Here is a 115,343-nt window from a genome sequence, read left to right on the forward strand (position 1 = left end):
GACGAGAACACGGGGTCGCTCGTGCCGTGATAGACCATCAGCTTGGCGCCGCGCCCCTTGAGCGTGCCGAGGTTGGTCTCATCGGGCGGCGTCATGAACGACCAGGCGGATTCGGTGTACGTGGCGTCGGTGGCGAAGATCTTCGGCGCGTCGGTGTCCATGTTGAACGCCAGGCCATACGCGGTGAGTGACGTGATGGCGGACGCCGGCTGCGGTGTGGTCGTAAACACGAACGCCAGCGCTGCCGGGTCGAGCTGGATCGAGTTGCCCTGCTTCCAGGCCGCCCAGTTGCTGCCGCTGATGCCGGCGTCAAACGAAAAGCCCGAGTACAACGCCTGCCCTGCGCTGTTGTGCGCGCCGGCAAACAGATTGGTCATCACGGTCTTCTGCGCGGCGGTCAGGCAGGTGCCGTCACGTGCGCCGGTGCAGGTCGGCACATCGTTGGCGAGGCTGAATGCGGTCTGGCACGCCTTGAGGTTGTTGATCATGCCGTCGGCTGTGCCATCCAGCGCATCGCACTTGGCGAGCACGTGGCTGGCCACCATGGCGCGCTCCGTTGCGCTCAGGGACGTGGTGATATCCGGAAAGCCGGCGCCGGTGTTGGCCGTGGCCACCGTCGCCAGTTGCTGCGCGCTGTACACCTCGTTGATGGCCGCCTTGGGCAGATGGAAGCCCGGGTCGCCGGCCACGATGCCGTCGTACGCATTGGCCGACCGTGCGGCGGCCACCATCGCATGGCGCCCGCCGTTGGAGCACCCGCCAAAGTAGCTGCGGTCCGGCGTCTTGCCGTACACCTGCGCGATCATCGACTTGGCCATCGGCGTGAGCGTCGCGACGGCGTTGTAGCCGTAATCGAGGCGCGCCTGCGGGTCGCGCCCGAACAGCGGCACCTGGCTGCCGTTATGCCCGGCATCCGAACTGATCACGGCAAACCCCGAGCCCAGCGCACTGCTGACGGGCCCGCCACCCAACGCGCCCAACGCGGTGGCCACCGAGCCATCCAGCCCGCCGTTGGCCTGATAGAAGAAGCGACCATTCCACGCCTTGGGCAGGCGCATTTCAAAACCGATGGCGTAGGTCTTGCCGTCCACCGGGCTCACGCGGGTGTTCATGGTTCCGGTGATCAGGCAATGCTCGGGCACGGCGTTGCCGCCTACGCTCAACGTGCCTGCCGCCACGGTGGAGATGGCGGTGATGCTGGTGTTGGCAAAACTCAGCTTGCCGGCAAAGCTCTCGCACGCGGTGGCGAGATTCAAACCGGTGGCAGGCGTGAGTTGAGGCAGTTGCGATGCTTGCGACGTTGTTGCGTCGCCTGTGCTGTCGTCGTTGCAGCCGGCGCAGCTCAACGCGAGGGCGAGCGCGGCCAGCGCCATGCCCCGTGACATGACGGTCTTCATGAGTCTCCTCCTGGGTGGATGAACCAGTCTTTGCCGGTTGGTCGTATTGCTGCGTTGGGATCAGCCCGCGCGGATCACAGCGGGATCGCCATCGCGATACAGCGTGTCGACCCGCTCTGCACGGTGGCTAAGCACGGCCCGCTGGTTGAGCGTGCCCTTGTCTGTGATCTCGCCCCGGTCCAGCGATGGGGGAGCGTCGAGCAAGAGCAGGCGCGCCACGCGCGTGGCGCTGCCGGTGGCGGTGGCATTCAGTTCATGCAGCAGCGCCGAAAACGCGGCATGCACGGCGGGGGCAGCCAGCACCTCGGCCACACTTGCGGTGGGCGGCAGGCCAGACAAGCCGCGGCATCGCTCCATTTGCGGAAACACCAGCAAGCCGATGTCATCGCGGTTCATGCCGGCTATCACTACGTCCTGCACGTACGGCGCGCCCCCCGCAATCACGCGGGCACGCAGTGGCCCCACGCTCACGAAGGTGCCGGAGCTGAGCTTGAAGTCCTCCGCGATGCGGCCATCGAAGACGAGGCCTTTCTCGGGGTGCTCCGAATCGTAGAAACGCAGCGCGTCGCCGCTGCAGTAATAGCCGTCTTCGTCGAAGACCGGGGCGGCGGGCTCTTCGCCCAGGCGCCAGTAGCCACGCATGACGTGCGGCCCGCGAAAGCGCGCCTCCAGCTTGTCGCCCACGGGCACGAGCTTGAGTTCGCACCCCGGCGCCGGCGTGCCGACATAGCCGGAGCGCATGATCGGCGCGGTGGTGAACAGGCAGCACGGTGAGGTCTCGGTCATGCCCAGGCCGGCCATGATGCGAATGCGCTCGCCGCAGTGCTGGCCGGTCACGCGCTCCAGCCGGTCCCATGCCTCTTGCGACAGGCCGGCACCGCCAAAGAAGTAGAGCTTCACGCGCGAGAAGAAAGTCTCGCGCAAGGCCGGGTCCCGTTCCAGCGCCAGCGCGAGTTCTTCCCACCCCTTGGGCACGTTGAAATACGCGGTGGGCGCAATCTCGTGCAGGTTGCGCAGGGTCTCGTCGAATTTGCCCGGCACCGGGCGGCCGTCATCGATGTAAAGCGTGCCGCCGTTGTAGAGCACGATGCCGACGTTGTGGCTGCCGCCGAAGGTGTGGTTCCAGGGCAGCCAATCCACCAGCACCGGCGGCTCCTTGGCAAATTCGGGAATGGTCTGGCGCAGCATCTGCTGGTTGCTGCACAGCATGCGGTGCGTGGTCGGCACAGCCTTTGGCGCGCGTGTCGAGCCGGAGGTGAAGAGCACCTTCACCAGCGTATCGGGGCCGGTTGCGGCCTGCGCGGCGTCTGCCGTCGTCACGGGCGTCTGCAGCAATGCGTCGAATGCCGTGGCGGTGCGGCCGGGCAAGCCGCCGTCGCGCGTGACGACCTCTACGCCCTCCGGCACCACCGCATCGATGGCTTTGGCGAAGGCCGCGCCATCTGCCGCATAGACGAGCCCCGGCGTCAGCACGTCAAACACGTGGCGCAGCTTGCCAAAATCCGTCGACACCAACGCATACGGCGGCGACACCGGCGCATACGGCACGCCCGCCCACATGGCGCCCAGCGCCAACTGCAAGTGCTCAAGATCATTGCCGGACAGAATCGCCAGCGGGCGCTCGGTGGAGACACCGCGATCCAGCAGCGCTTGGCCGATGGCGCGAGCGCGCTCCAGCATCTCGCGATACGTCAGCTTGATCCACGCGCCGTCTGCCCCTCGACGTGCAGCCAGCACACGATCCGGATGGCGCTGCGCGCCCGCGACCAGGCAGTCGGTCATGCGTTGCGGATGCTCGGCAAGCGCCTCGGTATTGCGCACGTGCCAGACAGTGCCGTCGCGCTCGTCCGTCTCGCAACGCGCAGGGGCATCGCTTACGGCGACCTGCCTGTATGGGTGATTTGGCACACCTGCCGGGGGCGGCGTGTGATGCCCGGGTTGAAGCTGCCGGCCTTGAGCCTGCATTTCGACGTGATTCACGTCTTGTCTCCTGAATGCGCCGCCCGTTTTATGGTTGTAGTGGGCGGCTGCCGAACTTCAGATCGGTTAAATCGGATAGTGGCGCGGCGTATTCTGCAAGGTGATCCAGCGCAGCTCGGTAAATTCCGCAATCGACGCTTTGCCGCCAAAACGGCCATAGCCGCTGCTCTTTACGCCGCCAAACGGCATCTGCGCCTCATCGTGCACGGTGGGGCCGTTGATGTGGCAGATGCCCGATTCGATGCGCTGCGCAACCCGCATGGCGCGCGACACATCGCGGCTGAACACGGCGGCCGACAAGCCGTATTCGCTGTCATTGGCCAAGCGGATCGCCTCTTCATCGCCGTCCACGCGCGCCACCGTCACCACGGGGCCAAACGATTCCTCGTTATACAACCGCATGGCAGGCGTCACGCCATCCACAATGGCCGGCTGCACGATGGCGCCATCCATGTGCAACCCAACAGGCAGCGCAGCGCCGTGCGCGCGGGCATCTTCCACCAGCGCCTGCACGCGCTTGGCCGCATCCACGCTCACCATCGCGCCCAGTTGCGCGGTGGCGTCGGTCGGGTCACCTGCGCGAAGCGTGCGCGCCTTGGCGGCCAGCTTGTCGACGAGGGCATCGGCAATCTTGCGATCGACGATAACGCGTTCGGTCGACATGCAGATCTGGCCCTGGTTGAAGAACGCGCCGAAGGCAATCGCATCCACCGCAGCATCCAGGTCTGCATCGTCCAGCACCAGCACCGGCGCTTTGCCGCCCAGCTCCAGCAACGCTGGCTTGAGATGCCGCGCGGCGTGCTGCGCAATGATGCGTCCCACGTGCGTCGAGCCTGTGAAGTTCACACGCCGCACGGCCGGATGCGCGATCAGGCGTTCCACCACCTGGGCCGCATCGGCCGGCGCGTTGCTCACCACGTTGACCACGCCATCGCCCAGACCAGCCTCTTGCAGCACGGTGCCGATCAGCCGGTGCACGCCCGGACACATCTCCGATGCCTTGAGCACGACCGTGTTGCCGCACACCAGCGGCATCGCCAGCGCGCGCGTGCCCAGGATCACCGGCGCGTTCCACGGCGCAATGCCGAGCACCACGCCGCACGGCTGGCGCACGGCCATCGCAAAGTTGCCCGGCATATCCGACGGGATGACGCTGCCGTCGATCTGCGTGGTCATGGAGGCAGCTTCGCGCAGCATGTTGGCCGCCAGCATGACGTTGAAGCCGATCCAGTTGGGGCTGGCGCCGGTTTCGGCCGCGCCTGCACGAATGAACGTCTCGGTGTGCTGGTCCATCAAGTCGGCCGCCTTGAGCAGGCGCTTGCGGCGCTCCCCCGGCGGTAGCGCTGCCCACACGGGGAATGCATCGGCGGCGGCCTGCACGGCGGCGTCCGCATCCTCCAGCGTGGCAGCCGCCGCGCGCGAGGCGACCGCGTCGTTGACTGGGTTGCGGCGCTCGAAGGTGGCACCGTTTGCGGCTGGCCGGCTTTGACCGCCGATCAGCAGGGTCACAAGCTGAGTCACGTCAGGCATGGGTTCGTCTCCGGGGGCGTTGGAGGGAGCAGATCAGGCGCGCTTGTATGCCTGCAGACCCGGCTTGATCGACTTGTCGTCCAGGAACTGCTTCAGGCCCTGCTCGCGGCCGCCCTCCGGGTCCCGCAGCGTGGCCTGGTCAAGCTTGGCGTACAGATAGTCCTCGTTCTGCTCCCACGTCAGCTCGCGGCTGCGCTTGAAGCCGTGCTTGGCGGCACGCAGCACCACCGGGTTCTTTTCCAGCAGCTTCTCAGCAATCGCCACGGTGCGGGCGCGCAGATGGGCCCGCGGCACGCTCTCGTTGACGAGGCCCATGGCGGCGGCCTGCTGGCCGGTAAAGGTCTCGCCGGTCATGATGTAGTAGAGCGCCTGACGGTGGCCGACGGTATCCGCCATCGCCTTGCTGACGAGGTTGCCCGGCGGGATGCCCCAGTTGATTTCCGACAGGCCGAAGGTGGCCTCGTCTGCGGCAATCGCCAGATCGCACGCCACCAGCGGCGAGAACCCGCCACCGAAGCACCAGCCGTTGACCATCGCGATGGTCGGCTTGGCGTACATGCGCAAGAGCTTCCATTGCCACTGGCAGGCGTCGCGGCGGATCTTCTCCTGCAGGATCTCGGGGCCCGCGTCCACTTCGCGGAAGTATTCCTTCAAGTCCATGCCGGCCGTCCAGGCATCGCCCGCACCGGTCAGCACCAGCACCTTGGCATCGGCATCCAGCTCCAGCGCTTCGAGCACCTGGATCATTTCCGCGTTGAGCGTCGGGCTCATGGCGTTGCGCTTCTCGGGGCGGTTGAACGTCACCCACGCAATGCCCTGGTCCACCTTCACGTCCACGGTCTGCCAGCGCCCTTGGTAATCAGCCATTTCCATCTCCTTGATCTGTCGGCTTGCTTCGAAACTCCCGCCGCCTGATGTGCGGCGCGTCTCAGCTTGGTGCCCATTTAATATCAGGTAACCTGATATAACAAGGAGATTATCATTGCCGTAAACCCTGATCCGAACGACACGTAGCAGAATGTGCGCATCTGCATAGGTGCACACCCACTCACATCCATGGCGGCCACAAGAACCAAACGCAATACACCTCAGCCCGCGCAAGAGGGCGCCCCGGCAACGTCTGCCCGACTGCCCTACCTGATCGGCCGCACCGACCGCATCGTCAAGCGCCGCCTGGGCGAGGCGCTGGCGCCGCATGGGCTGACAGTCCCGCAGTTCACCGCGCTGTCTGTGCTGCACGCGCGCGGCAGCCTGTCGAACGCGCAACTGGCGGAACGCTCTTTCATGTCGCCGCAATCGGCCAATGAAGTGGTGAAGACGATGGAGGCGCGGGGCTGGGTGACGCGCACGCCCGATCCGACGCACGGCCGCATCGTCATGCTGGGCCTGACCGACGAAGCGCTCGCATTGCTGACGCTATGCGACGAGGCCGTCAGCCGGCTGGAGAAGGAAATGTTGCAGGGAATCGACGTCGCGCACGCGGCATTGCTGCACGATCTGCTGCTGCAATGTGGGCGGAATCTGCGCTGAGCGGGCGCCTTCAGTTGCCCCGGCAGCCGCCGTTATTCAATGTAATAAAGTCTGATCATAGGAACATTCTGATCGACACCCCTCGGCGATAGAATGGCTGGTCGCCGCCGTTCGAGCGGCCTTCGCCCCCTCCTTCAACGCACCGCGGTTCTGAAACGCCTCCATGTGGATTGTCCAACTCGCGCTGCGAAGGCCGCTGACGTTCATCGTCCTCGCCCTGCTGATCCTGCTGGCGACGCCGTTTACGCTCATGCGTACGCCCACGGACATCTTTCCGGAAATCGACATTCCGGTCGTCAGCATCATCTGGAACTACAACGGCCTGCCTGCCAAGGAGATGGCCGACCGCATCGTGTCAGTCACGGAGCGCAGCCTGACGACCACCGTCAACGACATCGAGCACATCGAATCGCAATCGTTGAACGGCATCTCGATCGTCAAGGTGTTCTTCCAGCCGACGGCCAACATCCAGACCGCGCTGGCGCAGATCGTTTCAGTGTCGCAAGCACAGGTGCGGCAGTTGCCACCGGGGACGACTCCGCCGCTGATCATCAAGTATTCGGCGTCGAGCATTCCGATCCTGCAGCTGGGCCTGTCGAGCAACACGCTGTCGGAACAGGAACTCAATGATGCGGCGCTGAACTTCCTGCGCCCGCGCCTGATTACGGTGCCCGGCATCGCCGTGCCGTTCCCGTATGGTGGCAAGAGCCGGCAGATCACGGTCGATCTCGACACGCAGAAGCTCCTGGCGCAGGGCCTGACCCCCGTGGACATCGTCAACGCGGTGGGCGCGCAGAACCTCATCCTGCCGGCCGGCACGCAAAAGATCGACGCCACCGAATACGGCGTCACGCTCAACGGCACGCCCGGCAGCATCGCCGCGCTCAACGCGATTCCGGTCAAGACCAGCAACGGCGCGACGCTGTACCTGGGCGACGTGGCCCATGTGCGCGACGGTTTCTCGCCGCAGACCAACGTGGTGCGCCAGGACGGCCAGCGCGGTGTGCTGCTGTCCATCCTGAAGAACGGCGGTGCATCGACGCTGGATATCGTCAGCAACATCTACAAGCTGCTGCCCACCGCCGCGGCGGCGCTTCCGCAAGACATCAAGATCACGCCGCTGTTCGACCAGTCGCTGTTCGTGAAAGCGGCCATTGAAGGCGTGATTCGCGAGGCGCTCATCGCCGCGTGCCTGACGGCCGCCATGATCCTGCTGTTCCTCGGCAACTGGCGCAGCACGGCCATCATTGCGGTGTCGATTCCGCTGTCGATCCTGTCGTCGATCATCGTGCTGCATCTGCTGGGCGAGACCATCAACCTGATGACCCTCGGCGGCCTGGCGCTCGCGGTCGGGATTCTGGTGGACGATGCCACCGTCACCATCGAGAACATCGAGCGCCACCTGCACGAGGGCAAGGAGCCCATCACAGCCATCCTGGACGGCGCGGCCGAGATTGCAGTGCCGGCCTTCGTGTCGACCCTGTGTATCTGCATCGTGTTCGTGCCGATGTTCTTCCTCACAGGCGTGGCGCGCTACCTGTTCGTGCCGATGGCCGAAGCAGTGATCTTCGCGATGCTGGCGTCGTATGTGCTGTCGCGCACGCTGGTGCCGACGCTGGTGATGATGCTCATGACCGGGCACACGCAAGACGCCAAGAAAGCCGACGCAAAACCGAGCACGTTCGGCCGCATCTACCGGGCGTTCAACACGCAGTTCGAGCACATGCGCGGCAACTACGCCGCCATCCTCGGTGGGTTGCTGGAGCGCCGCCGCGTGTTTGCACTCTCGTTCCTGGGCTTCTGCGTGGCGTCGTGCGCGCTGTTCCTGGTGCTCGGCCGCGATTTCTTCCCCGATGTGGATGCGGGCCAGATTCGCCTGCACATGCGGGCACCATCGGGCATGCGCATTGAAGAGACAGCGCGCCTGGCCGACGAGGTGGAAACGGCCATCCGCGAGATCATTCCCAAGAAAGAGCTGTCGACCATCCTCGACAACCTGGGCGTGCCCAACTCCGGTATCAACCTGTCGTACAGCAACGCGGGCACCATCGGCACGCTCGACGGCGAAATCCTGATCGCCCTGCACGAAGGCGAGCGCAAACCCAGCGCCGAATACATCCGCCGCCTGCGCGAAGAACTGCCGAAACGGTTCCCGGGCGTGGAATTCGCCTTCCAGCCTGCGGACATCGTCAGCCAGATTCTGAACTTCGGCCTGCCGTCGGCCATCGACGTGCAGTTCTCGGGCGCCGACGTGGCCACCAACAAGCAGCTCGCGGGCATGCTGGCCAACCGCATCAAGCAGATTCCAGGCGCGGTGGATACACATGTGCACCAGCGCTTCGACCAGCCCACGCTGGCCTTGAACATGGACCGCACTCGCATCCAGCAGGTGGGCCTGGAAGGGCGCGACGTGGCGCAGAACCTGCTGGTGTCGCTCAGCTCGAGCTTCCAGACCTCGCCCACGTTCTGGTTGAACCCGATTAACGGCGTGGTGTACCAGGTTGCCGTCACAAGCCCGCAATACCGCGTCGACTCCCTTGACGCGCTGCTGCGCACGCCGGTGGCGGGCTCGCGCGGTGGCACCGCACAGGCGGGCGGCCCGCAACTGCTGGGCAATCTTGTGCAGGTAAGCCCTGCCGTGCAACCGCAGGTCGTCTCGCATTTCAACATCACGCCTGTGGTGGACGTCTACGCCTCGGTTCAGGGGCGCGATCTGGGCGCTGTCGCCAAGGAAGTGCAGAAGGCCGTTGACGACATCCGCCCCAAACTGCCGCGCGGCGCGCAGGTGACGATTCGCGGCCAGGTGCAGACGATGGAATCGTCGTTCCTCGGCCTGGGCGTGGGGCTGGTGATGGCGATCGTGCTGGTGTACCTGCTGATCGTCGTGAACTTCCAGTCGTGGATCGACCCGCTCATTATCGTGACGGCCCTGCCGGCGGCGCTTGCGGGCATCGCCTGGATGCTGTTCGTGACGGGGACCACGCTGTCGGTGCCCTCACTCACGGGCGCGATCATGACGATGGGCGTGGCGACGGCCAACTCGATTCTGTTGATCTCGTTTGCGCGTGAGCGATTGGCCGAAGGCATTGCGCCTGTGCAGGCGGCGCTGGAAGCGGGTGCCACGCGCCTGCGCCCGGTGCTGATGACGGCCCTGGCGATGATCATCGGCATGGTGCCCATGGCATTGGGCCTGGGCGAAGGCGCAGAACAGAACGCGCCGCTTGGGCGCGCGGTGATCGGCGGTCTGCTGTTTGCGACCGTCTCGACCCTCTTCTTTGTTCCGGTGGTGTTTGCCAGCGTGCACAACAGATTGCAGCGGCGCGCCGCCCGGCGTAGTCACGATTTGCGGGGAAGCGAAGGACATGTCTGAACAAACATCCGGTGCCCATTCGGGGCCGCATTCTGGGCCGCATTCAGGGCACCTCGCAGGCGGCCCGCCGCACCACGTCGTCACGGTTGACCCGATCGAACAGGTCGACCGCGGCCCCGCCATGCGCCGCGCACGCTGGGTCGTGATTGCCGTGGTGGTGGTGCTGGCGCTGAGCGCTGCGCGCACGCTGGTCGGCCGCTATTACAACGCGCATGCGCTGGAGCGGCAGGTGAACGCGCAGACCAGCCGCTACGTCACCACCATCGCCCCCAAACCGGCCCACACCAATCGCGAACTGACGCTGCCAGGCACGCTGCAGGGCTACGTTGAATCGCCCATCTATGCGCGCACCAGCGGTTACGTGCTGCGGTGGTTCAAAGACATCGGTGCGCACGTCGACAAGGGCGAAGTGCTGGCGCTGCTCGACACGCCGGAAGTGGACCAGGAACTGAACCAGGCGCAGGCCACGCGCAACCAGGCCGCCGCACGCAAGGCACTGGCGCAGACCTCGCTCACGCGCTGGCAGAACCTGCGCCAGAAAGACGCCGTCTCGCAACAGGAACTGGACGAGCGCACCAGCGCCGCCAACCAGGCCCAGGCCGACCTGGCTGCCGCAGAAGCCAACGTGCGCCGCCTGCAGGAACTGCAAGGCTTCCGCCGCGTGGTGGCCCCGTTTGCGGGCGTGGTGACCAAGCGCAATGTCGATGTCGGCGCGTTGGTCAACGCCGGCAACGCGGGCGCCAACCGCGAGCTGTTTACGCTTGCGCAGACCGATCCGCTGCGCATCTACCTCTATGTGCCGCAGGCGTATTCGCAACAGGTGAAGGTCGGGCAGGACGTGGCCGTGACGCTAGCAGAGCTGCCGGGCCAGACCTTCCACGGCACCATCGCGCGCGCCTCCGGCGCCATCGACGCCACCACGCGCACCATGCAGGTGGAAGTGCAGCTGCCCAACAAGGACGGGCGGCTGCTGCCCGGCGCCTATGTGCAGGTCGCCATCAAGGGCAAAACCACCGGCGACGAAGCCAGCGCCAGCGCGAAGCCAGATGCACAGGTTGCGTTCACGGTGCCCACCAACACGCTGCTCTTCCGCAAGGAGGGCCCGCGCATCGCCGTGGCAGAAAACGGCCACGTCGACCTGCGCCCCGTCACCATCGGACGCGACTACGGCCGCACGGTAGAAATCATCTCCGGCCTGAAGGCGACGGACGCGCTGATCCTCAACCCGGCCGATTCCATCGAGCAGGGCGAAGCGGTCACCATCGTCACGCCGGCCCCGGCATCAGCGCCCGCGGCTTCCGCGCCGCACGCATCATGACCCGGTTGCGCACCACCACGCTGGCGGCATCGATGATCGCCGCGCTGGCCGGTTGCTCCCTCGCGCCGACCTACGAGCGCCCGGCCATGGACGTGCCCGCGCACTGGCAGACCGAAGCGCCCTGGCGCGCCGCGCAACCCGCAGACGCCGCGCCCAAAGGGCCGTGGTGGCAGCGCTTCAACGATCCGCAGCTCGACAGGCTCATTACGCAGGCGCTGGCGCACAACCAATCGCTCAAGGTCGCGTTGTCGAACCTGGAGCAGGCGCAGGCTCAAACTCGTGTGGCCCGCGCAAGCCTGCTGCCCACCATCACAGCCACCAACAACGACACGCGTACGCGCACGTCGTCGGAACGGCCGCTCTCGTCGTACACGAGCCCAACGATGTCAACGGTGCAGAGCGATTTCGTCCTGCGCGCCGACGCGAGCTATGAAGCCGATCTGTTCGGCCGCGTGCGCAACACCGTCGCCAACGCCGCCGCCAGTGAAGAGCAGGCCGGCGCCAATTTCGAGAACTTCCGCCTGCTGCTTGCCGCGCAGGTCGCCACCACCTGGTACAACCTGCGCGAGACCGATGCGGAAATCGCCGTGGTGCAGGAAGGTCTGGCGCTGCAGCGCAAGGCGCTCGATTTTGTTACCTCGCGGCACCAGGACGGCGTGGCGTCGGGGCTCGATCTGGCGCAGCAACAGGCGCTGGTGGACAGCACCGCCACGCAGGCCGAACTGCTGACCAAGCAACGCGCGCAGTACGAACACGCGCTGGCTACGCTGGTCGGTACACCGGCCCCGGCCTTCCATCTCGACCCCGCGCCACTTGCAGGCACGGCGCCGCAGATTCCGGTGGCGCTGCCCTCCGACGTGATCGAACGCCGCCCGGACGTGGCAGCGGCTGAACGGGGCGCTGCTGCCGCCAACGCGCAGGTGGGCGTGGCACGCGCGGCATTCTTCCCGAGCGTGATGCTCAACGGCGGCGCCGGTTGGGAAAGCCGCGATCTGGCGCTGTTGTTTTCTGCGCCCACGCTGCTGTGGTCGTTCGGCACGCAGATCGCCCAGACGGTGTTTGACGCCGGCCGCACGCGGGCGCGTGTGGACTTTGCCAACGCGGCCTACCAGGGCGCGATCGCCAACTACCGGCAGACGGTGCTGGGCGCGTTGCAGGAAGTGGAAGATGGCCTTGCCGGGCTGCAATCGCTGGACCGTGCGGCAAACCAGGCGCGCCATGCCGTGGAAAGCGCCCGCAAGGTCTACGACATTGCGAGCGTGCGCTACGAGGGCGGGCTCGCAACCTCGTTGGACGTGATCACCGCGCAGCAATCGCTGTTGAACAACCAGCGCACGGCGGTGCAGATTCTTGGCCAGCAGATGACGACGAGCGTGTTCCTCGTCAAGGCGGTGGGCGGCGACTGGAACCAAGCCGCAGCCGCGCCGACGGCGACGCGGTAGATGTCAGGCAACGCGGCGCAGAAAACCCGCGCCAACAAAGAGGCCACCCAGCCAGCTCAGCGTGAGCGCCGCGGCAACGAGCAGGTCAAGCAGATCGGTGCCGTCGCCGGGCACGCGCAGCGCCAGCGCAATCACCGCGGCCATCAGCACGCCCGCGGCCAGCAGGCTTACCAGCAGCGCGCCAAGCCCGGTCGACAACGTGCGCACGACCGGCGGATGCACATGCGCCGGCGGACACAGCTCTGACATGCGCGCACGCACATAGGCCGCCGTGCGGGTGCCGTCGGTGGCGTCGGCGTGATGCCGCATCACGTGCATCCAGGTTCGGGTGTCCAGCACCCCGGAACTCAGTTCTTGTGCAACGCGCCGCAAGGCCGCGCGTTCGCGAGCGTGGTCGGTGGCGTCAGAGGGCGTTTCATTGGGGGCGGGCTTGTCGAACACGGCCGGTGCCGCAGCAGGATCGGTCAGCCGCACCTCATGCCGATAGGTCACGCGCACGCGGCGCGAAAACCAGATGTACGCTGCCGAGCCGATGAGCAGCAGCGCCTCCGCTGCCAGCAGCAGCGTGATTGGCATGCGCCCTGCCGTACCGCCGGAGGCTTGTGTCGTCCACGCATGAATGCCGCCGCTCATGGCCAGCGTGGCCAGCAGCTGGAGTAGGCCGTATCCGAGCCACACCATCGGAAACCAGCGCACACGCAGGAAGGCCAGGGTGACGAGCCCCAGCGGAAAGACGAGCCCCGCCAGCGCCGGCGCCGCCCGGGCTGGCCCACCGTTTGCCTCGCCGAGCGTGAGCATCATGCCCATCGCCAGCACGATCGCCAGCGCCGGCAGCGTGTTCAGCCACAGCAGTGTCACGAGCCAGCCGCGCACGCCGTACAGGCGATGCGCCCGTGCGCGCGCCGCCGAAATTGCCATCCAACTCTCTTGCATGAAGCTCCCCGACCGGGTCTGCCATGCGTCGCATGTGGCGCAGCATGACTTCTGAATTTTCGCGATTGTGTCATTGGGGCAAGTCAGTTGCCCCCCTCCAAAGTGGGGACAGCGGCACATTGTTGCCAATGTCTTGCCACATCCAATGCTGGCAAGGCTTTGCGGGTGATTAGTTGTTCTTAATTCAGATATTGATAATGCTGAGTGTTGTATTGGCGCCTGTGCGCCAGCGCTCCAGCACCGCGAAGCCCTGCAAGTCCGCTCCGCATACCGGGCCGAACCATTTGCATGTCGTGTGGGCAACGCTGAGCCTTGCGCTCGCTGGTCTGGTCAGCCAGCGCACGCGCCGCTGATATCTTCGGTATCAAAGATCGCGGCACCGTGCAGGCAGGCAAGTTTTCCGATCTGGGTCACCTTCGACCCCGCCACTTACGCCGACCGCGCGAGCTATGAACAGCCGGGGCTGCCGCCCGTGGGCGTGCGCTGGGTGCTGGTCAATGGCACGGTGGTGGTGGCCGACGGCAAGGCTGTGCCGGACGTTCTGGCGGGGCGGGCCCTACGCAAGTCAGCCGCTCAGATCACGTCGCCAAGTTCGCGCACATCGGTGCCGGTACAGCACGCGAGTATCTCGGCGTCTTCCTTGCTGACGGACAGATAGACATGCCCGACTGCGCTGTCGAAGTACAGGCTGTCGCCGGGTGCCAGGCGGAAGGCGTCGCCGTTTTCGAAGCGCAGTTCGATCTCGCCGCCCAGCACGAAGACGAATTCTTCGCCGGGGTGGCGGATGTAATCGGGAAAGTCGTCGACCGAGCGTGCGCGGATGTGTGCGCGCATCGGCAACATGCGTTTGCCGGTCAGCGCGTCGGCCAGCATGCCGTATTCGTAATTCGGCGTGTCATAGATGACCTGGCCGCCCGAGGGCGTGAAGGTCGGACGTAATGGTCCGGCATCCGGCGTGCGGCGCCGGCCGAGCAGTTGCTCGAACTCCAGTCCCAATGCCCGCGCCAGGCCGGCAAACTTTTCATACGTCAGCGCAATGTCGCCGCGCTCGGCCTTGGAGATGGTGGACAACGCCACGCCAGAGCGCTCCGACAGCTCTTGCAGCGTCAGCCCGCGCGCCTTGCGTGCCTCGCGAATGCGCGCGCCAACTTCTTGGTGATTGAGCTGCGCCGGTGCCTCGTCAATGGATGGATGGGCCTGGATAGCCGCTTTTGCGCTGGATGCCACGCACGTCTCCGGGTTTTCTCGTATACGAGAATTTGATTTTTCTCGTATACGATAACTCAAACCCTCCCCAGCCTCCAACCTAGGAGAGCAGCCCGTGTCGACACTCGCCCTCGACAGCCGCCCCGCGCTGTCACGCACGCAAGTCATTGCCGCCACCACCATCGGCACAGCGCTGGAGTTCTACGACTTCACGATCTACAGCTATTTCGCCATCCAGATCGGGCAACTGTTCTTTCCATCGGCGTCGCCGGTGAACCAGTTCCTCCTGTCGATCGGGGTGTTTGGCGTGGGCTTTGTGGTGCGGCCGCTGGGCGGCGTCATCATCGGTGCCTATGCCGACCGCGTCGGCCGCAAGAAGGCGATGGTGCTGACCATCATGATGATGGCGCTGTCGTGCGCGCTCATCGCCACGGCACCTACGTACGCCACGGCGGGCATCTTCGCGCCGATGATCGTGCTGGCCGCGCGGCTGATGCAGGGCTTTGCAGCAGGCGGCGAATTCGGGCCGGGCACCACGCTGCTGGTCGAATACGCCAGCGACCGCACGCGGGCGTTCTTTGCGAGCTGGAACTTTGCGGCAACCGCACTGGGGCTCGCGCTGGGCGCGGCGGTCGCCACGCTTATCAACGTGACGCTCTCCAAAGAGGCGGTGCTCGCCTGGGGCTGGCGGCTGCCATTCCTGCTGGGCATTTTTGCCGCGCCAGCCGGCATGCTGATCCGCCGCCGGCTGGAAGAAACGCTCGACCGCCGCGATGCGGCGCCCGGCCACGTCAAACCGCAGGGCGCGCTCAAGGCCGCACTGACCACGCATCTGAAGCTGACCATTCTCGGCACCTTTGCGGAGCTGGGCGGCTCGGTGTCGGTGTACATCACCGCGTTCTTCCTGCCGAGCCACGCGGTGCGCACGCTGCATATGTCGCCCACGGCAGCGGTGGCTTCCGGCGTGGTCAGCTCGCTCGTGCTGTTTGTGGCCGCACCGATTGCCGGGCGCCTGGCCGATCGCTACACCCGCAAGCGCTTGCTGGTCACCTCGCGCATCATCATGCTGCTGGCGGTGTACCCGGCGTTTGCCTTCCTGGGCGCGCATCCAACGCCGCTGGCGCTGTATGCGGTATCCGCATTGCTGGCGGTGTTCGTAGCCGCGCAGATCGTGCCCGTGCTGGTGATGATCCCGGAGCTGTTTCCCAAGCATGTGCGCGCCACCGGCATTGCACTCACGTATGTGGTGAGCGCATCGTTCTTCGGCGGGTTCTCGCCGTTCATCGCGAGCTGGCTGGTGGAGCGCACGGGCAACCCGCTGGCGCCGGCATGGTATGTGGCCGCAGCATGCCTGGTGTCACTGGTGCCGGTGATCTGGCTGCGGGACCGCACGGGCGAAGCGCTTTAAAGGGAATGTTCATGTCGCACTACGACACACTCGTCAGCCGTTCTGCAGTGGAACTGCGCCGGCTGATCGGCGCCAAGGAAATCTCGCCCGTCGAGTTGCTCGACGCCTGCATCGAGCGGATCGAAGCCATCAACCCAGCCGTGAATGCCGTCACGGCAACGTGCTACAGCCAGGCCCGCGACGACGCCCGCGCGGCCGAGCGTGCGGTGCTCAATGGCGAACCGCTCGGCCTGCTGCACGGCCTGCCGCTGGGCGTGAAGGATCTGGAAGACACCGCCGGCCTGCTCACCACGTACGGCTCGCCCACCGCGCGCAGCAATGTGCCGACGCAGGATGTGTTGCTCGTCGAGCGCTTGCGCGCTGCGGGCGCCGTGCTGGTGGCAAAGACCAACGTGCCGGAGTTCGGTGCTGGCGCCAACACGCGCAACCCTGTGTGGGGCGCGACAGGCAACCCGTTCAACCCGATGCTGAATGCGGGCGGTTCGTCCGGCGGTGCGGCAGCCGCGCTGGCGTGCGACATGCTGCCCGTCTGCACAGGCTCCGACACCGGCGGCTCGCTGCGCATTCCAGCATCCAAATGCGGTGTGGTCGGCTTTCGGCCATCGCCAGGGCTGGTGCCGAACTCGCGCAAGAAACTCGGCTGGACGCCCATTTCGGTGGTCGGCCCCATGGGGCGCACAGTGGCTGAAGCCTGCCTGCAACTGGCCGCCACGGCGGGCCTGTCGGCAAGCGATCCGCTCAGCTTTCACGTCGATCCACTGAGCTTTGCCACGCCCGCGCCCATCGACCTGTCCTCGCTGCGCGTCGGCTGGACGGAAGACTTCGGCTGCTGCGATGTCGATGCCAGCATCCGCGCGGTCTTCCGCGAGCGCATTGCCGCCATCGCGCCGATATTCCAATCGTGCGAACCCGTGCAGTTCGACCTGGGCGAGGTGCATCGCAGCTTTGACGTGATCCGCGCAGAGAGCTTTGTGGCCGGCCTCCACGACGCCTACACGCGCGATCCGGCCTCGATCGGCCCGAACTCACGCGCCAACTACGAGCTGGGCGCCGCCATGACGCTCGCTGACTGCGCGTGGGCCCAGGCGGAGCAAACACGCATCCTCAAGCGCTTCCAGGCGGCCTTCGGCCAGTACGACGTGATCCTGTCGCCGACGACGCCGGTATCGCCGTTTCCGTGGAGCGAGCTGTATGCCACGCACATCGACGGCCGCGCGCAGGAGAACTATTACCGCTGGCTGGCGCTGACGTACGTCGTCACGCTGACCACGCACCCGGCGATCTCATTGCCATGCGGTGTTGACCACGCGGGCATGCCGTTCGGCTTGCAGATCGTCGGGCCCTTCCACGGCGACCGCAAGACGCTTGCCGTGGCGCACGCGCTTGAGCAGGCTTTCGACGCGTCTGCTACGCTGCGGCGGCCGCGCCCGGACCTCGCCAAGCTCACGCAGCCGACGCCGGCACTTCAATCCATCATCACCGCGCCGCCGGTGTTCGATGCCGCCACGAGCGGCATGGGCACCTCGGCCGTCTGAACCTACAACGACCTCCTCGACATGACCGATATCCAACGCCTCCACACCAACGCCCGCATGAGCCAGATCGTGATCGCCGACGGCATCGTGCATCTGGCCGGGCAAGTGCCCGACGTCGATTTCAAGTCGGTGACGGAGCAGACCAACAACATCCTCGAGCGCATCGACGCCCTGCTGGCCGAAGCCGGCGTGGACAAGACGCGACTGATTTCCGCCAACATCTGGCTGACCGACGCCAAATACTTTGCCGAGCTGAACGCCGCATGGGAAGCCTGGGTGCCGGCCGGCCACGCACCCACGCGCGCCTGCGTGCAGTCAGGTCTGATGCGCCCAGGCATTGACGTCGAGATCGCCGTCACGGCGTTGGCCAAGGGTTAAGGAGCCGGTCGACATGCGCTTTGACACCCTTGTGCTGGGCGCCGGCATTGTCGGCGTATCGGTGGCGGTGCATCTGCAGAAACGCGGGCGCGCCGTCGCGCTTGTGGATCGCCGTGCACCGGGCTTTGAGACGTCGTTCGGCAATGCCGGGCTGATCCAGCGCGAGGGTGTGTATCCGTATGCGTTCCCGCGCGACCTCTCGACGCTGTTGCGTTATGCGAGCAATACGTCGGCGGACGTGCATTACCACCCCGGCGATCTGCCCCGGCTGCTGCCGTTTCTGTGGCAGTACTGGCGCAACTCGCACCCCACGCGGCACGCGGCGATTGCACGTGCGTATGCACCGCTCATCGCGCACAGCGTGAGTGAGCACCGCGCGCTGGCCGAAGCCGCCGGCGCCACAGGGCTGATCCGCCCCAGCGGCTGGATCAAGGTCTTCCGCAACGCGGCCACGCAGGACAAGGAAACGCGCAACGTCGAGCGCTGGCAACGCGAGTACGGCGTCGCATTTGAAGCGCTCGACCCTGCGCGCCTGCGCAGCGTTGAACCGCATCTGGACACATCGCTGCTGGGCGGCCTGCGCTATACGGAAGCGGATTCCGTGAGCGACCCCAACGCGCTGGTAACCGCCTATGCAAAGTACTTTGAGCAAATCGGCGGCCGCCTGTTTGAAGCGGATGCCAACACGCTCACGCCCAACGCACCGTGGCTGCTGCAAACCAAAGTAGGCGAGCTGCGCGCCGACAACGTCGTCATCGCCATGGGCCCCTGGGCGGACGTCATCACCTCACGCCTGGGCTACAGCCTGCCGCTGGCCGTCAAGCGCGGGTACCACATGCACTACGCGCCCGCGCAAGGTGCGCAGTTGAACCATCCCGTGCTCGATGCCGACGGCGGGTACGTGCTGGCACCGATGGCGCGCGGCATCCGGCTGACCACCGGCGCAGAACTCGCGCACCGCGATGCTCCCAAGACGCCCGTACAACTCAACGCCGTCGAGCCCGTCGCCCGCAAGCTCTTTCCGCTCGCAGAACGGGTGGATGCGGAACCGTGGATGGGCGCCCGCCCCTGCACGCCCGACATGTTGCCGATCATCGGGCCGGCGCCGCACCACGCAAACATGTGGTTCGCGTTTGGCCATGCACACCACGGCCTGACGTTGGGGCCGATTACCGGGCGATTAATTGCAGAAATGATGACGGGCGAGACATCCACCGTGGATGTTCGCCCGTTCCGTGCGCAACGCTTCTGGGATTCAGCGCGCTAGCTCAACCCGCCCTGGCACAGGTATTTGATCGACAGATAATCGTCGAGCCCGTACTTGGAGCCCTCGCGGCCGTAGCCCGATTCCTTCACGCCACCAAAGGGCGCTGCTTCGCTGGCAAGCGCGCCTTCGTTGATGCCGACGATGCCCGCTTCCAGCGCGCGTGATACACGCTCAATGCGGCGGATGTCTTGCGTGTAGAAGTACGAAGCCAGCCCGAACGGCGTGTCGTTGGCGGCCTGCACGGCTTCGGCCTCATCGACGAAGCGGAACAGCGGCGCAACGGGGCCGAACGTTTCTTCGCCGCACAGGGCCATGCCGCTGTTGGCGTCGGCCAGCACGGTGGGCGCATAGAAGTGTTCGCCAACTTCCGGCAAGCGCTTGCCACCGGCCAGTACGCGTGCACCGTTAGCAACGGCGTCCTGCACGTGGCGTTCGATCTTGTCGACGGCGCGAGCGTTGATCATCGGGCCGATCTGCGCATCCGGATCGGTGGCGGGTGCGACTTTCAGCGCGGAAACCCGCTCGGCGAGCATGGCGCCGAAGCGCTCATACACGCCAGCCTGCACGTAGACGCGATTCGGGCACACGCAGGTCTGGCCGCCGTTGCGGAACTTGGCCGCCAGCAAACCCGTGATGGCCGCATCGAGGTCCGCATCGTCAAACACGATGAACGGCGCGTTGCCGCCCAGCTCCAGCGACAGCTTCTTCAGCGTGCCGGCAGATTCACGCGCCAGATACTTGCCCACCGGCGTCGAGCCCGTGAAGGTGATCTTGCGCACGCGGCTGTCTTGCAGCCAACCGGCCACGGCCTCGATGCCGCGCTCACGCGAGGCCGAGATCATGTTCAGCACGCCCGGCGGCAGCCCCGCTTCCTGCGCAAGCTGCGCGAGTGCCAGCGCCGTGAGCGGCGTGTCTTCCGCCGGCTTGGCGACAACGGTACAGCCCGCCGCTAGCGCCGGCGCGATCTTGCGCGCAATCATCGCCAGCGGGAAATTCCACGGCGTGATGGCCGCCACGATACCGACGGGCTCCTTGACGGCGCTCATGCGCTTGCCGCGCTGCTGCTGCGGAATCAGATCGCCGTAGATGCGCGTGGCCTCATCGGCAAACCAGGCGACGTACGAGGCGCCGTACATGACCTCGCCGCGCCCTTCGGCAAACGGCTTGCCCTGCTCCAAAGAAATCAGCCGCCCCAGTGCATCGGCATTGGCGACGATGGCCGCGTGCCAGCGGCGCAAGATGGCAGCGCGCTCGGCAGGCAGCGTGTCGCGCCATGCGGGAAAGGCGCGTGCTGCCGCGTCGGTGGCGGCACGCGCATCAGCAGCGCTGCTGTCAGGCACGTTGGCGATAAGGCTGCCGGTGGCGGGGTCCGTCACGGCAAAGCGCGCGCCGTCGGTGCCGTCCACCCACTGGCCGTCGATCAGGTTGTCGGTGCGCACGAGCCCCGTCTGGCGGAGTTGGTCGAAGCTGAAAGCCATCGTCGATTCCTTCAAGCCGCTCAACCGAGGTGCGCGGCAATCGCCTCGCCCAGCTGCGTGGTGTTGGCCGTGCCGCCCAGATCCGGTGTGCGCGGGCCTTCCTTCAACACGACTTCGATGGCCGCGACGATAGCGTCGTGCGCGGCGCGCCCTTCGCCCTGGCCTTCGGTCAGGAAATCCAGCATCAGCGCCGCCGACCAGATCATCGCGATCGGGTTGGCGATGTTCTTGCCATAGATGTCCGGCGCCGAGCCGTGCACCGGCTCGAACAGCGACGGGAACGTGCGATCGGGATTCAGGTTGGCGGAAGGTGCCAAGCCGATCGTGCCGGTGGTGGCGGGGCCAAGATCGGACAGGATGTCGCCGAACAGGTTGGTGGCGGCCACCACATCAAAGCGACCCGGCTGCAGCACGAAGCGCGCGGTCAGGATGTCGATGTGCTGTTTGTCCAGCGTGACATCGGGGTAGCTTTGCGCGACTTCATCCGCGCGCTTGTCCCACCACGGCATGCTGATGGCGATGCCGTTGCTCTTGGTGGCAAGCGTCACGTGCTTGCGCTCGCGGCTCTGTGCGAGGTCGAAGGCGAACTTCAGCAGCCGCTCCGCGCCCTTGCGCGAGTAGACCGATTCCTGGATCACGATCTCGCGGTCGGTGCCTTCGTACATGATGCCGCCGAGCGACGTGTATTCGCCTTCGGTGTTCTCGCGCACGACGTAGTAATCAATGTCACCGGGCTTGCGGTTGGCCAGCGGGCACGGTACGCCTTCAAACAGGCGCACCGGGCGCAGGTTGATGTACTGATCGAACTCGCGGCGGAACTTGAGCAGCGAGCCCCACAGCGAAACGTGATCGGGCACCGTGGCCGGCCAGCCGACCGCGCCGAACAGGATGGCGTCCATGCCCTGCAGTTGCTGCTTCCAGTCGTCCGGCATCATCGTGCCGTGCTGCTGGTAGTAATCACAACTGGCCCAGTCGATGTGCTGGGTTTCGAGGCTGATACCGAAGCGGCGCGCGGCGGCTTCGAGCACGCGCAGGCCTTCGGGCATCACTTCGCGGCCGATGCCGTCGCCGGGGATCACGGCGATCCGGTAAGTCTTGCGGGTCATGTCAGATCCGGTAAGAAGAGGAAGAAGAATCAGGCACCTTGCGGCGCGATGAACTCACGGGCGAGCTTGCGGGCGCCGTTGGCGAACATCAGGATATCAACACCGGTGGCGACGAAGGTGCAGCCCAGCTCCAGATAGTGACGTGCAAGCGCCGCATCGGACGTCAACGTGCCAGCGGCCTTGCCCGACGCAACAATCGTGCGCACGGCGTTGTCGATGGCAGCCTGCACATCCGGGTGGCCTGCATTGCCACGGTGGCCCATCGACGCTGCCAGATCCGCCGGGCCGATAAACACGCCGTCCACGCCATCCACATCGCAGATGGCTTCAAGGTTTTGCAGCGCGGTAACGGTCTCCGCCTGGACGAGCAGGCAGGCTTCTTCATCGGCAATCTGCAGGTAATCCGTGCGGGCGCTCCAACGCGATGCGCGGCCCACTGCGCTGCCCACGCCGCGAATGCCGTGCGGGGGATAGCGCACCGCACGCACCAGTTCGCGCGCCTCTTCCGCCGTGTCGACCATCGGCACGAGCAGCGTGCGCGCGCCAATGTCGAGCAGGCGCTTGATGAGCGACGGATCGCCGTTGTACGGGCGCACGATGGGCTCGGCGCGGTACGGCGCCACGGCCTGCAGTTGCGCGAGGATCGTGCGCACGTCGTTCGGGGCGTGCTCGCTGTCGATCAGCAGCCAGTCGAAGCCGGCGGTGGCGCTCACCTCCGCCAGGTACGGATCGCTCATTGCCAGCCAGAAGCCGATCTGGCGTTGCTTGGCGGCCAGCGCGGCCTTGAAACTGTTCGGGCGGTTAAGCGCGGGCGTTTGCATTGCGTTGGTCATGCGAAGGGCGTGTTTCAGAAGTGGGCTCGAAGCTGATGGGTTCCACCTTGCCGAGCAGGAAGAGGTAATTCAGGATCGCCAGGCCGATCAGCGCGGCAGAAAACACCAGCGCCGGAATGAACGAGCCCGTGGCACCCACGATGGCACCCGTGACGATCGGGCCAACCACGCCGCCCATGTTCGACACGCTGTTCTGCAGGCCAGCGACCATCGACACGTTGTTGCCAGGTGCCACGTCCGCCGGCAATGCCCACACCTGCGACGCTGCCACGGTCGTGCCCGACTTGGCGATGCACAGCAGGATCACCGCCACCACGGCCGATTGCGCGAACGCGGCCAGCCCGATGCTCGAAGCCATCACCAGCCCGACCACGAGGAAGAGCTTGCGCGTGGCCGTGAGCGAGAGCTTGCCCGACGCATACACGCGGTCCGACGCCCAGCCTGCAAACACCTCAACAAACATCGACACGAACAGCGGCAGCGACGCCATGAAGCCCATCTCCATCAGGCCCATGCCGCGTTCCTTGACGAGGTACGTCGGCAGCCACGTGATGAAGAAGTACGAGTTGTAGTTGATCATGAAGAAGCCGATGCACATCGCCCAGATGTTCCGGTGCGTGAGCAGCTTCGTCCAGGGCACCTTGGGTTCATCCTTGCGGGCTGGCGGCAGGCCGCGCTGGATGTGGGCCAGCTCGGCGGCGTTCACGCCCTTGTGCGTTTCGGGCGTTTCCTTGAACACCGCCCACCACACCACCGCCCACACGATGCCCAGTGCGCCCGTTACCGCAAAGGTGATCTTCCAATCGAACATCACCAACAGCCAGGCAATGAGCGGCAAGGCGACAGCGCTACCCAGCTTGGAGCCGCTATCGAAAATGGCCGCCACCGTGGCACGTTCCTGCTTGGGGAACCAGCGCCCCGTGATGCCCGCGCTGCTCGGATACGCACCTGCCTCGCCAATGCCCAGCGCCACACGCAAGCCCACCAGCGACTTGAAGCCGTTTGCCAAGCCCGTCAACGCCGTCGCAACGGACCACCACAGCACCGCAAACCCGAGCACCTTCTTCTGCCCGAAACGATCGGCCAGAATGCCCGCCGGCAACTGCAGCAGCGCATACGACCAGAAGAACGCGGACATGACGACGCCCAATTCCACCGCACTCAGGTGGAACTCTTTCTGGATGTGCGGCGCGGCGGCCGACAGCACAGTACGGTCGATGTAGTTGATGGCAATCGCCGCCCACATGAGGCCGGCGACAACCCAGCGCACTTTGGAACGCGGGCCGCCTTGTGACGTGTCCTGCATGGTTTGTCTCCTGTTTTGTAATAGGTGATGCGTGCCTTCGAGTCGAGGCGCTAACTCACGATGCCCATGTGCCAGGGCACGAATTCATGGTCTCCAAGGCCGAGCAGTTCGCTCTTGGTGCGCTCGCCCGAGGCGGTGCGCAGGATGTGCTCGAAGATGTCCTGGCCCATTTCTTCCACCGAACGTTCGCCGTCGAGAATGCGGCCGCAGTTGATGTCCATGTCTTCTTCAAGCCGGCGGAACATGGGCGTGTTGCTGGCGAGCTTGATCGTCGGTGCGGGCTTGGAGCCGAACATCGAGCCGCGCCCCGTGGTGAAGCAGATCAGGTTGGCGCCGCTGGCAATCTGGCCCGTCACGGCAACGGGGTCGTAGCCGGGGGAATCCATGAAGACGAAGCCCGCGCGGTCGATGGGCTCGGCGTATTCGTACACGGCCTGCAGCGGCGTGGTACCGCCCTTCATGGCCGAGCCGAGTGATTTTTCGAAGATGTTGGCCAGACCGCCCTGCTGGTTGCCGGGGCCAACTACGCCGTTGAACTGGCCGTTGTGGCCGCGCGTGTAGTTCTCCCACCAGGCGAGCCGATCGAGCAGCTTCTGGCCGACTTCCGGCGACACCGCACGGCGCGTGAGCATGGTTTCCACACCGTGGATCTCCGGCGTTTCCGACAGGATGGCCGTGCCGCCGTGGCGCACCAGCAGATCCATCGCGGCACCCAGCGCCGGGTTGGCGGTAATGCCCGAGAAACCATCGGAGCCGCCGCACTCCAGGCCGATCTTGATATGGCTGGCCGATACCGGGCGGCGAACGATGTCGTTGGCCGCCGGCAGCATCTTCTGGATGGCGGCGATGCCGGCCTCGATGGTGGCGCGCGTGCCGCCGGTGTCTTGCATCACGAGCGTGTGCATCAGCTTGCCTGTTTCCAGCCCTTGGCTGGCCATCAAGTCCGCCACCTGGTTGCGCTCGCAGCCCAGGCCGACGATCAGCACACCCGCCAGATTCGGATGCCGCGCATAGCCCGCCAGCGTGCGGCGCAGCACATCGAAATGCTCCGATGGCGACGACATTCCGCAACCGCTCGTCTGCGCAAATGCCACCACGCCATCCACATTGGGAAACGGCGCCAGGCGCTCCGGCGTGAACCACGCCGCAATGTTCTTGATAACGGTGGACGAGCAGTTGACCGACGCGAGGATGCCGATGAAGTTGCGTGTGGCTACACGGCCGTCGGGGCGGACGATGCCATTGAACGTTGCGCGCTGTGCCTCCGGGATGTAATCGACCGGGCGCACATCCAGGCCAAAGCCGGGCTCGCGTGCGTAATCGATCAGCTCGACGTTGTGCGTGTGAACGTGCTCGCCCGCTTCGATATCGCGCGCTGCCCGGCCAATGATCGTGTCGTACTTACGAATGGCTTCGCCCTGCGCGATCCGCCGCGCGGCGATCTTATGGCCGGCCGGCACCTGCGCGCGCAGGCGCACCGCGGTGCCGTTGATCGACAGGTTCGCCCCAAGCGACAGCCCTTCGCGCGCAATCAGCACGTTGTCTGCCGCGTTCAACTGAATCAGCGGCCCAGCGTACGCTGGGGTTGCCTGCAACATCCTTTGCTCCTCCGGGCTGTCTTCTGGTGCAGCCGTCGTCTATCGTCAGTTTTATGTTACCGGTTTATGTAACCGGTAACATTTGCGCAATCGTAGTCGGGTTTTGCGATAATTGCTAGCCCCTTCGTTCCCCTGTGTTTCCCTAATCGGCCTCTCGATCACGTGACCAAGTCCCCCGCCGTGTCCTTCTTAGAAACCGCGCCCGCCGCCGGACGCCGTGCGCGCAAGAACACCGGGCGCGTCACATTGAGCGACCTTGCCAAGCTGGTGGGCGTGACCAAGGTGACGGTATCGCGCGCGCTGAACACGCCAGAGCTGGTGTCAAGCGACACGCTGGAACGCGTGCGCGAAGCGGTGCGGCAGACGGGCTATACGCCGGACCTGGTGGCCGGATCACTGGCGTCCAACCGCAGCCGGTTGATCGTCGCGCTCATCCCCACGATTGCGGGCAGCGTGTTCCAGGAAACGGTGGCCGCACTCACCACGGAACTTGCGGCGGCGGGCTATCAACTGCTCATCGGCCAGAGCGGCTACGACGAATCACGCGAAGATGCGCTGCTCGATGCCATTGTCGGACGGCGACCTGCGGGCATCGTGCTGACCGGCGTGGTGCACTCAGCCAACGTGCGGCAAAAGCTGCAGGCCGCCGGCGTGCCGGTGGTGGAAACGTGGGACATCACGCGCAACCCGCTGGACATGCTGGTGGGGTTCTCGCACCAGAAGGTGGGGCAAGCGGCGGCGCGCTATCTGAAGCAGCGCGGCGCAAAGCACCCCGCCGTGATCACGCCGAGCGACCGCCGGGCGCAGGCACGCGCGCAAGCCTTCGTGAAGGCGTTCGGCCCGGATGTCGACATTCCCGTGATTGCCGCTGAATCCCCCGCCAACCTGGGGGACGGCCGGCGTGCGCTAGGCGAATTGCTCGCGCAGCATCCGGACACCGACGCCATCTTCTGCGGCGCCGACATCCTCGCGCTCGGGGTGTTGATGGAAGCGGAACATCGCGGCGTTGCCGTGCCCGGGCGACTGCGCGTGATCGGCTACGGCGACCAGGTGTTCGCCAAGGACACCACGCCTGCCCTCACCACAATCCGCATCGACGGCACGGGCATCGGCAAGCTGGCGGCAACGTTGCTCATCGATCGTATCGAGCACGGCGACGAAGAACGCCGCACGGTCGACGTGGGCTTCACCCTCGTTGAGCGCGACAGCGCGTAGCGCTCAGGCAGTCGCCGCTTCTGCATCGAGCGGAAACACGGGCCGCTGCACCTTCGCAAACGGAAAGCGCGCGTAATCCGAACTCGTTACGCCGCCGCCGTCACACTCCACCACGGCTTTTGCGATGGGCACGAACACGGGCCGGCAATACATGCGCGACTTCAGCAGCACGAAGCGCGCGGCATGCGGATCCACACCGATGTGCGTGAAGATGCCGAGGTCCCAATGCTCCTGCGGCGTCTCGGTGACGACCACCTGCGCCGCGCCAATGTCCAGCAGCGCCGTGCGCCCCATGCGGATGCGTTGCCCGGTATAGGTCGGCCCCGTGATCGTGTATTCACCGTCGCTGATGGCGGCGACCTTGCCCGTCAGCGCGCGCGGCACCGGGTAGATACCCAGTTGCGCAAGCGGCACCTTGTCGCCCACCGGCAGCGTGACGGTGGCGCCCACGCCTGCCTCGATCATCGCAGCGACGGCTTCCGGGTCGCACACAGGCCCGACGGCGATGCCGCTCAAGCCTTGCCGCAACGCTTCGTGCAGGACGTGCATGTCATCGCACGTGCCGCCGGACATGCAGTTGTCGCCATGGTCGAGCAGCAGCACGGGGCCGCTGCCCGGCGTGGCTGCCAACTTGGCTGCGCGCGCGATCGATTCGGTCAGCGGTTCAGAGCGGTAGACAAACCCCTCGCGGTCGGCCCAGATGGCATCAGCAATGCGTTGCGCCACAGCTTCCGCAGCGTGCTTGTCGCCATTGCCGACCACCACGATGGAAAGGCATGGCGCGGCAATGTCCGCCAGCCCGAATCCGGCCAGGATCGACACGGCCAGCATGCCGTCGTTCTCCGCCTGCTTGGCCAACGCCACGGCGCGGTGCATTGCACCTTCATCGGTGCGGCTACGCAGCGTGTGCGTGACCAGCGGCAAGCGGCGCCACGCGAGCACGGGGTTCGCGCGGCCGGCCAGCTTGTCGAACAGCAGGCGGCCCGCGTGCTCGCCGGTTTCGTACATGTCGACGTGCGGATACGTCTTGAAGCTGACCGCGATGTCGGCCAAGTCAATGAACTGCTGCGTGAGATTGCCGTGCAAGTCGAGTGCGACAGCAATCGGCACATCGGGCACGACCGCGCGCAAGCGATCGAGTAAGTCGCCCTCGCCGTCGTCGCTGTTCTCAGCGACCATCGCGCCGTGCAGATCGAGCAGCAGCGCATCGCACCCGGGCGCAGCCGCGACGATGGCGTCGCACAACGTGGTGTACGCCTGCGCTGCCACGCGCCCGCTGGGGTTCGCACCGGCAACGACAGGCACGACGATCTCTGCGCCGGCCGCCTCGGCCAGATCAATGAACGCACCGGCCGCTGTGCGCGTGCCCTTGGCGGCGCGATAAGCGTCATCGCCGTAGTGCGGATGGAACGATGCCAACGGCGTCGGCACCGGCGAGAACGTATTGGTCTCGTGATTGAAGCGAGCGATCAGGATGCGCATGAGCGGTCGGGTGATGGTGTCAAACGCGGCCGGCGGCTTGCAGCATCGCGTGCAGCAGCACGTTGCAGCCGGCTTCCAGATGTTCGGAGCGAGCGTCTTCGATCTCGTTGTGGCTGATGCCGTCCTTGCACGGCACGAAGATCATCGCGGTGGGAGCCACACGGGCAAGGTAGACCGCGTCATGGCCTGCGCCGCTGATCACATCCATCTCCGACAAGCCTAGCTGGCGAGCGCCGCTGCGCACTGCGTTCACGAGCGTCGCGTCGAACGGCTGCGGCGGGAAGTAGACGACCTGGCGCAATGCGATGTCGATGCCGCTACGTGCGGCCAACGCCGCCACGGCGTCATGGAGTGCGGCGTCCATGTCGGACAGCATCGCATCGTCGGCGGCACGAAAATCGATCGTCATCGATACGCGGCCCGGAATCACGTTGCGCGAATCCGGATGTACGCTCAGGCAGCCCACCGTGGCGCGCGCATGCGGGGGGCGCTCCAGCGCGATGCGGTTGGCAATGCCGACCAGCTCCGCCGCCGGCAGCAACGCATCGCGGCGCAGCTCCATCGGCGTGGGACCTGCGTGCGCTTCCATACCGGTCAAGACCACGTCGTACCAGCGTTGGCCCAGCGCGCCGGTCACCACGCCAATCGTCGTGGAATGCGCTTCGAGCACCGGCCCTTGCTCGATATGCGCTTCGAAGTAGGCACCGACCTGCCTGCCGCCAACCGGCTCGGCGCCCGCGTAGCCGATGCTGCGCAGCGCCTCGCCCACGGCCACGCCATCGCGGTCCTGCGCGGCCAGCACGGCGTCCAGCGCAAACTCGCCGATGAACGCGCCAGAGCCCATCATCACCGGCACGAAACGCGAACCCTCTTCGTTGGTCCACACGGCCACTTCAATGGGCGCTTCGGTTTGAATGCCCGCGTCGTTGAGCGTGCGCACGACTTCGATGCCGGCAAACACGCCGTAGTTGCCGTCGAACTTGCCGCCGGTCGGCTGCGTGTCGATGTGGCTACCCGTCATGACCGGCGGCAGCGCATTGTTGCGCCCCGGGCGGCGTGCGAACAGATTGCCGATGGCATCGACGTGCACGGTGCACCCGACAGCCTTTGCCTGCGCGACAAAGAAGTCACGCCCCTGGCGGTCGAGATCCGTCAGCGCCAGGCGCCGCACGCCACCTTTGGGCGTCGCGCCAATGCTGGCCTGCTGCATGAGCGTGTCCCACAGGCGCGCGCCGTTGATACGAAGTTGAGTCTCTGTCGTCATCATTTCTCGCGAGTTCATGCGGCCAGGCCGACGCCAAGGTAACGGTCCTTGATAGCGTCGTCGGCGCGGAAGGCTTCGTTGCTGCCGGTGTAGACCACGCGGCCCTGTTCAATGATCACGTGCCGGTCGGCCAGCTGCGTGCAGACCTCCAGGTTCTGCTCGACCAGCAGGATGGACACGCCCGCCTGCTTGATCATCTTCAACTGCGCGACGATCTCTTCGACGATGACGGGCGCCAAGCCCTCCACCGGCTCGTCCAACATCAGCAGGCGCGGGTGGTTCATCAGCGCGCGGCCAATGGCCAGCATTTGCTGCTCGCCACCGGAGAGGTTGGCGCCACCGTTGCGCCTCCGCTCGTGCAGGCGCGGGAAGATGCGGTAGATGTCGGCCAGTTGCCACGGAGAATCGCGCCGCGCGCCGAGCTTCAAGTTCTCTTCCACCGTCAGCAGCTTGAAGATGCCGCGATGCTCGGGCACGAGACACAAACCCTGCGCGGCAATGCGATGCGCCGGTTGTCCGGCAATGTCCTTGCCCCGAAAGCGCACATGCCCATGCGGTGCCACCACGCCGGCAATCGCCTTGAGCGTGGTCGACTTGCCCGCGCCATTGCGGCCGAGCAGCGTCACCAATTCGCCCTCGCCCACCGAGAGCGCCACGCCCTGCAGCACGTGGCTCTTGCCGTAATAACCGTGGAGGTCTGCAACGTCGAGGATCGTCGTCGTCATTTCTTGCCTCCCGTGATCATGTTGCCGAGATACGCGGCACGCACGCGTGGGTCCGCTCGCACAGCATCGGGCGTGCCTTCCATCAGTACCTTGCCCTGCTGCATGACGGTGATCGTGTCGGAGATGTCCATGACGATGTCCATGTTGTGCTCGATCAGCACGACGGTATGGTCCTGCGCCAGGCCGCGAATGAGCGCCTTCATGGCGGGCAAATCGTCTACGCCCATGCCGGAGGTGGGTTCGTCGAGGAAGATCGCGCGCGGGTTGGCGGCCAGTGCCATGCCCACCTCCAGCCGGCGCTGCTGGCCATGCGAGAGCGCGGCAGCCGGCGTGTCGGCCAGGCGTGGCAATTCAAGCCGATCAAGCACGCGGTCGACCGTATCGGTGCACGCCAGATCGCCCTGCGGCAGGCGCCAGCCGTGCATGGCACGACGCGGCGTCGTGCCCAGCGTCGCGAGGCGCAGGTTCTCGCGCACAGAAAGACTCGGGAACAGGCTCGTCACCTGGAACGAACGCGCGATGCCGCGCTGCACACGCTGGAAGTCTGCCTCGCGCGTCACGTCGTGGCCATCGAAGACGATGGTGCCGCTGGTGATCATGCGTGTGCCTGTGAGCATGTGGAACAGCGTGGTCTTGCCAGCGCCGTTCGGGCCGATGACGGAGTGCACCGTGCCTGGCATCACACGTAAATCGACGCCGCCCAGCGCAGTGAACTTGCCGTATTGCTTGACGATGCCGGTGGCTTGGAGGATGGGCGTGGTGGTCATGCGCTTTCCTCCTGCACCGCCGGTGCGTTACGCGGTGCGCGCATGCGTTGCCACAGCTTCTGTCCGAGCCCGAACAGCCCGCGCTGCATGAACAGGCTCACCGCAATCAGCAGGAAGCCGAGCAACATGAGCCAGCGCGGCCACAGGCTTGAGAGCCAGTCCGACAGCAGTACGTAGAACGCCGCACCCAACACCGAGGCGAACACGTTGCCCGTGCCGCCGATGACGGTCATCACCAGGATCATCTCGCTGACGTGGTAATCGATATTGGCCAGCGGCGCGATGCCCGTGAGCATGGCGTGCAGCGCGCCGGCCAGGCCCGTGACGGCGCCCGAGATGACGAAGGCCAGCAGCTTGAACGCGCGCACGTTGTAGCCAACGGCAAGCGCGCGTTCTTCGTTGTCGCGAATCGCCAGCAGCGTGCGGCCGAACACCGATTCCGTCACACGTTGCACGAGGAAGAACACAACAAGGAACAGCACCGCCACGAACGCATAGAACGCCCAGGGTGAACCGGCAAACGCCGGACGTGGGATGTCGAGCAGGCCGTTATCGCCGCCCGTGAGCGAGGGCGTGGTGTAGGCCAGGAAGTAGAACATCTGCGAGAAGGCCAGCGTGAGCATGACGAAGTACGTGCCGCGCTGGCGGATGGCAAACCACCCAACCACCGCCGCCACGATCGCACCGACCACAACGGCCAGAACAATCGCCACGGGCATCGGGAGCGCCAGTTGCGTGAGGCCGACGCCCACGGCATAACTGCCCAGCCCGAAGAAGATGCCCTGCCCGAACGACAGCAGCCCCGTGTAGCCGAGGAGCAGGTTGCAGGCCATGACGGCCATCGCGTAGACGAGCACTTCGGTGGCCAACGTGCCGGACGTCAGCACCAGCGGCAGCAACAGGGTCACGCCCAGCGCCAGCCACCAGAAGCGGTAGCGCGAAAGTCCATGGAATGCGGCTTGCATCATCCCCTCCCCAGCAGGCCGTGCGGGCGCAGCAGCAGCACGGCCGCCATCGCCACGTAAATCATCAGCCGCGCGCCCTCGGGCCACAGCGTGCTCATCAGGCTCTGCACGATGCCCACCAGCAGCCCGCCGACCAGCGCCCCCGCAAAGCTGCCCATGCCGCCCACCACCACGACAACGAACGCGATGCCCAGCGCCTCCACCCCCATGAACGGCTCCGCACCGCGAATGGGCGCAGCCAGCACACCCGCCATCGCGGCCGTGCCTGCACCGAGCGCAAACATCACGCTGAAGAGTCGGAACACGTTGATGCCGAGCAGCGACACCATCTCGGTCGATTCGCTGCCCGCGCGCACCGCACTGCCCAGCCGCGTACCTTCCAGCAGCCACCACAGCCCGAGCGCCAGCACGGCGGTAAAACCGATCACGAACAGGCGGTATTTCGGGTAGACGAAATCGCCCCACATCACCACGCCCTGCAGCGCATCGGGCGCAGGCACATCTACGCCCAGCGGCCCCCAGGCCACGATGATGAGTTCCTGCACGACCAGCGCCAGACCCACCGTGACGACGATGTGGAATTCGTGCGCCTGCGCATACACATGGCGCAGCAGCACCTTCTCCGTCACCCAGGCAAGCGCGCCGATGACGATGGGCGCGAGCACGAGCGCCAGCCAGAAATTCATGCCCATCTGCAGGGCCTGAAAGCAGAGATACGCACCGAGCGCATAGAACGCGCCGTGGGCGAAATTGACGAAGCGCAACAGCCCGAAGATGATCGACAGCCCCACCGCCAGCAGGAAGTAGAGCATGCCGATCCCCATGCCGTTGACGACCTGGAGCAGGTAGACGTTCATTGCGTTGACCGAAATGGCACTCAGAAAGACAAGCACCCGCGCTTCAGTGGCCGAATGCGGGCGAGCGGCAGATCAGACCCTCAGGCCAGCTTGCACTGCGTCTGCTCAACCGGCAGGAATGCCTTGCCAACCGCCACCACCTCGGCAAAGTCGTCCTTGTCTTTCATGCGGCTCTTGGGCTTGCCCTTGAGCAGGTAGTAGTTTTTGAGCACTTGGTGGTCGGCCGCGCGAATCTCTTCGGGGCCCGTCAGGCCGTCGTACTTCATGCCCTGCAGCGCGGCGATCACGGCCTTCGGATCGGCGCTGCCGGCCTTGACCATCGCGTCGAGCAGGATCTTCGTGCAGGTGTACGAGCCTGCAAGGCTGTAGTTCGGGTTGGATTTGAACGCGGCCTGCGTGCGTTTCACCAGATCGCGGTTGGCGAGCGTATCAACGTCGTGCCAGTACTGCGCACCGAAGTAGACGCCTTCACACAAGTCCGCACCGAGCGATTCGAACTGCTCAAGGCCTGATGCCCACGCCACCAGGATCGTCGTGTTCTTCTTCATGCCGAAGCTCACCGCCTGGCGCAGCGTATCGGACGACTGCGAGCCGAAGTTCAGGATCAGCAGCACGTCGGGCTTGGCGGCCATTGCGTTGGTCAGGTAGCCGCTGAATTCCTTTTCGGTAAGCGCGTGGTAGCTGTTGCCCACATGCTCGATGCCCTTTTCCTTGAAGATGTTCTTGGCAGCCGACAACAGCCCATCGCCAAAAACGTATTGCGGCGTGATGGTGTACCAGCGCTTGGCCTTGGGCATCGATTCGATCAGCGGGCGCACGGTGCGCTCGATGGCGCCGTACGTCGGCACCGACCAGCGGAACGTCGCGCGGTTGCAGTCCTTGCCGGTGATCTCATCGGCCCCGGCGGTGGTGATGAACACGCCGCCGAACTTCTCGGCCTCCTTGCCCATCGCCAGCGATTCCGACGACAGGATGCCGCCTGCGAAGTAGCGCGCGTTTTTCTGCTGGGCGAGTTCCTGAACCTTGCGCACGGCGGTGGCCGGCTTGCCCTCGGTGTCGAGCACGCTGTACGCCAGCGGCCGGCCAAGCACCTTGCCGTATTGCTCCACGGCCAGCTTCATGCCCAGGTCGGCGAACTTGCCGTTGGCAGCGAACGGGCCGGACATCGGCACCGGGCAACCCAGTTCGATGGCATCGGCAGCCCATGCAAGGCGGGCCTGCAGCAGCGACGTGGGCACGGCGGACAGCGCCGCCAGTTTGAGCAAGTCTCGACGATTCAAAGCGCACTCCTTGGGGTTCGTGTGGATTCAGAACAGCGCTTGGAGCCACCACCGGCGGCAGCTTCCTCCTGGCCTTGACCGGCGAGGTTTTCGCCGACCATCGAGTCGAGCAAGAACCAGACCAGTTTCTTATATTTGTTATGATAAATAGGCGAAATCATCATAGAAGCCGTGTCCGCGCCGCGTCAACGACGACGAGGTCGGTGTTTACGCCAAGGTGTGCGTGATGAAGGTACCGGGCGACGATGCGGAGACGCGGTGCGTGCGCACGCTCGCAGGGCATGCATGCACCACGCCGGACAGCCGGGCGGCACAACCCCGCAGTTAGAATGCGCGCAACAAGGAACGGACATCCATGGCCACACTCGGACCAGGCAAGACGGCGTCGATCGGCATCCGCAAGCAGAAGCGCGCCGACCTCGTGGCCGAAGAACTCAAGCGGCTGATCACGCAGCGCAACCTCAAGCCCGGCGACAGGCTCCCGCAGGAGATCAAGCTGCAGGAGACCTTCGGCGTGAGCAAGGGCACGATCCGCGAGGCGCTCAAATCATTGGAGGTGCAGGGCCTGGTGAGTGTGAGCACGGGCCCGGCCGGCGGCGGCACCATCGTCGAGGTGCCGTTGGACCGCACGTTCCAGCTCATGCAGAACTATCTGTTCTTCAAAGACATCGGCATTGCAGACGTCTACACCGTGCGTCGGCTGCTGGAGCCGGAGCTTGCCGCCGGAGCGGTGCCGCATCTGACCGAAGACGACTTCCGCGCGCTCGAACACACCATCGACCTGTGCGACCCGGCTTCTGCCAAGGCCGCCGCGCCGCTCGATCAGCGACAGGAAGACCTGAGCTTTCACGACATCCTGGCTGCGGCCAATCCCAACCCGATGCTGCGGTTCAGCTGCGAGCTGATCAACGAAATGATTCGGCAGCTTGTAGTGTTCGGCAATGAAACCTCACCGAAGGACCACGCCAAGTTCGGCGCGTCCAACGTCAAGTTCCACCGGCAGATTCTGGATGCGGCACGCGCGCGCGACGCAGAGACTGTGCGCGCACTCATGAGCACGCACATGGAAGACTGCACGCATCACGTCACGCGCATGAAGGGCCGCGTGCACGGCCGTCTTGTGCTCGATTCCGAGATGCCGCGCCGCAATCGTCCGCAGCTGGACGACCCGGACGACAGCGGCCATAGCGACGACGGCGCATGACGGCTCAGTAGGTCTTGTAGGGCAAAAACTTGCCGCTCATGACGATGCGAACGCGATCGCCCTTGGGATCGGGCTCGCGCGTGAGATCCATATTGAAGTCGATCGCGCTCATGATGCCGTCGCCAAACTCTTCGTGGATCAGCGCCTTGAAGGTCGTGCCGTACACGCTGATGAGTTCATAGAAGCGGTAGATCAGCGGATCCGTAGGCACCGCTGTGGGCAGCGACCCCTTGTACGGCGTCACCTGCAGCAGCGCGATGGCCTCTTCGGGCAGATCCAGCGCTGCGCCAACGGCCTTTGCCTGCGCTTCGGTCAGCGTCATCTGGCCGAGCAGCGCGGCGGTACTCCACTCCTTGCTGTGGCCGATCACCTCGGCCAATTGCGTCCACGTCAGTTTCTTTTTGATTTTCTGCAGGACGATCAGATCCGTTACGTCTTCGCGGTGCATGGTGGCTCCCTGGGTTGGGTGAGAAAACAGCACGCGACATGAGCAAGGTCGATGCCAACCCGGGAACGCCGCCCCTCGCGGGGTCGCGCAGATGACGGCCATGCCGCCATCGCGCTTGGGACTTCGACGCGAAGCGCGTCAGAACCAGTGCATGATCCCGGTGTACACACCTTGCTGGCCAGAACCCGGGGCCGGCTTGCCGCCACCCGCCTCAACCGAGAAGGACGCATTGCTGCCGTTCATCACGGTACCGATGGTGCCGTACAGCAATGTGCGCTTCGAGAAGTAATAGTTGGCGCCCACCGTCAGCAGCGTGCCGTTTCCGCCGCCCTGGTTGCGGTTTGCCCTGTATGCACCGCCGATCAGCGTCAAAGCCGGGGTGACCTGATAGTTGGCCCCCAGCCAGTAGGTTTGCTGGTGGGTCGCGCCGCTCGGGTTGTCCGCGTCCGCAACAGTAGCGCCGCCCGATTGGATACGGCTGTAGCCACCGAACAGCTTGAGGTCGCCAATCTGGTAGGTACCGCCGGCCGTGAACAGGCGGGAAGCGGTATAGAGGTTGGTGAACTCGCCGTTGGTGTCGCGAATTTCTTCGTAGAAGGCCTTAAGCATCAGCGGGCCGTTCTGGTAGGCCATGGCGCCGGCAAGCTGCCTGCCAGCGTTGAAGTGCCCCGCCGTTCCGTTCAGGCCGGCTTGCGCGCGGAACGAGAAGCCACCCCAGGTCGGCGAGTTGTAGGTGATCGCCTTCTGGCGTGAGCCCCAGGTGCGGTTGGCCTGCAACGTCTCGGCGCCCATGTTCTGCAGACCCATCGGGTCAATCGACCATGTCTCGCCATCGGGAATGCCCATGGCCCGACCGAGCAACAGCGTGCCGTATGTGGTGCTCGACAGCCCCACGACAGCGAAACGATTGAACAACGCATCCGATGAACCCGAGCCGGAATTGAAGCCGTTCTCGAGGTTCATCACGGCAGACAGCCCGCCACCCAGATCCTCAGAACCCTTGAGGCCCCACATGCTCGTCCCCCACTGGTTGCCACCGTACTGCAGGTTGCTGGCGGTGCCGTTCGCAGTCGCAATCTTGTTCGTGTAGTCGATGCCGCCGCCGACGCGGCCATACAGCGTGACACTGCTCTGCGCGGCAGCCAGGCCGCTAGTGGCTGCAAGCAGGGCTGCAGCGGCAGCGATGGCAATCCGCTGGGATGGGTTCTTGATACGCATAGCTTTCGTCTCCTTGATTTGGCGTTGTCTTTGTTCGTTCGAGCCGAGTCTCTTGGCGGGCCCGGACAGGAGAATGAGGAGAATTGACAGCGCTGTCAATGTAGGGAGTTGCCCTAGTTTTTAGCCAAGGCACGTCATTGCAAGGCGTTGGAGACAATCGCGTGTGGTGCCTTAGACCTAGGGCAAATCCCGAGATTGACAGCGCTGTCAATTTTGACCATTCTGCAGTCCCAACCGGCCCGTGAACCGGATGCCGGTGCCGGCCAAAACGCTCTTGCGGGTGATGGCGACGAACCTCCATGTGCGCGAGCCGTCCTGCGGCTGGCCACAGAGCCGTCGATGTACTTCCGTCCTAATCTGCAGTACATCTTGCATCCGGACGGCACCAGCCAGAACAAGAACGCGTTCGTGATCAGGCTGACAGCCGGCATAGCGTTCTGAACGACAACATCAATGAAGAAGGAGACATTCATGCTTTTCCGCGTACTGAACACCATTGCCGCTGCAGCGGTCCTCACTTTCGCAGCCACGTCGGCCCACGCTAGCAAGGAAGCGCCGGTGATCGGCTTCTCGATCGACGACCTGCGCGTGGAGCGCTGGACGCACGACCGCGACTACTTTGTCGAATCGGCCAAGAAGCTGGGCGCGACCGTGAACGTGCAGTCGGCCAACGCCAACGAAGCCAAGCAGATCGCCCAGATCGAAAACCTGATCGCCCAGAACGTCGACGTGCTCGTGATCGTGCCGTTCAACTCCAAGGTGCTGGGCAATGCCATTGCCAGCGCCAAGAAGAAGGGCATCAAGGTTGTGTCGTATGACCGCCTGATCCTGAATGCCGACATCGACGGCTACGTCACCTTCGACAACGTGAAGGTGGGCGAGCTGCAGGCGCAGGGCGTCGTGAAGATCGCGCCGAAGGGCAACTACTTCCTGCTGGGCGGCGCCGCAACCGACAACAACGCCCGCCTGCTGCGCGAAGGCCAGATGAAGGTCCTCAAGCCGTACGTCGACAAGGGCGACATCAAGATCGTCGGCGAGCAATGGACCCCTGAGTGGGACCCCTCCAAGGCACAGAACATTGTTGAGAATGCGTTGACCGCAAACAACAACAACATCCAGGGCATCGTCGCGTCCAATGACGGCACGGCCGGCGGCGCCATCCAGGCGCTGGCACGCCAGAAGCTGGCGGGCAAGGTGCCGGTGTCGGGTCAAGATGCCGACCTGGCCGCCGTGCGCCGCGTGGCTGAAGGCACGCAAGCCATGACGGTGTACAAGCCGATCAAGGAAATCGCCGCCACCGCCGCCGAGATGGCCGTCGACTTCGTCAAGGGCACCACGCCCAAGTTCAACACCAAGCTGAACAACGGCAAGAAGGATGTCGATACCGTGCTGCTGACCCCGACGCTGCTGACCAAGGACAACCTGGATAGCACTGTCGTCAAGGACGGCTTCTACACGCATCAGCAGATCTTCGGCAAGTAAGCAGCCGATGCAGCAGTCGGTCGTCGGTCATCGGCGGTCAGTGGTCAGTCGTAGTAAGTAGGAGAACGCCATGAGCAGTAACGGCACCCTGTTCGAGATGCGCAACATCGTGAAGTCGTTCTCCGGTGTGCGCGCGCTCGACGGCGTCAGCCTGGCAGTGAAGCCAGGCGAATGCGTCGGTTTGTGCGGGGAGAACGGCGCCGGGAAATCGACCCTCATGAAGGTGCTGTCGGGGGTCTACCCCTACGGCACCTTCGAAGGCGAGATCCTGTGGGAAGGTGAGCCGCTGCACGCGCATTCCGTGCGTGACAGCGAGCGCGCAGGCATCGTCATCATCCATCAGGAGCTGATGCTGGTGCAGCAGCTCTCCGTCACGGAGAACATCTTCCTCGGCAACGAGATCACCAAACCGGGTGGCCGCATGGACTACGACGCCATGCACGCCAAGGCCGAAGAACTGCTCGCCCGCCTGCGTCTGACCGACGTGAACGTGGCCGCCCCCGTGATGAACTACGGTAGCGGCCACCAGCAGCTCTTTGAGATTGCCAAGGCGCTCGCCAAAAACGCGCGCCTGTTGATCCTGGACGAGCCGACGTCATCGCTGTCCGCCAAAGAAATCGAGGTGCTGCTGTCCATCATTGACGACCTCAAACGCAGCGGCGTGGCGTGTGTGTATATCTCGCACAAGCTCGATGAGGTGAAGCGCGTGTGCGATACCGTCACCGTCATCCGCGACGGCAAGCACATCGGCACGCGCCCCGCCGCCGACATGACCATCGACAACATCATCACGATGATGGTCGGCCGCGAAATGACATCGCTCTTCCCCAAGGTGGAACACACCGTGGGCGAAGTGGTGATGGAAGCGCGCAACGTCACCTGCTGGGATGTCACCAACCCCAACCGCAAGCGCACCGACAACGTGAGTTTTGCCGTGCGCCGCGGTGAGATTCTCGGCATTGCCGGTCTGGTGGGCGCCGGGCGTACGGAGATGGTGTCCGCGTTGTTCGGTGCTTATCCCGGCCGCTCCAGCGCCGAGATCATCATGGAAGGCAAGCCTGTCAAGGTCAGCACACCCGCGCAGGCGATTGCCAAAGGCATCTGCCTTGTGCCCGAAGACCGCAAGCGCCACGGCATCGTCCCGCTGATGGCCGTGGGCGAGAACATCACGCTCGCCACGCTGGCTCAGTACGCGCGTGGTTTGCGTGTCGACAAGGGCGCCGAACTCACCACCGTCGACCGCGAAATCAAACGCCTGCGCATCAAGACCGCAAGCCCGGCACTGGCGATTGCCAGCCTATCCGGCGGCAACCAGCAGAAGGCCGTGGTCACGAAGATGGTACTGGCGATGCCGAAGGTGCTTATCCTCGATGAGCCGACGCGCGGTGTCGACGTCGGCTCCAAGTACGACATCTACAAGATGATTGCCGACCTGGCCGCCAGCGGCGTGGCGATCATCATGGTCTCTTCCGAGATGCCGGAAATCCTTGGCATGAGCGATCGTGTCCTGGTCATCGGCGAAGGCCAGTTGCGCGGCGACTTCGTCAATCAAGGCCTGACCCAGGAGCGCATCCTGGCTGCTGCAATCAACGCTGAACCCGGCCGCCAAGCGGCTTGAATTGCCATGTCCAATATCCTGCAATCCCAACTCGCCCGCCAAAACGGCGGCAATGGCGGCCCGCGTCTGGATAGCCGCGCCATCCAGCAATTGTTCGTGCGCTACAAGGTGCTGGCGCTGCTGCTGGCCGTCGCACTCATCTGGATCTTCTTCTACTTCCAGACCAACGGCACGTTCCTCAAGCCCAACAGCATCTCCAACCTGTTCCTGCAGATGTCGGTCACCGGCATGCTGGCCTGCGGCATGGTGTTCGTCATCATCGCGGGGGAGATCGATCTTTCAGTCGGCTCGCTGCTGGGCCTGCTGGGCGGGCTGGTCGCCATCCTCACCGTCAACCTCGGATGGAACACCTGGCTGGCCGTGGGCACGGTGCTCGTGGCAGGCGCGGCCATCGGCGTGGTCAACGGATTCATCACGACCAAGCTGCGTGTGCCGTCGTTCATCGTTGGCCTGGGCGGGATGCTGGCCTTCCGTGGCTTGCTGCAGTGGAGCACCGACAGCGTGACGATTGCCCCGGTGCCCGATGACCTCGGCAACCTCGCGCAGGGCTTCGTGCCGGCATGGCTGTCGTGGTCGCTGGCCGCCATCATCGTTGTGGGCTCGGTCGTGCTGACCGTGCGCCGACGTCACGAGCGTGCCCGCCTGTCGCTCTCGCGCACGCCGATCTGGGCTGACGGACTGAAGCTGCTGGCCATCGCTGCCGCCTCGTTCGGCTTCGTCGCGGTGCTCAACGACGCCAGCGGCGTGCCGCTGCCGGTGCTGATCCTGCTGGTGCTGCTGGCCATCTTTTCGTACGTCGCTACGCAAACCGTCTTCGGCCGTCACGTCTATGCGGTGGGCGGCAACATGGAAGCCACGCGCCTGTCCGGCGTGAACGTCGGCCGCGTCAAGCTGCTGGTATTCGTGCTGATGGGCCTGATGTGCGCTTTCGCGGGCATCATCACCACGGCACGTTCGGCCGCGGGCTCGCCGTCCGCCGGAGTTGGCGGCGAACTGGATGCCATCTCCGCGTGCTTCATCGGCGGCACGTCGATGCGCGGCGGCTCGGGTACGGTGTACGGCGCACTGATCGGCGCACTCGTCATGGCCAGCCTCGACAACGGCATGCAGCAGATGAACGTCGACGCCTCGTGGCAGATGATCGTCAAGGGCGTGGTGCTGGTGGTCGCGGTGCTGATCGACGTGCTGTCGGGCTCCAATCGCGGCTGACCTCGGCGGCTGACCCGTCGGCAAACGCCACACAACTCCTGGGCCCATCCGGCCCCCTTCCTGATCTGGAACGACACGGCGGCGCGCGATGGTGTTGCAGCGCCAGCCGCCGGTCGCGCCTTTCTTTCCTTCATCCCGAACGGAATTCCACATCGTGGCTGACTACCAAACCCCTGCTCGCGTTCTTGTGACCGGCGTAGCTGGCAACCTAGGCCGCAAGGTCGTCGAGGCACTGGCCTCCGCCCCGTGGTGCACCTCCATCATCGGCATCGACTGGGTGGCACAGAACGTCGAGTTTTCGCCGCAAGCGGCCCAACGTTTCCAATGGGTCAAGGCCGACCTCACGCAAGCCGATGGTGCATGGACGGATCTGCTGAGCAACGTCGATGCGGTCATCCACTTGGCCGCCATCCACTCCACGCCAGACGCAACGTGGGAGCAAGCGCTGGCCTCCTACGGCATGACGCTCAATGTGCTGCAGGCCGCCGCCACGCACGGCGTGCGCCGCTTCGTGTTCGCCTCGTCCAACCACGCAATGGGCGCGTACAAGGACCAACCCCTGGCCGGCACCATCGGCCCTGGCAAACTCACCGCCGAGCTGGCGCCCGCCCCAGGCACGCGCTGGAATAACGGCACAGAAGACGTCTACTCACTCGCCTACGGAACGTCCAAGGCCATGGGCGAACGGCTCTGCAAAGCAGTGGGCGCCGTCTCCAAAGCCAACGGCGGCAAGCTCTCGATCGTGTCGCTGCGCATCGGCTGGGCGCTGCCCGACGAGAACGACCCCAACGAGATCAACTATTCCGGCACCGCCGACACGCCCGTGCCGACCGAGTTGCCCGATGAAGCCAGCCACGTGGCGCTGCGCTGGTTCCGCAACATGTGGCTCTCAAATGGGGATCTGCGCCGGCTGTTCCTCTGCTCGATCACGGCAGACCCCGCGCGCTGGCCTGCACCGGCCATCGTCGTGAATGGCGTGTCGAACAATCGAGGGATGGATTGGGGCCTGGAGACCGGGCGGGAGTTGCTGGGGTATGACCCGCAGGATGATTTGTATGCGTTGATCAAGCAATCGCAGTGAGGCGCATGAAAAAGCCCGGCGCTAATGGCCGGGCTTTGCGTTGGAACGTAGGAAAATCAGGCGACTTGAACCGGCCGCAGGCTCTCTCCTTCCGATCCCAGCTCTTCATCGAACGCGGGATTGCCACGACCAGCCTTAAAAGCACGGAGCTTGTCCAGTAGCAGCACGTTCAGGGTCCCGAGCGCGACTCCGCCGATGAGCGACAGCAGCGCCAGCGCCAGCGAACTTGGCCCCGAACGGTATTCCGGCAAAGTCGGGCCCGAAACGAAGCGTGCCTCTGTGATGTGCTTGTTGCGCATCTGCTCGGCAATCACCATTAGCTGGTTATAAATCTCGCGGGTTTTGTCGTCTTTAAGATCTTTGCCCGTGAACACAGCTTGAGCCGTCTTTACAAACTCGGCCAGCAACGCGCTACCGGTCTTAGCTTGGCGGGTACCTTGGTCGATGCGTTCGTAGAATTCATTGCGCAAAGCGTTCTGCTCGGCGTCGCGTTCCAGCAAAGTGAGTTGCGATTTCAGGTCAGCAATTTCGGTTTCAATGCCAACGAGCTGCGCAACGGGAGACAGATAGCGCGACGCGTTGGCGTCACTGCCGGTCGAAAGCAGTTGGCGCGCTTCCATCTTCGATGCTTCAGGGTACTTGCCCGCGATCAAGCGGGCCGCTTCGAGCCGGCTGGAAGCCTGGGTCAGGGCCAGCCTCTTCTGGATGATCAGGTTGTCGATCTGTTGCTTTTTCGCCTTGGCTTCGCCAGCTTTGGTATAGATCGTATCCAGCAGATCTTCACTCAGCATGGTGTCCTTGATGTAGTCCCCCATCAGTTGAACACGGGCTTGCGCGTTCTCCGCCGACCGATCCTTGAACGTGATCGAGAAACCTAGGATTCCGATGGTGTCGAGCATCCCCTTAGCGTCGGTGATGTAACGCAGATCATCTTTCGACAACGGCAAAACCGCTTGCACGTGCGCCTGGACGAAGCGTTCGCTCAAACTTCCCAACAAATACTGACCGTTGACATCGCCGATTTTCTTGTTGTCTTCGAGATAGCGATGTAGCGTCTCGCGATCCCAGAACGCAGCCTTCTGGACGTTGTATTCCGCAAACTTGCGGGGCGCGCGCATGAACCCTTCGCTGGAGTACTGACGGCCAATCCAAAATGAGAACGCAAGAATCAGTAAGGAGAATACGGTCGCAAACAGAATGATCTGTCGTCGTAGTTCCCAGCAGCGCGCAATGAAGGCTTGCAAATCAAAATCGAATGGATCGCCGTCGTCATACGCCGCAGGATTAATCTTCTTCATTACCTCTACCGTCCTAAAAAATTGCCAACTGCTTGCAGGCAGGTGCACCAGGGGTCACCTAATGCATTTTTTTTGTTGCGCCGGCTTCGGCGCAGCGCTGTGGGCCGCCCCACACAATATGAGGCTGTAAAAATCGTTACAGCTTAGTGACGAACTGGACAATTGGAATGAGAAATGGACGAAATCAAATACGCGCTTTGCGCCCCACCCCAAATGATTGCCCAGTCAAGGTGATTCTCGGCAGTTTTGCACCCGACATCAAGGTCTGCAGCTGCGCGACGAGGCAAAATTCGGGCACGGAACGATAATGGCTTAGGTTTTTGGCCAGTACCCTCCACCGTGTGGGTTGACTAATGTGGGACTTGCAGACAGAACGGAAGTGCATCCCCGTGGACAAGCGGCATGTTTTCCAATCGACAGTGGTAATGCCGCGCCTTACGCCGGCGCACAAGTCGATTCCCGAATCACCAACTCATACTGCAAGTTTTCGTGCACCGAATGCGGCTTCAGGCCTGGTAGATGCGGGCGGTGGATCGCAATGAGCTGTTCCACAGCCGCATGCGCCATCGCCTGGATCGGCTGACGCACGGTGGTGAGCGCCGGCCAGAGCTGGCGTGAGAGCGGCGTGTCGTCGTAGCCGCAAATGGAGAGTTCTTCCGGCACCTTGATGCCGCGCGCCTGGGCCACCCGCAGCACGCCGGCGGCCATGTCGTCGTTACCTGCGAAGATGGCAGTCGGACGTGGCTCGCAGGACAGCAACCGCTCAGCGCAGGCAACGCCGGACTCGAACGAGTGTTCGCCCTGCTCTACCAATCGCTCGTCAACTTCGATGCCAGCTTGCGCCATCGCGTCGCGATAGCCGAATACGCGCTGATACGCCGCGCCATGGGCGGGATCGCACACCACGAAGCCGATGCGGCGATGCCCGAGCCCGATCAGGTGCAGCGTCATGTCACGCGCGGCAGCACGGTCTTCGGTGTTGACAGACAACCCTTTGTGCTCGCGGTCGGCGGGGGCCAGGCGCACGTAGTCGATGCCGGCTTCATCCAGCGCCGTAATGAGCGACGGCACATCCGACACCGGCGGCGTCAGGATGATGCCGGCCAGCGCACGCTGGCGCGCGCTCTGGATGATCTGCTCGGCGAGGTTCGGGTCGCGGTAGTTGCAAGGGGTCAGCAGCAGGCTGTAATCGAGCGCCTGGCAGGCTTCGAGCGCGCCGTGCTGAATGTTGACGATGTAGTTGTCGGAGGGGTTGTCGTAGACCAGCGCGATGATGTCGGCGCGCTTGCTGGCCAGTCGCCGGGCGGCCGGATTGGGCCGATAGTCGAGCGTCTGCATCGCCTCAACCACCTTCGCGCGCGTCTTCTCGCTGATGTTGGGCTCGTGGTTCAGCACGCGCGAGACGGTCTTGATAGACACGCCCGCATGCGCGGCAACATCATCGACGGTGACAGCTCCTGCGTTGCGCTTCATGGTCTGACGATGGTCTGGCGAGAGTGGTTCTGGAACACGGAACGGGCGCTATCACGCGCCCGCCAATGTGTTCGATTTTACCGCCAACCCCCAAGCCGCGCGGCCAAAAAAACTAACGGGCGCTCAATCCCGAACGGCCGATCGGCAGCCGAGCGATGCCTTGCGCCAGGCTCACGCCTAGCAGAACGAGGCCGCCGCCGATCCAGTGATAGCCGTGCACCGTCTCGCCCAGCATCACCGCAGCCATGCCCGCCGTGAAGATCGGCATCAGGTTCATCAACACCGCCGTACGCTCGCTGCCGATGCGCTTGAGCCCCTGCATCCACAAATACGATGCGACGATCGACGAGGCAATGCCCGCAAACACCACCAGCCCGATGCCCTTGGCCGGTACGGCCAGGCTATGCGCGGTCATGGCCACCGGCACAAGCATCACGACAGCCACCAGCACCTGCACGTACAGATTGAGCCACTGCCCAAACGGCAGCGCCCAACGGCGATAGAGGATGTTGTACAGCGCGTATGCAGTGGCGCCGGCAAGCACCAGCACGTCGCCGTGGTTGATGCCGCCATCGAACAGGTTGGCAGGTTCTCCGCGCCCCAGCAGGTACAGCACACCAAGGAGCGACACCACCACGCCAATCACTGCCTGCGCCCCGACAGGCTGACGAAATACCACCACGTTCAGGATCAGCCCCAGCATCGGTATCAAGGCGCCGATCACGCCCATGTTGGTCGCACTCGTGCTGTGCGCGGCGTAATACGCCAGGCACTGGTACATCACCATGCCCAGCAGCGCGAGCACCGCAAAGCGGCGCCACTGCGCCAGCACAGCCTGACGTTGGCGCCACAGCGGCCGCACGCAGAAAGGTGTCAGCACGATGGCCGCCAGCAACCACCGGTAGAACGAAATGGCCGCCGGGTCCACCACGCCGGCCGCGGCCTTGGAGACGATGGTGTTGGCAGCCCAGATCAGCACCGCCAGCAAGGGATACAGCACAGGCACGGCGGCCTCCTCGAACAATGGAAGACCGCAGTTTAGTAATGTCTGGTTCAAAACATATACTTCAAACCAGACAACATCACCCCTCGAAAGCGACAACCGTGGCTGATACCCTGTACACCGCCCGTCGGGAAGCCGATCTTACCCAACTTATCGCCTCGCGGTCACAACAATGCAGCGCGAATGTCACCCGCGGAGTTGCCCCTACTGCCTCCGCTGAGGTTCAGACCTGCTCCGATCATTCGCACCTCGTAGCACCAACCATCTCCTGTCTCGCCGATTTTGACCCAGAAGCCGTCCGCTGGCAGGCACGAGATCCATCTTGACCAGGCCGCCATGCGCGAGTCAGCGAGCGCTTGCGCTTCGCAATTCTGATCCAGCGCGGCAAGGGCACCTCGATCGGAATTCCGATCCTAACCCGTGATTCCATAGCCCCGCTTGGATCAGGCAGCATTAAATGTCGTCTTTTTCTCGGACGGGAGAATCATGCGCTTGATGGCTGGACTCGTGATGCTCACCCTGCCTGCTTGTCTGGCTGTGTCATGGCAGCAGGGTCTTGGCCTGCTGAACCAGGTGCACTCTGGACGGGTGCCGTCCGCTTGATCGGCTCTGGGTTGGCCCCCGCAAGCTGCAGCGCGTTGCCAATGACCTGAATCTGCACTGGGTCCGTCTTCTTCCACTGCTTCTTGGGGATGGTGAGCTTCCATGCCGAATCCCTGTCGGCTTTGCGGAAGAACGCCACCACGCCAACGAACTCGGCATCCTCGCTCATAGGTTCGCTCACACTCACGCTGGCGTTGGGGCGCAGCACCACATCCTTGGTCGCCAGCAGCTCGGTCTTGAGCTCCTTTAAGTCACTGGACTCCAGTTGCGCATAATCAAGCGCAGCGAAGGTCTTGGCGTCCTTGAGCTGGTAGATGCGCACCACGGTGGACAGCGATTGGCCCCCACCATTGGGGTTGATCGATGCACGGCTGGTCAAGTCCAGATTCATTGTTTTCACCTGGGTTGTAAAAGCCCATTTGGCCGGCGTCCACAGTGCCGTCCTTGACGGACTGTGCCACGCCGCATCCTGCGAGGATTGCGGTAGCCAGCGCGGCCGCCTGTGTATGTGTCTTCATCGTGTTCATGCTTGGTGTGCAGTGCCGCCCCAGGTGCCAAGTTGGACACGGATGGGGGCTTTTTCTGTATCCATGGCGAGGAGTGGCAGCAGCGTGTTGTAGCCTAGGCTCACTTGGGTCGAGTTCAGCGCGGGCTTGGGCATCAGGTCTGAGCGCACCGCCATCTCCAGTTGCGCTTGGGCTTCGTAGCCCATGTAGTAGCGCAAAAGCGCCATGATCTTGCTGTGCGCAGGGTCGCCCGGCATGAGGCTTTGCACCGCCTCTTTGGTTTGCGGGCAAAACCTGACGCGCACGGTGTTGCTGCGATCCGTAAAGCCACGCCCAAGCAGGCAGTTCTCCCCCAGGGTCATGGGCTCGAAGTCGCTGACCCGGACCCAGGTCGGGTGGAATTCGGTAACCGTGACAGTGGCCTCCGGCACGGCGTGTTGCAACACACCGGCCAGCCCTTCGGCGGTGCGAGTGCGTTGCCCGGTCAAGCCCAGGGTGGCGAGCAAGGTACGTGTTTCCAGCTCCTGCCGGATTTCCGGTTCACCAATCCCAAGACCACTGAAACTGAGCAGGTAGCTGGACACCTTGTCGCTCGCGTCCTTGCGAAAACCCGCCGGGTAACGGTACTTGCGCCACACGCGGTAGAACTGCGTCACGATGCGGTGGTGGAACAGGTCCAGGAACGCGGCCAGGGGCTCGGCGCCATCGCGGTTCTGTGCGATCTCGTCGATGAAGTACGACGGCATGCGCGCATTCACACCATACAGACCCAGAAAGGTGGTGCGAATGGCGGGGGGCGCAGTGGGTTCATCCAGATCGAATTCGACGGCATCGATCTCGCGGTTTGGAAAACCAAGCTTGGGCCGTGAGCGGAAGCGGATAGGCTCGTTCTTAGGCGAATCTTCTGCCCCAAGCGGCGCTCGATCAGGCGCAGCCAGCTCCATCAGTTCGCAGAAGCGGAAGAAGTTCATCTGCGTGGCGTGCTGGAGCAGCGCTGGCAGAAGCGTCGGCCCTGGGTTGGGCGGGACTTTCTCGGGGGCATTCAAAACGGTGCCCCCTCTCCTTTGGTATCAGGCCAGGTGATTCTCTTGCCTGTCGGCTGCACCACGATCACCAGACGCGTGTACAGGTTGAGCGTGGCATACAGCCCCAGGAAGCGATTCAGCATGCCGCCAAACAACTCAAGATCCCCGTCGCCGGCGAACTGGTTGGCGTCGAGGGTGACTTCGATTTCCACACCGCGCTCCAGGCCGCCCTTGACCAGCTTCTGCAATGGGCGGTGTTTGACCTCGGTGATCGCCTCGATGCGGCGTTTGTTCAACTCGCCGTCCGTCCAGTCGTACAGCGCCAAGCTGCCACGCAGGATTTCCGCATCCAGCAGGGACAAATAGTTGGGGGCGAGATGCGAGAGCACGCGCCACTGGAAGCGGTCGCCCGTGGGCGGATACACGGGTGGCGTGGGCGCCACGAGGTTGCGCACGCTGGTGACGTTGGTAAAGCCACCTCGCATGCGCGTGATGGCAGCTTCGCGCAAGGCCTTGCGCGGCAGCATGCCGTTGGTGCCGGTCACGGAGAGCGACAGGGTTTCCGTTTTCAATGTGCTCTGGTGCTCCCAGACGTGCCCTCCCAACACGATCCAGGTATCGAAGCGCCCGGAGGGACCTTGCCGCATGCGCGTGTGGAAGTAGCGCTCGGGCATCTCGTGGCGCAGCATGCCACCGCGATGGCGAAACGCGGCAAACGGGGCGTACTCGAAGCGTTGGCCGTTACCAGAAGCGAAGCCCTGCACGGCATCGACCGAGTACACATCGACGTGCTCGCCGTACTGCTCCATGGCGTGTACACGGTATTCGGTCTCGAATTGCGTGGCGGTGACGGGGTCGGCCTCCAGTTCGAACAGGTTGATGATGGGAGTGCAGTACAGACGGATGTTGTCTGCGCTGAAGCGCATGTCGTCTGGGTACGGCCTGTTCAGCACGGCCTCCAGGTCGAAGCTTGTTGCGTCGGCTGGGATGGCCTGCAGATCCAAGCCCAGCAGGTCGACAAACATAAACTTCTCCGGGAAGGTGAAGTATTCGAGCAAGAGTTGATAGCCGCCGAAGGCGTTGTCTGCCTTGGGCCACAGACGTTCGTCTGCGGCAAAGCCAGCGGGAGCCAAGCACAACCCGGGCATGGCTTGTGGAGCGCCAGGGCGATCTTCCGGGTAGCCGGGAATGCGGACCTGCATGGCCAGCGGTTCCGCGGTCAGCGCGGCGTACAGCGCCAAGGCGACCGGGCGGTCGGCGTGCAGGTACAAGCGCAGGCGCGGGACGTTCAACTGCTCTCGGCGAGCCTGGGATTGCACTTCCAGGCGCAGACGAATGACTGAGCGGCCGTCTTCGCGGGCGTAAGTGCTGGCATCCGTCAGGCGTAGCGGGTAGAGATCGACGGGCTGCGTGGTGCGATAGGCGCATTCAACCCGGCTCTCACCCACTGGGTTGGACGCGACTTCGTGTCCGGCCTCGATGGTTTCGTGCTGCTGCAGGCTGCCATAGTTAGGTTGCAGCTCCAGAATCGACAGCGACGGGATCATCCGCAGGTAGTGCGGCCAGAGCATGCTGACGATGCCTTCGGTCAGCTCGGGCAGTTCATCATCGAGCTTGTGACGCAGGCGGCCCATGAGGAAGGCAAAGCCTTCAAAGAGGCGTTCCACGTGCGGGTCGCGCTCGCCAATGCGGTCGAGATTGAGCATGCGGGCGCGATCAGGGTACGCGCGGGCGAACTCGCTGCCCACTTCGCGCAGGTAGCGCATCTCCGCTTCGTAGTAGCGCAGGATGGAATTGTCTTGGGTAGGTGTGCGCATAGGCCTTAAGGGAGTGCGATGGCGCGAGCAGGATCGATGGCCGTCAGTTCACCCGTCAGTGTTTCGATGCGGGTTGCCAGTGCTGGCTTGTCAGCGTCCTTGCGATTGATGCGGACCTTGAGTACACGCAATAGGTGGTGCTTCACGTCGAAGGCGAGCGTGGGCTCCCAGGTGGCGAGTTGGTAGCGCAGCGCAACCGTGTCGAGCGTACTGAACAGGTGGAGCGCGGTGTCCAGCTTGTCGGCACGCTCCGCGACGCGTGCCATCACAAGTTGGCGCAAGAACCTGTCGCGCTCGCCATCTTGGGCAGGCAGTCGTTGCAGCCAGGCGAAGGCGGCTTCGATGCCCTGCTGGTGCGCTATCTCCGTGGCCTGGGTTTCGGTTTCGGCCCAGTCGGTGCCGGCGGTATCCAGAGCAACGGGGACAACGGTATCGCCCCGCTCCATGTCGCGGACGGTGGCGTGGCGGGCGATCCATTCGCGGGTGGTGTCATCGGCAAACGGGGAGCCGTCGGTGAAGGACAGATGCTCCAAGCCCGGTAACCGTTCGAGCATGAGGGCGCAGTCGGTGGTCACCAGATCGCGCACCTGCGCGTAGTCGCCACCGGCTTGTTCTTGCGCCTTGAAGGCGTAGTACTGGAGGTCAAGCCAGAAGTGGTTGGCACCTTCCGCGAAGGCGGCTTCGACGCGCTCGAGCAACTCGGGCCACTGCTTTTGCAGGATGAGGCGTTGCAGGTGGGCACGTAGCTCTGCTCTTGGCGCTGGCAGGCGCGTTTTGCCGCTGACTTCGTGCGGGGGGACTTCGGTGAGCGTGTCCCAGCGCACGCAACGCATGAGGCGATAGGCGGCGAGATAGCCGTGCGGTTGCTCACGCAAGAAGGCCGCCATCTGACGGGCGCGGTCTAGTAATTCCCGCGTGGATGCAACCTCCTTCGCAGCCGGCAAGCTGGCCGGTTGGGTACTGGTGGTTGCTTGGGGCGGCTGCGAGGCCTCGATCTGGTCTTCGAAGCGGCGCAGCAAAGGAGCGAGGTCGGGGCGTGCAGCTTCGGGCCAGGTCTCGGTACGCTCGCTGATGAGGGCCAGGGCTGAGAGCGTGCGTTCGAGCAGTACATCCGTCAGGCCTTGTACGCGATCAAGCCGGTTGGCGAAGGTGGTGCCAGCAAGCCATTCGAGCGCAGCTTTGCGCGTTTGGCCTCGCTCTGGCAGTAGGGTCTCGCCAAAGCGGTCGACCAGGGCGGAGAGCAATTCCATGCCGTCGGCCACACCCTCCGCGCCGTCGCGGCGCATGCGGCCGTAGACGTAGTAGGTGGCAATGCGGGCGTCCTTGGCGCTGTTCTTGAGCAGGCGTTCGGTGGTGGTGACGATGAGGTCGTCGTCAATGTCGCTGAGCTTGGCGACTTCTTCTCTGACCGCGAGGAAGTCGTCGTCGTAGACGGGGTCCGTACCGACTGGGGCATCATCGCTGATCGGCCTAAGCCAAGTGTCCCAACGTCCTTGAGTAGATCGAGCGAGGTCAGTCGGCGTGCGGCTACCAAAGAGGGACTGGAAGAGATTGGCGAACATGGGTCAAGACTCCGACAATGCAGCCCACTCACCCCGCTCGGCCACATTGCGTGCCGCATCCAGCACGGTCTTCGGCAAGGGAGTTTTGGCATTTGCCCGAGCAGGCGCCTGCCTCGGGCCACGCCCACTCATGAAAATCCGCTCTGGCAATACAAAGCCGCGCAAGGCCAGGAGTTCCGACGGCCCGCTACCCACCTCGGTGCGCATCAGATAGCGAACCGGATACGTCATCGTGCTGGGCACGGCGGCCAGTGGGTCCTTGTCGACTTGTTCGTCGTGGTCTGGCTTAGGCTGCGTGGCGCGGGCATCGGATACAGCCTGCCAGGTCAGTTGCACGGTGGCGCTGTCGATAGGTTCGATCCTGGCGCCCTCAAGCATGCGTACCAAGCCCCAGCGGCCGGTGTACTCATAGCTCTTGTTCGTGCCCGCCTGCTCGGTCTGCCATTGGATGCGCGTGCCAAGGTTTTGCGGGTTATTCGCGGGCCAGGTCAGCGCGTGCCATGTCTCGCGTTGGTTGTAATAGTGCAGCGTCTGGCCATCGATGGTGAGCAGCGTGTCAGTCAAGCCAGGCGTGGGCACGGGCTGGAAATCGAAGCGGTATTGGGCTTCACCCTGCACCAGCATGTGGGCGGCGATGCGTTGCAGGGTGTTGATGGCCTTGAGGAAGCTGGGGTCGAAGGCGAGACTGTCACCCCCGGTGGCGGTGCCGAAGGCACGTCCTGCGGGTACCCAGCGGTCGCCTTGGAGTTCAAGCACACCGGCCAGTTGGGTGGCGAGGAAGGCGTTGATAAGGCCGCCCTGGGGGCGCAGGAATCTTGCGAGCTCGGGGATGGAGGCGTCGTTGCTGGTGTTGGCGAACGGGTAGCGGCCCGCGAAGGATTGGTTCCAGGTGGTGGCGATGGTTTGGCGCCAGGCGTCGTTGAGGCTGGCCTGGGCGGGTAGCAGCACAGTTTGCGTAGCCTGGGCGACCGGCCGTACGAACAAGGCCTCGCCCATGCCGGCCCATTGCGCGCCGAGGCTGGCGGCGATCTGGTCGGCGTAGTCCTGGATGTCGGCCAGATCCGAGCCTTTGCCTTGGAACAGGGCCATGGCGACTTGTTTGGCCTGGGCGTCGGCGTTGGGGCTGGTGCTCATTTGTTGAAGCTTCAGGCGCAGCGCGGTGACGCGATCCAGATAGCGCCGCAGGCTCAGGTCTCCCTGGTTGGGCGTGTCTTGTGCCATCAGCCGCAGGATCGGGCCGAAGGTGCGGCCAAGGGGGCCGGCTGGGTCGGACTGCACGCTCGGGGCGTCTTCCTTCTTGCCGAAGACATTTTGGGCTTTGGCGACCAGGGTGTCGGAAAGGCTCGCCTTTGGGGCGCCGGCCTTGCCGTGGTACTCGAGGCTTTTCATAAGCGCGATGACGGGCGAATGGCGGGTGTCGGTCATCGGTTTGAGCTGCTCGATGGCGGAGGGCATGGTGGCCGCGCGCTCCCATTGCAGGCTGTTCATGAAGGTGGCCCAAGCGTCGGCGTAGTCGGCGAAATAGCGGGTGGTGAGGTCAGCCTTGAGGGCGTCGCCGGTGAGGCCTTGTTCGGCTTGGTGGCTGTTACTGGTGTTCAAGACCCAATCGCCTGCGGCGGCGCTGCGCTCGGCAGCTTTGTCAATCTCCGTCTGGATGGTGCCTTCGTAGGCTTGACGGGTGAAAACGCCAGGGACGGTGGCGCTGGTGCGTAAGAGGCCGCGCGGGTCGGTGCCGGGGGTGAGCGTCGCCAGGCTCTGGTCGGGGTACCTGCCGCCGACGGTGTCGAGCACGCTCTGGTAGACGGTGTCTTCGGAGTTCTTGACGACGATGAGGGCGAGCAAGGTCTGCCGGGCGGAACCGACCAGATCCTGTCTCGGCTGGATGCGCCAGTCGGGATGGGCTTCGAGCTGCTGGGCATAGAAACCGAGCAGGCGTTCAGCAAGGTCTAGCTTGGCGCCATCGCTCAAGTTGGCGCTGGTGCGCCAGTGGCGAGTGAGTTGCGGGGTGAGGAAGGCGGCCTCTGCACGCGCGGGCTCGGCCAGCATCAGGTAGGCCTTGAGGGCGTGGTGGCCTTCCAGAGCGATCTGATTCGTTTGGTCATCGAGCTGGTCGGTCGGCATTTGCGCTAGGTCGACCAGCTCGGCCTCGATGTTCTGTGCGACCGGGGTGATGAGCAAACGATTGGCCGCTTGGTCGTATGGAACCCAGAGGGCGGCCAGCGTTGCGCGGTCTTGGTTCAGGCCGAAGCGGGTCCAGAGTGGGGAGTGTTCTCCAATCCGGTGTTCGTAGAGTTCGATGCGGTGTTGGACGCCGAGCAGTGCGCGCAGGCTGGCGGCGGTGTCGGGGGCGGACCTCAAGTCACGCAGCGCTACATTGGTGAGGTGGACTTCGCGGGCGTTGCTGACGGCGGAGGCCAGCATGCCGGTTGTCCAGGCACCCACACCAACCAGCACCATCGTGGAGAAGACGGTGACAGGGTGTAAGCCAACGCGTTTGCCGCGCGTGCGGCGCGCCAACTGGCCGAGGTGGTGCCACAGCGGCAAGTCGGCTTGCGTGTCGCCCGCCCCCTGCTCTGCCGGGTACGGGGCAAAGAACGCGCCGCCGATGGGTTGGTGATTCCGCTTCTTGGTGGACAATCTGGCGATCCAGGCGGCGAGCTTGGTGCTGCGGTCATCCAGGCGCTCGGAGAGTTCTGCGCTGTAGCGATCGTGGCGTTTGGCGATCATCTGGGCGACGCCACGTTGGGCGAGTTGGTCACGCAATGCGAGCAGTGCATCGGCGATGGCGGGGGCGTCGGCGCCCTTGCCAAATTCACAGCCCATGACGGGCGTTTGACCGTCACCAACACCATCCATGTCCGCCACGTCCAGTACGTACACCGGGGCCGACCACTTGAGCGCTTCGGCGATGCGGGTGAGGTTCAGGCTGTCGGTGCTGACACCTCGGTGTTGAGCAGCCAGTTGTGCGGTGCCGTCTTCGACCAGCACGACGGCATCCACTGGGCGGCTGCGGCGGAGCTTGCGTAGTTGTTCGAGCCAGGCAGCGTCGGGTTGACCGCCGTCGCCCTTATCATTCCAGAGCAGGATGGCGGTATCAGTGTAGAGCCAGCCAGGAATTACGATGGTGGGCAGCAAGCGTCGAATGGCGGCGTTGTTGCCGGTGAGCAGCAGCCAGGGTTGCCGGTAGCGCCAACGGCGGCCATGGGCGGCACGAAGGTGATCACGCAATGACTGGACCGATGTGGGTGCAGGCGCCTGCTGTTCGCCCTGAGCAAGAACCGCGTCTTGCGTTGTGCCCTTCATAACAGGCTTTCTGGCTTGCAGCCACTTTCCTCGCCTACGCAGCGCCTCGCCCCAGCGACCCCAGTAGTCGAACGACGTGGCGACGGCAAGCGCGATCGCGCCTAACGCGACTGCGGACAGCCAGAAGCTCCGATCTTCAGGGGCTTTGATACCGAGCAGGGGCTCACCCCAGATCAGCACCGCGCAGCCAGCGATGAGCGCCAACAGCAGAATGGACAGTAGGTCGAGTCGCAGTTTCTTCATTGCTTCTTTTCACTTCACAGACACGTCCGGCCGGCGGCCGGCAATACAACGCAATAGCTCACACGTCCATGTAGGACGCATCCTGGGACGGGACGAGCACTGGACTTGGCGTGCATTTGCAGATGCACAGGTCGTCGCTCAGTGCGCCTTGCCGGCCATCCGGGCCTGTCATTGAAAGGCGCGGTCCAACGCAGGCAATCTGGCCCATCGACTGGCATGCGGGGCACCAGACGGGGTCGTTTTCATAGGCTTGTTCGCGGTTGCCAATCCAGTCGTTGGGATCGCCGCCTTCGACCGTTCCGCCTGCGGTGGTCTTGTCGCCTTTGAGGATGTCGTAGCGTCGGGTCATATGGATGCCTTTGGTGTTGATGCAGTGCTTGCGGATTTCACGACGGCACAGTCGAATTGCCCGCCTTGACTAACGAAGACAATCTGTTCGGGGGCATCCTCGGTAAGAGAGGATGCCGCGCAAGCGAGCGCCAACCATGGTGCGGCGATCCCCGCATTACCGATCGTTCGATCGACATCGGTTGCCTGTAAGGTGAGGCCGAGCTTGACGGCTGGTTCACGCAACGCGCCAATCTGCTTGGCGTCCAAGCCGGTTTGCCAGCCTGCCTTGATCTGCGCTGCTGACACGCCCGCCCAACGCAGCGCAGTCGATAACGCTTCTGCAGGCTGCGCTACCGGACTGCGTACTGGACGATGCAGATTGGCGATGCGCGATACCCTGTGCTGGCTGGCCAACGTATCTGGCATTAGCAAGATCGCCACGCCTGCCTCGGTTGCATCAGCCGGCGGAACACTCGCCAGCAAGGGATGCAATTGCATTGCGATCACGAGTGTGGCGTGTGTGCCTGTGCCCCCGAGTACTTCATCCATCCAGGTGTCCAGCGCATCCAGGTCTGCCGTTGGCTCAGCGTGTGGTGCCACGGTCAACGGTCTGCCCTGCTTGGCGCGCCAGCGCTCTTCCAGCAACTGCTTGTTCTGCTCGTGTGGATGGCCGTTTGCTATCAGCAGTTGGGCAACCAATGGCACGCTGGGTGGAAATGCCTGGAGAGACGGCAACAACTCAACTAGGATTTCATCGAACAACCACGTCGTGACATGACGTTGGCGGATTAAGTCATCGTTCGTATCGCCCGGCTTGGTCCGCATCTTCGGCGCCACCAGCCAACGCGCTCTGACTGGCTCGGCCGCAAGCGCGATAGGGACTTGCGTCTTGAGCATGGCACCACCTTGCTGGACAGTCTGGATGGCGTTTTCCTTGGCGTCCGCCGAATACCGGTATGCGGCGCCCAACACGGCCAGCGGAATGCTGGCCGCGCTAAAGACACGTTCGTTGAGTGCACGTGTCGCTTCGTTGCGAAGTTCGACATCAAGCTTGCGGCCCTCGAAGCTGCTGAACCGTCGCAGCACCAGAAAGCCCGGCATGCCGATGGGAAAGACCACCAAGGTGGCCCAGAACTGCCAAGTGTTGGTGGGTATGCCCTTGGGCCAGAACAGCAGCACGGCGCCCGCGCCGAGTGCGGTCATGACGACGAACACGATGCCCCACATCAGCTTGGAGGGTGGCGATTCGTCGAAGGGCGCTTCGGCAGGGAGTAGAGCGAAATCAACTGCCATATGCGACGAACACCAAGAACAGCACCACCGGCAGTAATGGCGAACAGAAAAACAGTGCTGTCCAAGCAAGTCGCTTAGCGAATGGCTCCTCATAAAGCACGAGGAACACGACAAGCGTTAGGAAGCACCACGCTATCCGAACAACCTTGAACAGCAATGCCACAGCCCCGAGGGAATCACCCGATGCAAATGCGCCGCTTGCCGGTGAGTACAGGGCCAGCGACAGAGGCCATAGCGCCCCGCTCATGCGCTTCGTGGCGACCCCCTTCAAGCCTGCTCTCCGTAGCTCACCAATCGCCACTGCACAGCAGTTGTCACGAGCTCCGGGCCTCGCAGCCAATCCAGCATGGCAAACGCACGCGGGCGCTCAAACATGTAGTACGGCAGCGTGCCGCCCTTGCTGAAATAGCGCGTCGAGTCTCGATAAGCGAAGCCCTGCGTCGGATGAAAGGCTCGCCATTCGCCAGATTCCGGGCACTGCTCACCGGTATTCGCGCAGGTGCCTAGCGCGGCTTTGGGCGCTGCAGGTAAGGCCAGCCCTGTCGCGGGGTCGAGGTTCTTTTCCTTGGCCATCCGTTCAATCAACGCTTCCGACGGTTGCGGCGGAATCTTGGCTTGGTCTTTTTCCCATTGGAACGTGCCGTCCCACGGCGGGAGTTTGGCGGGCGGCAGTGGGACGATCCGGTCGATGTCGGGGACTTTGGGGTTGCTCAATTCGTTCTTGTCGAGAAACTGGCCGATCAGTTTGTAACGGCGTACGCGTTCGGAATCCCGGTCTAGCGCCAGGTAGCTAAGTTCATCAGATTGAGGCGGGGCATCGAATGCATTTTCAAGTTTCATAGCTGCCAGACTATTTCCTGCAACAACACCCAATTGAAACACCTCTGCTGCCTCCCGATATTTCTTGTCGCCCTTGAGGCTGAACCCGAGATCCACTGCTGCCTCTGCATGCCCCTGCTCGGCAGCACAGCGTTGCATCTGTTGCGCAATCTCAGGTGCCATATCGAATGGGGCCAGTAGGTCGCCAACGTAATACTGTGCATCCGGATTCCCCAAGTCCGCCGCTTTGCGGATATAGCGCAAGGCCATCTCTTCGTTCTGCTTGAAGCCATAGCCCAACTTCAAGTAATGCCCGATATCGTAGTAACCGGCAGGTATGCCTTGGTCGACCAGTTGCGTAGCCCAGTCAATCGCTTCGCGCATCGCGTAAGGCGAACTGGCCGTACCCTGAGACACGAGCAGTTGCGCATTGTGATTGGCCTTGTAGTGCCCGTGCGCCGCCGCAATGCGGTAGTACCGAGCAATCTGATCAAAGTCCTTGGGCCCGTCTCGCTTTTGCAGATAACGCCCGTACCGGAACAGTTGATCGGCGTCGGGATCAAGGGGCGGTAAATGCTCAGCCTCATGTGTGCAGGTGAAGGCAAGGTTGGCGCGCACCTCCTTCAGGTCGGGCAAGCTCGGCACAGTGTTCTCCTTGGAGCAAGCAATCAGGCTGAGTAAGGTCAGCAGAATGGCGAGTGGTTTCACCATCATTCAGTCCGCATAGCTGCGGTTGGCCTTGTCGTAATGGAACTCGACGAGCGAGGCATAGGGCGACTCCTTGTAACCATTCTTGATGCGTTTTTTGTTTTCTTTCATGATGTCTCCCCACTTCTTAAATGCGTCAGCAGCATCCATCCGACCACTCTTGTCTTTTTTTCCCACACCCATTCCCTTCGTGTGAATGTTCCACAAGCGTTCACGCAGCGGCTGCGTCACGCCCATGTGCTCGTGGCAGATGTTCAACTCACTATCCACCATCATGCTGCGCGTATTGATGTTGGCCGAGCCCAGCGTCATGAACACGTCGTCCACAATCATCAGCTTGGCGTGCACGTAGACGTATTCCCACTCCTTGCCCGGTGGGGAGTCTGGGGCGACCAGTGAGCAGATGTGGACCTTCAGGCCGGGGATTTCCCCAACGGGTATCGGGGTGGTCTCCGCGTTCTTGACTTCCGTCTTCAACTTCTCCGCAGCGTCACGCTTGGCTTTCTCGGCTTGGCTAGCCTTGTCCAGACCGGGCCGTGCGCGAGCATCATGGTTCGCTATTTCTTCCATGCCCAACACAACCGCTTGAGCGCCAGCCTGTTCTTTTCGCGCGGCTTCATATTGCGTCTGCAGCGCCTCGGTGCGCTCCAGCTTGGCAATGCCATCAATGCGGTCGGCCTTGCCCAGGGCGTCAAGCATGCGATAGGTGTTGTAGGTGCCTGGGCCGATGCCTTCTTTGTTGTCGTTGGTCACGACGAACAGGTGCAGGGGTTCTTTACGCCCGCCCGCCTGGTAGCAAGCGACTAGGTTCTTGAGTTTTTCCGCCAGGGGCGGGAATCGGAAATACTGGTTCTCGATGTAGATGAAGTTGGTGGCGTTATTGACGGCCTGCAGATACATCGCCTCGATGTCGCGGATGCCGTCCTTACCGTGCTGGGCCTGTGTGCGCAGGATTTGCGCCATAACACGAGTATCGCCACCCTTGCGAGCTTCGGTTTTCTTGGTGGCAGCATCCGCTCCTGCGCGCGCTTGCTTCAGGTTCTGGCCAGTGGCGTCGTCCCAGGCTTGGCAAAAATTTTGATTCAGGCGCCAAAGGATTGGGCCGGTGACGCGGCTGGAGATGTCTTGGCGCGGGTGTGCGCCGTTGCGACCCTGTTGGGGGGCCATGCGGCGGCAGCTGTGTCCATCGGTGTCCCAGTATTCGTCGAGGGTGTTGTGGCCCATGACAAAGCCGACTGCGCGCTCGGGCGTTTCGTAGTCCACAAGCACCATTTTTTGGTGGTGTGTGGGCTCGGCCGCCATGGCGATGGCGTTGATGGCTTTGGTGCCGGTAGGGCGCGCGGTGTCGGCACTCCGCAGCCAAGTGCGCCATGCGAGTTCTGCGTGCTGACTTGGGGCGAAGTCGCGCGTGGCAAATTCGATGTTGCGCATGGGGCCGCTGGCTGCGCCATACACCGCGCTGGCGAAGAGCGTCGGATCGGTGAGCGCCTGCGCCGCTTTGTGCGGCAAGCCGGTCCTCGTGACGTTGGTGAGGTTGGCACGTCGGTACCATTGCCAATCGAAAGTCTGTTGCTGGGGGCTGCGAGTGCCGGCAGAGAGGCTGGCTCCGTTGTTGCCGGGCATCATGTTCTCGCTGAGCTGGGCGGCATGCAGGCCGTCGCTCCACACCAGCAACCGGACCTTGACGTTCTTGTTCTTCTTGCCCATGGTTTCCAACAGGTCGCCGATCTGCAGCGAGCCTTGCCCCCCTGGGCCGCGCTTGAAGTACATAGAGGGCTGGAAACCCCAGCAGATGATGTCGACGGTGTGCTTGGCGGCGGCAATGGCATCGTAGACAGCGCTGAACGCCTCCGCCCCATTGACCAGAGGCTTAAAGGTCGCAGGATCGGGGCAGTACTCGGCACCTTGCACGAACCAAGGCAACGTGAGCACTGCGCTGTTGCACTGGCCGGTGGCAATTGGGACGTTAGTCTGGGTGCTGCGGCTCATGCTTGTTCCTCGTTGTTGTCGAGCAAACGCTGATAGGTCTGGCGGTGGACGGCACGATCGACCCCCGTGCCTTGCGCGCCTTCTTCGTGGAAGTGGAACCCTTGGTTGGCGAGCAATCCGTTGCCGGGGTCGCCCTGAAACTCGTCACTTACGGGAATGTTGTAGGTCACGCCATTGGCCAATTCGACGCGGTACGACTGTGTGCCTTCCCGGTGCTCGACTGGGATATATCCGCTTGCGTCCATCACACCCTGCTTGACTGGCGTGCCGTCAACAAACAGTTGATAGGGCATACCGACAAGAATGGCGGCTCGGGAGGCCGGCGATGATTTGGTATCGAGGAACATCGGCAGCGGCGGCAATTGATTGCGCAGTGGCTCCGGGTCCTTCATGGACGCCGGTCCCTGCCGCCCGAACCCATTGGATTTGATGACCCGCTCGCCGCGGGTGCCGTCTTCAATGCCGGTGGCCGACATGCGCAGATAGGAACCACCACACTTGAGCAGCAACTCTTCTTTGGCCTCGATCACCACCCGCCCGTTAGCGCTGGTGACAGTGACATTCTGGTCAGCCAGCAGGCGCATCTCGTCGCTCTGCGCCTGTATCTCGACCTTGCCTTTGGCGGCGAATATCTTCACACCGAGCTTTTGCGCGAGCATGGAGATGCGCTCACCCGCTGCAACCGTGAGGCGTTTGAGCACGCTCACGTCCGCGTGGCCACCGGCGGTAGCAATCAGGTTCTCGTTGGCCGTCAGTTGCAGGTCAGTGCCGGAAACGAGGGCCATGCCAGCGGGAGCACTGAAGAGCATGCCGGCGCGCTTGAGCTGATCCAGCGTGTCGTCCAGCAAGGCTTTCTGGCGCGCATAGTCCGCTGCAATGGCTTGCGCGGCGTTGGCCGTGGCGGCCAACGATTCGCTGATCTGCAGCGCCTGTTGCAGCAGGCTCTGGGCCTTCTGCATCTCCAGTTGCTGGCCGCTTGCATTCGGCTGGTCATCCGCAGAGATGAACAACCCTTTGCCACCACGGATGGCACCCCATCCCGAGGTCCGCAGCTCAAAGCCTTCCCCGCGCTTCTCCCACCGCCCGTCGTTGATGTGCCCCAGCGTGAGCTGACTCTTGCCCGAATGCTCGGTTCTGAGCGTGACGTATTCCTCGCCCTCCCAATCATCCAGCTCCAACAGATTCCGGCTTTGGGTAGTGAGGCGGTTGCGCGAGAGCCAGCGGTCTTCGCTGGTGATCAAGTCCCGGTGGATGCTGTTGTGGTGGAAGCCCACAATTTCCGGCTTGTCGGGGTCCCCGTCGCGGCAGGCAATCACAGCCTCATCACCAGGGAGCGCAGGCAGGTGCAGACCAGTCTGGTTCTTGCCCGCAAGCGCCTTGGCCATGCGCAGCGGCACACATTCGGCACCGGAGTCCCAACCTTCTTGGTCGAACTCGAACCGAACCACATACCGGCCAGCGGCGTTCAAATAGGCGTATTTGTAGGTGCTGTTGCTGGGCGAGGTCACCCTGGCGGTCAGAGTGCCAGCCACTTTCGGCCACGTATCACGCTCGATGCGTAATCTGAACCGCCGATCACTGGGGATGGCCTTGAAGGTGTTGCTGTACGCCCGGTCGCGCGCACCATGGTGGATGACCTCGATGGCGACCATGCCGTTGGGGGCATCGGGCTCGGGCTTGTCGATGCGCAGAATTTGCGCCGGACACAGGTCACGTACGTTGCCCTGACCTTCGTAGATCAGTTGCCAGGCGATCTCGGCTTCATGCTGCAGTTGGGCTTCCCACTTGGCTTCAGCCTGGTCGAGGTGGTGGGTTCCCCAGATGTAGGGTTGGCCAAACGTCGTGGTGTCTTTGCGGGCGATGTTGGCTTCGCCGTCAATGCGCTCCCACGCGGCATCCGGGTTGTAGTCCGCCACCCGCACCGACTGCGCCACGACCTGGGCATGCGTCTGCAGGCTGGAGATGGCCTCGACCCCAGATGACTCCAGACCGGCCGTTTCCCGATGAGGGACGGTCCGATCAGGGGTGTAGAGGTAAAAATCGATGTCATCAGCCCAGACGATTTCATCTCCAAATTCGCCCTGGGTCCAGTAGCAGAACAAGCCCTCACGCTGCATCAGGATCTTGATGTAGTCCCAATCCGAGCAGTTGTACTGGAAGCGAAACGCGTGCGTGCGATAGGTTTCCCGGCGCAGCTTGAAGCGGAACTGGTGGCCCTTGAAGCCGTGCCGGCGCAGGATCGCTTCAATGATCTCGGGACCGGTCTTGTGTTGGAAGATCCTCGTGTTACGGACAATCCGTAAGCGGGCAACGTGCGCTTCGACAACGATTTGGTAGGCGGTGAAGTCCGCCGTGGCCTTGAGCTTGCTGAAGCCGGTGATGCAGCCGCTGAACTTGCGCGGCTCGCGTCCATCATCGCTGTCGATGCTGAACGTCGCATCCTTGCCCAGATAATCCGCGCGCACCAACTCGTCGGGGTGCGTGAGTTCGATGGTGATTCGATAAGGCTCGCCTAGGCGCTCAATGGCTTCGAACGACACCACGGACAACGCCTGTGCGCTCTGCGTACCCGGCACGTCGAGACGATACGGCTGCCGGCCGGTGACAGCTCGAACAACTCGCTCAACGCTTGTGCCAACTGCTCCGGATGCCCCTTGCCACTCTGCCATCGTTGCTCACCTTGATTGGGTTTCATCGCGCGCCCTATGCGGCAGCATGCTGCGCGTGCGGGGACGCAAGGTAAGCAAATTCTTTCGGCTTGGGAAGTTTGGTTACTTGTTATTTTGTGAATTCATAAAAATCAATATTTAAACCATTTTCATTCCGTGTCGCCCCATGCTATTCATTAAAAAGAGTTCATTTAGAAATAAAATCCGCTTAATTCTGATTTAATTATATGAAGGGACAACATGGCTGAGAGCTTCCAGAACGAAGTGCCGAAGGCGCGCGTCAATATCAAGCTGGACTTGCATACGGGTGGTGCGCAGAAGAAGGTGGAGCTGCCGCTCAAGCTCCTCGTGATGGGCGACTACAGCAATGGCCAAAGTACGGCGCCCCTGGCCGATCGGGCAAAGGTTTCGATCGACAAGAACAACTTTAACGCGGTCTTGGCTGAGCTCAACCCCAAGGCCAAGCTGGCGGTCGAGAACACCCTGGCGGGCGACGGTTCGGAGTTGCCGGTCGACCTCGATTTCACGTCGATGGACGATTTCAAGCCGGATGTTGTGGCGGGCAAAGTGCCGGAGTTGCGTGCACTCATGGCCGCCCGCAATTTGCTTCGTGATTTGAAATCCAATTTGCTGGATAACGCAACGTTCCGTCGCGAACTCGAAAAGATCCTAAAGGACCCGACCCTCTCGGATCGCCTGCGCTCCGATTTGCAGAAAATCGGCGAAACCACGCCGCCGACCTCCAATTCCGTTCAGTAATCCCGCTGTCCTCAAGGAATAAGCAACATGGCAAAGCAAGAAAACAGTCGACTCGAATCGAGTGCCGTGGACACGCTCACATTGGACGCGCCGGGCAAGAGCGTCTACGAAGCCCTATGCGAAAAGATCAATCTGACGCCAGTCACCGCCACCCGTCCGTTTGAGTCCTTTCAGAGCGCGGATGCGCTGTCGGAATCGACATTGGACGAGCGAGTGGCACAAGCGATGAACGTGTTCCTGAAGATGATTCAGGAGTCGTCGCAACAAGTGGACCGACTCGACAAGAGTCTGCTCGACTTTCACATCGAAGCTCTGGACCAGCAGATCAGCCGGCAGCTCGACGCCATCATGCATGACACGACGTTCCAGCAGATCGAGTCGGCGTGGCGCGGCCTGAAGTTTCTGGTTGACCGTACGGACTTCCGCAAGAACGTCAAGATCGAGCTGTTGGATGTCTCCAAAGACGCGTTGCGCCAGGACTTTGAAGACACACCTGAAGTCATTCAGAGCGGCCTCTACCTGCACACCTACATTCAGGAATACGACACGCCGGGCGGTGAGCCGATCGGCGCGCTCATCTCGAATTACGAGTTTGATCGCGGCCCCCAGGATATTGCCCTGTTGCGCAATATCTCCAAAGTATCGGCAGCGGCCCATATGCCGTTTGTTGGCGCCGTGTCGCCGCAATTCTTCGGCAAGGAGTCGATGGAAGAAGTCGCCAGCATTCGCGACATCGGCAACTACTTTGACCGAGCGGAATACCTGAAGTGGAAGAGCTTCCGCGATTCGGATGACGCACGCTACATCGGCCTGACAATGCCACGTTTCCTTGCTCGCTTGCCCTATGGACCGGAAACGGTGCAGGTGCGCGCCTTCAACTACACGGAGGCCGTCAAGGGCCCCGACCACAGCCGCTATCTGTGGGCCAATGCCGCATTTGCCTTTGCCGCCAACATGGTGCAGAGCTTCATCAAGAACGGCTGGTGCGTGCAGATTCGCGGCCCGCAGGCAGGCGGCCTAGTGCAAGATCTGCCGATCCACCTGTACGACCTGGGCACGGGCAACCAGGCCAAGATCCCGACCGAGGTGCTGATCCCGGAAACGCGCGAGTTCGAGTTCGCCAATCTGGGCTTCATCCCGCTGTCTTACTACAAGAACCACGATTTCGCGAGCTTCTTCTCGGCCAACTCGGCGCAAAAGCCCACGCTGTACGACACCAAGGAAGCGACCGCCAACAGCCGTGTCAACGCGCGCCTGCCGTACATCTTCCTGCTCTCGCGCATCGCCCATTACCTGAAGCTGATTCAGCGCGAGAACATCGGTACCACCAAGGACCGCCGCGTCTTGGAGCTGGAGCTGAACACCTGGATCAAGACGCTCGTGACGGAAATGACGGACCCGGGCGACGATCTGCAAGCCTCGCACCCGCTGCGCGAAGCGAAAGTAATCGTGGAGGACATCGAAGACAACCCCGGCTTCTTCCGCGTCAAGCTCTTCATCGTGCCGCACTTCCAGATCGAGGGCATGGACATCAACCTGTCGCTCGTCTCGCAGATGCCGAAGGCCAAGAGCTGATCGGAAGCGTCTCTCTTCACATCAAAAAAACGTCATAGCTATACCGCGCGGTGTCTTCGGGCACCGCGTGGCGGTACGCCATGCGAAGTCGCAACTTCGCGCACCCGTTTGACCCCAATTACCACGATGAAGATCACCAGACCGCTGTGGGCACAGGGCATATTCATGACGCCCCAGCACTTCCAGCAACAAGCGATGTGGGACCGCTTTGCCGACGAACGCCTTGCACGGCTGGTTTGGCCTGACCCATGGGGCGTGCGCCGGGTGGAGATCGACACCCATGCACTGGCGATCGACCGGCTGCAGCTGACCGCGTTGGACGTACGCCTGCCTGACGGCACCTTGATTGACACGCAAACCGCTGACCTCCTGCCCACCGCGCGCAGCCTTGGCGACGTCCCGACGCAGACTGAGACAGTTGTTGTACTGGCAGGCTTGCCGCTGCTTGATGCGCAAGGCGGCAATTGCATCGAGGCAGGCCAGAAGCCTGCGCGCCCACGCCGCCTGATGCGCGAATACCTGCAAGTGAGCGACCTCAACGGCGAAGGCCGTGAGGAGATCAGTGTGGAGCGCCACGTGCTGGCGCTGCTGTTCGACTTCGAGGAACACGGTGACTATGTGACCTGTCCGGTGGCGAGGCTGGTACGAAATACGCAGGGGCGGTTTGAACTGGATTCCACCTTTGTGCCGCCGTGCCTGTTTCTATCGGCCAGCGCGCGCCTGGTTGAGCGCATGCAGCGCCTGTCAGACATCCTCGGTGCAAAAAGTGCCAGCCTTGCCGTGCGCCGACGCGAGCGCTCGGACCAGATTGCCGACTTTGCAGTTGCCGACGTGGCGTTGTTCTGGCTGCTGCACAGTGTCAACAGCAGTTGGCCGGAGCTGGCTCGATTGTGCGCTTCCCCGGACCAACATCCCGAACGGCTCTATGCCGCGCTCACGCGCCTGGCTGGGGCACTACTGACCTTCTCCACCACTGAGTCGCTCAAGGCCATCCCAGCCTACGATCACGTGAAACCGGAGCCGGTGTTCGCGGCGCTGGAAGACATGATTCGCGCCCTGATCGATACGGTTGTCCCATCACGCGTGGTGCCGATCGTGCTGGAGCGCGTCAAGCCCACCGTGTGGGCCGGCAAGATCCACGACGAACGGCTGGTCGAGGGGGCGGACTACTTCCTCTCCGTCCAATCGGGACTGCCCGCGCACGCGCTGTTCGAACAGTTTCCCCGCCTGTGCAAGGCCGGGGCGCCGGATGAGGTTGAGCAGGTTATCAATTCGGCGCTCGCCGGCATTCCACTGCGAGCAAGTGCGCGACTGCCCGCGGCGATTCCCGTGCGCGTCGAGAACCAGTATTTCGCGCTCGATGGTTCGCACCCCGCTTTTGGCCGCATGTTAAACGCGCGCGCGTGCCAGTTCTACGTGCCGGCATCGATTCCCGACGTGTCGCTCGAACTCTACGCTGTTCTACCGGCATGACCTCCTCGACAACCGCAATTTCCGCCCCAATCGGGTTGCCGCTTGCACTGCGCAATACGGCGCTCATCGTCACGAACCTTGCCAACGGAGCGCAACCCGAAACATTTATGACCTTCGCCGCGCAATGTGATCAACAGATTGGTCTGTTGCGCACCGAACTGACCGCTGCAGACTGTGCACCCGACGTGATCAACGACGCGGTGTACGCGCAATGTGCGCTGTTGGATGAAATCGCGCTCAAGTACCTGAGTGGCGGCGATCGCGATACCTGGGAGCGTGAGCCGCTGCAGGTACGGTATTTCAATAGTCACGATGCAGGGGATGAATTGATCAGACGCATCGAGCGCCGCCTAGCCGAGCCACAACCCGTATTGCCGCTCCTGGCCATCTTCAGCGCGGTGCTGGGCTTGGGTTTCGAAGGCAACTTTGTCTTGCGCGGCGCCGAATCCCGCGAGATCCTGATCCGCTCGGTCAACGAACGGCTGGACGGCAAAGCGGGGCGAGAAACCACCGGAGCCGTGCTGGTACGCCCAGGCACATCACGCCGCTTCACGGGCTTGCCGCCGTTCGGCTGGATCGTACTGGCATGTGTGGCCTCCGGCCTGGTCTATGTTGGCGCGCAACATTGGCTGACCGCGTCGATTGACGCGTTGCCCCACTGACGATGCGACGCTTGACCGGCTATCCGATTCGCACCCTGTTTGTGTGGTTTTCTGCGCTTGTGCTGTTCTGGCTGGGCGCTTGTTCGCCGTGGCCAGCAGCGTGGAACACGGGCATTGCCATTGCGGTGGTGCTAGCAGACTGTATCGCGCTCATCGTCGTCACACGACGCATCCGCGCACAACTTGCGGCCAGCCGCCAAGTACTGGCGTCCATCGACGGCGCCCTCCAGTCGCTACCTGGCGACACCCGGCGCAACACGCCGCTTGTACTTTCCGTGGGTGAGCCAACGGGCGTCCTGACGCAGGCGTTCGGAACGGATGTCGTGCAGATCACCGACACCGCCATCTGGGTGCGCGTGGACGAGCCGACGCGGCTCAAGCACATTGCCGATGCCCTCAAACGCTGGCGCGATGGTCAGGGGCCGGATGCCGTCGCGTATCTGGTGGACGCGGACAGCGCCGTCGATGATGCGGCCTCTACCGCCTCAACCCGGCACTGGCGTACGGCCGTGGATGAAGCCAGCCGCGCGGTCGGTTATGCGTTGCCGGTTTGCGTGGCCATCTATGCGGGGGAGGCTGGGATCGGGTCACGTGCCGGGCCAGAAGCATGCCCGTGGTTTGGCGTGTCCGGCGCGTTGCCGCCAGACCGCCAGGCGCTGGCCGATCAGGTTGCCAACACGGCATGCGCGCACGGGCGCTGGGTCGCGTCGGAAGATCGACTACGTTGGGCCAACCGTGTGACCCGCCTGGATGCCTCGGCACGCTGGGCAGCAGAGACCGTGTTGCCCGCATTAGCGGATGGTGGACGCGGCGCACGACCGATCAACCTGGCGGGTTTCGGCCTCACGATGGCGCCGGGCCATCCCTCATCCGCATCCTTGGTGGGACGGTACGCCGTTGCCATCACTGGGCTGGCGCTTTCGGCGCCCTCGGGCATGCGCACTCGCTTGCCTTTGCCGGATGCGTTGTTGCGCGGCATTGCCTTGCAGCCCATACGCCGCGCGTCGCCACGCGCGCTAGCCCACGCGTTTGTTGGGCTGGCGGCAGCCTTCTGCGCAGCAGCAGTGGCTTCCGCTTGGCAGAACCGAGGGCTGGTCACGCGCGTCCAAAGCAACATGGCGCGCTACCAAGCCATCCCCGCCGCGCGCGATGCCGCGCGACTCGACACGCTGGCCACGATCAAACACGACCGGGATGAACTCGAGCGCTATGCCCGCATGGGTGTGCCGCCTCGGCTTGGACTGGGCTTCTATCGCGCAGGTGCGCTGCTGCCGTCGGTCAACACCTTAATCGCGAGCTACCAACCGCCCCCACCACCGCCGTCAATGATCGAGCTGGATGCCCTATCGCTCTTCAACAGTGGCAGCGCCGTACTGAACCCCGGCTCGAACCGGGTGATGTTCGGCACGCTAGAGATGATCAAGTCGCATCCGAACAAGCGCGTGCTGGTGGCCGGCCACACCGATTCGGTTGGCAAGCCTGCGAGCAACCAGAAGCTCTCAGAAGCTCGCGCGGCGTCCGTTCGCGACTGGCTGGCCGATACCTCGGGGATTGCCCCGTCGCACTTCGCCATCCAGGGTTACGGCGATACCCGCCCCAAGGCCTCCAACGACACCGATGCAGGGCGCGCTGCCAACCGCCGCGTTGAAATCACGCTCATCCCGGACTGCCGCGATGAGCAAACCACAGATTCCCCCCCAGGCCAATCGGCCTGTTCATTCGAGTAGAAGGAGCTCAAGCAATGGCAATTCCGGCATACATGTGGATCAAGGACGATGGCGGCGCCGACATCAAAGGTTCGGTCACCGTGCAGGGCCGAGAAGGCAGCGTCGAGATCGTGGCACTGGACCACTGCGTCAACATCCCGACCGATGGCAACACCGGCAAGCTGACCGGCACGCGCGTGCACAAGCCAATCACCTTCACGAAGGAGACCGATGCGGCCACGCCTTATCTGTATAAGGCCGTGACCAGCGGCCAGACCCTGAAGTCGATTGAAATCAAGTGGTACAAAATCGATGACGCGGGCAAGGAGAAGGAGTACTTCAACACCAAACTGGACAACGTGAAGGTCGTGGCCGTACGACCGAAGATGCTGGACATCAAGAACCCGGCGTTCGAGAAGCACAACCACCTGGAAGACGTGGAACTGCGCTACGAAAAGATCACGTGGTCGTACAAGGACGGCAACATCATCCACGCGGACAGCTGGAACGAGCGCGCATAACACGTTGCTGACCACCGGCGCCTGCAGTGCCCACCAACACGGGGTGCCGGTTCTTGCGCCAGGTTCGGACGGAATTCGTTCACGCCTGGCGCTTTTTCTGAATGCCGATCCCCCGCCATGACCGCCCGCGACCTTTCCCCATTCCTGCGTCGACTCAACCCTCACTGCGCCCAAGCACTTGCCGATGCGGCCAGCCTATGCGAGACACGCGCCCATCGCAATATCGAGGTTGAGCACTGGCTCATTAAGCTGCTGGAGCTGGGCGAGGGAGATCTGACAGCGATCGCGCGCCGTTACGAGCTGGATACGGACGCGATCTGGAACGGCTTGCTGGCCGCGATTGAGCGGCTGCCGCACGATCTGCGCGGCAAACCAGGGTTGTCGCAACGGTTGGGGATGCTGCTGGAAGCGGCCTGGATACACGCCTCCCTGGAAGAAGGGCAACCAGTCATCCGCTCGGCGCACCTGATGGCGGCTCTGGTGGAGTCGCCAAGCCTGCTGCGCGCGCCGGATGCCTGGCCGCTGCTATCGGTCTCCGCTGTACAGATCCAGCGACTCATGCCGGAGTTGGATCGAATCTCCACCGAGGCGCCAAAGGCTGCCTCTGGCTCCGCAACGCCATCCAGCAAGACGGCAGCGCCATCAACGCGACCTGCCGGAACTGGTGCGCCTGCAGCGACGGCTGCCCTTCCAGGCCAAGCCGACGCGAGCGTACTGCAACGTTTTACCGTCGACATCACGCAGAAAGCGCGCGATGGCCGCATCGATCCTGTCTTCGGGCGCGATGTGGAAATTCGCCAGATGATCGACATCCTGATGCGCCGACGCAAGAACAACCCGATCCTGGTCGGTGAGCCTGGCGTTGGTAAGACCGCACTGGTCGAGGGGCTCGCGCTCAAGATTGCAGAAGGCGACGTGCCGACGGTGCTCGCCAATGTAACCGTGCTGACGCTTGATCTGGGGCTGCTGCAGGCGGGTGCGGGCGTCAAGGGCGAGTTCGAGCAGCGTTTGAAAAACGTGATTGAAGCAGTGCAGCAGTCGGCCACACCGATTCTGTTGTTCATTGATGAAGCGCACACGCTCATTGGCGCAGGCAATACGGCTGGCGGCGCAGACGCCGCCAACCTGCTCAAGCCAGCGCTGGCACGCGGCGAGTTGCGCACGATTGCCGCCACCACTTGGTCCGAATACAAGCAGTACTTTGAGCGCGATGCCGCATTGGAGCGGCGCTTCCAGATGGTCAAGGTCGACGAGCCGGACGACGACAGCGCATGCCTGATGCTGCGTGGCCTCAAAGATCGGTACGCCAAGCATCACAACGTACACATTACCGACGCCGCCGTCACGGCAGCGGTCAAGCTCTCGCGCCGTTTCCTGACGGGGCGGCAATTGCCGGACAAGGCGGTAGACCTGCTCGATACGGCTGCTGCACGCGTGCGCCTTGGCATGGACACCACGCCGCTGGCGATCAGCGAAGCGCAAAGCGAACGCGCCGCGCTCGACATCGAACGTGCCGCGTTGCTGGAAGACCAAGGGGCCACTGCCATCGATGCCCGCGCCCGACTCGCCAGCATCGAGGCACGTTGCGCTGAACTGGACACGCAGCTTGCAACCCTGCAAGCGACGTGGACCGAGCAACAGCATACGGCGCAGGAACTTGAGCGACTGCGCCACGCCTGGCAAAACACCACCGACGAATCCGCCCGACGTGACTGGCAGCAAGCCATCAAGGCACAACGCGATACGGCTGCTGCGCCGGGAGGCGCTGTGCTGGTGCCGCTGGAAGTCAACGAAGGCGTGATCGGTCAGGTCGTCGCGGATTGGACGGGTGTGCCCATCGGCAGCTTGCTCGAAGACGAACTGGCTACGCTGCTGGAGCTCGAAGCTCGGCTGGCGCGCATCGTGGTGGGCCAGGACGATGCGCTGGCCGCGTTGGGCAAAATTTTGCGCGCCGCCAAGGCCGGGCTCAAGTCAGAAGACTCGCCACTGGGCGTGTTCCTGCTCACCGGCCCGTCCGGCGTGGGTAAGACGGAAACCGCCCGCGCACTCGCCGACCTGATGTTTGGCGGAAAACGCTCACTCATCACCATCAATCTGTCGGAATACCAGGAAGCGCACACGGTATCCCAGCTAAAGGGCTCGCCACCGGGCTATGTCGGCTACGGGCAAGGCGGCGTGCTGACGGAAGCTGTGCGTCAACGACCATACAGCGTAGTCCTGCTTGATGAGGTGGAGAAGGCTCACCGCGATGTGCTGAACCTGTTCTACCAAGTCTTCGATCGCGGCTTTATGCGTGACGGCGAGGGGCGCATCATCGATTTCCGCAATACCGTGATCCTGATGACATCGAACCTTGGCAGCGACGAGATCCTGGCGGCAAACAACGCCGTCTCGGAAGCCGGTGGCGTCGCCACGCCCAGCATGCTGATGGAGGCGATCCGGCCACTCCTGGTCGAGCATTTCCAGCCTGCGCTGCTCGCGCGCTTCCAGGCCATTCCGTTCATGCCGCTGTCTGCTGACGCGTTGACGACCATCGTGCGCATGAAGCTCGGCAAGGTGGCAACACGCATCGCGCGACGTTTTGAAGTCCCGCTAGCATGTGACGACGCATTGGTGAGCGAACTCGTGCGGGCGTGCCAGTTGCCGGACTCTGGCGCTCGCAATATTGATAGCCTGCTCGATCAGCAGATCTTACCGGTGCTCTCGCGCGAGTTGCTGCTATGTGGCGCCAATCGCGGCAAGCCCACCGCGATCCGGTTGTCGTTTGATGAGGCCGAGGGGATTGCGGTGCACTTTGATGAACACGAGGGCATTGCTGCATGACGCGCGGCGGTGCAGGGCTGTTCGAGGCCATCACGGGGCACTTTGCGAATGGTGCGCCGATCGATGCGTTTGATGAAGCCACACAAACCTTCTTGTCCGTGCAGGACAACATCCAACGCATCCTGAACAGCCGGCGCAATTGCCTGGCGCACGTGCCGGATTACGGGCTAGGCGATCTGACAAAGGTGTATCGCCACTTGCCAGCGTCCGCGCACACGCTCAAGCGCGAGATCGAGACGACGCTGCTGGCCTATGAGCCGCGGCTCAAGTCCATTGACATCGAGATCGACGATCCAGACCCCGGCATGCTGCTCAGTTTCACCATGAGCTGCCATCTGCATCAGCTTGGGCTGGTCCGATATGGCACGCACTTCATGCCCGACGGCGGCACGCGGTTGAAGCTGCTCAAGGCGGAACTGGATCGCGACTGAAGATTAGCGGATAGCAGAGGTGGAAAAAGAAAATCAGTGTGTGATGCGTGGGGAATCATCGCAAGCAGGTCAGTTTTCCGCCCGAACGCTATCGCCGGCAAATGTGCGGCGATACCGAACGCCCCGCCGCATAGGCCATCGGCACCACGCGGCCGAAGCGCGCGGCAGCGTGCGCGTGCGGCAACGGTTCGAACCGCAACCCTGGACGCTCCACGTGTATCGGTCGCAAAGAGGCCCGGTATCGACACGGGTGCGGGTGGTTTTAATGCGGTGGCCACGCAGTTGAAGGCGCTTTGCCCAGGTTGAGCACTGGCGACACCGCGCCGCTACAACTAAAAACAATTGTGAGAAACCGCGCCGCATCGCCGTTTGCGGGCCACAGTGTCCTTTAGAATTCGCTCTGTTGCAGATTTGGAAGTCCACACATGCGCACACCTCGGTTCGCATCTGCCCGGATGCTGGGCAGCGCGCTCACCCTGAGCACGTTGGCACTCAGCGGTTGCAGTTCACTGATGTCGGAAGGCACGACCACCGCAGCGGGTATCGGCGGTGCAGCCCTCGCAGCCAAGGTGACCGACAACGCGGCGGTGGCCACCGGCATCGGCTTGGGCGTACAAGCCGGCGCACGGGCTGCGTTGCAACACAGCCAACGTGTCATCCACACCGAAACTCAAGACCACATCGCGCAGATCGCTGGCGCGCTGGCCGACAACACCGTCGGCAACTGGCAGGTCAAGCACCGCATCCCCTTGGAGCCCGACGAACATGGCCGCGTGGTGGTCACGCGCTCGATCAACGGGCCGCTCGTCAACTGCAAGGAAATCCTCTTTACCGTCGACGGAATGGAAGATGGCGCCGCAAAGGTCGACTTCTTCGTCGCCTCCATCTGCCACGACGGCAAGCAATGGAAGTGGGCGACCGCGGAACCGGCCACGGCGCGATGGGGTTCGCTGCAATGAGCTGCGCGCGCTGGCTTGTAGCAGGATGTGCGGGCCTGATGGCCGGCTGCTCGTCGGTGGGGCCGTTGACCGGCGCTGCAGCGGGCGTGGCCACGGGCACTGTCACGGGCAACCCGGCGGTGGCCTATGGCGTGGCCGTGTCGGTCAACGCCGCGACCGATGCGTCCATCAAATACGCAACGCGCAAATGGGCCGCCAGCGAGCAGGATGCGCTCGCGATGGCAGTCGGGCGATTGAGCGACAGCACGCCTTCGCTCAACTGGTCGCTCGAACGCATGATGGGCTTGACCAAGGCGCACGGCCAGGTCGTTCTGGTGCGCACGTTCACGACGCCGCTGGCCACCTGCCGAGAGGCCATCCTGACCGTTCAGGAAGCCCTGGCGCCCAAGAACGCGCCCGGTGCCGGTTACACGATTTATGCGTGCCAGAACGGCACCACATGGCAATGGGCCAACGCCGAGCCCGCCGTGCCGCGCTGGGGCAACCTGCAATAGCGCGCCTCGTACGTCAGGACTTGGCGGCAAGGCGCGTCACGGCGTCCTGCAGAAACCGCTTGCTCGCCTCGACAATCGTGCGCTGCATGGCCTCCTCCGGCATGGCCCGCGCAATATGGATGGCACCCACGAGCTGCGCAATCATCGCCCACGCGGCATCATCGTCGCCCAGACGCTGCGCCAGGATCGCGTGCCCTTTGCGCATCTCGTCCTGATACAGCTCGCGCACTGAGGCATCTGCGCGCGCGATCTCGGCGGCAAGGCCGGGCACGGCGCAACCTGCCTCGGGATGCCTCACGTGGGCAAGGCACAGGTAGCGATCCAGCTCGAAGCGCAGCCAATCTTCGGCCGTATCGTGCGGATTGCCGGCCCACATCTCGCGGCTGGCGGCCAGTTCGGCCTCGATCAACGCTTTGAGCCAATCCGATTTGGAGCCGAAGTGGCTGTAGAACGCGCCGCTGGTCATGCCGGCCGCCTGCGCAAGCGCGTCCACACCGGTCGCGGCAAAGCCATTCACCTTGACCTTGCGGCCGGTCGCCTTCAGCAGCTCCTTGCGCTTTTCTTCCTTGTGGCCGGGCTGGTATCGCATGTTTTCCCCTGCTTTTTCCCGCTTGACACTATGCAACCAGTAGCATAATTTTCTTTTCAGTAACGATCGTTATTCTATAAACGAGGTGGACATGGAGACAAGCAACAACAAGGCGGCCCTCGTCATCGGCGCGGGAGATGCCACGGGCGGTGCCATCGCCAGGCGCTTTGCCCGCGAGGGCTACATCGCCTGCGTGACGCGCCGCTCGGCCGACAAGCTGCAACCGCTGGTCGAGGCGATCCGCGCGGAAGGCGGGCAAGCGCAGGGCTTTGCATCCGACGCGCGCAAGGAAGACGACGTCATCAAGCTCGTCGACGACATCGAGCGCGACGTCGGCCCCATCGAGGTGATGGTCTTCAACATTGGCGCCAACGTGCCGAGCAGCATCCTGGAAGAGACCGCGCGCAAGTATTTCAAGATCTGGGAGATGGCGTGTTTTTCGGGCTTCCTGGCGGGGCGCGAAGTGGCCAAGCGCATGGTTACGCGGGGGCGCGGCACGATCCTTTTCACCGGGGCAACCGCAGGCATGCGCGGCGCGGCCAACTTTGCGGCATTCGCGGGTGCCAAGCATGCGTTGCGCGCGCTGGCGCAAAGCATGGCGCGCGAGCTGGGCCCGAGGGGGATACACGTGGCGCATGTGGTGGTCGATGGTGCGATCGACACGGCGTTCATCCGCGAGAACTTTCCCGAGCGCTACGCGCTGAAAGACCAGGACGGCATCCTCAACCCCGAGCACATCGCCGAGAACTACTGGTACCTGCACACGCAGCCGCGCGACGCGTGGACGCATGAGCTCGACCTGCGGCCCTGGATCGAGCGCTGGTAGACGCCTGTTCCACGCCCATCGCAACATCACAAAACCAGGAGACACACGCATGAAGCAGGTCGAATTCTTCTTCGATGTGGGCAGCCCTTACAGCTACCTCGCGTATCACCAGTTGCCGAAGATCGCACAAGCCAAGGGCGCGGAGATTGTCTGGCGGCCGATGCTGCTGGGTGGCGTGTTCCAGGCCACAGGCAACAGCAGCCCGGCGACGATTCCCGCCAAGGGCCGCTACTCCAACGTGGATCTGGAGCGCTGGGCAAAACACTTTGGCGTGCCGATCCAGCAGAACCCGCACTTTCCGATCAACACGCTGCAATTGATGCGCGGTGCGGTGGGCATGCAGTTGCGCAGCGACGCGGAATTCCACCGCTACCTCGCCGCCATCTTCAGCGCGATGTTCGAGCACCCGCGCAATCTCGGTGATCTGCAGGAACTCGCTGCGGTACTGGAAGCGGCCGGCATCTCCCCCGCGCTGATGCTGGAGCTTGTGCAGGACGACCGCATCAAGCAGACGCTGCGCAAGACGACCGAAGAGGCCGTGGCGCGCGGCGTGTTTGGTGCGCCCACGTTCTTTGTCGGCGACGAGATGTTCTGGGGGCAGGATCGTCTGCACTTCGTCGAGGCAGCGCTGTCCTGACAACTTCGCATGCGCCGGCGATGAGGGCCGCCGCATGCTCCTCCCATCTCCCCTTCCCTTACGAGGTCATATTGCCTCGCCTTGTTTTTTTAATACGAATCATTATTATTTGCATTCTTAACAAAACTGAACACTGCCATGCACGGAATTGCCCTCCTGTTCGGGCTGCTCGCGGCAGGCTGCCTGTATGCGGCCGCGCCCAACCAAGTGCTGCTCGCGCGCGCTTCGCGCCTGCGGGGGCGCGTGCTGTGTAGCGTTGCCGTTACGTTGTCGGGCACTGCCGCCGTGCTGTGGAACGACGCGCTCGGCTGGCCGGGGGCAACCATTGCGGTGGTGCTGGTGGTGACGGGGGCCTTGTCGCTATGGCCCATGTTGGGTGCGTGGACACAGCAACGGCGTGCAGGCTTTGAGGCGCGGTCATGAACGGCATGGGCACCAAGTGGCTGGCCGGTACCGTGCTCGGGCTGCCGCTGTCGGTTGCGCTGTGCACGCTGGCAATCCTGTGGCTGCCGGGCGGCTGGGGAAGCGGCGTCATCGGCGCCCTGCTCGTGTGCCTGCCGCTGTGGGCCGTGATCATCAGCGTGAGCGTGCTGTTTCGGAGCAGCGCCCATGCGTGGGGCGTGCTGGCGGTGGCCAACGCGCTGTCGTTCGGCGTGCTATGGCTACCGCGCCTGATGGTGGCTTGACCTCGCCATGAAATCGACGACCTTACGTCTGTATCAGACGCTGCACACCTGGGTGGGCCTGATAGCGGGCTGGGCGCTGTTCATCGCGTTCTTTGCGGGCGCGCTCACTGTGTTCCACGAAGAGCTGCATGCGTGGCAGAACCCGCTGCGCGCCGACCATGCCGCCGTTGCCATCAAGCCGGTCGACATCGATCACTTCGTGAACGCGCTGGTGCGCACGCACCCGGCCGCTGCCGCAAGCGCGTACGTCATCTTCCCCAACGAGGGCGAGCCGGAGTTCTCCGCGTACTGGCAGAACAGCAAGGGCGATTGGCAAGTGACGACCCGCAGTGGGCTCGCTGCGGGCAGGACCTCGCCGAAAGATCTGTCGATCGAGCCATCGAAAGGCGAACTGGCCAATTTCCTGAACCGGCTGCACTACTCGCTGGGTCTGGAAGCGCCGGGCATGTACTTCATGGGCGTGATTTCGGTGCTCTATGGCGTGGCGCTTATCTCGGGCGTGCTGCTGCACCTGCCCCGCCTGAAGAAGGATCTACTGGCCGTGCGTCCAGGGCGCAACCTCAAGCGCTTCTGGATGGACATGCACAACGTGCTCGGACTGTTCAGCCTGCCCTTCCACCTGATCTTTGCGATCACCGCGCCGGTGCTGTGTCTGAGCATCGTACTGATGACCGTGTTCAACACCGTAGCGCTCAACGGCAAGCTGTTCGATGCGGTGCCGCGTGTGACGACGGCAGCCGGCACGGTGGTTGCGGCCAATCATGCGGCGCCGATGTTGCCGGCCGAGCAACTGTTCGCCCGTGCACGCGAATTGGCCGACCCGAACTTCACCGTCAAATCGATCCACTACCAGCACATTGGCGATGCGAATGCCGTGGCGGAAGTGCGCGGCAGCAGCACGCGAGCGATCGGCGACTACGGCTCCGTAGCGATTCATGCGGCTGCCAATCAGCCCGACAGCGGCAAGCTCGTCGGCAACCAGACGCCCGATGCACGCGACACCAACCACGCCATCTACAGCCTGGTCTACGGCCTGCACTTCGGCACTTACGGCGACATCGTGCTGCGTCTGGCGTATCTCGTGATGGGGCTGGCGGGGGCGTTCGTCTTCTATTCGGGCAACCTGCTGTGGATCGAATCGCGCCGCAAGCAGCGCAAGGCCGATCAGCCACGCATGCATCAGTTGCTGGCACGCGCCACGGTTGGCGTGTGCATCGGATGCTGCGTCGGCGTGATGGCGACGTTCCCGGCGGCGCTGCTGTGGCCCGAGCGTTCGGCCGGCGTGACGTACTACACCGTGTTCTTCGCGGCGCTTGCCTGGGCGATGCTTCGGCCGCCAGCACGCGGCGCCGTCGAACTGCTGAGCGCTGCCGCCATTGCAGCGGTGCTTGCGCCCATCACCAATGCCGTCGTCACCGGTGACCACCTGCTGCGCACGATGGCGCGCGGCGATTGGATGGTGGCCGGTTTCGACCTGGGCGCACTGGCGCTCGCGTGCGGCTTTGTCGGCCTTGCGCGTGCGACGCTGCGCCGGGCGCGCCACGGTGCGCCCGATTCTGTCTGGGCCATGCCGGTACGTGAATCGCGCGTTGGCAACGATCTGCACCCGAGCGCCGCCAGAGAGCCATAGCTCCACACGCTCCGCACCAAATAACCACAACCACCCGCACAGACTCCGCGCATGCCGCCCGCCGGCTCGCGCGGGACTGCGCACGCCTGTCCACAACATTGATCCAGGGGAGCTTGATCATGCGAGCCGTTGCTTTATTACCCGCTTCACGCCGTCCTATCGCCTTCCTTCGACCTACGCCGTTGGTGCGCCGGCTCGCGCTGGCATTCGCTGCCATGGGTGCAGGCGCATCGGCGCAGGCGCAGCAGACAACCACGCAGGTCGACCTGCCCGCCACGCAAGTCACTGCAGGCAAACCTGCTGCCTATGGCGCGAAGCAGGCCAGCACCGGCGCACTGGGCGACAAGGCTGTGCTCGACACACCGTTCACCATCAACGTTGCCACGCAAGAACTGATTCAGAACCGACAGGCGCAGACCATCGGCGAGGTATTCAAAGGCGATCCGGCGGTCACCGCCAACAACGACGGTTACATCGGCGAGGCATCAAACATCACCATCCGCGGCCTGCAGCTGGATCTACTGGAGGGCTACAAGGTCGACGGCCTGGCCGTGCCCAACTGGGGCAGCGATGTTCCGCTCGAACACTTCGAACGCGTCGAGCTGCTCAAAGGCCTGTCGGGATTCATGTATGGCTTCGGCACGCCCGGCGGCATCGCCAACTTCGTGACCAAGCGCCCCACCAACACCTTTGGCGGCAGCGCCACGTTCGGCTTTACCAGCGGCGGCACGCTCAAGGAATCGGTGGATGTGGGTGGGCGCTTCGGCCCGACCAAGGCGCTGGGCGCCCGCGTTGGGGTGGTGCATGAAGAAGGCGACACCTTTGTCGACGGCGGCCATATCAAGCGCGACTCCGCATCGTTGGCGCTCGATGCGCGCATCACGCCGGATCTGCAGTGGTCGTTCGATGGCCTGTACATGCAGCGCAACGTGCAGGGTGCGTACTACGGCATCATCCCCGGCCAGGATTTTGGTGTGCCGGTGACGGAGTTCGTGCGCACGCCCCGTGCCATTGACGGCAGCCAGCGTGTGTCATCACCAGGCTCGTATTACGAGACCGAGATCAAATCCGTCGGCACTGAACTCAACTGGGCCGCCACGCCCGACTGGAACGTGCGCGCTGCCTATCGCTACACGCAGCAGAACCGCGGCAACGCCGACAGCGCGATCCAGCTGACCGACAACGCAGGCAACTTCAGCGAGTTGCAGTACAGCTCGTACCAGCGCTACCAGTACAGCCAGGCGCAGGTGATGGCCAACGGCAAAGTGCGCACGGGTTCGATAGAGCACGACCTCGTCTTCGGCACGTCGTGGCAGAGCCTCACACAAGCCACGGGCGGCTTTGCTTCCACGTTGCTCGGCACGGGCAATCTGTACGACACGTCGGCGTTCGTGTCGTCTGGGGCGACACCGATGCGGGTGCCCTCGTCCGACGGTCTGGCTCGCACATCCCGTATCGACCAGACCGCCGTCTTTGCCAGCGACACGGTCAAATTCAGCGAGCAGTGGTCGGTGCTTGGCGGGTTGCGCTACACACGCTTCAACCAGACCGGCTACAACGCCGACGGCAGCACCTCAGCCAAGTACAACCGCGAGCCGATCACGCCCACGCTGGCGGTGATGTTCAAACCCGTGCAGCCGGTGACGCTGTACACGAGCTACGTGGAATCGCTTGAAGCGGGCGCCAGCGCACCGATCACAGCAGTCAACGCAGGCACGGTATTCGGGCCGCTCAAAAGCAAGCAGGTGGAGGTGGGCGCCAAGGCCGAACTGCACGACTGGACATTCGGCGCGGCGCTGTTCCAGGTGCAGCGCGGACTGGCGTATCTGCGGCCGGACAACGTCTATACGCAAGACGGCATGACGCGTTATCGCGGGCTCGAATTAAGCGCACGCGGCAAGCTCGCACGTGACTGGACGCTGCTGGGCGGGGTGCTGTTCATGAATTCGGAGAACACGGAGTCCGATGCCTCCGTGCTGGGCAAACGCGCCTATGGGTCGCCGCGCTTCAAGGCGACGGCGTATGTGGAATATGCCGTGCCGCCGGTGCCGGGGCTCGTGCTGTCAGCGGGCGGCCAGTACGTCGGCAACTCGGCGCTGGAGGCTAACAACAGCAACATCGTGCCGGGGTATCACACGTTTGATGTGGGGGCGCGGTATTCGACCAAGGTGAGCGGCAAGCCGGTCACGCTGCGGTTCAATGTCGACAACCTGACGAATGAGAAGTACTGGTTACCGAGCTGGGGGTTCATTCTTGTGCAGGGGGCGCCTCGGACGTTTAGGGCTAGTGCTACGGTTTATTTTTGATGTTTTGGTTTTTGGTTCGGAGCTTGATCTTGGTGGTGCATCCCCTGTTTCATCCCCTGCCGGGGCTGACTCACTTTCTTTGGTCTTGCCCAAAGAAAGTAAGCAAAGAAATGCGCGCCCGAGATGGCGACTTCCCCTTGAATTTCTGTCGCAGGGAGGGAGGGGAGGCAAACTCGCTTCGCTCAGACAGGCCTCCCCTCTTTTTCCTCCCTGCAACAGAAATTCAAGGCGCCATCTAGGGCAGGAAAGTCAAAACAAAAAAGCCACCCCCTCTGGGCACCTGCCAGGACGACAAGGCCAACCTCGCGACGGGTTGGCTTTTCTCTTCTGACGTGGAGCCCTTGATGGCGCCTTGAATTTTCGTAAGCGGGCGGAAAAAAGGTGGGGAACTGTCTGAGCGAAGCGAGTTTTCCCCACCTCCGCCCGGTTACGCAAATTCAAGGAGTCTTTCGCCATCTCGGGCGCGCCTTTCTTTTGCTTACTTTTCTTTGGCAAGACAAAGAAAAGTAAGTCGGTCCCGGCAGGGAACGAAAGAGGGATGGACCACAAAAACAAAAAAACAAGTTGCATATCTAACCATCCTAACCTACCATCCACTTCACCATGTTCGACCACTGCCTCTACTTCAACACCACCGCCCTGGCCCGCAAGCTCGACCGCGTCTGGGCAGACGCCTTCGCGCCTTTCGATCTCACGCCGCCGCAAGGCTTCATGCTCCGCGCAATCGTCGACCGCCCGGGCATGCTGCAAAGCGAGTTATCGGAAGCGATGTCCGTCACACGCCCCACGGCAACGCGCGCGCTGGATGGCCTGGAGGCCAAGGGCTTGATTGAGCGCCGCAAAACGGAAGCCGACGGCCGCGAGACCGCCATCTTTCCGACGCGGGAAGCGGTCAAGATCGGTGCAGCGTTGAACGAGGCGAGCGGCGCCGTCACCGCAAGGTTGAAGCGCGTTTTGGGCAGCAACGAGTTCACCGATACGGTGACGAAGATCCGAGGTGTGCGCTCCACCCTGACATGAGCGTCCTTTTTTTTTGATTAAATAATTGCATTGCTAACTAATAAGGGAAACGATCATGCCCATCCTCAACGTCAAAGTCAGCGCCCAACGTTCTGCGGAAATGACGCAGAAGATCTCCAGCACGCTGCTGGAACTCACCTCTCGCATCCTGGGCAAAGACCCGAAGGTCACAGCCATCGCCATCGACTATGTGGACCCGGAAGACTGGATCGTCGGCGGGCAGACGCTGGCCGCGCAAGGCAAGAACAGCATCTATTTCGACATCAAGGTGACGGACGAAACGAATACCAAGGCAGAGAAGGCGCAATACATCGCCGAGGCGTTCACGGCTTTTGCTGAGCTACTCGGCAATCTGCATGAAGAGAGCTATATCTATGTGCAGGACGTTCGCGCCGCAGCTTACGGCTACGGCGGCAAGACGCAGGAGTACCGCTACCAGCACGCGTAAATGTGTCGATCGCGTCGCTCCCACCCAACAAAGAACAGGTGAAATCATGAACCGCATGAGCGCTTTCTTCGCGGCCAGTTGGCTGGCCGCCGCCTTGCTGTACTTTGGCCAACATTCGTTGCCGCTGACCGCGCTCTCGGGCGTGGTGTTGCTGGCTGGCTTCGATCTTCTGCGTCCGTAACGCTCTAGCGCGTGCGCTGTTGCGCCCGGTATTGCAGGGGGCTGCAACCCTGGCCGGCAGAAAACGCGCGGCTCAGTGCGCTGACACTGCCGTAGCCGCATTCATCGGCAATGTGATCGAGGGGCAGTCGGCCCGTGCGCAGCAGAAACGCTGCCAGTTCCAACCGCAGCGTCGCCACGTAACGCCGCAGGTTGCTGCCCGTGGCGGCGGCAAAACGGCGCGTCAAGGTGCGCTCGCTCATCGCTGCCTGGGCTGCCAGTTCCGTCAATGCAGGCGGCACGGCCAATTCCCGCTCCAGGATTTCCTGGATGGCCAGGATGGCCGCATCGCCGTGGCGCTTGAACTGCGCCGTCCACACGGCCATGTGCTCGTATGACGGCAGCGATTGCGTGAGCGCCGTGCGCAACATCCGGCGAGATGCACCCACCCCGCAGCAGTGATCGATGATGTACGCGCAGGCGTCCACGGCGGGGTTGATGCCGCTGACGGTGATGATGCGGCCATCCACTGCCAGAGGCTGGTCCGGCGTGTAACGCACGTCGGGAAAATGCCGGGCAAACCAGGCGCGCTCACTCGCCAGCCCGGTCGCTCTACAACCATCAAGCAGTCCAGCCTTGGCAAACAGCGGCGCCGCGTTCATGCCAACCACGAGGGCGCCGGCGTCATAGCGCGTGCGCAGCCAACCGGCGATGCGCGCCTCTTCCACGTCCAACGCCGCCTCCGGGGCGAACTGTGCGGGAACGATCACGACGTCATAAGCGGTATCGACCAGCGCGGCGGTGGCGGGCACGGGCATATTGCCAAAGCTCGATACGGAGGCACCGTCGGCGGACAGCAGATCAATGTCGAAGAGCCGGCTTCCCATCACGTCCACGCTGCGCGCCTGCATGGTGCCCGCCACCAGCAGCATCTCTTGAGTGAGAAACACGTAGCCGGCAAACAGGCGAGGCGGCAGCAGGATGGCGATGCGCGCCCGCGCGTGCACACCGTGGCGTTTGGAGGCTGCTTTCGGCTGGCGCTTCATGTCAATAAAGTGGCGATCCGGATCAACCGGAATTGTCGCGGCCTTGTTGAAATACGGCAACCCATCCGCCGCCGATCCAGAGCCGCCATCAGGAGCCGCCATGATTGCCCGCACGCTGTTCGATGCAGAACACGACACCTTTCGAGAATCCGTCCGCCGCTTTATCGACGCGGAAGTCCTGCCCCACCACGAGCGCTGGGAAGACCAGGGCTACGTCGACCGCGCCATCTGGGAAAAAGCGGCCGCCGCTGGCTACCACTGCGCCAGCATGCCCGAAGCCTACGGCGGCGCAGGTGCCGACATCCGCTACAGCACCGTTCTGATGGAAGAGATTGCCCGTGCAGGTGCCACGGGCCTGGGCTTCGGCCTGCACTCGGAAATCGTCGCGCCCTATCTGTTGCACTACGGCAGCGAGGCATTGAAGCAGCATTACCTTCCCAGGCTGGCGAGCGCAGAGATGATCGGCGCGATTGCCATGACCGAACCCGGCGCGGGCTCCGACCTGCAAGGCGTGCGCACCACCGCAACGCGTAGCAGCGACGGCAGCCACTACGTTCTCAACGGCTCAAAGATCTTCATCACCAACGGCTGGCACGCCGATATGGTGATCGTGGTGGCGCGTACCACGCCCGAAGGCGGCGCCAAGGGCACGAGCCTCTTCGTGGTCGACACGAGCATGGAGGGCTTCAGCAAGGGCAAGCGCCTGAAGAAAGTTGGCATGAAAGCGCAGGACACCGCCGAGCTGTTCTTCGACAACGTGCGCGTGCCGGCCGGCAACCTGCTCGGCGAGGAACACCGCGGTTTTGCCTACCTGATGCAGGAGCTGCCGTGGGAGCGCCTGCAGATTGCCATCGGCGCTATCGCTTCGGCCGAGGGCGCGCTTGAATGGACGCTGCGCTACGTGCGCGAGCGCCAAGCCTTCGGCAAATCCATCCTCGATTTCCAGACCGCGCGGCACGCACTGGCGGAACTGAAAACCGAAGTGCAGATCGGGCGCGTGTTTGTTGACCAGTGCATCGCGCTCAAGCTTGCCGGCAAGCTTGATGCCGCCACCGCATCGATGGCCAAGTACTGGACCACCGACCTGCAATTCAAGGTGATGGACCGCTGCGTGCAACTGCATGGCGGCTACGGCTATATGTGGGAATACCCCATCGCCCGCGCATGGGCCGACTCGCGCGTGCAACAGATCTACGGCGGCACCAACGAGATCATGAAAGAGCTGATCGCCCGCACCCTTTAACGAGCACGACCTTCAGGACTCAACGCTATGGAAGCCTATATCTACGACGCCGTGCGCACCCCGCGCGGCAAGGGCAAGAAGGACGGCAGCCTGCACGGTGTGACGCCGCTGCGCCTGGCCGCAACCGCGCTGCGCGCCATCCGCGACCGCAACCAGCTCGACACATCGCTCGTGGATGACGTGGTGCTCGGCTGCGTGGAGCCCGTGGGCGAACAAGGCGCGTGCATCGGCCGCGTGGCAGTGCTGTCAGCCGGCTATGCCGAGACGACGGCCGGCGTGCAGATCAACCGCTTCTGCGCCTCGGGCCTGGAAGCCTGCAACATGGCCGCCGCGCAGGTGATGGCCGGGCAGAGCGACTTCGCCATCGGCGGCGGCGTGGAGAGCATGTCGCGCGTGCAGATGGGCGCCAGCGGTGGCGCATGGCCGGTCGACCCCGCAGCCGCGATCCCGCTGTACTTCGTGCCGCAGGGCGTGTCGGCCGACACCATCGCCACCAAGTGGGGCTACAGCCGCCACGATGTCGATGCCTATGCCGCAGAGAGCCACCGCCGTGCGCATGCGGCCAGCACAGCCGGCTGGTTCACGGGTTCCATCGTGCCGGTGCGCGACCAGAACGGCCTAGCCATGCTCGACCGCGACGAGATGATCCGCCCGCAAACCACCGTGGACACGCTCGCACAGCTCAAACCGTCGTTTGCGGAACTGGGCGAGCAATACGGCTTTGACGCGGTGATCCGCCAGCGCTATCCGGAGCTAGAGCGCATCGAACACGTGCATCACGCCGGCAACAGCTCGGGCATCGTCGATGGCGCGGCGGCCGTGCTGATCGGCAGCCGCGAGGCCGGCAAGCGCGCGGGCCTCAAGCCACGTGCGCGCATCCGCAGCTTTGCGAGCATTGGCTCGGAGCCGTCGATCATGTTGACCGGCCCCTCCTACGCAGCAGAGAAGGCGCTCAAGCGCGCCGGCATGTCTGCATCCGACATCGACCTGTACGAGCTCAACGAAGCCTTTGCCTCCGTCGTGCTGCGCTTCATGGAGGTGCTGGCCGTGCCGCATGACCGCATCAACGTCAACGGCGGCGCCATCGCGATGGGCCATCCGCTCGGTGCAACGGGCGCCATGATTCTCGGCACGCTGCTCGACGAGCTGGAACGGCGTGGAGCGAGCACGGGCCTCGCCACGCTGTGCGTGGGTGCCGGCATGGGCACCGCCACCATCATCGAACGCATTTGAGGAGCGTGCTGACATGATCGACATCACCATCGACACCGACGGCATCGCCACGCTGACGTGGAACCAGCCGGGCCGCGCACAGAACGTGCTTAACGGCGAAACCTGCGCAGCCTTCTTTGCCGCCATCGACCGCGTGTGCACGGATGCAAGCGTCAAAGGCATTCTGGTCACCTCCGCCAAAGCGGATTTCATTGCCGGCGGCGACCTCGAATGGCTCCAGGCCAGCGACGACGCAGCCACGTTGTTTGAACGCACGTGCGAGCTGCACCGCATGCTGCGCAAGCTGGAAACCTGCGGCAAACCCGTGGCCGCGGCGCTCCCGGGCTCCACGCTGGGCGGCGGGCTGGAGATTGCGCTCGCTTGCCACTACCGCGTGGCGGCCGACAACGCCCGCGCGCGCTTCGGCCTGCCAGAAGTCACGCTCGGCCTGTTGCCGGGTGGTGGCGGCACGCAGCGTTTGCCGCGCCTGATTGGTGTGCAGAAAGCACTGCCGATGCTGCTTGAAGGCAAGCGCGTCAAAGCGGTGGAGGCGCTCAAGCTCGGCATTGTCGATGCGGTCGTCAACGCGGGGGAAGAGGTTGATGCCGCGCGCGCGTGGCTGCTGGGCGAAGGCCAGACCCGCGCGCAGCAACCGTGGGACATCAAGGGCTACAAGGTGCCCGGGGGCGGCATCTCCAGCCCTGCCGTGCAGCAGCTATTCACTGCGGCCAACGCCATGCTGCGGCAGAAGACCTACGGCAACTATCCGGCGGCGGCCAGCATCCTGTCGTGCGTGTACGAAGGGCTCATCACCGATCTTGATACGGGCCTCAAAACCGAGGCACGCTACTTCGTGCAAGCGGTGCTGTCTCCGGAGGCCCGCGCGATGATCCGTACCCTTTTCTTCAGCCTGAACGCGGCCAACAAACTGGCCGCGCGTCCCGCCGATGTGCCGGTGCGCCGCTACGCCAAGGTGGGCGTGTTGGGCGCGGGCATGATGGGCGCCGGCATCGCCTACGTCACCGCCAAGGCCGGGCTGCCCGTCGTGCTGCTCGACACCACGCAAGAAGCCGCCGAGCGCGGCAAGGACTATTCGCGCAAGCTGGTCGAGAAACAGGTACAGCGCGGCCGTCTGCATGCCGACCAGGCTGAAGCGCTGCTCGCGCGCATTCAGCCCACCACGTCCTACGCCGACCTGGATGGCGCGGGGCTCGTGGTGGAAGCCGTGTTCGAGCAGCGCGAAATCAAGGCCGACGTCACGCGCCAGGCCGAGGCCGTGCTGTCGCCCGATGCCATCTTCGCGTCCAACACGTCCACGCTGCCGATCACGGGGCTGGCGGAGGCAAGCCAGCGGCCGGGCAACTTCATCGGGCTGCATTTCTTCTCGCCAGTCGACAAGATGCCGCTGGTGGAGGTGATCGTCGCCCGGCAGACCACGCGGGCCACGCTGGCGCAGGCGCTCGATTACGTGAAGGCCATCGGCATGACCCCCATCGTCGTCAACGACAGCCGCGGCTTTTATACGAGCCGCGTATTTTCGACCTACGTGCTCGAAGGCCTGGCGATGCTCGCCGAAGGCGTGGCGCCTGCATTGATCGAAAACGCTGGGCTGCTGGCCGGCATGCCCGTCGGGCCGCTCGCGCTCATCGACGAGGTTTCGAGCGAGCTGATCCACAAGGTCAACCAGCAGACGCGCGCCGATCTGGGTGTTGCCTACATCGAGCGCCCGGGCGAAGCCGTGGCCGAGCGCATGGTGGCGCTGGGCCGCATCGGCCGCAAAGCGGGCCAGGGCTTCTACGACTATCCGGAGAGCGGCAAGAAAACGCTGTGGCCCGGGCTGGCGACCGAATACCCAAAAGCCGCCGCGCAGCCCGACGTGCAGACGCTGGTCGATCGCCTCATCACCGTGCAGGCCGTGGAAACCGCACGCTGCCTGGACGAACGCGTGGTGACCGAACCGCGCGATGCCGATGTGGGCGCGCTGCTCGGTTGGGGATTCCCGGCATTCCGGGGCGGGCCGGTGTCGCACATCCATCGGATGGGGGTGGGCGCCTTTGTCGAGCTGTGCGATCGGCTGGCTGCGAAACACGGCCGCCGCTTCGCGCCCCCCGCCCTGCTGCGTGACATGGCAGACAAACATACCGCGTTTTACGAACGCTGACCCTCCGGCGCCGCGCGAGCACCGTCTGCGCGGCGCCTCACCGACAAGCGTTGCGCCCAAACACCACCCCCGGGTAAGCCCGAGTCCTGCCCCCAAAAGCAAACGATTGCGCATCCATTCGCTGGCCCGGTCGTTCGGCTTAAGACACATGTGCTTCACTCCGATATAGAGTGGAAGACACTTGAAATTGCCGACGCCCAGGCACGCTGCGCGCGTGCCCCAGACAACTGGACACGCAAACGCTGGAGTGGGGATGCCCGCAAAACGATCGAACGCTTCTTCTGATGGCACGACCGATACCTCGCCGTGGCAAGCATGGCGGCGAACGCTGCTGTCGCCGCTGAACGTCGGCGCGGTGTTGGTCCTGTTGTTCATCTGGACGTTCACGTTCCATCAACTCACCCAAGAGCGCGACAGGCTGATCAGTGATGCGCAGGCGCGCACGCAGGTTGAAGCACGGGCATTTGGTGAGTACTCACTTGGCAGCGTGCGACGCGTGTCGGAGTTCCTGCTCGATCTGCGCGCGAGCTGGCTGTCCGGTCGCGACGTGTTCGAGCACGTCATCCACGAACGGCAGGAGGCCGTGCGCGACCTGACCTTCCAGGTGGCCGTGATCGACGAGAACGGAATGCTGGTCTACTCCAGCATCGGCCCCACCACGGAACGCCTCGACCTGAGCCAGCGCGAGCACTTTCGCGTGCACAAGGAATCGGGCGGACGCGACGTGCTGTTCATCAGCGACCCGGTGCAGGGCAAGGTCTCGAAAAAGTGGTCGATCCAGTTCACGCGCCCCATCCTCAGGGCTGGGCAGTTTGCCGGTGTGGTCGTGGTGTCGGTCAGCCCGGAACAGTTCGCCAGCTTTGCGAATACGCTTGCGATTGGCAAGGACGGGGCTGCCACGATCATCCGCGAGTCTGGGCAGGTCCTGGCCCGCGTGCCCAACCCGACCGCGGGTATCGAAAAACCGCCGCGCGCCCGGCAGTTCAACAAGCCGGGTGCACTGGGAACAGGTAACTACCGCGTGGTATCGGGCACCGACGGCGTGGAGCGCATCATCGGCTATCACCATGTGCCCGAGATCGGGCTCTACTTCCTGGTGGGCGAGTCGGTGGCCTCGGTGCTCGCGCCTTACGACGGCTATCGGCGCACTGCGCTGGTGGAGGCGGCCGGCTCCACCCTGCTGCTCGCGCTGCTGTATTTCACGCTTCGCTACCAGGGGGCCGAGCGCAAGCGGCACATCGAAGAGATGCGCCTGGCCTCCATGGTCTATGCATCGAGCAGCGAAGCGATGATGGTGACGACGCTTGATGGGCGCGTGATCGACGTGAACCCTGCCTTTACCGTCACCACGGGCTATTCGGCGCAGGAATTCAAGGGTCAGTCCAGCGACGCCATCCGCTCCGAATGCAACGAGCGGGCTGTGATCGAAGCCATGCGCGAGGGCGTTGCAACCAAGGGGTCGTGGAGCGGCGAATACCTGATCCGCCGCAAGGACGGCAGCGAATTCCCCGCGCTGCTCACGATCGACACCTTTGCAGACAGCACGCTGGGCGAGCCACGCCGGGTTGCGCTCATCCACGACATGACGGAGAAGAAGCGCGCCGAAGAGGTGATCTGGCGGCAGGCGAATTTCGATGCGCTTACCGATCTGCCAAACCGGCATATGTTCTACAACCGCCTGCGGCAGGAGATTGCGCGGGCGCGGCAGACGTCTACACAACTGGCGTTGCTGTTCATCGATCTGGACCGTTTCAAGGAAGTAAACGACACGCTCGGCCATGATCAGGGCGACGTTCTGCTCAAGGAGATCGCCCGGCGCATCTCCGCCATCGTGCGCGGCACCGATACGGTCGCGCGGCTGGCGGGCGACGAGTTCACCATCATCCTTCCAGACCTGTCCGATGCCGGGGCGGTCACGCCCATCATTCGCAGCCTGCTCGCGCGCATTGCCACGCCGCTGCAGCTTGGCCAGGAAAGCGTGGAAGTGTCGGCCAGCATCGGGGTGGCGCTGTACCCGCGTGATGCCGACTCCGCAGAATCGTTGCTCGTGCGCGCAGACCAGGCCATGTTCGCGGCCAAGAGCGCGGGACGGAATCAATGGGCCGTCTTTACCCCGGCATTGCAGCGCGCCGAACAGGAACGCCTGCGCGTGACCAGCGACCTGCGCGTGGCGCTCGCGCACGGGCAGCTTGCGGTGCACTACCAGCCCATCGTCGATCTGCTCACGGGCAAGGTCCGCAAGGCAGAGGCGCTGATCCGCTGGACGCACCCCGTGCGAGGCGAGATCGATCCGGGAGATTTCATTCCGGTGGCTGAGGACACCGGGCTGATCGTCGAGATCGGCAAATGGGTGCTGAACAGAGCGCTGGACCAGCTCACGCACTGGCAGGCCACGCTCGACAACACGATGCAGGTGTCGGTCAACAAGTCGCCGTTGGAGTTCCGCGCGCACCAGTCGGGCACCGAATCGTGGCCCAAGGTGGTGGAGCGCCGGGGGCTTCCGCCGCACAGTCTGGTCGTTGAAATAACCGAAGGCTCGTTGATGGACGACAACGCGGAGGTGATCGAGCACCTGCACGAATTCCGGCGCGCGGGTGTGGATATTGCACTCGACGATTTCGGCACGGGGTATTCGTCGCTCTCGTACCTGAAGCGCTTTGATATCGACTACATCAAGATCGACCAGTCGTTCGTGCGCAGCCTCGCGCACGACCCAAAAGACATCGCACTGTGCAGCGCCATCGTAAGCATGGCGCACGCGCTGCGCATCAAGGTCATTGCCGAAGGGATTGAGACCGAGGAGCAGAAGGCGATCCTGGTGGCGGCGGGCTGTGACTACGGCCAGGGCCACCTCTTCTGCCCGCCGGTGCCGCCCGCCGCGTTTGAAGCCTTTGTGGCCAAAAGCCAGCTTGCCGAAACCTAGGTACCACGGCGCAGGCCGCTTCGATCATTCGGCCCGTATGGCTTGCAGCTACTAGACGCCCCGGGCCGCACGTGAACCCGCGCCCACCACGGTGCGGTTCTTGCCTTCGTGCTTGGCCTGATACAGCGCAAGGTCGGCGGCTTCGATCAGCGTGGTGGTCGGCACGTCGTGCACCGGATTCACCAGCGCGCCGCCGATGCTGACCGTTACGTAGTCGCCAGTGGACGAATGCAGGTGCGGCACCTGCAGGGTCTCGATCGCACCGCGGATCTTCTCTGCCAGCAGCTTCAACCCCTCGGCACTGTTGCCGGGGAGCACGACGGCAAACTCCTCTCCGCCAAAACGCGCCGCCAAGTCACCGGGGCGGCCCAGGCACGCTTCCACCGTGCTGCCGATGCGCTTGAGCACCTCGTCCCCGGCCACATGGCCGTAGGTGTCGTTGTAGAGCTTGAAGTTGTCGACATCGATCATCAGGAACGACAGCGTCGTGCCCTCGCGTGCGCCGCGCCGCCATTCCGCGCTCAGGTATTCGTCGAGATAGCGGCGGTTGGCCAAGCCGGTCAGGCCATCGGAGTTGGTCAGGCGGCGCAGTTCCAGATTGGCTTCGAGCAACTGCTGCTGCGACTGGCGCAGCGCGCGGTACGCCTCGTCACGCTGCAGCAGGTTGACGTACGAGCGCGAGTGGTAACGGATACGCGCCAGCAATTCGATGCGGTCCGGCAATTTGACAAGGTAGTCGTTGGCGCCCGCTGCAAACGCAGCGCTCTTGATGACCGGCTCCTCCTTGGTCGACAGCACGATGATCGGCACGTCGCGCAGCACCGGGTTGGCGCGATAGTCGCGCACCAGCGTCAGGCCGTCGGTGCCCGGCATCACCAAGTCTTGGAGGATGACGGTGGGACGCGTCTGGATGGCGGCGATCATCGCCTCGTCAGAGCGCGCGCAGTAGTGGAAATCGATACGATCTTCACTGCTCAGCGCCTGACGAATGGCCTCGGCCACGATGGCCTGATCGTCCACCAGCAGCACCATCACTGGCACATCGGCAGCTGCCGGTGTACGCAACAGCGCGCGTGCGGCCTCCAACGCGGCTTCCGCTGCAGGCATGGGCTTATTCTGGTCAGCACCATCCGGATGATCCGGAATCTCAGGTGGTTGGTTGGTCATGTGATGCTCCCCGTTTCTGGTTATGTGTGTCATGGCGATGGCTCGTGCGTGCTTCAGGCGCGCACGAGCGCGATGAGTTCGTCGGCGATGCGGTCAAGCGGCAGGATGGCGCGCGCCGCATCCAGCGCAGCCGCGGCCTTGGGCATGCCGTACACCGCGCTGGTGGCCGCGTCCTGCGCGATGGTGTGGTAACCCTTGGCGCGCATTGCCTTCAGGCCGATGGCGCCGTCGCGGCCCATGCCCGTAAGCAGTACACCGATGGCGTTGCCCCGCCAGTGCTCGACCACGCTGTGGAAGAACACGTCGACCGACGGCCGATAGGGCGTGCTGGCCGGCTCATGCGTGTAGCCGAAGGTACCGCCGGGCAGCACATGCATGTGGTCATTGGTGGCCGCGAGCAGCACCTCGCCTGCATGCGGGCGGTCGCCTTCCACGGCCACGCGCACTTTCAGGGCAGTCTGGCCGTTCAGCCATTCGGCCATCCCGGCTGCGAAGGCCTGGTCAACGTGCTGAACCACGGCAATGCCCGCGGCAAACTCCGCTGGAAGTTTGCCCAGCACGGCGGCCAGCGCGGTGGGCCCACCGGCAGAGGCGCCGATGGCCACCAGAGGCACCGAGCCATCACGCGCGGGGGTGCCCGCACACGGCCTCGGCACCACGGGTTTATCCAGCAGGCGGCCAATCTGATCGATCTTGGTGAGCAGCGGGTGGTTGGCGCCGGCATCCGGACCACCGCCGAGCGTGGGCGTATCCACGGCGTCCAGCGCACCGGCGCCCATCGCCTCGTACACGCGCCACGCGTTAGCACCCACGCTGCTGGTCACCACCAGGATCGCGCACGGATTGCGCGACGCCATGATCCGTCGGGTGGCTTCCACGCCATCAAAGCGGGGCATGATCAGATCCATCAGCACCACGTCGGGCGGCTGCGCAGCGCAAAATTCGACGGCCTGCGCCCCATCGGTCGCCACCCACAGCACGCGGTGCTCGGGCCGGCGTGCGATCGTGCGGCGCATGGCTTCAACGGCCAGCGGCATATCGTTGACGATGCCGATATTCATGTCCGCGCTTCTCCAATCAGGTCGCGCACTGCGTCGAGCAGCGCTTCATCGTGGAAACTGCCTTTGGCGAGGTAATAATCCGCGCCGGCATCCAGGCCACGGCGGCGGTCTTCCTCGCGGTCCTTGTAGGACACCACCATCACGGGCAGCGCCTTGAGCGCGGCGTCGCGCTTGATGAGCGTGACAAGTTCGATGCCATCCATGCGCGGCATGTCGATGTCGGTAACGACAAGGTCGAAGTCTGCGCCGCGCAAGGCGTTCCAACCGTCCATGCCGTCTACGGCCACGGTGACGGCGTAGCCGCGTTTTTCCAACAGCTTGCGTTCCAGCTCGCGCACCGTGAGCGAATCGTCCACCACCAGCACGTGCTTGCGCTGCTGCACGGTCACGCCCTGCCCGCGCTGCACCTTGTCGAGCTGGCCGCCACGCACGAGCTTGTCGACTGAACGCAGCAGGTCGTCGACATCGACGATCAGCACCGCATCGCCGTTTTCCATCAGCGCACCGGCGGCAATGTCACGCACCTTGCCAAGCCGAGCATCCAGCGGCTGAACCACCAGCATGCGCTCGCCCAGAAAGCGGTCGACAGCAATGCCGTATGTCTCCGCGCCCTCGCCAATCACGACCACCGGCACGCTCTCGCGCGCTTCGCCCGGGGGTTGCGTACCGAGCAACTGGTGCGCCGTCACCAATCCCGTCGGGCGGCCCTCGAAGCGGAAATGTTGCTGGCCTTCGAGCATGTCGATCTCGGCGCGGCCCAGCTCAAGCGTGCGCCGCACGTAGGCCAGTGGAAACGCATACGCCTCACCGCCTACGTCCACCAGCAAGCTGCGGATCACCGACAGCGTGAGCGGCAACTGCAGCATGAAGCGCGTGCCGCGCCCCGGCTCGTTGTGGATGCGAACAGTGCCACGCACCGCCTTGACCATCTCGTGCACGGCATCGAGCCCGACACCACGTCCGGACACATCCGTCACCTGCTCGCGCATCGAGAAACCCGGCAGCAGCAGGAAGTCGAGCAACTCGTGATCCGACAGGCGGCTGGCGGTCTCGGCATCGGACAGCCCGCGCCGTACCACCGCTGCACGCACCGCCTCCAGGTCGATACCGGCGCCATCATCGGCTACGGTAATCAGCAGTTTGCCCGCGCTGTGGCGTGCTTCCAGCGTGATGCCGGCTTCCGCTGGCTTGCCTTGTGCCTCTCGGGTTGCGGGCGTTTCCACGCCATGGTCGACGGCGTTGCGCAGGAGGTGGCCAAGCGGTGCGTCAAGCATGTCGAGAATGTCGCGGTCGACCTGCGTGGCCTCGCCGACGATGGTGAAGCGCACCTGCTTGCCCAGTGAGCGTGCCAGGTCGCGCACCACGCGCGGATAGGCATGCGTAGCATCGCCGAACGGCCGCATGCGGCACTGCAATGCCTCGTCGTACAGCTGCTGAGCAAGGTGTGTGCTGCGACGATCGAAGCGGTCGAGATCGTCGATGTGCTCGCCCAGTGTCTGCTGCATGTGGCTGAGCATCTGGCGCACGTCGTTCAGCGCAGCGTGCATGTCGGCGTCGGCATGCTGGTCGAGCCGCTCGACCAGCGTTTCGTAAAGCGTATCGAGCGCCAGCGCTGCCGCACGGTGCGTGCGTTTGACGCGCAACATCGATTCGCCAAACGGCTTGAGCCAGCGAGACTCCACCAGCGATTCACCCGACAGGCTCAGCAGACGATCGAGGTTGTCGGCGCGCACGCGCAGCATGCGATGCGAATCGCTCGTGCTGCCGATGGGCGCACGTTGCGGTGCGGGTGCAGCGGGTTCGGGTGGCGGCACCGGAGGCGTAGAGAGCGCCGCCACCTCGGCATTGAGCAGCGCCATCGCGGCCTGCAGCGTGGCGTCTTCGGTGGCGGGCTCCGGTTCGGCAAACGTTGTAGCTGCGCGTGCGGCGGCGGCGCTCTCCGGCGCGGAAAACGCAGCCAGCACGGCATCGACCTCCGCTCGCGGCACCTGCCCGCCCGTAGCAGGCAGGCCGACACGCAGCAGAAGATCGGTGCCACGCAGCAGCACGTCGATATGCGCACCGGTTAGTACCAGCGTGCCGTGCTGCGCTGCCACGAACCATTCTTCCATGCGGTGCGCAACGTCTACACCGTCCTGCAGGCCGACGATGCGCGCCGCGCCCTTGAGCGAATGTGCCGCACGCATGCAGGCTTCGAGCGCGGCGGCATCGGCGGGCGTACGCTCCAGCGTCAGCAGTCCGGTGGACAGCACACGCGTCTGCGTCTGCGCTTCCTCATGGAACAGCGCCAGCAAGGATTGGCGGCCCAGATCGTCATCCATGCTCATCGCAGGCTCCGGGCAATCGAGTCGAACACGCGGTCGGTATCAAGCAGGCCAATGGTGGCATCGCGCCACGCCAGCACGCCGCGTGCGTGGGCCGTGGTCGCGTGCGTGAGCGTGGACGGCACCGGCAGCAGCGCGGTGGCCGGAAAGCGCAGCACGCCTTCCACTTCATCCACCGGGAAGACGGCCGGTTCATCGCGGTGTGCAGCCACCAAGAGCCGCGCATAACCATTGCGCCCGGCGTGCTTGCTGCCCGCTTGATCCAGCCCCAGCAACTCGCCAAGCGACACCGCCACCGTCAGCGCCCCGCGAATGTTGACCAGCCCCAGCACCACCCGGTTACGCCGATGCGGCAATGTGTGGATGGCGCGCGGCGTATCGATCTGCCGCAGCGCGGTGGCCGGCAGCGCGAGCCATTCGTCGGCGATACGGAATACGAGCACGGCCAGCTCCGCGCCCGCCTGCTCCAGCGTACGCAGCGGCGCGGCCGTGCGATGGGCCAGCGCCGCGGCTTCCAGATCTGCATCGCTCAGCGCACGATCCAGCAGCGCAGCGGCTCCCTCTTCAAAGATGGGGCAGTTCAGGCAGCGCGCGTACTCAGGCAGGCGCGGGCAAGATTGATCGCCACGCGTGCCGATGCGGTTCCAGCAGTCATCAACGAGCGTGGTAACGCCCGCGTGGTCATGGACGGCGTGCGCCATGCGTTCCTCGTGAGTGCTCCGGGGTTCCGGAGAGTGCAGATGGGGTCTTGTCCTGGCGCGCCAGGGCGCGCTCCGCACGCAGCATGAGCTGGCGTGCGCCCACGGTATCCCCGGCAACGTCGAGCAGCGCGGCCAGGTGGGTCAGCGCTTCGTAATGCGCGGGTTCCAAGTACAGCGCCTTGCGGTAGAAATTCCCTGCATCTGCCTGGCGCCCGCGCGCATCGGCAATCAGGCCGAGCAGGTAGAACGTATCGGCTTCGGGGGCGCGCAGGTTGGCGATCTCCAGCGCCACACGTTCGGCTTCGTCAAGATTGCCGGCGTCGGCCAGCCGCCGTGCGTCGGCCACGGTGGCCGGCTCGCGCAGCACGGTGTCGATCTCGGGAATGGTCGGACGCGACGGCCGCTCGGCAAGGCTGGGCCCAGGATTGTGCCTGGAGGGCGCAGGCGCGCGCACCGCTACAGGGCGCACAGGCACCGACGGCAACGCCACGCCGGGCAACCCCACCACCGGAGCCGCATGCTCGGGCGGCAGTGGCAAGCGAAATGGCAACGGCGCCCGAACACCTGTTTCACTGGCCGCCGTGCGTTGAAACGCAAACGCCAGCGGAATGCGCGCAGAGCTCATCGCATGACGCATCATCAGGCCCGTTTCAGCAGGGCCGACGAAGATCATGCCGTCTTCCGCCAGCTGTGAATCGAGCCGGCGAATCGCCTGATCCTGCGCATCGCGGTGGAAGTAGATCAGCACGTTGCGGCAGAAGATGAAGTCGTAGCGTGTGTCATCGGCCGGTGCGTCCGACAGGTTGGCCTGAGCAAAGCGCACCAGCCCGCGCACGGTGTCGCTCAACTGCCAGCCGCCGTCGACCTCGGTGAAATGCCGGTCGCGGAAGGTCAGCGGGTGGCCTCGGAAAGCATTGCGCCCGTACACCGCACGCCTTGCCTGTTCAATGGCGCGCGCGCTGATGTCGATCGCGTCAATGGTAAAGCGCGCGGGGTCGATGCCTGCATCGAGCAGCGCCATCGCTGCAGAGTACGGCTCTTCACCGGTCGAGCACGGCGCACTCAGGATGCGCAGTAGGCGCATCGGCACGCGCGCAAGTTTTTCGCCCACCACGCGCGCCAGCGTGACGAAGGCCTCGCGGTCTCGGAAAAACCACGTCTCGGGCACGACCAGCGCTTCGATCAGGGCCTGCCGTTCTTCCGGGGCGGTGTTCAGGCGCAGCCAGTACGCGTCCAGCGCCGCTGCGTCCACGGTGTTCGGCATGCCGCGCTCGGCCAGCATTGCGCGCGTGCGGTCCAGCACGGCGCGCTCCAGCGTGTTCGCACCAAGCGACGGCGCGTCAATGCCCGTCTCGTGCGAGAGCCAGGCTTCAAAGCGGGGATCAACGGCCACCATGACGATCAGCCAACGGTGGCCGGAAACAGCAACGCACGCACGCGCGCGTCGAGCACCGCCTCGGTATCGACCCGCTGCACGAGGCCGTCGTCCAGGCTTGCCACGGAACCGAGCCAGCGCGCATTGGGCGTGGCGACACCGCTGTCGGCAAAGTGCGCATCATCGATACGTCGCGTGTGCGTTGCGTGCTCGAGCATCAGGCCCAGCAGCGGTGCTTCGTCGCCACGGGTGCCGGATTCATAGCGCACCAGCACCAGCCGCGTCGAGCGCAACGGCCGCGCGGGGCGGCCCAAGGCAAGCTGCGGCACGTCGATCACCGGCACGGGCGCGCCATGCCGTTCAATCACGCCCGCCACCCACGCTGGCGCACCGGGAATCGACTTGGTGGCGGCCAAGGGCAGCACTTCAGCAATCTGCGCCACGTTGAGCGCATAGCGGTCGCCATCGAGCTGGAACAGGAGATAAAGCATGGCGATTCTCGCTACGGCAAAGACACCTCAATGCGGATGCGCGGCGGGTCAGGCTTCGATCTTGAAGCGCGACACGCCGGTACGAAGCTGGTTGGCCACTAGCGTCAGGTCATCAATCGCCTGCGACGACTGGCGCAGCGATTCCGCCGTCTGCTGCGCGGCTTCGGACAACTGCGACAGCGCCTGCGTAATCTGCTCGGCGCCGGTGGCCTGCGTCTGCATGCCCTCGTTCACCATCTGGAAGCGCGGCGCCAGCGTCTGCACTTCGGTAATGATCTGGGAGAGCTGCGTGCCGACCTGCTGCACGTCACGCATACCGCGTCGCACCTCTTCCGAGAACTTGTCCATGCCCATCACGCCTGCGGAAACGGCCGACTGGATTTCCTTGACCGTCTGCTCAATGTCGTAGGTGGCGACTGCGGTCTGGTCGGCCAGCCGGCGGATTTCCGTGGCCACCACCGCAAACCCGCGGCCGTATTCGCCAGCTTTCTCCGCCTCAATAGCCGCGTTAAGCGACAGCAGGTTCGTCTGGTCAGCCACCTTGGTGATGGTCGACACCACCTGGTTGATGTTGGTCGCCTTTTCATTGAGGATCGCCAGTTTGGCGTTCACCGAACCCGCAGCTTCCATCACGCCGCGCATGGTGTCTTCCATGCGCGTGAGGCCGCTCTGGCTGGCACCGGCCAGCGTGGCGGATTGCTCGGCCACGCTCGACACCTCGTTCATCGTGCGCAGCAGGTCGCGGGATGTGGCAAAGATCTCACGCGAGGTGGCGCCGATCTCGGTGGTCGTCGCGGCGGTCTCGGCGGCGGTGGCCTGCTGCTCCTTGGAGGTGGCGGCAATCTCGGCCACGGACGTCGTCACCTGCAGGGAAGACTTCTGCGCCTGCGACACCAAGCTCGCCAGCTCTTCGGCCATGCGGTTGAAGCCTTCTTCCAGCGTGCCGAACTCATCGTTGCGGCGCAGATCGAGCCGGCCAGACAGGTTACCGGTGCGCATGTCATCGTGCGCATCCACCACACGGGCCATCGGCACCGTAATCGCCTTGAACAGCGCATAGCCCAACACCAGCGCGGCGAGCAACACCACGCCAAGCGCCACGGCCAGTGTCACCTCGGTGCTCTGTACGGAACCGCGAATCTGCTGCGCCGATTGGTCGGCTGCCGCGCGGTTGTCGGTCACGAGCTGTTCGGCAACCTTCACGGCCTCTTCCCAGGCAGGAATGGCACGTTGCGCCACAACCTGTGCAGCCGGCCGGGATTTGGCCGCCTGTTGCACAGCGTCGTTGAACATGACCAGGTATTTGTCGATGGCGGCGCGATACACACGGAACCGCTGGCGGTCATCCTCGCGGAAGATGGTGGCATCGTAGGCGGTCGAGTATTGATCCAGCTCCCGCACGCTTTTGGCCGCGCGGTCCAGATCGCGCCGCACGGCATCTGGATCGGTATCGACAAACAATGCACGTTCGAGCATCGCCTGGCTACTGCGCGTCGCCGCGCGCAGCGATGTCGACAAATACAAACCCGGTACCGAATCGCGCTCCAGGCTCATGGCCTCTTCGTCAATCGCGCGGAGCCGCGTGTACGACACCGCCGCCATGATGACCATCAAAATGAACAGCACACCGAAGCTCAAGACGATGCGGTTGCCAAGTGAGAAGCGGCCGCCGCCAAGCATGCCTGACAGGGTTGCGTTGTTGATGCGGGGCGTCGCAGAGACCATGTTTGAAACCTAGAAGAAACCGACAAGAAAGCCGTGGCGAAAAGACGTGAAAGCGGCCAGGAGCGCGCCACACAGGACTGTTTGGAATGGTAAAGGAACGTATCGGTCACCGGAACCGAAACCTGTGTGATTCCGCGTCAATACAAGGGTAAGCCCCTGCCAGGTCAAGATTGACGCGCCGCCCATTGAGCACAGGCGCGCACATAGGCGGCGTCTGCGCGATCGTCTCAACCGCCCCGCAGGGCATGCGCAAACGCTTGCACCACGTCGGCAGAGGCATCGGTGATGGCCCAGTAGCCCATGCCGGCAGTGCGCCAGACCATCAACTGGTAGCCGCGCTCGGTGCGCAGCGTGGGCTCGGTGTCGCTGCCGGCCTCGGGGCGTACATACAAGTCGACGGGATGCTTCGCGGAGCGGTAGACCAGCACCGCCACCGGACGCCCGTCGATGTAGTCCAGCCGCCCGCCGATGAGCGGGAACCCGCGGGCGGCAAGGTCGGTAACGGGCGGCGCATAGTCGATACGGCCGTTGAACCACGGCTTGACCGTGTGGCGATCGGACGACAGTACGTCGGTCTCCCGCGCGCCCAGCAGCGCCCGCACATGGCTGGCGGTGATGTCGTGCGCGGTAAGCGCAGCGGTATCGGGCCGGCCAACCAGCACGCCCACACCGAGTGCTATCGCCGCGAGCGCGCCTGCGCCCAATCCCAAGCCGAGCCCCCGAGATGGCGTGACCAACCAATTGGCCAAGTGCCGCCATGGTGATTCCGTCCGGCGCGGCGCGCGCGGGCTGGGCGATTCGGGGCGCACGCCAGCCTCCGCCTGCGCGGCCTGCACCGCTTGCAATACACGCTGGTTCAAACCCGCCGGCGCCTTCATGTATAGCGCCGGCGCACGCAAGCCCTGCCGCAGCGCACGCACCACACCATCGTGGCGCGCCGCAATGTCGGTACAAGCGGCACACGTGGCTAGATGCGCTTCCATGCGCAGGCTGTCGGCCGCTCCGAGTTCGCCATCGGCGCGGGCAGCCAACAGCGCGCGGATGTCGTCACAGTTCATGGCGGAACTCCTTGGTGCTGTTTCCCAGACCGCCCGATGCTCGGATGGGCGTCACATTGGCGCGCGGTTGCGCGTTGTCTTCCGTGAGCAGGCGTGCGAGTTGCTGCCGAGCACGCGCCAGCCGCGACATGACCGTACCGATGGGCGCGTCCACCACGGCGGCAATGTCGCGGTACGGCAGGTCTTCCAGCTCGCGCAGCACGAGTACCTCGCGATACGGCACCGGCAACTGCGCCAGCGCTGCATGCACGCGGCGCACATCGTCGATGCGGGCGAGCAGCGCGGCGGGGTCGACGCCATAGCTGGCGCTGTCGTCGCTCGCCTGGCCAGCAGCCGCGTCGTCATCCCACGGCTGGGCCGGTGCCTGCTTGCGGCGCGCGCATTCCGAAAACCACGTGTTGCGCACGATGGCCAGCAGCCACGGGCGGCCGTCGCCGCCGCGAAACCCGCCAAACAGCCGGAATGCGCGCAGGCAGGCTTCCTGGACGATGTCGTCGGCGTCTTGCGCGTCACCCGAGAGCCAGCGCGCCAGGTTGTAGGCGGCGTCGACATGCGGCAGCACCGCCTGCGCAAAGCGCTGGGCGTCGGTGGGCAGATCGAGCGTGGGGTCTGGCAGGTCGGGCATGGCGGCCTGGAGGCGGTTGACCTCCGTATACCGGGGTGCGATCCAGTTTATTCCCGCGCCGAAGAAATTTTGTGAAAACGCCAATCTTGTGGAATACGCGGGCACCCCAGCCGGTATGACAGGCAGGACCGGCGCTTCCTTCATTGCCATCGCGCTGGGCCGCTACCCAACTCAGTCATCTATTGCAGGGGACACCCATGAGCAAGCAACCCGGACGACGCCAGTTCCTGCAACTGGCCGCGGTCGGCGGTCTGGTGTACGCATCCGGCCTGCCCGGCTGGCAGGCGATGGCGGCCACCACGCGCGCCGCCGGCACCAAGCAGGACGATTTCTACTTCGTGCAGTTATCCGACATCCACTGGGGCTTCAAGGGCGCGCCCAATCCGGATTCGCAAGGCACCCTGCCCAAGGCGATCGCGGCGGTAAACGCGTTGTCGCCCGCGCCGGACTTTGTCATCTTCACGGGCGACCTGAGCCACATCAGCGACGACCCAGCCGAGCGTCGCAAGCGCCTGGCCGAGTTTCGCGACATTGCCGCCAAGATCAAGGTGCCGGTGGTGCATTACATGCCCGGCGAGCACGATGCCTCGCTCGACAACGGCGAGGCTTATATCGAATTCTTCGGCCGCACGCATTATTCGTTCGATCACAAGGGCGTGCATTTCATCGCCATCGACAACGTGTCCGACCCATCGGCACGCGTGGGCGAAGCACAGCTCGCGTGGCTGGCGGCGGATGTGCGTTCCGTGCCCGAGCACACGCCCATCGTCGTGTTCACGCATCGGCCGCTGTTCGATCTCTACCCGCAATGGGACTGGGCCACGCGCGACGGCCAGCAGGTCATCGACCTGTTGATGCCGCACCCGAACGTGACGGTGTTCTACGGCCACATCCACCAGGAACACCATCACATGACGGGGCACATTGCGCACCACTCGGCACGCTCGCTGATGTTTCCGCTACCCGCGCCACCCCCGCCGGGCTCGCAGGCAAAACGCAACCCGATCCCGTGGGATGCCGCCGCGCCGTATCGCGGCCTGGGCTGGCGCAGCATCACCGAGCACGGCCAGCAGGACACCGCCACCTGGGCGCTGGCCGAACAGCCGATCCAGCCGAGCAGCGAAGCCACCATCACCAAGACGCCGGAGACCACCTGACATGCGCCCCTTCATTGCACACAACCCCAAGCGCCGGCTGGCGCTGCGTCAGTTCACCGTGCTCGCGGCAGGTGCGGCACTCGCCTGTGTTGCGCATGGCGAGGGGCCGACGGTCATTCGCGTGCACGCGCGCAAGTTCACCTTCACACCTGACAAGATCACGCTCAAGCGCGGCGTGCCCGTGGTGTTCGAGCTGACCGGGCAGGACATCCTGATGGGTTTTTCGATTCCGGATTTCAACGTGCGCGCCGACGTCGTGCCAGGGCAGACCGTGCGGCTGGCGCTCACGCCGGACAAGACCGGCACGTTTGACTTCCTGTGCGACATCTTCTGCGGCTCGGGCCACGAGACGATGAATGGAACATTGACCGTCACCTGAAGCGCAAAGAGCAAAGAAGAAAGCGAAGTAAAACGCCCCGACCTGTTCGGGGCGTTTTCATTGACAGGATGCACGCATGACGCGCTTGCAGCGGCATACAGATTCTTTACGACGCGCGGGAATAAACCGTCGGCCTACGGTGTTTACTCCACTAGCACGCCATCGACCCGCACTCTGGAGGACCTACATGTCGTCACGTTCGAAGCGTCGTCTACGCACGTTGCTGTTTGCTGTGTTCACACTCATGTCAGGCATCGGGACGCACGCTGCAGTTGCGCAGGAGGCGCCGCCACAGGCCAATCGCGAGCAGGCCTTCCTCGCCGAAAACGATGTCGCCATGACAAAGATGATGGACGGCATGGCCCCGAAGCCCAGCGGCAACATCGACCAGGATTTCGTCGCGATGATGACGCCACATCACCAGGGCGCCATCGACATGGCCGTGGCCTACCTGCGCTACGGCCAGAACGAACAACTGCGCCGCATCGCGCAGGAAATCGTCGTCGCGCAACAGCAAGAGATTGCAGCGATGCGCTTGGCGCTTGGCCAGCCGCCGCCCCCGTCGGCACCGGTCCCCACGCAGCTCCGCCCGGCCTCCGCAACGACTGCGCCCGCATCCCATGCGGCGCATCACGCCCACACCGCCACCCCTCAACAGGAAGACCGATGAAGAACCGACTGTTTGTTGCCACGGCGCTTGCCGCAGCGGCCATCACGTGCGCCGCGAGCGCCAGCGCCGGGCAGGCACCCGCATCCCTTGCCTCGCCTGACATTCCCATCAGCCACAGGGATCGCGTCTACGCGGCCGAGCAATTCTCGAACACGGTGTCCGTCACGGACCCCGCCAGCAACACGCTCCTGGGTGTGATCAAGCTGGGCGATCCTGCGCCCGGCAACTTCAGCCCGCTCTATCGCGGACAGGTGCTGGTGCACGGCATGGGCTTCTCGCCAGATCACCGGACCTTGGCGGTGGTCTCCATCGGCTCCAACTCGGTCACGTTCATCGATACGCAGACCAACGCCGTCAAACACACCACGTATGTTGGCCGCTCGCCTCACGAAGCGTTCTACACGCCGGATGGCAGCGAGGTCTGGGTGACCGTGCGCGGCGAAAACTACATCGCCGTGCTCGATGCCAATACCTATGCAGAGAAGGCGCGCGTTACCGTACCGGCGGGCCCTGGCATGCAGATCTTCTCGCCGGACGGCAAGTACGGCTACGTGTGCTCGTCGTTCAATCCGGAAACGGTCGTGATCTCGACGGCTGATCACAAGATCGTGGGACACATCAAACAGGAATCGCCGTTCTGTCCCAACATTGCTGCCACGCCGGATGGCAAGCAGGTGTGGTTCACATTGAAGGACATCGGCAAGGTGCAGGTATTCAACGCCCGCCCGCCGTTCAATGCGATCACGTCGTTCGAGACCGGGCCCATCACCAACCACGTCAACTTCGCGCATAACGCCAAGGGCACGTTTGCCTATGTGACGATCGGCGGCACGAATCAGATCAAGGTATTCCGGACCGACAATTTCGAACAGGTCGCGACGATTCCCGTCGGCAAGCTTCCGCACGGTCTATGGCCGTCCGGTGACGGCACCCGCATCTATGTCGGCCTGGAGAATGACGACGCACTGGCCGTCATCGACACACTGACGAACAAGGTCGTATCGACTGTTCCGATTGGGCAGGCACCGCAGGCGCTGACGTACGTGCCGAACGCTGTGCCGGAAGGCAACGGCACGGAGAACCTGCAACCGCTTGGCACAGCGGGGCAGGTCAGCCCTCTCGCACTCGTACCGGCCGCCGCAGACAAGTCCGACGCATCGGCCGCCCCCACCAGCGTGGCGCTGTTCGATCAGGGGCTCGTCCAGGTGTTCCAGGCATCGGTGACCGGATTGCAGCCGAAGCAGCCCTATGCGATTGCCTTGTCACAGAATGCGGATGGCAGCGGCCCGCTTGAGACCCTGGCGAGCTTCATGACCAACCCGGCCGGTGGCGCCATCGTCAACTCGATCGGGCAGATTCGGCAGGTGGTCACGCCTGGCAACGCGGACGCTGGCAACACGCGCCGGTATCTTGTGATTGCACCGGTGGTGTCCGGCAAGCTTGGGACTGCGGTGCAGATTCAGGCGCGCTAGGCAATGTGCGCCCCTGCGGCGTTCGTGCCGGGGCAGACCGTGCGGCTGGCGCTCACGCCGGACAAGACCGGCACGTTTGATTTCCTGTGCGACATCTTCTGCGGCTCGGGCCACGAGACGATGAATGGAACATTGACCGTCACCTGAAGCGCAGCGGCCAGCGCCCGACGCCCAACGCAAAACGCCCCGAACAAGTCGGGGCGTTTTCATCTGCGAGCGCTGCCTTAAGCCAGCGCGTCCGGCTCAGCCAGCGTCAGCAGCAGTTCGTCGAGTCGCTCCATGGTGGAGGTCATGCCGTCTTTCATCCCCATGTCGATAACCTTCTGCACGTCTTCCGGCGAGTTGTACAGCACCACAGTCGTGACGAGGGTGCGTTCGTTCGCATCGGCAAAGGTGACATCCCAGCGGGCGCGAGGCATATGCGGATTCACGGCGCCGGTTTCATCAGAAAAACCATCAATGGCCGCATAGCTGTCGATCGGGTTGATCTTCTGATAGTCCAGACGGCTCCAGAATGACTCTCCATCGGGCGTGATCATGGCGTAGTGCCAGTAGCCGCCTTCCTTGAATTCCATATGCTTGGTCTTGGTGGCGAGCGGCTTGGGCGCAAACCACTGATCGAGCAATTCGCGCTTTGTATGGCAATCCCACACTAGCTGGCGCTTCGCCGCGAACTCTCGCCTCACGGTGAGGCTGCTCTTTTGCATGTCGACGAGGAAATCAAACCGAAGATCAGCCTTCATTGTTTTCTCCTTGGAGTTTCTCTAAGAGGTTGTCCAGATTGCTGTACCTGCTCGCCCAGATCGCGTGCTGCTTCTCAAACCAGCGCTCGGCTGCGGCCAGCTTCTTGCGCTCAAGCGTGCACGTCCGGATTCGGCCGCTCTTCTGCGAGCTGACCAGCCCGACGCCTTCCAGCACCCGCATGTGCTTCATGAATGACGGCAGCGCCATGTCGAATGGCTCTGCCAGTTCACTCACCGTCGCGGGCCCTTCGCCGAGCCGCTGAATAACTGCCCTGCGCGTTGGGTCCGAAAGCGCGTGAAATACCGCGTCTAGCGCAATTCCATTGTTATCCATTTGGCTAACTATATACGTGAGAATGCGTTGATGCAACCGGGTTCGACAGCATGTTGTAACGCAGGTGCGCGGCCGGTCAGCATGCACACACACCCATGCTAGGATGACCTTCCCCCCGGCAGCAGCCACACCGCACATGACGACCATCTACGCGACACTCGGCGTGCAGCCGGACGCGACCCTGGACGAAATCAAGCGCGCTTACCGCCGCGCCACGATGAAGTGGCATCCCGACCGCAACCTCGGCCGCGAAGCCGAGGCCTATGCGGCGTTCCAGGAAATTCGCGAAGCCTACGCCATCCTCTCCGACGCTGAACAGCGCCGCGTGTACGACGAGGTCTTCGCGCAGGAAATGCAGCGCTGGCAAGCGGAGCGTGATGCGCAGGAAGCACAGGAGCGGGAAGCGCAACGCGAGCGCGAGCGCCTTGCGCAGGAGCATTACGAAAAGATGGTCGCCACGGCCATGCGCTTTGCCGACGAGGGCCACAATCGCGACGTCCTGTTCGGCGTGCTGCTTGGCCGGGACTGCGATGCAGAACTTGCCGCGCGCATTGCCGACAGCGTGTGGGCCTTGCAGGAAGCACGGCGCGACAACGTGGCCACCACAGACACGCCCGACAGTGAATCGACGATCCCGTCCGATGAAGCGACTTCGCCCCAGCGGCACTCAAGCGCGTTCGAGACGTTCTGGCAAGGGTTGTTTGGCCTGCGGCAATAGCTGCCGAGCTTTCACGAGCGTAGAGCGTCGGGACACATCCGACCAGGCATACGCCGATTCTGATTTATAGTTTCGCCCCTGCTCAGACGAAGCAGCCATCGGTACACTCTGCGCCATCGTTTTCCGTGCCATAGAGAAAGCGATCGAGGCTTGGAACCCTCGGACATAACGGGCAAGCGCCGGGCATAGGTGCTTGTCCTCAACCGCTATGGCTTGGCTTCGTCTCCCTCATTGGGCGAGCCAGGCTTGTACGGCTTCGGCCGTGCCGATCGTTATGTCTCGGTGTTCCAAACCTGCCTGTGCTCGCCCACCCCTCCCAAGGGTTGGGCGCGGTTCCGCTCATCACATGAAGAGGAATGCCGTGACCCGCTCGATCTCCCACGCCACCAACTCACCTGCTGGCGACGCGCTTAGCGAATATCAGAAAGGCGTGCTGTCTGCGCGTAGATTCCTGCGCGCGATGTTCAGCCGCAACGCCGCGGGCAACACGTGCGATACAGGCGCGACGCCTGCGCCAGAACATCCGGATCAACAACGCTGACTTCATGGGCGACCCAGGCGCATGAGGTCTACTCGCGCCGATGTTGCAGCATCGGTGCGGGGCTTGCCTGGGCTCGCCCACCCATCACCCTGAAGCTTGGTGCGCCGCTCGGCCCGCGCTACCTCGCGCCCAGCAAACGACACTCCGCCGACAACGCCAACAGGTTCGGATCGCGCTCGCGATTGCGCTGCATCACCAGCACGATGTGCTGGCTGATCGCATAACGCGCGGCCAGCGGAATCAGCTGCACCTTGGGGCTGAAATCAGCCACGCGACGGGGCAGCAACGCGTAGCCGATGCCGCCGCTAACGAGGTTCATGAGCGAGAAGATATCGCCCACGCGCAGGGCAATCTGCGGCGCAAAGCCGGCCTTGTCGAAGGCGGCCATGAAATCGTGATACGTCGCAAAATCGTCGCCGAGCGCGACGAACTTTTCGCTGCGCACGGTTTGCAAGTCAATCTCCGCTGACGACGCATACGGCGAGCCGAGCGGCGCGGCAAACAGGATCTCGTCGGCAAACATCGGCACGGTCAGCAGATCGGGATTGCGCAGCGGCTCGCCCAGTGCGATGACGATGGCGTCGAGCTGGCCGTCTTCCAGCTTGGCGAGCAGGCTGCGGTTTGAGCCCAGCGTGAGTTCGATGTCGAGCGCGGAGCGGCGCGTCTTCAGGCCCGCAAAGATGCGCGGCAACGTGCCCACCGTCATCGAATACAGCCCGCCGATCTTCAGCGTGGTCGAAGAGAACCCCGCCGCTTCGCGCGTGCGGCGCACACCGGCTTCGCACTCGGCCAGGATGCGCTCCACGTGTTCTGCAAACACATAGGCGGTCGACAGCGGAATCAGCTTGCGGCCATCGCGCTTGAACAGCGGGCAGCGCAAACCTTCCTCCAGCGAATGCAGCGCGCGGTGCACGCTCACCGTGCTTTGCCCGAGCGCTTCCGACACACGCGCCATGTTGCCCAGCGTCATGAACGACTGGAACACCTCCAGCTTCTTCAGGGTGATGTCTTCATCGATTGCCATGGCTGGGTCTTGTCCGGGCGCGTTCTGTCGGCGCGCTGCTATCAGAATCGGCCATTGTTTCATTAACTTCAAGTTAATGAAACTGCGTCTAGGTTGATTGAAGCGCACGGGGTTCCCGCCTACGGTACAGGGCATCAAATCAATCAAGGCTGGAGACGCCACCCAATGCAACCGATGCCCACCCAATCGGCAAACGGGGCCAACGCACCCATCCCGCCCCAATGGCGCCGCCGGCGCGATGAGAAAGAACGCCGCCTGACTGCAGCCCGGCGTATTGCCAACGGCAAGGTCATTCCCACCAGCGATATCGTCGCCGCACTCGAAGCGCTGCTCGCCCCGGGCGATCGTGTCGTGCTGGAAGGCAACAACCAGAAGCAGGCAGATTTCCTCTCGCGCTCGCTGGCCAAGGTCAACCCCGAGCGCCTGCACGATCTGCACATGATCATGCCGAGCGTGAGCCGGGCCGAACACCTCGACATTTTCGAAGCCGGCATCGCTCACAAGCTGGACTTCTCGTTTGCGGGGCCGCAGAGCCTGCGCATCAGCCAGTTGTTGGCCGACGGGCTGCTGGAAGTTGGCGCCATCCACACCTACATCGAGCTGTATGCGCGGCTGGTGGTGGACCTGATTCCCAACGTGTCGCTGGTGGCCGGCTTCAAGGCCGACCGCGACGGCAACATCTACACCGGCCCGAGCACCGAAGACACGCCCGCGCTGGTTGAGCCCACCGCGTTTTCCGACGGCATCGTCATCGTGCAGGTCAACGAGATCGTCGATGATCCGGCCGGCTTGCCGCGCGTCGACATTCCCGGCTCGTGGGTCGACTTCATCGTGCAGGCCGACAAGCCGTTCTACATCGAGCCGCTGTTCACACGCGACCCGCGCCTCATCAAACCCGTGCACGTGCTGATGGCGATGATGGCGATTCGCGGCATCTACCAGCGGCACAACGTGCAGTCGCTCAACCACGGCATTGGCTTCAACACCGCCGCCATCGAGCTGATCCTGCCGACGTATGGCGAGCGCCTGGGCCTCAAGGGCAAGATCTGCCGCAACTGGACGCTGAACCCGCACCCGACGCTCATTCCCGCCATTGAATCGGGCTGGGTGGAAAGCGTGCACTGCTTCGGCACGGAACTCGGCATGGAACGCTACGTGGCCGCGCGCCCCGATGTGTTCTTCACCGGCCGCGACGGCTCGCTGCGCTCGAATCGCATGCTGTGCCAGCTCGCCGGCCAGTATGCGGTCGACCTGTTCATTGGCGCGACGCTGCAGGTAGATGGCGACGGGCATTCGTCCACCGTCACGCGCGGGCGCCTGGCCGGCTTTGGCGGCGCGCCCAACATGGGCCACGACCCGCGCGGCCGCCGCCACGCCACGCCTGCGTGGCTCGACATGACCGAACCGGTGACGATGCTCGAGCGCGGCAAGAAGCTCGTCGTGCAGATGGTCGAGACGTTCCAGGAAGGCGGCAAGCCGACCTTTGTCGACACGCTCGACGCGGTGGCCGTGGCCAAGCAAAGCGGCATGCCGCTCGCGCCCATCATGATCTACGGCGACGACGTCACGCATCTGCTCACCGAAGACGGCATTGCATATCTCTACAAGGCGCGCTCGCTGGAAGAGCGGCGCGCCATGATTGCCGCCGTGGCGGGCGTGACGTCGATCGGCCTGCGCCACGACACGTCCAAGACCGAGCAGATGCGCCGCGACGGCCTGATCGCCCTTCCCGAAGACCTCGACGTGCGCCGCAGCGATGCCAGCCGCGAGCTGCTTGCCGCCAAGAGCATCGCCGACCTGGTCGAATGGTCCGGCGGCCTGTACGAACCGCCCGCACGCTTCCGGAGCTGGTAATGGAGAAGACATTGCAACGGCCTCTGCCAGCCAGCCCGAAAGCGCGTGCAAAGCGGTTGGCCGCGCTGGTCGAGTCCGCCCTCATCGACGAGGTAACGCTGTCGCCCAAACCCGGTCTTGTGGATGTGCGTGGCAACGGCGCGCATCACGATCTCGACTGGACGCTAATGGTGCACTCCGCCCAAACCCTGCGCCCGGCGTTTGAAGCCATGGCGTTGGCCGGCGCACAGATCGAAACGCAAGCCGGCGCACAACTCGCGCTGCGCGAGCGCATCGGCCGCCTGGGGCGCGAAGGCGAAGCGGCCATGCTCGATGCCACGGGCGGCATCAACACGCACCGTGGCGCCATCTGGGCGCTAGGCTTGCTGGTGACGGCTGCGAGCCAAGCGCCGCATGCATTGGGCGCGGCCGCTGTTGCAAGCCGCGCGGCACGCCTGGCCAACATTCCGGATCGCTTTGCGCCTGTCTCCACGGGCCACAAGGGCGAGCGCGCCTGCAATGACTATGGCGTCGGCGGTGCGAAGGGGCAGGCCAGCGCCGGCTTCCCGCATGTGATCAAGGTGGCGCTGCCGGCGTTGCGCCAAGCGCGTGCAGCAGGCATTCGCGAAGACCACGCACGCGTGGATGCATTGCTTGCCGTCATGGCTGCACTGGACGACACCTGCGTGCTCGCACGCGGCGGCGCGGATGCGCTACGCGTCGTGCAAACGGGCGCGGCCACCGTGCGCGCAGAAGGCGGCTTGGCAACAGCGCAAGGCCGCCGCGCTTTCCGCACGCTTGAACAAGACATGCTGGCGCTGCACGTGTCACCCGGCGGCGCGGCCGACTTGCTGGCTGCCGCACTCTTCCTCGACCGCCTGCCCGCAAGCGCGCACGCCGCGTCCGACATCGAATCCGCTCATCAGGAAACCGAACATGGAGCATCTTGATTTTCAGTTCACCGGCGGCGCACCCGCTGGGCGCCGCGCGTATGCCGGCGTAGTCGGCTCGGGCGACCTCGAAGTGCTGCTGACCCCCGGCAGCGCCGGCCAGATCGACGTGGCCATCACTACATCCGTCAACGGCATGAGCGCGACGTGGCAGGCGCAGCTTGCACGCGTGTTCGGCTCGCACGCGTGGCCGGCGGCCAAGATCATCATCAACGACTTCGGCGCGACACCCGCCGTGGTCCGGTTGCGGCTTGAGCAGGCGCTTGAAGCGCTCGCCCAGCCTTGAGGAGACACGCATGTCGCGCAACCCGATTGAACGAGACAGCTTTATCGAACGCGATGCGCGCCGACGCGCCATCACCCTGCTCGACCCTGGCACCTTCCGCGAGCTGCTCGATCCGTTCGAGCAATTGACCTCGCCGTGGCTGCCGCGCCAGGGCATCGTCACGCAGGCCGACGACGGCGTGGTGGTGGCACGCGGCACGCTGGGCGGACAGCCCGCCGTGGTGCTTGCCATTGAAGGCGCATTCCAGGGCGGCAGCATGGGTGAGGTGTCCGGCGCCAAGATTGCCGGCGCGCTGGAGCTGGCGGCAGAAGACAACCGCAACGGCATTCCCACACGCGCCGTCATCGTCTTCGAAACCGGCGGCGTGCGGCTGCAAGAAGCCAACCTGGGCCTGGCCGCCATTGCTGAAATCCACGCAGGCATCCGTGCGCTGCGCGAGTACGGGCCGGTGGTCGGCATCACGGCGGGCGTAGTCGGCTGCTTTGGCGGCATGAGCATCGCTGCAGGCCTGTGCAGCTACCTGCTGATGACGCGTGAGGCACGCCTCGGCCTGAACGGCCCACAGGTGATCGAGCAGGAAGCCGGCATTGAAGAATACGACTCGCGCGATCGCCCCTTCATCTGGAGCCTGACGGGCGGCGAACAACGCGCCGCCACCGGGCTGGCCGATGTCTGCATCGAAGACGATTCCGTCGCCATCCGCGCGCAGGTGATCGAGTGGCTGCGCGCCGGCGCGCCCAAGCACCAGCGCAGCGAGCAGATCGATCACTACCTCGCCCGACTCGCCGCCGTCGACACATCGCGCCAAGCCACGGCAGAAGATGTGCGCACGCACTATGCAAAGGACGTCGCATGAGCCAGAACGAACTTTCCACGCGCGGCGCGACCTGGATGCGCGCGCTTGCCGGCGGCACGCAGGTGGCGGGCTACGGCAGCACGCTGCAAGTCGTCGATGCGGCGCTCGCAGGTCAGCCCGCGCGCTACATCGCCGTCGTGCCCGATGCCCAGAACCGCTTCCCCCGCGCACGCAACGGTGAAGTCGGCCTCATCGAAGGCTGGCAGCTTGCGCGTGCCGTGCGCGATGCCATGACTGCAGATGCGGGGCAGGAAAAGAAGCGCGCCATCATCGCCGTCATCGATGTGGCAAGCCAAGCCTACGGGCGCCGGGAAGAGGCCTACGGCATCCACCTCGCACTGGCAGCAGCTGCGGATGCCTACGCGGCTGCCCGATTGGCCGGCCACCCCGTCATCGGCCTCATCGTCGGTCGCGCCATGTCGGGCGCATTGCTGGCACATGGCTATCAAGCCAACCGACTGCTCGCCCTGGACGATGCCGAGGTGATGGTGCACGCCATGGGCAAGGCGGCGGCGGCGCGCGTAACGCTGCGCTCGGTCGCCGATCTGGAACGCCTCGCGCAAGAGATTCCGCCCATGGCGTACGACATTGCCAGCTTCGCGTCGCTCGGGTTGCTGTGGAAATTGCTGAAGGTGAAGTCTGCCGACGCGCCCGATGCAGGTGACGTCGATACCGTGCAGACCGCGCTTGCAGCGGCGCTGGCCGATATCGCAGCCGACCCATCGCGCGGGCTGGAAAGCCGCCTGGGCGCGCCACTGCGCAGCGCGTCGTCAGAAGTACGTAAACGCCTGCGCAAGCAATGGAACGCGCAGCCAGCAAACGCATAGCGAATAGAAACACCTGCAGGGCGCAAACCTAAGCGCCCAGACGGTGTGGCCGTACCTGCCCTAGATGGCGCCTTGAATTTTTGCAAGCGGGCGGAAAAAGGAAGGGGAACTGTCTGAGCGCAGCGAGTTTTCCCCTTCCCCGCCCGGTTGCAGAAATTCAAGGAGAAGTCGCCATCTTGGGCGCGCCTTTCTTTGCTTACTTTCTTTGGCAAGACAAAGAAAGTAAGTCAGCCCCGGCAGGGGATGAAACAAAGGATGCACCAGCAAAGCAAAACAAAGTCCTCAACCCTCGATCACCAAAACACGCACAACAGGCGACCCATCGCCGTTCCTTCAGGAGACAAAGAAGTGATCATCTACGGTACAACCCTGCTGGCGCTATGTCATCTCGCCGGCCTCTTCCTGGGCGACCTGCTCGGCCAGGCCATCGGCGTGAAGGCCAATGTGGGCGGCGTGGGCATCGCCATGCTGCTGCTCATCTTCGCGCGGCTCTATCTGCACAGGCACGGGCTCATGCCTGCCGCCACAGAGGCGGGCGTCTCGTTCTGGGGCGCGATGTACATCCCCGTGGTAGTGGCGATGGCTGCCACACAGAACGTCGTCACGGCACTGCGCGGCGGCCCTGTCGCACTGCTGGGCGCCATCGGCGCGGTACTCGTGTGCGGTGTCTGCATTGCACTCATCAACCGCACAGGCAACGCCGAAGACCGGCGGCCCCTGCCCCCGCTGCCTGAATCCGAACAAGCCCGCGCTTAAGGAGCCACACCATGCTGTCAATGCTAGAGAAAGTTCTGCAGCACAACGGGCTGGTCGCGGCGTTTGCGCTGGTCGGCATCGTCATGGGCCTGTCGATGTGGGTGTCCAAGAAGCTGACGTTTGGGCGCGTGCACGGCTCGGCCATCGCCATCATGATCGGGCTGGTGCTCGCCTATTGGGGCGGCATGCAGACCGGCGGCGAACGCGGCCTGGCTGACCTGAAGCTGTTCGGCGGGATCGGCCTGATGGGCGGTGCCATGCTGCGCGACTTCGCCATCGTTGCCACGGCCTTTGAAGTGCAGGTGACCGAGGCACGCAAGGCGGGCATGATCGGCGCCATCTCGCTGCTGCTGGGCACGGTGCTGCCGTTCATCGTCGGTGCCAGCGTTGCCTACGCCTTCGGTTACACCGATCCGGTGAGCGTCACCACCATCGGCGCGGGTGCCGTCACGTACATCGTCGGACCGGTGACCGGTGCGGCGCTGGGGGCCACCTCCGATGTGATGGCGCTGTCGATCGCCACGGGGCTCGTCAAGGCGATCCTGGTGATGGTCGGCACGCCGTTCGCGGCCAAAGCACTGGGCTTGAACAACCCGCGCGCGGCCATGGTGTTCGGCGGGTTGGCGGGTACGGTCAGCGGCGTGTCGGCAGGTCTGGCGGCCACGGATCGGCGCCTGGTGCCCTACGGCTCGCTGGTGGCGACGTTCCATACGGGTATCGGTTGCCTGCTCGGGCCGTCGATCCTGTTCCTGGCCACGCAGGCATTGCTGCGATGACACAGACGCCGCTGCGCGCGCACGATCTGCTTTGGGTGTCTGAGACACCCATGGCGGCGGATGGCGCACCCTTGCCGGACTGGGCCATTGCAGCATGCCGGCAAGGCGCGCCCGTCGTTGTGCGAAGGGCGCCG

Annotated in this window: 99 protein-coding genes and 1 pseudogene (2 of these 100 only partly in view); 53 read left to right on the plus strand and 47 right to left on the minus strand. The window is 63.9% G+C overall.

What is annotated here, in order from left to right; translation table 11 throughout:
* The 4 genes from NKG59_RS20415 to NKG59_RS20430 all read right to left on the minus strand — a co-directional run.
* Positions 1-1,397: the 5' portion of a tannase/feruloyl esterase family alpha/beta hydrolase gene (locus NKG59_RS20415; RefSeq protein WP_253540578.1), read on the minus strand. Its footprint begins 352 nt before the window's first position; 1,397 of the gene's 1,749 nt are visible here — the first part of the coding sequence; it begins with the start codon at positions 1,395-1,397; its stop codon lies off the left edge, out of view.
* Positions 1,398-1,457: 60 nt separating this feature from the next.
* Positions 1,458-3,362, minus strand: a complete 1,905-nt coding sequence (locus tag NKG59_RS20420) for a feruloyl-CoA synthase (protein ID WP_253540969.1) — start codon at positions 3,360-3,362, stop codon at positions 1,458-1,460.
* Between the two features lie 81 nt (positions 3,363-3,443).
* Positions 3,444-4,907 (minus strand): aldehyde dehydrogenase, encoded by a 1,464-nt coding sequence (locus NKG59_RS20425; protein ID WP_253540581.1) that lies wholly within the window; start codon positions 4,905-4,907, stop codon positions 3,444-3,446.
* 33 nt (positions 4,908-4,940) lie between these two features.
* A complete protein-coding gene (locus NKG59_RS20430) occupies positions 4,941-5,774 on the minus strand; it encodes a p-hydroxycinnamoyl CoA hydratase/lyase (RefSeq protein WP_253540594.1) in 834 nt (277 codons plus the stop codon).
* Positions 5,775-5,963: 189 nt separating this feature from the next.
* Here NKG59_RS20430 and NKG59_RS20435 point away from each other — a divergent pair, with 189 nt between their 5' ends.
* The 4 genes from NKG59_RS20435 (at position 5,964) to NKG59_RS20450 (ending at position 12,567) form a co-directional block, all read left to right on the plus strand.
* Positions 5,964-6,437, plus strand: a complete 474-nt coding sequence (locus NKG59_RS20435; protein WP_253540596.1) for a MarR family winged helix-turn-helix transcriptional regulator — start codon at positions 5,964-5,966, stop codon at positions 6,435-6,437.
* A 163-nt stretch (positions 6,438-6,600) separates the two neighbouring features.
* Positions 6,601-9,807: an efflux RND transporter permease subunit gene (locus tag NKG59_RS20440; protein ID WP_045205701.1), complete on the plus strand. Its 3,207-nt coding sequence runs from the start codon at positions 6,601-6,603 to the stop codon at positions 9,805-9,807.
* The gene (locus NKG59_RS20445) at positions 9,800-11,125 is read left to right on the plus strand and encodes an efflux RND transporter periplasmic adaptor subunit (protein ID WP_045205700.1); all 1,326 of its coding nucleotides are present in this window, start codon (positions 9,800-9,802) and stop codon (positions 11,123-11,125) included. The genes NKG59_RS20440 and NKG59_RS20445 overlap by 8 nt, the downstream gene beginning before the upstream one ends.
* Positions 11,122-12,567 carry an efflux transporter outer membrane subunit gene (locus NKG59_RS20450; protein WP_253540598.1) on the plus strand — a complete coding sequence of 482 codons (1,446 nt, stop codon included), beginning with the start codon at positions 11,122-11,124 and terminating at the stop codon, positions 12,565-12,567. The genes NKG59_RS20445 and NKG59_RS20450 overlap by 4 nt, the downstream gene beginning before the upstream one ends.
* Before the next feature lie 3 nt (positions 12,568-12,570).
* Here the strand turns inward: NKG59_RS20450 and NKG59_RS20455 are convergent, their stop codons facing one another.
* Positions 12,571-13,500: a hypothetical protein gene (locus NKG59_RS20455; RefSeq protein WP_253540601.1), complete on the minus strand. Its 930-nt coding sequence runs from the start codon at positions 13,498-13,500 to the stop codon at positions 12,571-12,573.
* Positions 13,501-14,073: 573 nt separating this feature from the next.
* Complete coding sequence (locus tag NKG59_RS20460; RefSeq protein ID WP_045205697.1) at positions 14,074-14,727, minus strand: helix-turn-helix domain-containing protein; 654 nt, start codon at positions 14,725-14,727, stop codon at positions 14,074-14,076.
* Positions 14,728-14,821: 94 nt separating this feature from the next.
* Between NKG59_RS20460 and NKG59_RS20465 the strand changes: the two genes are divergently transcribed.
* The 4 genes from NKG59_RS20465 to NKG59_RS20480 are packed head-to-tail and all read left to right on the plus strand — an operon-like array spanning position 14,822 to position 19,294.
* Positions 14,822-16,114: an MFS transporter gene (locus NKG59_RS20465; protein WP_045205696.1), complete on the plus strand. Its 1,293-nt coding sequence runs from the start codon at positions 14,822-14,824 to the stop codon at positions 16,112-16,114.
* Positions 16,115-16,125: 11 nt separating this feature from the next.
* The gene (locus NKG59_RS20470) at positions 16,126-17,649 is read left to right on the plus strand and encodes an amidase (RefSeq protein WP_253540604.1); all 1,524 of its coding nucleotides are present in this window, start codon (positions 16,126-16,128) and stop codon (positions 17,647-17,649) included.
* Positions 17,650-17,670: 21 nt separating this feature from the next.
* Positions 17,671-18,027, plus strand: coding sequence for a RidA family protein (locus NKG59_RS20475; RefSeq protein ID WP_253540608.1), 357 nt, complete (start codon positions 17,671-17,673; stop codon positions 18,025-18,027).
* A gap of 13 nt (positions 18,028-18,040) precedes the next feature.
* Positions 18,041-19,294, plus strand: a complete 1,254-nt coding sequence (locus NKG59_RS20480) for an NAD(P)/FAD-dependent oxidoreductase (protein ID WP_253540611.1) — start codon at positions 18,041-18,043, stop codon at positions 19,292-19,294.
* Here NKG59_RS20480 and NKG59_RS20485 read toward each other — a convergent pair.
* The 5 genes from NKG59_RS20485 to NKG59_RS20505 are packed head-to-tail and all read right to left on the minus strand — an operon-like array spanning position 19,291 to position 25,615.
* Positions 19,291-20,772 (minus strand): NAD-dependent succinate-semialdehyde dehydrogenase, encoded by a 1,482-nt coding sequence (locus NKG59_RS20485; RefSeq protein ID WP_253540614.1) that lies wholly within the window; start codon positions 20,770-20,772, stop codon positions 19,291-19,293. The genes NKG59_RS20480 and NKG59_RS20485 overlap by 4 nt on opposite strands.
* A 20-nt stretch (positions 20,773-20,792) precedes the next feature.
* Positions 20,793-21,878 carry a tartrate dehydrogenase gene (locus tag NKG59_RS20490; RefSeq protein WP_253540616.1) on the minus strand — a complete coding sequence of 362 codons (1,086 nt, stop codon included), beginning with the start codon at positions 21,876-21,878 and terminating at the stop codon, positions 20,793-20,795.
* A gap of 29 nt (positions 21,879-21,907) precedes the next feature.
* Positions 21,908-22,711 carry a 4-hydroxy-2-oxoheptanedioate aldolase gene (hpaI, locus tag NKG59_RS20495; RefSeq protein ID WP_301288210.1) on the minus strand — a complete coding sequence of 268 codons (804 nt, stop codon included), beginning with the start codon at positions 22,709-22,711 and terminating at the stop codon, positions 21,908-21,910.
* Positions 22,680-24,017, minus strand: coding sequence for an MFS transporter (locus tag NKG59_RS20500; protein WP_253540619.1), 1,338 nt, complete (start codon positions 24,015-24,017; stop codon positions 22,680-22,682). The genes hpaI and NKG59_RS20500 overlap by 32 nt, the downstream gene beginning before the upstream one ends.
* Positions 24,018-24,067: 50 nt before the next feature.
* Positions 24,068-25,615, minus strand: coding sequence for a UxaA family hydrolase (locus NKG59_RS20505; RefSeq protein WP_253540623.1), 1,548 nt, complete (start codon positions 25,613-25,615; stop codon positions 24,068-24,070).
* Between the two features lie 162 nt (positions 25,616-25,777).
* On the opposite strand from NKG59_RS20505, the gene NKG59_RS20510 reads away from it, so the two are divergent.
* Positions 25,778-26,830: a LacI family DNA-binding transcriptional regulator gene (locus NKG59_RS20510; RefSeq protein ID WP_253540626.1), complete on the plus strand. Its 1,053-nt coding sequence runs from the start codon at positions 25,778-25,780 to the stop codon at positions 26,828-26,830.
* A gap of 3 nt (positions 26,831-26,833) precedes the next feature.
* Here the strand turns inward: NKG59_RS20510 and NKG59_RS20515 are convergent, their stop codons facing one another.
* The 7 genes from NKG59_RS20515 to NKG59_RS20545 form a co-directional block, all read right to left on the minus strand.
* On the minus strand, positions 26,834-28,312 hold the full coding sequence (locus NKG59_RS20515) for a M81 family metallopeptidase (protein WP_253540629.1): 1,479 nt from the start codon (positions 28,310-28,312) through the stop codon (positions 26,834-26,836).
* A 19-nt stretch (positions 28,313-28,331) separates the two neighbouring features.
* Positions 28,332-29,594 carry a Zn-dependent hydrolase gene (locus NKG59_RS20520; RefSeq protein ID WP_420804038.1) on the minus strand — a complete coding sequence of 421 codons (1,263 nt, stop codon included), beginning with the start codon at positions 29,592-29,594 and terminating at the stop codon, positions 28,332-28,334.
* A complete protein-coding gene (locus NKG59_RS20525) occupies positions 29,591-30,301 on the minus strand; it encodes an ABC transporter ATP-binding protein (protein ID WP_253540632.1) in 711 nt (236 codons plus the stop codon). The genes NKG59_RS20520 and NKG59_RS20525 overlap by 4 nt, the downstream gene beginning before the upstream one ends.
* Positions 30,298-31,068, minus strand: a complete 771-nt coding sequence (locus NKG59_RS20530) for an ABC transporter ATP-binding protein (RefSeq protein ID WP_045205684.1) — start codon at positions 31,066-31,068, stop codon at positions 30,298-30,300. The genes NKG59_RS20525 and NKG59_RS20530 overlap by 4 nt, the downstream gene beginning before the upstream one ends.
* Positions 31,065-32,033, minus strand: coding sequence for a branched-chain amino acid ABC transporter permease (locus NKG59_RS20535; RefSeq protein WP_253540978.1), 969 nt, complete (start codon positions 32,031-32,033; stop codon positions 31,065-31,067). The genes NKG59_RS20530 and NKG59_RS20535 overlap by 4 nt, the downstream gene beginning before the upstream one ends.
* On the minus strand, positions 32,033-32,890 hold the full coding sequence (locus tag NKG59_RS20540; RefSeq protein WP_253540634.1) for a branched-chain amino acid ABC transporter permease: 858 nt from the start codon (positions 32,888-32,890) through the stop codon (positions 32,033-32,035). The genes NKG59_RS20535 and NKG59_RS20540 overlap by 1 nt, the downstream gene beginning before the upstream one ends.
* 80 nt (positions 32,891-32,970) lie before the next feature.
* Positions 32,971-34,170 (minus strand): ABC transporter substrate-binding protein, encoded by a 1,200-nt coding sequence (locus NKG59_RS20545; protein WP_253540637.1) that lies wholly within the window; start codon positions 34,168-34,170, stop codon positions 32,971-32,973.
* Positions 34,171-34,525: 355 nt separating this feature from the next.
* On the opposite strand from NKG59_RS20545, the gene NKG59_RS20550 reads away from it, so the two are divergent.
* Complete coding sequence (locus NKG59_RS20550) at positions 34,526-35,374, plus strand: FadR/GntR family transcriptional regulator (protein ID WP_253540640.1); 849 nt, start codon at positions 34,526-34,528, stop codon at positions 35,372-35,374.
* 4 nt (positions 35,375-35,378) lie between these two features.
* On the opposite strand, the gene cynS is transcribed toward NKG59_RS20550, so the two are convergent.
* Both cynS and NKG59_RS20560 read right to left on the minus strand, forming a co-directional pair.
* Complete coding sequence (gene cynS, locus NKG59_RS20555; protein ID WP_045205680.1) at positions 35,379-35,822, minus strand: cyanase; 444 nt, start codon at positions 35,820-35,822, stop codon at positions 35,379-35,381.
* A 138-nt stretch (positions 35,823-35,960) separates the two neighbouring features.
* Complete coding sequence (locus tag NKG59_RS20560) at positions 35,961-37,040, minus strand: porin (protein ID WP_045205679.1); 1,080 nt, start codon at positions 37,038-37,040, stop codon at positions 35,961-35,963.
* Positions 37,041-37,253: 213 nt separating this feature from the next.
* On the opposite strand from NKG59_RS20560, the gene NKG59_RS26435 reads away from it, so the two are divergent.
* From NKG59_RS26435 to NKG59_RS20585, 5 genes are all read left to right on the plus strand, one after another.
* Positions 37,254-37,481, plus strand: coding sequence for a carbohydrate porin (locus tag NKG59_RS26435; RefSeq protein WP_301288211.1), 228 nt, complete (start codon positions 37,254-37,256; stop codon positions 37,479-37,481).
* A 30-nt stretch (positions 37,482-37,511) separates the two neighbouring features.
* Positions 37,512-38,522, plus strand: coding sequence for a D-xylose ABC transporter substrate-binding protein (xylF, locus tag NKG59_RS20570; RefSeq protein ID WP_045205677.1), 1,011 nt, complete (start codon positions 37,512-37,514; stop codon positions 38,520-38,522).
* 70 nt (positions 38,523-38,592) lie between these two features.
* Entirely contained in the window at positions 38,593-40,140 is a 1,548-nt protein-coding gene (locus NKG59_RS20575; protein ID WP_253540642.1) for a xylose ABC transporter ATP-binding protein, read from the plus strand.
* Positions 40,141-40,146: 6 nt separating this feature from the next.
* On the plus strand, positions 40,147-41,349 hold the full coding sequence (locus NKG59_RS20580) for a sugar ABC transporter permease (RefSeq protein ID WP_253540644.1): 1,203 nt from the start codon (positions 40,147-40,149) through the stop codon (positions 41,347-41,349).
* Positions 41,350-41,503: 154 nt separating this feature from the next.
* On the plus strand, positions 41,504-42,430 hold the full coding sequence (locus NKG59_RS20585) for an NAD-dependent epimerase/dehydratase family protein (RefSeq protein ID WP_253540646.1): 927 nt from the start codon (positions 41,504-41,506) through the stop codon (positions 42,428-42,430).
* Positions 42,431-42,486: 56 nt separating this feature from the next.
* On the opposite strand, the gene NKG59_RS20590 is transcribed toward NKG59_RS20585, so the two are convergent.
* The 13 genes from NKG59_RS20590 to NKG59_RS20650 form a co-directional block, all read right to left on the minus strand.
* Positions 42,487-43,728 (minus strand): GumC domain-containing protein, encoded by a 1,242-nt coding sequence (locus NKG59_RS20590; protein ID WP_253540648.1) that lies wholly within the window; start codon positions 43,726-43,728, stop codon positions 42,487-42,489.
* Positions 43,729-44,163: 435 nt separating this feature from the next.
* Complete coding sequence (locus tag NKG59_RS20595) at positions 44,164-45,201, minus strand: LacI family DNA-binding transcriptional regulator (RefSeq protein ID WP_253540650.1); 1,038 nt, start codon at positions 45,199-45,201, stop codon at positions 44,164-44,166.
* A gap of 112 nt (positions 45,202-45,313) precedes the next feature.
* Positions 45,314-46,207, minus strand: a complete 894-nt coding sequence (locus NKG59_RS20600; RefSeq protein ID WP_253540652.1) for a DMT family transporter — start codon at positions 46,205-46,207, stop codon at positions 45,314-45,316.
* 511 nt (positions 46,208-46,718) lie between these two features.
* On the minus strand, positions 46,719-47,198 hold the full coding sequence (gene tssJ / locus NKG59_RS20605; protein ID WP_420804039.1) for a type VI secretion system lipoprotein TssJ: 480 nt from the start codon (positions 47,196-47,198) through the stop codon (positions 46,719-46,721).
* Between the two features lie 132 nt (positions 47,199-47,330).
* Complete coding sequence (tssG, locus tag NKG59_RS20610) at positions 47,331-48,359, minus strand: type VI secretion system baseplate subunit TssG (RefSeq protein ID WP_420804040.1); 1,029 nt, start codon at positions 48,357-48,359, stop codon at positions 47,331-47,333.
* Complete coding sequence (gene tssF, locus NKG59_RS20615) at positions 48,356-50,155, minus strand: type VI secretion system baseplate subunit TssF (protein ID WP_253540654.1); 1,800 nt, start codon at positions 50,153-50,155, stop codon at positions 48,356-48,358. The genes tssG and tssF overlap by 4 nt, the downstream gene beginning before the upstream one ends.
* A gap of 5 nt (positions 50,156-50,160) precedes the next feature.
* Positions 50,161-51,717, minus strand: coding sequence for a type VI secretion system protein TssA (gene tssA / locus NKG59_RS20620; RefSeq protein ID WP_253540657.1), 1,557 nt, complete (start codon positions 51,715-51,717; stop codon positions 50,161-50,163).
* A 3-nt stretch (positions 51,718-51,720) separates the two neighbouring features.
* A complete protein-coding gene (locus NKG59_RS20625) occupies positions 51,721-55,263 on the minus strand; it encodes an ImcF-related family protein (RefSeq protein ID WP_253540660.1) in 3,543 nt (1,180 codons plus the stop codon).
* A 58-nt stretch (positions 55,264-55,321) separates the two neighbouring features.
* Positions 55,322-55,612, minus strand: coding sequence for a PAAR domain-containing protein (locus NKG59_RS20630; RefSeq protein WP_253540663.1), 291 nt, complete (start codon positions 55,610-55,612; stop codon positions 55,322-55,324).
* Positions 55,609-56,796, minus strand: a complete 1,188-nt coding sequence (locus tag NKG59_RS20635; protein WP_253540667.1) for a hypothetical protein — start codon at positions 56,794-56,796, stop codon at positions 55,609-55,611. The genes NKG59_RS20630 and NKG59_RS20635 overlap by 4 nt, the downstream gene beginning before the upstream one ends.
* 357 nt (positions 56,797-57,153) lie before the next feature.
* Positions 57,154-58,416 carry an SEL1-like repeat protein gene (locus tag NKG59_RS20640; RefSeq protein ID WP_301288223.1) on the minus strand — a complete coding sequence of 421 codons (1,263 nt, stop codon included), beginning with the start codon at positions 58,414-58,416 and terminating at the stop codon, positions 57,154-57,156.
* 3 nt (positions 58,417-58,419) lie between these two features.
* Positions 58,420-60,402 (minus strand): phospholipase D-like domain-containing protein, encoded by a 1,983-nt coding sequence (locus tag NKG59_RS20645; RefSeq protein WP_253540670.1) that lies wholly within the window; start codon positions 60,400-60,402, stop codon positions 58,420-58,422.
* A complete protein-coding gene (locus NKG59_RS20650; protein WP_301288212.1) occupies positions 60,399-63,071 on the minus strand; it encodes a type VI secretion system Vgr family protein in 2,673 nt (890 codons plus the stop codon). Before NKG59_RS20650 ends, NKG59_RS20645 begins: the two co-directional genes overlap by 4 nt.
* A gap of 240 nt (positions 63,072-63,311) precedes the next feature.
* Between NKG59_RS20650 and tssB the strand changes: the two genes are divergently transcribed.
* The 10 genes from tssB (at position 63,312) to NKG59_RS20700 (ending at position 74,474) form a co-directional block, all read left to right on the plus strand.
* A complete protein-coding gene (tssB, locus tag NKG59_RS20655; RefSeq protein WP_253540683.1) occupies positions 63,312-63,830 on the plus strand; it encodes a type VI secretion system contractile sheath small subunit in 519 nt (172 codons plus the stop codon).
* A 27-nt stretch (positions 63,831-63,857) separates the two neighbouring features.
* A complete protein-coding gene (gene tssC / locus NKG59_RS20660) occupies positions 63,858-65,405 on the plus strand; it encodes a type VI secretion system contractile sheath large subunit (protein ID WP_253540686.1) in 1,548 nt (515 codons plus the stop codon).
* A 126-nt stretch (positions 65,406-65,531) separates the two neighbouring features.
* The gene (gene tssK, locus NKG59_RS20665; RefSeq protein ID WP_253540689.1) at positions 65,532-66,878 is read left to right on the plus strand and encodes a type VI secretion system baseplate subunit TssK; all 1,347 of its coding nucleotides are present in this window, start codon (positions 65,532-65,534) and stop codon (positions 66,876-66,878) included.
* On the plus strand, positions 66,875-67,540 hold the full coding sequence (locus NKG59_RS20670; protein WP_253540692.1) for a DotU family type IV/VI secretion system protein: 666 nt from the start codon (positions 66,875-66,877) through the stop codon (positions 67,538-67,540). The genes tssK and NKG59_RS20670 overlap by 4 nt, the downstream gene beginning before the upstream one ends.
* Positions 67,541-67,542: 2 nt before the next feature.
* A complete protein-coding gene (locus NKG59_RS20675; RefSeq protein ID WP_253540695.1) occupies positions 67,543-69,267 on the plus strand; it encodes an OmpA family protein in 1,725 nt (574 codons plus the stop codon).
* A gap of 14 nt (positions 69,268-69,281) precedes the next feature.
* The gene (locus NKG59_RS20680; RefSeq protein WP_253540698.1) at positions 69,282-69,767 is read left to right on the plus strand and encodes an Hcp family type VI secretion system effector; all 486 of its coding nucleotides are present in this window, start codon (positions 69,282-69,284) and stop codon (positions 69,765-69,767) included.
* A gap of 117 nt (positions 69,768-69,884) precedes the next feature.
* Positions 69,885-72,590 (plus strand): type VI secretion system ATPase TssH, encoded by a 2,706-nt coding sequence (gene tssH / locus NKG59_RS20685; protein WP_253540701.1) that lies wholly within the window; start codon positions 69,885-69,887, stop codon positions 72,588-72,590.
* Positions 72,587-73,021 (plus strand): type VI secretion system baseplate subunit TssE, encoded by a 435-nt coding sequence (tssE, locus tag NKG59_RS20690; RefSeq protein ID WP_253540704.1) that lies wholly within the window; start codon positions 72,587-72,589, stop codon positions 73,019-73,021. The genes tssH and tssE overlap by 4 nt, the downstream gene beginning before the upstream one ends.
* Before the next feature lie 425 nt (positions 73,022-73,446).
* A complete protein-coding gene (locus tag NKG59_RS20695) occupies positions 73,447-73,980 on the plus strand; it encodes a hypothetical protein (protein ID WP_413410570.1) in 534 nt (177 codons plus the stop codon).
* A 38-nt stretch (positions 73,981-74,018) separates the two neighbouring features.
* A complete protein-coding gene (locus tag NKG59_RS20700; RefSeq protein WP_253540707.1) occupies positions 74,019-74,474 on the plus strand; it encodes a hypothetical protein in 456 nt (151 codons plus the stop codon).
* A gap of 13 nt (positions 74,475-74,487) precedes the next feature.
* Here NKG59_RS20700 and NKG59_RS20705 read toward each other — a convergent pair whose 3' ends face one another.
* Positions 74,488-75,063 carry a TetR/AcrR family transcriptional regulator gene (locus tag NKG59_RS20705; RefSeq protein WP_253540709.1) on the minus strand — a complete coding sequence of 192 codons (576 nt, stop codon included), beginning with the start codon at positions 75,061-75,063 and terminating at the stop codon, positions 74,488-74,490.
* Between the two features lie 91 nt (positions 75,064-75,154).
* Between NKG59_RS20705 and NKG59_RS20710 the strand changes: the two genes are divergently transcribed.
* From NKG59_RS20710 to NKG59_RS26440, 9 genes are all read left to right on the plus strand, one after another.
* The gene (locus NKG59_RS20710) at positions 75,155-75,889 is read left to right on the plus strand and encodes an SDR family oxidoreductase (protein WP_253540712.1); all 735 of its coding nucleotides are present in this window, start codon (positions 75,155-75,157) and stop codon (positions 75,887-75,889) included.
* A 49-nt stretch (positions 75,890-75,938) separates the two neighbouring features.
* Positions 75,939-76,526, plus strand: coding sequence for a 2-hydroxychromene-2-carboxylate isomerase (locus NKG59_RS20715; protein WP_253540714.1), 588 nt, complete (start codon positions 75,939-75,941; stop codon positions 76,524-76,526).
* 138 nt (positions 76,527-76,664) lie between these two features.
* Positions 76,665-76,949 carry a hypothetical protein gene (locus NKG59_RS20720; protein WP_253540717.1) on the plus strand — a complete coding sequence of 95 codons (285 nt, stop codon included), beginning with the start codon at positions 76,665-76,667 and terminating at the stop codon, positions 76,947-76,949.
* Positions 76,946-77,212: a hypothetical protein gene (locus NKG59_RS20725; protein ID WP_253540720.1), complete on the plus strand. Its 267-nt coding sequence runs from the start codon at positions 76,946-76,948 to the stop codon at positions 77,210-77,212. The genes NKG59_RS20720 and NKG59_RS20725 overlap by 4 nt, the downstream gene beginning before the upstream one ends.
* Positions 77,213-77,219: 7 nt before the next feature.
* On the plus strand, positions 77,220-78,842 hold the full coding sequence (locus NKG59_RS20730) for a PepSY-associated TM helix domain-containing protein (RefSeq protein WP_253540722.1): 1,623 nt from the start codon (positions 77,220-77,222) through the stop codon (positions 78,840-78,842).
* Positions 78,843-78,961: 119 nt separating this feature from the next.
* Positions 78,962-81,148, plus strand: coding sequence for a TonB-dependent siderophore receptor (locus NKG59_RS20735; RefSeq protein WP_253540726.1), 2,187 nt, complete (start codon positions 78,962-78,964; stop codon positions 81,146-81,148).
* 603 nt (positions 81,149-81,751) lie between these two features.
* Positions 81,752-82,168 carry a MarR family winged helix-turn-helix transcriptional regulator gene (locus tag NKG59_RS20740; RefSeq protein ID WP_045205663.1) on the plus strand — a complete coding sequence of 139 codons (417 nt, stop codon included), beginning with the start codon at positions 81,752-81,754 and terminating at the stop codon, positions 82,166-82,168.
* Positions 82,169-82,223: 55 nt separating this feature from the next.
* Positions 82,224-82,616, plus strand: a complete 393-nt coding sequence (locus NKG59_RS20745; RefSeq protein WP_253540729.1) for a tautomerase family protein — start codon at positions 82,224-82,226, stop codon at positions 82,614-82,616.
* A gap of 46 nt (positions 82,617-82,662) precedes the next feature.
* Positions 82,663-82,797, plus strand: a complete 135-nt coding sequence (locus NKG59_RS26440; protein ID WP_004632518.1) for a hypothetical protein — start codon at positions 82,663-82,665, stop codon at positions 82,795-82,797.
* 4 nt (positions 82,798-82,801) lie between these two features.
* Here the strand turns inward: NKG59_RS26440 and NKG59_RS20750 are convergent, their stop codons facing one another.
* A complete protein-coding gene (locus NKG59_RS20750) occupies positions 82,802-83,821 on the minus strand; it encodes a GlxA family transcriptional regulator (RefSeq protein ID WP_253540990.1) in 1,020 nt (339 codons plus the stop codon).
* Between the two features lie 100 nt (positions 83,822-83,921).
* Between NKG59_RS20750 and NKG59_RS20755 the strand changes: the two genes are divergently transcribed.
* From NKG59_RS20755 to NKG59_RS20770, 4 genes are all read left to right on the plus strand, one after another.
* Positions 83,922-85,064 carry an acyl-CoA dehydrogenase family protein gene (locus NKG59_RS20755; protein WP_253540731.1) on the plus strand — a complete coding sequence of 381 codons (1,143 nt, stop codon included), beginning with the start codon at positions 83,922-83,924 and terminating at the stop codon, positions 85,062-85,064.
* Positions 85,065-85,091: 27 nt separating this feature from the next.
* Positions 85,092-86,297, plus strand: coding sequence for an acetyl-CoA C-acetyltransferase (locus NKG59_RS20760; protein ID WP_253540733.1), 1,206 nt, complete (start codon positions 85,092-85,094; stop codon positions 86,295-86,297).
* Positions 86,298-86,310: 13 nt separating this feature from the next.
* Positions 86,311-88,437, plus strand: a complete 2,127-nt coding sequence (locus tag NKG59_RS20765; RefSeq protein WP_253540735.1) for a 3-hydroxyacyl-CoA dehydrogenase NAD-binding domain-containing protein — start codon at positions 86,311-86,313, stop codon at positions 88,435-88,437.
* A 253-nt stretch (positions 88,438-88,690) separates the two neighbouring features.
* Positions 88,691-91,360: a bifunctional diguanylate cyclase/phosphodiesterase gene (locus tag NKG59_RS20770; RefSeq protein ID WP_253540737.1), complete on the plus strand. Its 2,670-nt coding sequence runs from the start codon at positions 88,691-88,693 to the stop codon at positions 91,358-91,360.
* A 51-nt stretch (positions 91,361-91,411) separates the two neighbouring features.
* Here NKG59_RS20770 and NKG59_RS20775 read toward each other — a convergent pair whose 3' ends face one another.
* The 9 genes from NKG59_RS20775 to NKG59_RS20815 form a co-directional block, all read right to left on the minus strand.
* Positions 91,412-92,467: a diguanylate cyclase domain-containing protein gene (locus NKG59_RS20775; protein ID WP_301288224.1), complete on the minus strand. Its 1,056-nt coding sequence runs from the start codon at positions 92,465-92,467 to the stop codon at positions 91,412-91,414.
* A gap of 113 nt (positions 92,468-92,580) precedes the next feature.
* On the minus strand, positions 92,581-93,588 hold the full coding sequence (cheB, locus tag NKG59_RS20780) for a chemotaxis response regulator protein-glutamate methylesterase (protein WP_253540739.1): 1,008 nt from the start codon (positions 93,586-93,588) through the stop codon (positions 92,581-92,583).
* Positions 93,585-95,915, minus strand: a complete 2,331-nt coding sequence (locus NKG59_RS20785; protein WP_253540742.1) for a hybrid sensor histidine kinase/response regulator — start codon at positions 95,913-95,915, stop codon at positions 93,585-93,587. Before NKG59_RS20785 ends, cheB begins: the two co-directional genes overlap by 4 nt.
* On the minus strand, positions 95,912-96,613 hold the full coding sequence (locus NKG59_RS20790; protein WP_253540744.1) for a chemotaxis protein CheW: 702 nt from the start codon (positions 96,611-96,613) through the stop codon (positions 95,912-95,914). Before NKG59_RS20790 ends, NKG59_RS20785 begins: the two co-directional genes overlap by 4 nt.
* A complete protein-coding gene (locus tag NKG59_RS20795; RefSeq protein ID WP_253540748.1) occupies positions 96,594-98,009 on the minus strand; it encodes a CheR family methyltransferase in 1,416 nt (471 codons plus the stop codon). Before NKG59_RS20795 ends, NKG59_RS20790 begins: the two co-directional genes overlap by 20 nt.
* Positions 98,010-98,014: 5 nt before the next feature.
* On the minus strand, positions 98,015-98,479 hold the full coding sequence (locus NKG59_RS20800; RefSeq protein ID WP_045205654.1) for a chemotaxis protein CheW: 465 nt from the start codon (positions 98,477-98,479) through the stop codon (positions 98,015-98,017).
* A gap of 48 nt (positions 98,480-98,527) precedes the next feature.
* Entirely contained in the window at positions 98,528-100,204 is a 1,677-nt protein-coding gene (locus NKG59_RS20805) for a methyl-accepting chemotaxis protein (RefSeq protein WP_253540751.1), read from the minus strand.
* A gap of 227 nt (positions 100,205-100,431) precedes the next feature.
* Positions 100,432-101,262 (minus strand): anti-sigma factor family protein, encoded by an 831-nt coding sequence (locus NKG59_RS20810; RefSeq protein WP_253540754.1) that lies wholly within the window; start codon positions 101,260-101,262, stop codon positions 100,432-100,434.
* A complete protein-coding gene (locus tag NKG59_RS20815; protein ID WP_253540757.1) occupies positions 101,252-101,887 on the minus strand; it encodes an RNA polymerase sigma factor in 636 nt (211 codons plus the stop codon). The genes NKG59_RS20810 and NKG59_RS20815 overlap by 11 nt, the downstream gene beginning before the upstream one ends.
* Before the next feature lie 197 nt (positions 101,888-102,084).
* Here NKG59_RS20815 and NKG59_RS20820 point away from each other — a divergent pair, with 197 nt between their 5' ends.
* The 5 genes and pseudogenes from NKG59_RS20820 to NKG59_RS20840 all read left to right on the plus strand — a co-directional run.
* Positions 102,085-103,044 (plus strand): metallophosphoesterase family protein, encoded by a 960-nt coding sequence (locus NKG59_RS20820; protein ID WP_253540760.1) that lies wholly within the window; start codon positions 102,085-102,087, stop codon positions 103,042-103,044.
* 1 nt (position 103,045) lies between these two features.
* On the plus strand, positions 103,046-103,423 hold the full coding sequence (locus NKG59_RS20825; RefSeq protein ID WP_253540762.1) for a cupredoxin domain-containing protein: 378 nt from the start codon (positions 103,046-103,048) through the stop codon (positions 103,421-103,423).
* A gap of 187 nt (positions 103,424-103,610) precedes the next feature.
* Positions 103,611-104,093 carry a DUF305 domain-containing protein gene (locus NKG59_RS20830; RefSeq protein ID WP_253540765.1) on the plus strand — a complete coding sequence of 161 codons (483 nt, stop codon included), beginning with the start codon at positions 103,611-103,613 and terminating at the stop codon, positions 104,091-104,093.
* On the plus strand, positions 104,090-105,565 hold the full coding sequence (locus NKG59_RS20835; protein WP_253540768.1) for a YncE family protein: 1,476 nt from the start codon (positions 104,090-104,092) through the stop codon (positions 105,563-105,565). Before NKG59_RS20830 ends, NKG59_RS20835 begins: the two co-directional genes overlap by 4 nt.
* A gap of 15 nt (positions 105,566-105,580) precedes the next feature.
* A pseudogene (locus NKG59_RS20840) lies at positions 105,581-105,712 on the plus strand (cupredoxin domain-containing protein); the annotation flags it as partial.
* A gap of 77 nt (positions 105,713-105,789) precedes the next feature.
* Here NKG59_RS20840 and NKG59_RS20845 read toward each other — a convergent pair.
* Both NKG59_RS20845 and NKG59_RS20850 read right to left on the minus strand, forming a co-directional pair.
* Positions 105,790-106,308 (minus strand): SRPBCC family protein, encoded by a 519-nt coding sequence (locus tag NKG59_RS20845; protein WP_253540771.1) that lies wholly within the window; start codon positions 106,306-106,308, stop codon positions 105,790-105,792.
* Positions 106,298-106,642 (minus strand): ArsR/SmtB family transcription factor, encoded by a 345-nt coding sequence (locus tag NKG59_RS20850; protein ID WP_252694031.1) that lies wholly within the window; start codon positions 106,640-106,642, stop codon positions 106,298-106,300. The genes NKG59_RS20845 and NKG59_RS20850 overlap by 11 nt, the downstream gene beginning before the upstream one ends.
* A 136-nt stretch (positions 106,643-106,778) precedes the next feature.
* Between NKG59_RS20850 and NKG59_RS20855 the strand changes: the two genes are divergently transcribed.
* Together NKG59_RS20855 and NKG59_RS20860 are read left to right on the plus strand one after the other, a co-directional pair.
* Positions 106,779-107,360, plus strand: a complete 582-nt coding sequence (locus NKG59_RS20855) for a J domain-containing protein (RefSeq protein ID WP_253540774.1) — start codon at positions 106,779-106,781, stop codon at positions 107,358-107,360.
* Between the two features lie 361 nt (positions 107,361-107,721).
* Positions 107,722-107,901 (plus strand): hypothetical protein, encoded by a 180-nt coding sequence (locus NKG59_RS20860; RefSeq protein ID WP_253540776.1) that lies wholly within the window; start codon positions 107,722-107,724, stop codon positions 107,899-107,901.
* Positions 107,902-108,019: 118 nt separating this feature from the next.
* Here the strand turns inward: NKG59_RS20860 and NKG59_RS20865 are convergent, their stop codons facing one another.
* On the minus strand, positions 108,020-108,925 hold the full coding sequence (locus NKG59_RS20865; protein WP_024978032.1) for a LysR substrate-binding domain-containing protein: 906 nt from the start codon (positions 108,923-108,925) through the stop codon (positions 108,020-108,022).
* Positions 108,926-109,090: 165 nt separating this feature from the next.
* Between NKG59_RS20865 and mdcA the strand changes: the two genes are divergently transcribed.
* The 8 genes from mdcA to NKG59_RS20905 all read left to right on the plus strand — a co-directional run.
* The gene (mdcA, locus tag NKG59_RS20870; protein ID WP_253540779.1) at positions 109,091-110,779 is read left to right on the plus strand and encodes a malonate decarboxylase subunit alpha; all 1,689 of its coding nucleotides are present in this window, start codon (positions 109,091-109,093) and stop codon (positions 110,777-110,779) included.
* Positions 110,779-111,708 (plus strand): triphosphoribosyl-dephospho-CoA synthase, encoded by a 930-nt coding sequence (locus NKG59_RS20875; RefSeq protein WP_253540782.1) that lies wholly within the window; start codon positions 110,779-110,781, stop codon positions 111,706-111,708. The genes mdcA and NKG59_RS20875 overlap by 1 nt, the downstream gene beginning before the upstream one ends.
* Positions 111,695-111,994 carry a malonate decarboxylase subunit delta gene (locus NKG59_RS20880; protein WP_045205637.1) on the plus strand — a complete coding sequence of 100 codons (300 nt, stop codon included), beginning with the start codon at positions 111,695-111,697 and terminating at the stop codon, positions 111,992-111,994. The genes NKG59_RS20875 and NKG59_RS20880 overlap by 14 nt, the downstream gene beginning before the upstream one ends.
* A gap of 10 nt (positions 111,995-112,004) precedes the next feature.
* A complete protein-coding gene (locus NKG59_RS20885; protein WP_253540785.1) occupies positions 112,005-112,850 on the plus strand; it encodes a biotin-independent malonate decarboxylase subunit beta in 846 nt (281 codons plus the stop codon).
* On the plus strand, positions 112,847-113,677 hold the full coding sequence (gene mdcE / locus NKG59_RS20890; RefSeq protein WP_253540788.1) for a biotin-independent malonate decarboxylase subunit gamma: 831 nt from the start codon (positions 112,847-112,849) through the stop codon (positions 113,675-113,677). The genes NKG59_RS20885 and mdcE overlap by 4 nt, the downstream gene beginning before the upstream one ends.
* Before the next feature lie 348 nt (positions 113,678-114,025).
* Positions 114,026-114,433: a malonate transporter subunit MadL gene (gene madL, locus NKG59_RS20895; RefSeq protein ID WP_045205634.1), complete on the plus strand. Its 408-nt coding sequence runs from the start codon at positions 114,026-114,028 to the stop codon at positions 114,431-114,433.
* An 11-nt stretch (positions 114,434-114,444) separates the two neighbouring features.
* The gene (madM, locus tag NKG59_RS20900) at positions 114,445-115,209 is read left to right on the plus strand and encodes a malonate transporter subunit MadM (protein ID WP_045205633.1); all 765 of its coding nucleotides are present in this window, start codon (positions 114,445-114,447) and stop codon (positions 115,207-115,209) included.
* Positions 115,206-115,343, plus strand: partial view of a malonate decarboxylase holo-ACP synthase gene (locus tag NKG59_RS20905; RefSeq protein ID WP_253540790.1) — the 5' end (the start) only. The gene runs 498 nt beyond the window's last position; the window shows 138 of its 636 coding nt (coding positions 1-138); the start codon lies at positions 115,206-115,208; its stop codon lies off the right edge, out of view. Before madM ends, NKG59_RS20905 begins: the two co-directional genes overlap by 4 nt.

Source organism: Ralstonia chuxiongensis (assembly GCF_024158925.1).
In the GTDB taxonomy this organism is placed as follows: Bacteria; Pseudomonadota; Gammaproteobacteria; order Burkholderiales; family Burkholderiaceae; genus Ralstonia; species Ralstonia chuxiongensis.

Coding starts and splice junctions, on each gene's coding strand:
- NKG59_RS20515 (WP_253540629.1), bottom strand. CDS start 28,312: ATGCGCATCCTGATCGCTCGCTTCAATCACGAGACCAATACGTTCTCG.
- NKG59_RS20715 (WP_253540714.1), top strand. CDS start 75,939: ATGAAGCAGGTCGAATTCTTCTTCGATGTGGGCAGCCCTTACAGCTAC.
- NKG59_RS20830 (WP_253540765.1), top strand. CDS start 103,611: ATGTCGTCACGTTCGAAGCGTCGTCTACGCACGTTGCTGTTTGCTGTG.
- cynS (WP_045205680.1), bottom strand. CDS start 35,822: ATGCACCGCGAAGACGTAACGGATCTGATCGTCCTGCAGAAAATCAAA.
- tssJ (WP_420804039.1), bottom strand. CDS start 47,198: ATGAATCTGGACTTGACCAGCCGTGCATCGATCAACCCCAATGGTGGG.
- NKG59_RS20640 (WP_301288223.1), bottom strand. CDS start 58,416: ATGGTGAAACCACTCGCCATTCTGCTGACCTTACTCAGCCTGATTGCT.
- NKG59_RS20850 (WP_252694031.1), bottom strand. CDS start 106,642: ATGGATAACAATGGAATTGCGCTAGACGCGGTATTTCACGCGCTTTCG.
- NKG59_RS20710 (WP_253540712.1), top strand. CDS start 75,155: ATGGAGACAAGCAACAACAAGGCGGCCCTCGTCATCGGCGCGGGAGAT.
- NKG59_RS20885 (WP_253540785.1), top strand. CDS start 112,005: ATGTCGCGCAACCCGATTGAACGAGACAGCTTTATCGAACGCGATGCG.
- NKG59_RS20630 (WP_253540663.1), bottom strand. CDS start 55,612: ATGACCCGACGCTACGACATCCTCAAAGGCGACAAGACCACCGCAGGC.
- NKG59_RS20730 (WP_253540722.1), top strand. CDS start 77,220: ATGAAATCGACGACCTTACGTCTGTATCAGACGCTGCACACCTGGGTG.
- NKG59_RS20810 (WP_253540754.1), bottom strand. CDS start 101,262: ATGAACTGTGACGACATCCGCGCGCTGTTGGCTGCCCGCGCCGATGGC.
- NKG59_RS20745 (WP_253540729.1), top strand. CDS start 82,224: ATGCCCATCCTCAACGTCAAAGTCAGCGCCCAACGTTCTGCGGAAATG.
- NKG59_RS20695 (WP_413410570.1), top strand. CDS start 73,447: ATGCGCACACCTCGGTTCGCATCTGCCCGGATGCTGGGCAGCGCGCTC.
- NKG59_RS20825 (WP_253540762.1), top strand. CDS start 103,046: ATGCGCCCCTTCATTGCACACAACCCCAAGCGCCGGCTGGCGCTGCGT.
- NKG59_RS20485 (WP_253540614.1), bottom strand. CDS start 20,772: ATGGCTTTCAGCTTCGACCAACTCCGCCAGACGGGGCTCGTGCGCACC.
- NKG59_RS20480 (WP_253540611.1), top strand. CDS start 18,041: ATGCGCTTTGACACCCTTGTGCTGGGCGCCGGCATTGTCGGCGTATCG.
- NKG59_RS20420 (WP_253540969.1), bottom strand. CDS start 3,362: ATGCAGGCTCAAGGCCGGCAGCTTCAACCCGGGCATCACACGCCGCCC.
- NKG59_RS20645 (WP_253540670.1), bottom strand. CDS start 60,402: ATGAGCCGCAGCACCCAGACTAACGTCCCAATTGCCACCGGCCAGTGC.
- NKG59_RS20845 (WP_253540771.1), bottom strand. CDS start 106,308: ATGAAGGCTGATCTTCGGTTTGATTTCCTCGTCGACATGCAAAAGAGC.
- xylF (WP_045205677.1), top strand. CDS start 37,512: ATGCTTTTCCGCGTACTGAACACCATTGCCGCTGCAGCGGTCCTCACT.
- NKG59_RS20875 (WP_253540782.1), top strand. CDS start 110,779: ATGGAGAAGACATTGCAACGGCCTCTGCCAGCCAGCCCGAAAGCGCGT.
- NKG59_RS20635 (WP_253540667.1), bottom strand. CDS start 56,796: ATGACCGCACTCGGCGCGGGCGCCGTGCTGCTGTTCTGGCCCAAGGGC.
- NKG59_RS20650 (WP_301288212.1), bottom strand. CDS start 63,071: ATGGCAGAGTGGCAAGGGGCATCCGGAGCAGTTGGCACAAGCGTTGAG.
- NKG59_RS20785 (WP_253540742.1), bottom strand. CDS start 95,915: ATGAGCATGGATGACGATCTGGGCCGCCAATCCTTGCTGGCGCTGTTC.
- NKG59_RS20475 (WP_253540608.1), top strand. CDS start 17,671: ATGACCGATATCCAACGCCTCCACACCAACGCCCGCATGAGCCAGATC.
- NKG59_RS20835 (WP_253540768.1), top strand. CDS start 104,090: ATGAAGAACCGACTGTTTGTTGCCACGGCGCTTGCCGCAGCGGCCATC.
- NKG59_RS20595 (WP_253540650.1), bottom strand. CDS start 45,201: ATGAAGCGCAACGCAGGAGCTGTCACCGTCGATGATGTTGCCGCGCAT.
- NKG59_RS20425 (WP_253540581.1), bottom strand. CDS start 4,907: ATGCCTGACGTGACTCAGCTTGTGACCCTGCTGATCGGCGGTCAAAGC.
- NKG59_RS20580 (WP_253540644.1), top strand. CDS start 40,147: ATGTCCAATATCCTGCAATCCCAACTCGCCCGCCAAAACGGCGGCAAT.
- NKG59_RS20680 (WP_253540698.1), top strand. CDS start 69,282: ATGGCAATTCCGGCATACATGTGGATCAAGGACGATGGCGGCGCCGAC.
- madM (WP_045205633.1), top strand. CDS start 114,445: ATGCTGTCAATGCTAGAGAAAGTTCTGCAGCACAACGGGCTGGTCGCG.
- NKG59_RS20865 (WP_024978032.1), bottom strand. CDS start 108,925: ATGGCAATCGATGAAGACATCACCCTGAAGAAGCTGGAGGTGTTCCAG.
- NKG59_RS20725 (WP_253540720.1), top strand. CDS start 76,946: ATGAACGGCATGGGCACCAAGTGGCTGGCCGGTACCGTGCTCGGGCTG.
- tssC (WP_253540686.1), top strand. CDS start 63,858: ATGGCAAAGCAAGAAAACAGTCGACTCGAATCGAGTGCCGTGGACACG.
- NKG59_RS20815 (WP_253540757.1), bottom strand. CDS start 101,887: ATGCCCGACCTGCCAGACCCCACGCTCGATCTGCCCACCGACGCCCAG.
- NKG59_RS20500 (WP_253540619.1), bottom strand. CDS start 24,017: ATGCAGGACACGTCACAAGGCGGCCCGCGTTCCAAAGTGCGCTGGGTT.
- NKG59_RS20440 (WP_045205701.1), top strand. CDS start 6,601: ATGTGGATTGTCCAACTCGCGCTGCGAAGGCCGCTGACGTTCATCGTC.
- NKG59_RS20805 (WP_253540751.1), bottom strand. CDS start 100,204: ATGGTCTCTGCGACGCCCCGCATCAACAACGCAACCCTGTCAGGCATG.
- NKG59_RS20525 (WP_253540632.1), bottom strand. CDS start 30,301: ATGACGACGACGATCCTCGACGTTGCAGACCTCCACGGTTATTACGGC.
- NKG59_RS26440 (WP_004632518.1), top strand. CDS start 82,663: ATGAACCGCATGAGCGCTTTCTTCGCGGCCAGTTGGCTGGCCGCCGCC.
- NKG59_RS20765 (WP_253540735.1), top strand. CDS start 86,311: ATGATCGACATCACCATCGACACCGACGGCATCGCCACGCTGACGTGG.
- NKG59_RS20705 (WP_253540709.1), bottom strand. CDS start 75,063: ATGCGATACCAGCCCGGCCACAAGGAAGAAAAGCGCAAGGAGCTGCTG.
- cheB (WP_253540739.1), bottom strand. CDS start 93,588: ATGAATATCGGCATCGTCAACGATATGCCGCTGGCCGTTGAAGCCATG.
- NKG59_RS20590 (WP_253540648.1), bottom strand. CDS start 43,728: ATGAAGAAGATTAATCCTGCGGCGTATGACGACGGCGATCCATTCGAT.
- NKG59_RS20795 (WP_253540748.1), bottom strand. CDS start 98,009: ATGGTGGCCGTTGATCCCCGCTTTGAAGCCTGGCTCTCGCACGAGACG.
- NKG59_RS20770 (WP_253540737.1), top strand. CDS start 88,691: ATGCCCGCAAAACGATCGAACGCTTCTTCTGATGGCACGACCGATACC.
- NKG59_RS20855 (WP_253540774.1), top strand. CDS start 106,779: ATGACGACCATCTACGCGACACTCGGCGTGCAGCCGGACGCGACCCTG.
- NKG59_RS20505 (WP_253540623.1), bottom strand. CDS start 25,615: ATGTTGCAGGCAACCCCAGCGTACGCTGGGCCGCTGATTCAGTTGAAC.
- NKG59_RS20880 (WP_045205637.1), top strand. CDS start 111,695: ATGGAGCATCTTGATTTTCAGTTCACCGGCGGCGCACCCGCTGGGCGC.
- hpaI (WP_301288210.1), bottom strand. CDS start 22,711: ATGACCAACGCAATGCAAACGCCCGCGCTTAACCGCCCGAACAGTTTC.
- mdcA (WP_253540779.1), top strand. CDS start 109,091: ATGCAACCGATGCCCACCCAATCGGCAAACGGGGCCAACGCACCCATC.
- NKG59_RS20760 (WP_253540733.1), top strand. CDS start 85,092: ATGGAAGCCTATATCTACGACGCCGTGCGCACCCCGCGCGGCAAGGGC.
- NKG59_RS20700 (WP_253540707.1), top strand. CDS start 74,019: ATGGCCGGCTGCTCGTCGGTGGGGCCGTTGACCGGCGCTGCAGCGGGC.
- NKG59_RS20450 (WP_253540598.1), top strand. CDS start 11,122: ATGACCCGGTTGCGCACCACCACGCTGGCGGCATCGATGATCGCCGCG.
- NKG59_RS20445 (WP_045205700.1), top strand. CDS start 9,800: ATGTCTGAACAAACATCCGGTGCCCATTCGGGGCCGCATTCTGGGCCG.
- NKG59_RS20720 (WP_253540717.1), top strand. CDS start 76,665: ATGCACGGAATTGCCCTCCTGTTCGGGCTGCTCGCGGCAGGCTGCCTG.
- NKG59_RS20735 (WP_253540726.1), top strand. CDS start 78,962: ATGCGAGCCGTTGCTTTATTACCCGCTTCACGCCGTCCTATCGCCTTC.
- NKG59_RS20625 (WP_253540660.1), bottom strand. CDS start 55,263: ATGAAGAAACTGCGACTCGACCTACTGTCCATTCTGCTGTTGGCGCTC.
- NKG59_RS20430 (WP_253540594.1), bottom strand. CDS start 5,774: ATGGCTGATTACCAAGGGCGCTGGCAGACCGTGGACGTGAAGGTGGAC.
- NKG59_RS20435 (WP_253540596.1), top strand. CDS start 5,964: ATGGCGGCCACAAGAACCAAACGCAATACACCTCAGCCCGCGCAAGAG.
- NKG59_RS20670 (WP_253540692.1), top strand. CDS start 66,875: ATGACCTCCTCGACAACCGCAATTTCCGCCCCAATCGGGTTGCCGCTT.
- NKG59_RS20740 (WP_045205663.1), top strand. CDS start 81,752: ATGTTCGACCACTGCCTCTACTTCAACACCACCGCCCTGGCCCGCAAG.
- NKG59_RS20540 (WP_253540634.1), bottom strand. CDS start 32,890: ATGAACGTCTACCTGCTCCAGGTCGTCAACGGCATGGGGATCGGCATG.
- NKG59_RS20455 (WP_253540601.1), bottom strand. CDS start 13,500: ATGCAAGAGAGTTGGATGGCAATTTCGGCGGCGCGCGCACGGGCGCAT.
- NKG59_RS20470 (WP_253540604.1), top strand. CDS start 16,126: ATGTCGCACTACGACACACTCGTCAGCCGTTCTGCAGTGGAACTGCGC.
- NKG59_RS20790 (WP_253540744.1), bottom strand. CDS start 96,613: ATGGCGCACGCCGTCCATGACCACGCGGGCGTTACCACGCTCGTTGAT.
- NKG59_RS20820 (WP_253540760.1), top strand. CDS start 102,085: ATGAGCAAGCAACCCGGACGACGCCAGTTCCTGCAACTGGCCGCGGTC.
- tssA (WP_253540657.1), bottom strand. CDS start 51,717: ATGTTCGCCAATCTCTTCCAGTCCCTCTTTGGTAGCCGCACGCCGACT.
- NKG59_RS20755 (WP_253540731.1), top strand. CDS start 83,922: ATGATTGCCCGCACGCTGTTCGATGCAGAACACGACACCTTTCGAGAA.
- NKG59_RS20560 (WP_045205679.1), bottom strand. CDS start 37,040: ATGCGTATCAAGAACCCATCCCAGCGGATTGCCATCGCTGCCGCTGCA.
- mdcE (WP_253540788.1), top strand. CDS start 112,847: ATGAGCCAGAACGAACTTTCCACGCGCGGCGCGACCTGGATGCGCGCG.
- NKG59_RS20675 (WP_253540695.1), top strand. CDS start 67,543: ATGCGACGCTTGACCGGCTATCCGATTCGCACCCTGTTTGTGTGGTTT.
- tssF (WP_253540654.1), bottom strand. CDS start 50,155: ATGCGCACACCTACCCAAGACAATTCCATCCTGCGCTACTACGAAGCG.
- NKG59_RS20775 (WP_301288224.1), bottom strand. CDS start 92,467: ATGCCTGCAGCGGAAGCCGCGTTGGAGGCCGCACGCGCGCTGTTGCGT.
- tssK (WP_253540689.1), top strand. CDS start 65,532: ATGAAGATCACCAGACCGCTGTGGGCACAGGGCATATTCATGACGCCC.
- NKG59_RS20530 (WP_045205684.1), bottom strand. CDS start 31,068: ATGACCACCACGCCCATCCTCCAAGCCACCGGCATCGTCAAGCAATAC.
- tssE (WP_253540704.1), top strand. CDS start 72,587: ATGACGCGCGGCGGTGCAGGGCTGTTCGAGGCCATCACGGGGCACTTT.
- NKG59_RS20750 (WP_253540990.1), bottom strand. CDS start 83,821: ATGAAGCGCCAGCCGAAAGCAGCCTCCAAACGCCACGGTGTGCACGCG.
- NKG59_RS20490 (WP_253540616.1), bottom strand. CDS start 21,878: ATGACCCGCAAGACTTACCGGATCGCCGTGATCCCCGGCGACGGCATC.
- NKG59_RS20520 (WP_420804038.1), bottom strand. CDS start 29,594: ATGAACTCGCGAGAAATGATGACGACAGAGACTCAACTTCGTATCAAC.
- tssH (WP_253540701.1), top strand. CDS start 69,885: ATGACCGCCCGCGACCTTTCCCCATTCCTGCGTCGACTCAACCCTCAC.
- NKG59_RS20800 (WP_045205654.1), bottom strand. CDS start 98,479: ATGCTTTATCTCCTGTTCCAGCTCGATGGCGACCGCTATGCGCTCAAC.
- tssB (WP_253540683.1), top strand. CDS start 63,312: ATGGCTGAGAGCTTCCAGAACGAAGTGCCGAAGGCGCGCGTCAATATC.
- NKG59_RS20550 (WP_253540640.1), top strand. CDS start 34,526: ATGGCCACACTCGGACCAGGCAAGACGGCGTCGATCGGCATCCGCAAG.
- NKG59_RS20535 (WP_253540978.1), bottom strand. CDS start 32,033: ATGCAAGCCGCATTCCATGGACTTTCGCGCTACCGCTTCTGGTGGCTG.
- NKG59_RS20575 (WP_253540642.1), top strand. CDS start 38,593: ATGAGCAGTAACGGCACCCTGTTCGAGATGCGCAACATCGTGAAGTCG.